Origin of the sequence: Ralstonia sp. A12, assembly GCF_000801955.1 — a bacterium.
GTDB lineage: Bacteria > Pseudomonadota > Gammaproteobacteria > Burkholderiales > Burkholderiaceae > Ralstonia.
This window is the reverse complement of the sequence record NZ_JSZO01000028.1, coordinates 1-115343: the sequence shown is the minus strand read 5'-3', so window position 1 is coordinate 115343 and position 115343 is coordinate 1. Positions and strand designations below refer to the sequence as shown.

At 64.3% G+C, this 115343-nt stretch carries 102 protein-coding genes and 1 tRNA gene (1 of these 103 running past the window's edge); 45 read left to right on the top strand and 58 right to left on the bottom strand.

Translation table 11 applies throughout. The features are described 5' to 3' along the window. Together PI87_RS22545 and PI87_RS22540 are read left to right on the top strand one after the other, a co-directional pair. Nucleotides 1-571, top strand: the 3' portion of a protein-coding gene (locus PI87_RS22545) for a phosphatidylglycerophosphatase A family protein (protein ID WP_039599953.1). It extends 8 nt beyond the left edge of the window; 571 of the gene's 579 nt are visible here — the last part of the coding sequence; its start codon lies beyond the left edge, outside the window; the stop codon is at nt 569-571. Nucleotides 572-604: 33 nt separating this feature from the next. Beyond that, nucleotides 605-1105, top strand: coding sequence for a CinA family protein (locus PI87_RS22540; protein WP_039599952.1), 501 nt, complete (start codon nt 605-607; stop codon nt 1103-1105). A 12-nt stretch (nt 1106-1117) separates the two neighbouring features. Here the strand turns inward: PI87_RS22540 and PI87_RS28765 are convergent, their stop codons facing one another. Both PI87_RS28765 and pyrF read right to left on the bottom strand, forming a co-directional pair. Then, nucleotides 1118-1330: a metal transporter gene (locus tag PI87_RS28765; RefSeq protein ID WP_084210065.1), complete on the bottom strand. Its 213-nt coding sequence runs from the start codon at nt 1328-1330 to the stop codon at nt 1118-1120. A 55-nt stretch (nt 1331-1385) separates the two neighbouring features. Next, on the bottom strand, nt 1386-2201 hold the full coding sequence (pyrF, locus tag PI87_RS22530; RefSeq protein ID WP_039599950.1) for an orotidine-5'-phosphate decarboxylase: 816 nt from the start codon (nt 2199-2201) through the stop codon (nt 1386-1388). A 212-nt stretch (nt 2202-2413) separates the two neighbouring features. On the opposite strand from pyrF, the gene corA reads away from it, so the two are divergent. Then, complete coding sequence (gene corA, locus PI87_RS22525) at nt 2414-3376, top strand: magnesium/cobalt transporter CorA (protein WP_039599949.1); 963 nt, start codon at nt 2414-2416, stop codon at nt 3374-3376. An 18-nt stretch (nt 3377-3394) separates the two neighbouring features. On the opposite strand, the gene mtgA is transcribed toward corA, so the two are convergent. The 7 genes from mtgA to mpl all read right to left on the bottom strand — a co-directional run bounded on the left by mtgA (nt 3395) and on the right by mpl (nt 10874). Next, nucleotides 3395-4099 (bottom strand): monofunctional biosynthetic peptidoglycan transglycosylase, encoded by a 705-nt coding sequence (mtgA, locus tag PI87_RS22520; RefSeq protein ID WP_039599948.1) that lies wholly within the window; start codon nt 4097-4099, stop codon nt 3395-3397. A gap of 21 nt (nt 4100-4120) precedes the next feature. Further along, nucleotides 4121-5038, bottom strand: coding sequence for a shikimate dehydrogenase (aroE, locus tag PI87_RS22515; RefSeq protein ID WP_039599947.1), 918 nt, complete (start codon nt 5036-5038; stop codon nt 4121-4123). Between the two features lie 11 nt (nt 5039-5049). Then, nucleotides 5050-5964, bottom strand: a complete 915-nt coding sequence (locus tag PI87_RS22510) for an energy transducer TonB family protein (protein WP_039599946.1) — start codon at nt 5962-5964, stop codon at nt 5050-5052. A 62-nt stretch (nt 5965-6026) separates the two neighbouring features. Next, nucleotides 6027-8129 (bottom strand): ribonuclease catalytic domain-containing protein, encoded by a 2103-nt coding sequence (locus PI87_RS22505; protein ID WP_039599945.1) that lies wholly within the window; start codon nt 8127-8129, stop codon nt 6027-6029. Between the two features lie 144 nt (nt 8130-8273). Then, nucleotides 8274-8852 carry a chorismate--pyruvate lyase family protein gene (locus tag PI87_RS22500; protein ID WP_039599944.1) on the bottom strand — a complete coding sequence of 193 codons (579 nt, stop codon included), beginning with the start codon at nt 8850-8852 and terminating at the stop codon, nt 8274-8276. Next, complete coding sequence (locus tag PI87_RS22495; RefSeq protein WP_039599943.1) at nt 8849-9481, bottom strand: YqiA/YcfP family alpha/beta fold hydrolase; 633 nt, start codon at nt 9479-9481, stop codon at nt 8849-8851. The genes PI87_RS22500 and PI87_RS22495 overlap by 4 nt, the downstream gene beginning before the upstream one ends. Nucleotides 9482-9488: 7 nt before the next feature. Beyond that, complete coding sequence (gene mpl, locus PI87_RS22490; protein ID WP_039599942.1) at nt 9489-10874, bottom strand: UDP-N-acetylmuramate:L-alanyl-gamma-D-glutamyl-meso-diaminopimelate ligase; 1386 nt, start codon at nt 10872-10874, stop codon at nt 9489-9491. 82 nt (nt 10875-10956) lie between these two features. Between mpl and PI87_RS22485 the strand changes: the two genes are divergently transcribed. From PI87_RS22485 to PI87_RS22440, 10 genes are all read left to right on the top strand, one after another. Continuing rightward, entirely contained in the window at nt 10957-11634 is a 678-nt protein-coding gene (locus PI87_RS22485; protein WP_039599941.1) for a hypothetical protein, read from the top strand. Nucleotides 11635-11698: 64 nt separating this feature from the next. Beyond that, complete coding sequence (locus PI87_RS22480) at nt 11699-12223, top strand: TlpA family protein disulfide reductase (protein WP_039599940.1); 525 nt, start codon at nt 11699-11701, stop codon at nt 12221-12223. 182 nt (nt 12224-12405) lie between these two features. Next, entirely contained in the window at nt 12406-12885 is a 480-nt protein-coding gene (gene aroQ / locus PI87_RS22475; protein ID WP_039599939.1) for a type II 3-dehydroquinate dehydratase, read from the top strand. A 146-nt stretch (nt 12886-13031) separates the two neighbouring features. Next, nucleotides 13032-13496: an acetyl-CoA carboxylase biotin carboxyl carrier protein gene (gene accB, locus PI87_RS22470; protein ID WP_039599938.1), complete on the top strand. Its 465-nt coding sequence runs from the start codon at nt 13032-13034 to the stop codon at nt 13494-13496. Between the two features lie 137 nt (nt 13497-13633). Beyond that, nucleotides 13634-15001: an acetyl-CoA carboxylase biotin carboxylase subunit gene (gene accC / locus PI87_RS22465; RefSeq protein ID WP_039599937.1), complete on the top strand. Its 1368-nt coding sequence runs from the start codon at nt 13634-13636 to the stop codon at nt 14999-15001. Continuing rightward, the gene (gene prmA / locus PI87_RS22460) at nt 14998-15894 is read left to right on the top strand and encodes a 50S ribosomal protein L11 methyltransferase (RefSeq protein ID WP_039599936.1); all 897 of its coding nucleotides are present in this window, start codon (nt 14998-15000) and stop codon (nt 15892-15894) included. Before accC ends, prmA begins: the two co-directional genes overlap by 4 nt. Before the next feature lie 96 nt (nt 15895-15990). After that, the gene (locus tag PI87_RS22455) at nt 15991-17469 is read left to right on the top strand and encodes a DUF3426 domain-containing protein (RefSeq protein ID WP_039599935.1); all 1479 of its coding nucleotides are present in this window, start codon (nt 15991-15993) and stop codon (nt 17467-17469) included. A gap of 53 nt (nt 17470-17522) precedes the next feature. Beyond that, nucleotides 17523-18023 (top strand): thiol peroxidase, encoded by a 501-nt coding sequence (gene tpx / locus PI87_RS22450; protein WP_039599934.1) that lies wholly within the window; start codon nt 17523-17525, stop codon nt 18021-18023. A 91-nt stretch (nt 18024-18114) separates the two neighbouring features. Further along, nucleotides 18115-19050 (top strand): carbohydrate kinase family protein, encoded by a 936-nt coding sequence (locus tag PI87_RS22445; RefSeq protein ID WP_039599933.1) that lies wholly within the window; start codon nt 18115-18117, stop codon nt 19048-19050. Nucleotides 19051-19059: 9 nt separating this feature from the next. Next, nucleotides 19060-19527, top strand: a complete 468-nt coding sequence (locus PI87_RS22440; RefSeq protein ID WP_031329719.1) for a membrane protein — start codon at nt 19060-19062, stop codon at nt 19525-19527. 252 nt (nt 19528-19779) lie between these two features. On the opposite strand, the gene PI87_RS22435 is transcribed toward PI87_RS22440, so the two are convergent. After that, complete coding sequence (locus PI87_RS22435; RefSeq protein ID WP_039599932.1) at nt 19780-20388, bottom strand: histone H1-like DNA-binding protein; 609 nt, start codon at nt 20386-20388, stop codon at nt 19780-19782. Between the two features lie 1066 nt (nt 20389-21454). Between PI87_RS22435 and PI87_RS22430 the strand changes: the two genes are divergently transcribed. From PI87_RS22430 to PI87_RS22400, 7 genes are all read left to right on the top strand, one after another. After that, nucleotides 21455-21700 carry a hypothetical protein gene (locus PI87_RS22430; protein WP_039599931.1) on the top strand — a complete coding sequence of 82 codons (246 nt, stop codon included), beginning with the start codon at nt 21455-21457 and terminating at the stop codon, nt 21698-21700. 459 nt (nt 21701-22159) lie between these two features. Next, nucleotides 22160-22981 carry a collagen-like triple helix repeat-containing protein gene (locus PI87_RS22425; protein WP_039599930.1) on the top strand — a complete coding sequence of 274 codons (822 nt, stop codon included), beginning with the start codon at nt 22160-22162 and terminating at the stop codon, nt 22979-22981. Between the two features lie 140 nt (nt 22982-23121). Then, on the top strand, nt 23122-24270 hold the full coding sequence (locus tag PI87_RS22420) for a collagen-like triple helix repeat-containing protein (protein WP_039599929.1): 1149 nt from the start codon (nt 23122-23124) through the stop codon (nt 24268-24270). Between the two features lie 64 nt (nt 24271-24334). Continuing rightward, complete coding sequence (locus PI87_RS22415; protein ID WP_039599928.1) at nt 24335-24790, top strand: DUF2147 domain-containing protein; 456 nt, start codon at nt 24335-24337, stop codon at nt 24788-24790. Nucleotides 24791-25010: 220 nt separating this feature from the next. Continuing rightward, nucleotides 25011-26558: a methyl-accepting chemotaxis protein gene (locus PI87_RS22410; protein ID WP_039599927.1), complete on the top strand. Its 1548-nt coding sequence runs from the start codon at nt 25011-25013 to the stop codon at nt 26556-26558. Nucleotides 26559-26693: 135 nt separating this feature from the next. Beyond that, nucleotides 26694-28049 (top strand): hypothetical protein, encoded by a 1356-nt coding sequence (locus tag PI87_RS22405; RefSeq protein WP_039599926.1) that lies wholly within the window; start codon nt 26694-26696, stop codon nt 28047-28049. Nucleotides 28050-28166: 117 nt separating this feature from the next. Then, nucleotides 28167-29066, top strand: a complete 900-nt coding sequence (locus PI87_RS22400) for an EamA family transporter (RefSeq protein ID WP_084210063.1) — start codon at nt 28167-28169, stop codon at nt 29064-29066. 1 nt (nt 29067) lies between these two features. Here PI87_RS22400 and PI87_RS22395 read toward each other — a convergent pair whose 3' ends face one another. The 3 genes from PI87_RS22395 to PI87_RS22385 all read right to left on the bottom strand — a co-directional run bounded on the left by PI87_RS22395 (nt 29068) and on the right by PI87_RS22385 (nt 34632). Continuing rightward, a complete protein-coding gene (locus PI87_RS22395; RefSeq protein ID WP_039599925.1) occupies nt 29068-30150 on the bottom strand; it encodes a M14 family metallopeptidase in 1083 nt (360 codons plus the stop codon). Nucleotides 30151-30302: 152 nt separating this feature from the next. Beyond that, nucleotides 30303-31508 (bottom strand): ribonucleotide-diphosphate reductase subunit beta, encoded by a 1206-nt coding sequence (locus tag PI87_RS22390; RefSeq protein WP_039599924.1) that lies wholly within the window; start codon nt 31506-31508, stop codon nt 30303-30305. A gap of 160 nt (nt 31509-31668) precedes the next feature. After that, complete coding sequence (locus PI87_RS22385) at nt 31669-34632, bottom strand: ribonucleoside-diphosphate reductase subunit alpha (protein ID WP_039599923.1); 2964 nt, start codon at nt 34630-34632, stop codon at nt 31669-31671. A 648-nt stretch (nt 34633-35280) separates the two neighbouring features. On the opposite strand from PI87_RS22385, the gene PI87_RS22380 reads away from it, so the two are divergent. From PI87_RS22380 to PI87_RS22370, 3 genes are read left to right on the top strand one after another with little or no spacing between them, the layout of a single operon-like run. Next, nucleotides 35281-37302, top strand: coding sequence for an alkaline phosphatase family protein (locus PI87_RS22380; protein WP_039599922.1), 2022 nt, complete (start codon nt 35281-35283; stop codon nt 37300-37302). Nucleotides 37303-37335: 33 nt separating this feature from the next. After that, on the top strand, nt 37336-37533 hold the full coding sequence (locus PI87_RS22375; protein WP_039599921.1) for a hypothetical protein: 198 nt from the start codon (nt 37336-37338) through the stop codon (nt 37531-37533). A gap of 39 nt (nt 37534-37572) precedes the next feature. Beyond that, nucleotides 37573-39720, top strand: coding sequence for a phosphocholine-specific phospholipase C (locus PI87_RS22370; RefSeq protein ID WP_039599920.1), 2148 nt, complete (start codon nt 37573-37575; stop codon nt 39718-39720). Between the two features lie 79 nt (nt 39721-39799). On the opposite strand, the gene ampD is transcribed toward PI87_RS22370, so the two are convergent. From ampD to PI87_RS22345, 5 genes are read right to left on the bottom strand one after another with little or no spacing between them, the layout of a single operon-like run. After that, entirely contained in the window at nt 39800-40402 is a 603-nt protein-coding gene (gene ampD, locus PI87_RS22365; protein ID WP_039599919.1) for a 1,6-anhydro-N-acetylmuramyl-L-alanine amidase AmpD, read from the bottom strand. Further along, nucleotides 40395-42032 (bottom strand): sigma-54-dependent transcriptional regulator, encoded by a 1638-nt coding sequence (locus PI87_RS22360; RefSeq protein WP_039599918.1) that lies wholly within the window; start codon nt 42030-42032, stop codon nt 40395-40397. The genes ampD and PI87_RS22360 overlap by 8 nt, the downstream gene beginning before the upstream one ends. A gap of 39 nt (nt 42033-42071) precedes the next feature. After that, nucleotides 42072-44174 carry an ATP-binding protein gene (locus tag PI87_RS22355; protein ID WP_157003207.1) on the bottom strand — a complete coding sequence of 701 codons (2103 nt, stop codon included), beginning with the start codon at nt 44172-44174 and terminating at the stop codon, nt 42072-42074. Continuing rightward, the gene (locus PI87_RS22350; RefSeq protein ID WP_039599917.1) at nt 44174-44437 is read right to left on the bottom strand and encodes a hypothetical protein; all 264 of its coding nucleotides are present in this window, start codon (nt 44435-44437) and stop codon (nt 44174-44176) included. The genes PI87_RS22355 and PI87_RS22350 overlap by 1 nt, the downstream gene beginning before the upstream one ends. A 48-nt stretch (nt 44438-44485) precedes the next feature. Continuing rightward, nucleotides 44486-45397: a cytochrome C assembly family protein gene (locus PI87_RS22345; RefSeq protein ID WP_039599916.1), complete on the bottom strand. Its 912-nt coding sequence runs from the start codon at nt 45395-45397 to the stop codon at nt 44486-44488. 162 nt (nt 45398-45559) lie between these two features. Between PI87_RS22345 and ffh the strand changes: the two genes are divergently transcribed. Together ffh and PI87_RS22335 are read left to right on the top strand one after the other, a co-directional pair. Next, on the top strand, nt 45560-46975 hold the full coding sequence (ffh, locus tag PI87_RS22340) for a signal recognition particle protein (protein ID WP_039599915.1): 1416 nt from the start codon (nt 45560-45562) through the stop codon (nt 46973-46975). Between the two features lie 71 nt (nt 46976-47046). Then, nucleotides 47047-47598 (top strand): hypoxanthine-guanine phosphoribosyltransferase, encoded by a 552-nt coding sequence (locus PI87_RS22335; RefSeq protein WP_021196074.1) that lies wholly within the window; start codon nt 47047-47049, stop codon nt 47596-47598. Between the two features lie 71 nt (nt 47599-47669). On the opposite strand, the gene PI87_RS22330 is transcribed toward PI87_RS22335, so the two are convergent. The 3 genes from PI87_RS22330 to PI87_RS22320 all read right to left on the bottom strand — a co-directional run bounded on the left by PI87_RS22330 (nt 47670) and on the right by PI87_RS22320 (nt 51106). Then, nucleotides 47670-48545 carry a 2OG-Fe(II) oxygenase gene (locus PI87_RS22330; RefSeq protein ID WP_039599914.1) on the bottom strand — a complete coding sequence of 292 codons (876 nt, stop codon included), beginning with the start codon at nt 48543-48545 and terminating at the stop codon, nt 47670-47672. Between the two features lie 70 nt (nt 48546-48615). After that, nucleotides 48616-49359: a lytic transglycosylase domain-containing protein gene (locus tag PI87_RS22325; RefSeq protein ID WP_039599913.1), complete on the bottom strand. Its 744-nt coding sequence runs from the start codon at nt 49357-49359 to the stop codon at nt 48616-48618. A gap of 22 nt (nt 49360-49381) precedes the next feature. Beyond that, a complete protein-coding gene (locus PI87_RS22320; protein WP_039599912.1) occupies nt 49382-51106 on the bottom strand; it encodes a proline--tRNA ligase in 1725 nt (574 codons plus the stop codon). Nucleotides 51107-51335: 229 nt separating this feature from the next. Here PI87_RS22320 and PI87_RS22315 point away from each other — a divergent pair, with 229 nt between their 5' ends. Both PI87_RS22315 and PI87_RS22310 read left to right on the top strand, forming a co-directional pair. Beyond that, nucleotides 51336-52046: an RNA pyrophosphohydrolase gene (locus PI87_RS22315; RefSeq protein WP_039599911.1), complete on the top strand. Its 711-nt coding sequence runs from the start codon at nt 51336-51338 to the stop codon at nt 52044-52046. Then, nucleotides 52043-52684 (top strand): CNP1-like family protein, encoded by a 642-nt coding sequence (locus PI87_RS22310; protein WP_039599910.1) that lies wholly within the window; start codon nt 52043-52045, stop codon nt 52682-52684. The genes PI87_RS22315 and PI87_RS22310 overlap by 4 nt, the downstream gene beginning before the upstream one ends. A gap of 92 nt (nt 52685-52776) precedes the next feature. Here the strand turns inward: PI87_RS22310 and proB are convergent, their stop codons facing one another. The 4 genes from proB to rplU all read right to left on the bottom strand — a co-directional run bounded on the left by proB (nt 52777) and on the right by rplU (nt 55847). Continuing rightward, entirely contained in the window at nt 52777-53901 is a 1125-nt protein-coding gene (gene proB / locus PI87_RS22305; RefSeq protein ID WP_198139607.1) for a glutamate 5-kinase, read from the bottom strand. A 39-nt stretch (nt 53902-53940) separates the two neighbouring features. Then, complete coding sequence (gene obgE, locus PI87_RS22300) at nt 53941-55041, bottom strand: GTPase ObgE (protein WP_039599909.1); 1101 nt, start codon at nt 55039-55041, stop codon at nt 53941-53943. Between the two features lie 196 nt (nt 55042-55237). After that, nucleotides 55238-55498 (bottom strand): 50S ribosomal protein L27, encoded by a 261-nt coding sequence (rpmA, locus tag PI87_RS22295; protein WP_004633021.1) that lies wholly within the window; start codon nt 55496-55498, stop codon nt 55238-55240. A gap of 37 nt (nt 55499-55535) precedes the next feature. Further along, nucleotides 55536-55847, bottom strand: a complete 312-nt coding sequence (rplU, locus tag PI87_RS28750) for a 50S ribosomal protein L21 (protein WP_004633023.1) — start codon at nt 55845-55847, stop codon at nt 55536-55538. Between the two features lie 349 nt (nt 55848-56196). On the opposite strand from rplU, the gene ispB reads away from it, so the two are divergent. The 9 genes from ispB (at nt 56197) to yacG (ending at nt 64597) form a co-directional block, all read left to right on the top strand. Next, complete coding sequence (gene ispB / locus PI87_RS22285) at nt 56197-57126, top strand: octaprenyl diphosphate synthase (RefSeq protein WP_052321703.1); 930 nt, start codon at nt 56197-56199, stop codon at nt 57124-57126. 27 nt (nt 57127-57153) lie between these two features. Beyond that, nucleotides 57154-57230, top strand: a tRNA-Pro gene (locus tag PI87_RS22280). Between the two features lie 163 nt (nt 57231-57393). Continuing rightward, complete coding sequence (locus PI87_RS22275) at nt 57394-58668, top strand: HlyC/CorC family transporter (protein ID WP_039599907.1); 1275 nt, start codon at nt 57394-57396, stop codon at nt 58666-58668. 272 nt (nt 58669-58940) lie between these two features. Next, a complete protein-coding gene (gene pilB / locus PI87_RS22270; protein ID WP_039599906.1) occupies nt 58941-60668 on the top strand; it encodes a type IV-A pilus assembly ATPase PilB in 1728 nt (575 codons plus the stop codon). A 44-nt stretch (nt 60669-60712) separates the two neighbouring features. Further along, a complete protein-coding gene (locus tag PI87_RS22265; protein WP_039599905.1) occupies nt 60713-61978 on the top strand; it encodes a type II secretion system F family protein in 1266 nt (421 codons plus the stop codon). Between the two features lie 4 nt (nt 61979-61982). Continuing rightward, the gene (locus PI87_RS22260) at nt 61983-62864 is read left to right on the top strand and encodes a prepilin peptidase (protein WP_039599904.1); all 882 of its coding nucleotides are present in this window, start codon (nt 61983-61985) and stop codon (nt 62862-62864) included. 12 nt (nt 62865-62876) lie between these two features. Continuing rightward, a complete protein-coding gene (coaE, locus tag PI87_RS22255) occupies nt 62877-63491 on the top strand; it encodes a dephospho-CoA kinase (RefSeq protein WP_039599903.1) in 615 nt (204 codons plus the stop codon). 127 nt (nt 63492-63618) lie between these two features. After that, nucleotides 63619-64377: a cell division protein ZapD gene (gene zapD, locus PI87_RS22250; protein ID WP_004633038.1), complete on the top strand. Its 759-nt coding sequence runs from the start codon at nt 63619-63621 to the stop codon at nt 64375-64377. A gap of 16 nt (nt 64378-64393) precedes the next feature. Continuing rightward, nucleotides 64394-64597 carry a DNA gyrase inhibitor YacG gene (yacG, locus tag PI87_RS22245; RefSeq protein ID WP_039599902.1) on the top strand — a complete coding sequence of 68 codons (204 nt, stop codon included), beginning with the start codon at nt 64394-64396 and terminating at the stop codon, nt 64595-64597. Here yacG and PI87_RS22240 read toward each other — a convergent pair. From PI87_RS22240 to PI87_RS22220, 5 genes are all read right to left on the bottom strand, one after another. Continuing rightward, complete coding sequence (locus tag PI87_RS22240) at nt 64590-65048, bottom strand: NUDIX domain-containing protein (protein WP_039599901.1); 459 nt, start codon at nt 65046-65048, stop codon at nt 64590-64592. The two genes, yacG and PI87_RS22240, sit on opposite strands and share 8 nt — an antisense overlap. Further along, nucleotides 65038-65922 carry an ATP-binding protein gene (locus PI87_RS22235; RefSeq protein ID WP_039599900.1) on the bottom strand — a complete coding sequence of 295 codons (885 nt, stop codon included), beginning with the start codon at nt 65920-65922 and terminating at the stop codon, nt 65038-65040. Before PI87_RS22235 ends, PI87_RS22240 begins: the two co-directional genes overlap by 11 nt. Nucleotides 65923-65938: 16 nt before the next feature. Continuing rightward, complete coding sequence (gene argJ / locus PI87_RS22230; protein WP_039599899.1) at nt 65939-67168, bottom strand: bifunctional glutamate N-acetyltransferase/amino-acid acetyltransferase ArgJ; 1230 nt, start codon at nt 67166-67168, stop codon at nt 65939-65941. A gap of 94 nt (nt 67169-67262) precedes the next feature. Further along, the gene (secA, locus tag PI87_RS22225) at nt 67263-70067 is read right to left on the bottom strand and encodes a preprotein translocase subunit SecA (RefSeq protein ID WP_039599898.1); all 2805 of its coding nucleotides are present in this window, start codon (nt 70065-70067) and stop codon (nt 67263-67265) included. 248 nt (nt 70068-70315) lie between these two features. Continuing rightward, nucleotides 70316-71281, bottom strand: coding sequence for a M23 family metallopeptidase (locus tag PI87_RS22220; protein ID WP_039599897.1), 966 nt, complete (start codon nt 71279-71281; stop codon nt 70316-70318). An 80-nt stretch (nt 71282-71361) separates the two neighbouring features. Here PI87_RS22220 and PI87_RS22215 point away from each other — a divergent pair, with 80 nt between their 5' ends. Then, entirely contained in the window at nt 71362-71883 is a 522-nt protein-coding gene (locus tag PI87_RS22215) for a DciA family protein (protein ID WP_039599896.1), read from the top strand. 49 nt (nt 71884-71932) lie between these two features. Here the strand turns inward: PI87_RS22215 and lpxC are convergent, their stop codons facing one another. From lpxC to coq7, 18 genes are all read right to left on the bottom strand, one after another. Next, complete coding sequence (gene lpxC / locus PI87_RS22210; protein WP_039599895.1) at nt 71933-72850, bottom strand: UDP-3-O-acyl-N-acetylglucosamine deacetylase; 918 nt, start codon at nt 72848-72850, stop codon at nt 71933-71935. A gap of 242 nt (nt 72851-73092) precedes the next feature. Continuing rightward, on the bottom strand, nt 73093-73593 hold the full coding sequence (locus PI87_RS22205) for a peroxiredoxin (protein WP_039600139.1): 501 nt from the start codon (nt 73591-73593) through the stop codon (nt 73093-73095). Nucleotides 73594-73941: 348 nt separating this feature from the next. Continuing rightward, complete coding sequence (gene ftsZ / locus PI87_RS22200; protein WP_039599894.1) at nt 73942-75144, bottom strand: cell division protein FtsZ; 1203 nt, start codon at nt 75142-75144, stop codon at nt 73942-73944. 152 nt (nt 75145-75296) lie between these two features. Beyond that, a complete protein-coding gene (ftsA, locus tag PI87_RS22195) occupies nt 75297-76529 on the bottom strand; it encodes a cell division protein FtsA (RefSeq protein ID WP_039599893.1) in 1233 nt (410 codons plus the stop codon). After that, nucleotides 76526-77413, bottom strand: a complete 888-nt coding sequence (locus PI87_RS22190; RefSeq protein ID WP_039599892.1) for a cell division protein FtsQ/DivIB — start codon at nt 77411-77413, stop codon at nt 76526-76528. Before PI87_RS22190 ends, ftsA begins: the two co-directional genes overlap by 4 nt. 23 nt (nt 77414-77436) lie before the next feature. After that, on the bottom strand, nt 77437-78432 hold the full coding sequence (locus PI87_RS22185) for a D-alanine--D-alanine ligase (protein WP_039599891.1): 996 nt from the start codon (nt 78430-78432) through the stop codon (nt 77437-77439). Further along, on the bottom strand, nt 78429-79880 hold the full coding sequence (gene murC / locus PI87_RS22180; RefSeq protein WP_039599890.1) for a UDP-N-acetylmuramate--L-alanine ligase: 1452 nt from the start codon (nt 79878-79880) through the stop codon (nt 78429-78431). The genes PI87_RS22185 and murC overlap by 4 nt, the downstream gene beginning before the upstream one ends. 12 nt (nt 79881-79892) lie before the next feature. After that, nucleotides 79893-80978: an undecaprenyldiphospho-muramoylpentapeptide beta-N-acetylglucosaminyltransferase gene (gene murG, locus PI87_RS22175; protein WP_039599889.1), complete on the bottom strand. Its 1086-nt coding sequence runs from the start codon at nt 80976-80978 to the stop codon at nt 79893-79895. Further along, nucleotides 80975-82216 (bottom strand): putative lipid II flippase FtsW, encoded by a 1242-nt coding sequence (gene ftsW / locus PI87_RS22170; protein WP_039599888.1) that lies wholly within the window; start codon nt 82214-82216, stop codon nt 80975-80977. Before ftsW ends, murG begins: the two co-directional genes overlap by 4 nt. Further along, entirely contained in the window at nt 82213-83712 is a 1500-nt protein-coding gene (gene murD / locus PI87_RS22165; RefSeq protein WP_198139612.1) for a UDP-N-acetylmuramoyl-L-alanine--D-glutamate ligase, read from the bottom strand. Before murD ends, ftsW begins: the two co-directional genes overlap by 4 nt. Before the next feature lie 134 nt (nt 83713-83846). Beyond that, a complete protein-coding gene (gene mraY, locus PI87_RS22160) occupies nt 83847-85016 on the bottom strand; it encodes a phospho-N-acetylmuramoyl-pentapeptide-transferase (protein WP_039599886.1) in 1170 nt (389 codons plus the stop codon). Nucleotides 85017-85031: 15 nt separating this feature from the next. Further along, nucleotides 85032-86471 carry a UDP-N-acetylmuramoyl-tripeptide--D-alanyl-D-alanine ligase gene (locus PI87_RS22155; RefSeq protein WP_039599885.1) on the bottom strand — a complete coding sequence of 480 codons (1440 nt, stop codon included), beginning with the start codon at nt 86469-86471 and terminating at the stop codon, nt 85032-85034. Beyond that, the gene (locus tag PI87_RS22150) at nt 86468-88021 is read right to left on the bottom strand and encodes a UDP-N-acetylmuramoyl-L-alanyl-D-glutamate--2,6-diaminopimelate ligase (RefSeq protein WP_039599884.1); all 1554 of its coding nucleotides are present in this window, start codon (nt 88019-88021) and stop codon (nt 86468-86470) included. Before PI87_RS22150 ends, PI87_RS22155 begins: the two co-directional genes overlap by 4 nt. After that, entirely contained in the window at nt 88018-89805 is a 1788-nt protein-coding gene (locus PI87_RS22145) for a peptidoglycan D,D-transpeptidase FtsI family protein (protein WP_039599883.1), read from the bottom strand. The genes PI87_RS22150 and PI87_RS22145 overlap by 4 nt, the downstream gene beginning before the upstream one ends. Next, a complete protein-coding gene (ftsL, locus tag PI87_RS22140; RefSeq protein WP_039599882.1) occupies nt 89802-90137 on the bottom strand; it encodes a cell division protein FtsL in 336 nt (111 codons plus the stop codon). Before ftsL ends, PI87_RS22145 begins: the two co-directional genes overlap by 4 nt. 19 nt (nt 90138-90156) lie before the next feature. After that, nucleotides 90157-91116, bottom strand: coding sequence for a 16S rRNA (cytosine(1402)-N(4))-methyltransferase RsmH (gene rsmH / locus PI87_RS22135; RefSeq protein ID WP_039599881.1), 960 nt, complete (start codon nt 91114-91116; stop codon nt 90157-90159). A gap of 9 nt (nt 91117-91125) precedes the next feature. Further along, nucleotides 91126-91554 carry a division/cell wall cluster transcriptional repressor MraZ gene (mraZ, locus tag PI87_RS22130; protein ID WP_039599880.1) on the bottom strand — a complete coding sequence of 143 codons (429 nt, stop codon included), beginning with the start codon at nt 91552-91554 and terminating at the stop codon, nt 91126-91128. A 361-nt stretch (nt 91555-91915) separates the two neighbouring features. Then, entirely contained in the window at nt 91916-92569 is a 654-nt protein-coding gene (gene coq7, locus PI87_RS22125) for a 2-polyprenyl-3-methyl-6-methoxy-1,4-benzoquinone monooxygenase (RefSeq protein WP_039599879.1), read from the bottom strand. 393 nt (nt 92570-92962) lie between these two features. On the opposite strand from coq7, the gene PI87_RS22120 reads away from it, so the two are divergent. Further along, nucleotides 92963-94123, top strand: coding sequence for a porin (locus PI87_RS22120; protein ID WP_039599878.1), 1161 nt, complete (start codon nt 92963-92965; stop codon nt 94121-94123). A 161-nt stretch (nt 94124-94284) separates the two neighbouring features. Beyond that, on the top strand, nt 94285-95601 hold the full coding sequence (locus PI87_RS22115; protein ID WP_039599877.1) for an MFS transporter: 1317 nt from the start codon (nt 94285-94287) through the stop codon (nt 95599-95601). A 93-nt stretch (nt 95602-95694) separates the two neighbouring features. Here the strand turns inward: PI87_RS22115 and arfB are convergent, their stop codons facing one another. Next, complete coding sequence (gene arfB / locus PI87_RS22110) at nt 95695-96129, bottom strand: alternative ribosome rescue aminoacyl-tRNA hydrolase ArfB (RefSeq protein ID WP_039600138.1); 435 nt, start codon at nt 96127-96129, stop codon at nt 95695-95697. 146 nt (nt 96130-96275) lie between these two features. Between arfB and trhA the strand changes: the two genes are divergently transcribed. From trhA to PI87_RS22090, 4 genes are all read left to right on the top strand, one after another. Further along, a complete protein-coding gene (gene trhA / locus PI87_RS22105) occupies nt 96276-96893 on the top strand; it encodes a PAQR family membrane homeostasis protein TrhA (RefSeq protein ID WP_039599876.1) in 618 nt (205 codons plus the stop codon). A gap of 303 nt (nt 96894-97196) precedes the next feature. Next, nucleotides 97197-97496 (top strand): hypothetical protein, encoded by a 300-nt coding sequence (locus PI87_RS22100; RefSeq protein ID WP_052321693.1) that lies wholly within the window; start codon nt 97197-97199, stop codon nt 97494-97496. 142 nt (nt 97497-97638) lie between these two features. Further along, nucleotides 97639-99990 carry an SH3 domain-containing protein gene (locus tag PI87_RS22095; protein ID WP_052321692.1) on the top strand — a complete coding sequence of 784 codons (2352 nt, stop codon included), beginning with the start codon at nt 97639-97641 and terminating at the stop codon, nt 99988-99990. After that, nucleotides 99962-100420 carry a lysozyme inhibitor LprI family protein gene (locus PI87_RS22090; protein WP_157003206.1) on the top strand — a complete coding sequence of 153 codons (459 nt, stop codon included), beginning with the start codon at nt 99962-99964 and terminating at the stop codon, nt 100418-100420. The genes PI87_RS22095 and PI87_RS22090 overlap by 29 nt, the downstream gene beginning before the upstream one ends. A gap of 141 nt (nt 100421-100561) precedes the next feature. On the opposite strand, the gene PI87_RS22085 is transcribed toward PI87_RS22090, so the two are convergent. The 3 genes from PI87_RS22085 to PI87_RS22075 form a co-directional block, all read right to left on the bottom strand. Then, nucleotides 100562-102271, bottom strand: a complete 1710-nt coding sequence (locus PI87_RS22085; RefSeq protein ID WP_039599875.1) for a long-chain fatty acid--CoA ligase — start codon at nt 102269-102271, stop codon at nt 100562-100564. Nucleotides 102272-102422: 151 nt separating this feature from the next. Further along, nucleotides 102423-103523 carry an aminopeptidase gene (locus tag PI87_RS22080; RefSeq protein ID WP_039599874.1) on the bottom strand — a complete coding sequence of 367 codons (1101 nt, stop codon included), beginning with the start codon at nt 103521-103523 and terminating at the stop codon, nt 102423-102425. A gap of 10 nt (nt 103524-103533) precedes the next feature. Beyond that, a complete protein-coding gene (locus PI87_RS22075; protein ID WP_039599873.1) occupies nt 103534-105642 on the bottom strand; it encodes a molybdopterin-containing oxidoreductase family protein in 2109 nt (702 codons plus the stop codon). Between the two features lie 249 nt (nt 105643-105891). Here PI87_RS22075 and PI87_RS22070 point away from each other — a divergent pair, with 249 nt between their 5' ends. After that, nucleotides 105892-107037, top strand: a complete 1146-nt coding sequence (locus tag PI87_RS22070; protein WP_039600134.1) for an ABC transporter substrate-binding protein — start codon at nt 105892-105894, stop codon at nt 107035-107037. Between the two features lie 68 nt (nt 107038-107105). Here the strand turns inward: PI87_RS22070 and argE are convergent, their stop codons facing one another. The 6 genes from argE to PI87_RS22040 are packed head-to-tail and all read right to left on the bottom strand — an operon-like array spanning nt 107106 to nt 113844. Continuing rightward, nucleotides 107106-108305, bottom strand: a complete 1200-nt coding sequence (argE, locus tag PI87_RS22065; protein WP_039599872.1) for an acetylornithine deacetylase — start codon at nt 108303-108305, stop codon at nt 107106-107108. A 4-nt stretch (nt 108306-108309) separates the two neighbouring features. After that, nucleotides 108310-109362: an ABC transporter ATP-binding protein gene (locus PI87_RS22060; protein ID WP_039599871.1), complete on the bottom strand. Its 1053-nt coding sequence runs from the start codon at nt 109360-109362 to the stop codon at nt 108310-108312. Further along, a complete protein-coding gene (locus PI87_RS22055; protein ID WP_039599870.1) occupies nt 109359-110387 on the bottom strand; it encodes an ABC transporter ATP-binding protein in 1029 nt (342 codons plus the stop codon). Before PI87_RS22055 ends, PI87_RS22060 begins: the two co-directional genes overlap by 4 nt. Further along, nucleotides 110384-111298, bottom strand: coding sequence for an ABC transporter permease (locus PI87_RS22050; RefSeq protein ID WP_039599869.1), 915 nt, complete (start codon nt 111296-111298; stop codon nt 110384-110386). Before PI87_RS22050 ends, PI87_RS22055 begins: the two co-directional genes overlap by 4 nt. A 1-nt stretch (nt 111299) precedes the next feature. Next, nucleotides 111300-112277: an ABC transporter permease gene (locus PI87_RS22045; RefSeq protein WP_039599868.1), complete on the bottom strand. Its 978-nt coding sequence runs from the start codon at nt 112275-112277 to the stop codon at nt 111300-111302. A 37-nt stretch (nt 112278-112314) separates the two neighbouring features. Continuing rightward, nucleotides 112315-113844 carry an ABC transporter substrate-binding protein gene (locus PI87_RS22040; protein ID WP_084210062.1) on the bottom strand — a complete coding sequence of 510 codons (1530 nt, stop codon included), beginning with the start codon at nt 113842-113844 and terminating at the stop codon, nt 112315-112317. Between the two features lie 410 nt (nt 113845-114254). On the opposite strand from PI87_RS22040, the gene PI87_RS22035 reads away from it, so the two are divergent. Next, nucleotides 114255-115343, top strand: a 1089-nt coding sequence (locus PI87_RS22035; RefSeq protein ID WP_039599867.1) for a M20 aminoacylase family protein, incomplete at its 3' end; no start/stop codon positions are given.

Here is a 115343-nt window from a genome sequence, read left to right as displayed (position 1 = left end):
TTCTGCACCCTTTCCGCCCTCCAACCCACCCGGCCAGCCTGAGACCGTGACACTCGAAGCCGGCCAGACCGCGCAGGTCCGCCGCCCGACCGCTCGCTTCATGCTCGGCCATCCGGCGCGCATCCTGGCGCTGGGCTTCGGCTCAGGCCTGTCGCCCATCCTGCCGGGCACGATGGGGACGCTGTATGCGTGGCTGATCTATGTTGCCCTGGCGCGCTGGATTTCCGGCCCAACGTGGCTGCTGATTGCGGCCGTGGGCTTCGTGATCGGCATCTGGGCATGCATGCGCACGGCGCGCGACCTGGGCGTGGCCGACCACGGCGCCATGGTGTGGGACGAGATGGTCGCCTTTTGGCTGGTGCTGGCGTTCGTGACGCCGACCACACTGGGCGGCCAGTTCGGGGCCTTCGTGCTGTTCCGCTTCTTCGATATGGTCAAGCCCGCGCCCATCCGCTACTACGACCGCACACTCAAAGGCTTCGGCGTGCGCGGCGGTTACGGCGTGATGGTCGATGACATTCTGGCCGCGTTCTACACGCTGCTCGTGTTTGCGCTGTGGCGCTCGTTCTGACGTTTGAAGTCTTGAAGCCCCGAAGGTATTGCAATGGCTGAATCCCGCGCCCTGGCCCAACTGGCCGAACTGGTCGGCGACACGCTGCACAAGCGCAGCCTGATGATGGCGACTGCCGAATCGTGCACGGGCGGGCTGGTGTCCGCCGCGATGACCGATGTATCGGGCTCGTCCGCATGGTTCGAGCGCGGCTTCGTCACGTATTCCAACGAGGCGAAATCGCAGATGCTGGGGGTACCGGCCGCGTTGATCCGCGAGCACGGTGCGGTGAGCGAGCCGGTGGCGCATGCGATGGCCGAAGGCGCGGTGCTCAACAGCCGCGCGCAGGTGGCCGTGGCGATTACCGGGGTGGCAGGCCCGACCGGCGGCACACCCGATAAGCCCGTCGGCATGGTGTGCTTCGGCTGGAGCAACCGGCTGCAAACGCGCGTGGAAACGCGCCACTTCAAGGGCGACCGCAAGCAGGTCCGCCTGCAGGCCGCCGAGCACGCGCTGCGTGGCCTGCTCGACTTTCTGGAATCGGCGGAGTCCTAGTCCCGAAAGCCCCTAGATCCGGGCCTCGCTCGGGTGATCCGGCCGGCGGCGCTCTTCGTGCTCATGCTCCGGCTGGTGCTCATGGTCATGTTCGCGAGGGCGACGATTGCGGTCGCCATCATGCTCATGCCCATCGTCACGTTCCTTCTCGAATCTGCGGTCCGGATCCTTGCCCTCTTCCTCGCGGCGCAGGCCGGTGACGGGGTACTGGGAATGCGTGGTCATGGTGTCCTCACCGAATCCGGGCAACCGGACCGCCACCGTGTCGTGACGCGAGGGGTCAGTTGCGGTACTGGTTGATCTGATCGCGCGTTGCCTCGGCAACCTTGCGGGCCGCATCGGCGAAATCGCTGTCGCTGCTGGCGTAGAGAATGGCACGCGACGAGTTGATCATCATGCCGGTGCCATCGGCAGTACGGCCGGCACGCACGGTGGCTTCAATGTCGCCGCCCTGGGCGCCAACGCCCGGAATCAGCAGCGGCATGTCGCCGACGATCTCGCGCACCTTGGCAATCTCTTGCGGGAAGGTCGCGCCCACCACCAGGCCCATCTGGCCGCTGGTGTTCCACACGTCACGCGCGCGCTCGGCCACGACCTGGTAGACGGGGCGGCCGCCGGTTTCCAGGAACTGCACATCGCTGCCGCCAGCGTTGGAAGTACGGCACAGCACGATCACGCCCTTGTCGGCGTGCGCGAGGTACGGCTGCATCGAGTCGAAACCCATGTACGGGCTGACGGTGATGGCATCCGCGTGATAGCGCTCGAACGCTTCCTTGGCGTAGTGCTCGGCGGTGGAGCCGATGTCACCGCGCTTGGCATCGAGGATGACCGGAACCCCCGGGTACGCCTCGTGGATGTAGTTGATGAGCTGCTCGAGCTGGTCTTCGGCGCGCTGCGAGGCGAAGTAGGCAATCTGTGGCTTGAATGCGCAGACCAAGTCAGCCGTGGCGTCGACGATGGCGCGGCAGAACGAGAAGATCGCCCCGCCCGTACCGGTGAGCGACGCCGGCAGGCGTGCGGGATCGGGATCGAGCCCGACACATAGCAGGGAGTTGTTGCGCTGCCAGGCGGCAGCCAGTTGTTCGGTGAATCGCATGATGTCGGGAATGTGAGGACGCGGCCGGACTGCCGCATGAGTTAGTCGCATTTTACCCGCCGGCCGATCCGATGGCCTGATCTTCCGGGCGTGGCATTGATCCGACGCGTGCGCGCCAAGCCACTGTTTGTGGCTGAACCTGCCGCCTCTTTACGCTACACTCGGCGCGATTTTTCGCCTCGCCCGCTTAATACCTGCTTCAAGGAACCTCCATGATCAACCTGTTCGTCGTGCAAAAAGGCCGTCTCGCGCAAGAACAGGTCGAAGAACGTAGCGAATTGCTGCAGCACAAGCCGATCTGGATCGACGTGATCGACCCGGACGACGAAGAGCTGGCCTGGATCAAGGAAGCCTATGGCGTGGTCCTGCCCGAACTGGAGCAATTGGGGGACCTGGAAGCCTCCGCCCGCTACTTTGAAGGCGAAGACGGCCATATCCACATCCGCACCGACTTCCTGCTCGACGAAGACGCCACCTCGCGCAACGTGCGCGTGGCTTTCGTGCTGACCAAGGATGTGCTGTTCTCCATTCACGACGAAGATCTCCCCGCTTTCCGCCTCGTGCGCATGCGCGCGCGGCTGCGCCCGGGCTCCGTGCGCAATGCGAAGGATGTGTTGATGGATTTGTACGCCACTGACGCCGAGTATTCGGCGGACTCCATCGAAGAAGTCTACGAACGCCTGGAAGACGCCAGCAAACGTGTGCTGGCCGATGAAGTGACCGATGCCGCCGCCGCCGATGTGCTGGAAATCATCGCCCGCGTGGAAGATCTGAATGGCCGCATCCGCCGCAACGTGATGGATACGCGCCGCGCGGTGTCATTCCTGCTGCGCAGCCAGTTGCTCTCGACCGATCAGCAGGACGAAGCGCGCCAGGTGTTGCGCGACATCGACTCGATCGAGAACCACACGGCGTTCCTGTCGGACAAGGTCAACTTCCTGATGGACGCCACGGTTGGCTTCATCAACATCAACCAGAACAAGATCATCAAGCTGTTCTCGGTGGTGTCGGTGGCGCTGATGCCGCCCACGCTGATCGCCTCGATCTACGGCATGAACTTCAAGGTGATGCCGGAGTTGGACTGGGCCGAGGGGTATCCGTATGCGATCGTGATGATGATCGTGTCGGCGGCGATTCCGCTGGTGTACTTCCGTCGCAAGGGCTGGCTCAAGTAAGCCAGCCGCCTCGCCGGATCAATCCGGCAGCGTGGCGGAGCCCATCCGGTTGGCGATGACGGTGGCCTTGCGCGTGAAGTTCACGTGCACGTTGGCACAGTAGCTCTTCTTATCGAAGCACTTGGGCGCGGGCAGCGCCGCTGCCAGGCGCGCCGCCTGCCCCACCGTCAATTGCGATGCCGGGCGCTTGAAGTAATGCTGTGCGGCCGCCTCTGCGCCGAACACACCCTCGCCCCACTCCACCGAGTTCAAGTAAATCTCCAGGATGCGCTCCTTGTCGAGCCAGAACTCGAGCATCCATGTGATGGCAAGCTCCTCGCCCTTGCGCAGGTAGTGACGCTCGCCCGAGAGGAACAGGTTCTTGGCCAACTGCTGCGTGATGGTCGAACCGCCTGCCACCACGTGGCCGCGCCGCTTGTTCTTCTCCCACGCGTCCAGCATGGCATCGACTTCCCAGCCGCTATGTGAAACGAAGTCAGCATCTTCGCTGGCGATGACCGCGCGTTTGAGGTTGCGCGAGATCTGGTCATAGTCGACCCAGCGGTGGTCGACCTTGCAGGTGAAGATGTTGACGCCGCACAGGCGCATGCGCTCGGCGCGCATGAAGGCGGTGGAGGACGGATTGAACGTCTGCCAGCTCGCAATGGCGGCAAAGAAGTACAGATTGAGCGCGACCACGCCTGCCACAAAGCAGCCGATTACGTAGCCGAGCCAGCGCATCATCGTAGGTGCCCTGACCGGTCTTTACTTGCGCGCACGGGCCGCCACGACGGCCTCGCCCTGCAGGGCTTCGCGCATGCCGAGCAACACGGGCGCGGTGTCCGGGCGCACGCCACGCCAGACGAAGAACGATTCCGCCGCCTGCTCGACCAGCATGCCCAGGCCATCCCAGGTGCGGGCGCCGTAGCGCTTGGCAAACTGCATGAACAGCGTCGGCTGCGCGGCGTACATCATGTCGTAGGCCAGCGCGTTCGGGCCGAACACGGTGCTCGGAATCGGCGGCACGCCTCCCTGCAGGCTGCTGGCCGTGGCGTTGATGATGACGTCGAACACATCGTCGACGGCGAGTTCGTCGTAGCCACCGCCCACCAGCTCCGCGTCGTGCAGCTTGGCCGAGATTTCAAAGCGATCGACCAGCATGTTGGCGCGATCGGCCGTGCGGTTGGCGATGAACACGCGTGCCGGCTTGTGCTCCAGCAGCGGCAGCAGCACGCCGCGCGCTGCACCGCCCGCGCCCAGCAGCAGCACGCGCTCGCCTTCGAGGTCGTTGCCGATGTTGTGCGTGATGTCGCGCATCAGGCCGACGCCGTCGGTGTTGTCGCCAAAAATCTCGTCGCCATCGAACTTGAGCGTGTTGACCGCACCGGCCGACTCGGCCCGCAGCGACAACGACGTGCACATCGAATACGCATCGAGCTTGAACGGCACCGTCACGTTGAGCCCTTTCCCGCCTTCGCGGACGAACGTGAACACGGTTTCCTCAAACGCGATCAACTCGGCATAGATGCGGTCGTAGCGGACGAGCTCGCCGGTCTGCTGCGCAAACGCGGCGTGAATGGTGGGCGACTTGCTGTGCGAAATCGGATTGCCGATCACGCCATAGCGATCTGTGGGCGGCGCACTCGCGGCAGCGAGGATGGCCTCTTGAAACGACGACGACATAAACGACAGCCTCAGCGGGTCTGCAGGTGAGTTTCCAGGCCCGCGCGGGTGAACTTGAAAGTGGCGACCACATCCTGGATGTCGACGCGCTTGCGCATCTCCGCCGGGAAGCCGCCAAACGGCGAGGACGACCGCACGATGGCCACAGCCTGGCGATCCAGCGCCGGGTTGCCCGAGCTCTTGGCGATCTCGATGCCTTCGATCTTGTAGCCGTCCTGGTTATAGCCGAGCAGGCCTTCGCGGTTGATGCTGATCACGAGGATCAGTTCACCATACAGCGGGCGGCCGTTCTGACTGGGGAAGTTGGCGGTGCCACGCACTTCGATCTTGCGGCGCACGGCATCGTAGTAGCGGGCGTAATCGACCTGGCGCGCGCTGGCAGCGGTCAGCACGTTGCGGCGCGGGCGTTTGGCGTAGTTCTCGAGATTGCGGTCGATCTCGGCCTGCAGGCGCGCGATTTCGTCCTGCGTGGTGCGGTCATCCGTGCCATTGGTGGGCGACGGCACGGGACGCTCGCCGGGCTTGACCTGGCGATCACTCACCATCGGTGCGCGGTCTTTTGACTGCGTCAGCAGACGGCGCTGCTCCTGCTCCAGGAATTCGACACGGCGTTGCGTGAGCTTGATGGCGTCGCCGGTCTGCTCGTTGGTGTCGGCAGGCAGCGGCGTGGTCGCACGCTGCTGGTCAAACTCACCACCGCCATTCAGGTTGACCTGCGCCACGGCCGTTGCCTTGGCCGGCGCGGTGGACGACTTGGCGTTGACCAGCACCACATCCAGCCCCGGATCGTCGCGCTTGATGTCGAACGCCTCGGGCGCCACCACGCGCACGAACAGCAGCAGGACGTGCACGGCAAGCGACACCACCAGTGCCTTGGTGAGCGTGCTGCTGCCGGACCAGTCCGGACGGTTTGCGAGGGCGGCCATGAGGGTCGATTCCTGGGTGCAGAGAAAGTGCGCGCGAAAAGAAAGTCAGACTGCGATTGTAGTTAGGCAGCAGCAGGCGTTCCACCGCTCTCGCTGCCCTGCGGCGGCGGCGCCACAGCGGCATCGCCCTCCGCCCGCGCCTCTTCCTCATCAGCGGCCGGTTGTGGTTCAGCCGGCGCATCCACCTCGGCCGCGGCTTCCGCTTCGGCCAATTCTTCTTCGATGGCCGCGGCTTCAGCCTCTGCGTCAGCAGCCGGGGCGAGGACTTCCACCACGCGGCACGACACTTCCAGGCTGATCTCGTCGGTGTCCAGAATATCGAGCACCACGTGCGTGCCACGTGCCGTTTGCGCCAGCTCCGGCACCTTGGTCACCAGCGGAATGTCGGCAAAACGCACCGCACCTTCCTTCAGCACCACGGCCTGCATGCGCGTGCGCTGCTCCTGCTTGAGCCAGCGCAGGCACCAGTAGCGCTCCATGGTCGACTGGTGGTCGGCATAGGCGGCGTAGGTGCCTTCAAAGTCCGCCACGGCGGCCAGCAGATCGGCATCTTTCGGCTTGAACGGCGCGATCAGCTTGGCCGTCACGCCATGCTGTGCCACCGCCGCGATCTGCCATTGGTTGACCAGATCGACATAGCGACGCAGCGGCGAAGTACTCCACGCGTACTGCGCCACGCCCAGGCCTTCGTGCGGCGCCGGATACGTCTGCATGCGCGTGCGGTGCATGCCCCACGCCTTCTGCGTGCGATAGATACCCGGCACACCGGCGTCGGCCAGCATGCGGCCCCAGGTGCTGTTGGCCAAGATCATCATCTCAGCGACGATCTTGTCCAGCGGCGAACCGCGCTTGCGCTGTTCAATGCGCACGCGCTCACCGCCGCCTTCAGCCTCGGAAATCGGGTCGATATAGAACGAGTAGTCACCCTTCTGCGCGCCCTCGGGCTTCAAGCCGCTGGCGATACGCGCCTGCTGGCGGCCGTCGTACAACGCGCAAGCGAACGGCCACAGCACGGCCAGCTCGGCCTTGAACGGGTAGTCACCTGAACCATCGGCCAGCGCTTCGGCAGTGATCACGTCGTCGAGCAGGTTGTGGCGCAGGTTGGCCGCCACGGTCACGGATTCGCAGCGCGTCTCGCTCGCGGTGACCGCCCACGTGGCGCGGTCAACCGTCGCGTACAGCGACAGCGCCGGGCACGCGCGTCCTTCCTGCAGCGTGTAGCGATCCACCACCGACTCCGGCAGCATCGTGATCTTGTCGCCCGGGAAGTACACGGTCGACAAGCGCTGACGTGCAACCGCATCCAGCGCATCGCCGCGCTGAATACCAAAGCCCGGCGCCGCAATGTGGATACCGATGCGCACCGTGGCATCGTCGATGAGGGTGACGGAGATGGCGTCGTCGATTTCCGTGGTGGTCACGTCGTCGATCGAGAAGGCGCGCACATCGGCAGCCGGCAATTCGAGGGCCGGCTCCGGCACGGTCACATCCGGGAAGCCGGTGCCCTTCGGGAAGCACTCCGACAGGAAGCGCGCCTCGTGCAGTGCACGCGCGTTGGCAATGCCGCCCACCGCCACCATCAGCCGCATCGGCGAGAGACCCAGCGCCGTGCACGCCGCGTCGAGCGCCTTGAATTCGAGGCTGTTCTTATCCGGCTTGAACAGCAGTTGCAGCGTCTTGCCGCGGAACGATTCGGGCAGGCGCATCGCCTTCAGTTCGGCCTCGTATTCGGCTTGCAGGGCGGCCTGCTGCTTCTTGCGCTCCACGGCGGCCAGCGCAGCCTTGAGCTGATCTTCGGGCGCGCGCTGATAGCGGCCACGGCCCTTGCGTCGGAAGTAGATGGGCGAGCCATGCAGCGCAATTGCCAGCGCGGCCTGCTGCGTAGCATCCGCGCCCGCGCCAAAGTACTCGCCCGCCAGGTCGGTAAAACCAAACTCATCCGCCGGCGCGCATTCCCAGAGGAAATCCAGATCGATGTCCGTCGACAGTGCGTGCGCGGCCTTCGTCAGTTCGCCCGCCGATGGCTGGGCAAACTGCAACAACACGTCGCGCGACTTGACCTTGGTGCGCTTGGCGCTCGGCAACTCGACCTGGTAGGCCTCGCCCTGTTGGGACAAAACGGTGCCTGCGCGGATCTCGCCGCCTTCTTCAAACAGCAACTGCATGGATATGTCTGGATTGCGGTGGGAACACCGCTTTGAATGAGGTGGATTGGCCGCGAACCCGGATGTCAGCAACCCGGTGCACGGTCACAAAAAGTTGGGGGCGATGATACCGCACTGAGACAGCGTCCGAACCGCCGAATACGCTTACCTTGGCGGCTTAAACCCCGCCAGTGCCGGCAAGAACACCTCCGTCACCAGCATCGCGCTCGCCCCACGGCGGAACACGGAGCGTCGCGCTGGCAGGCGCTCCGTACCAGTGATCGGTGCATCACCCAGCGCGCCATGTGCTCGGCGCACCAGCGGATGGTGCGCATCGAGCAGCGCGAATTCAAAATCGCCCCGTGCCACGCGCGGATCGGCAAACAGCGAATGCCCGAGCGGCTGCGTGCCCAGCGCCTTCAGGAAGGGCCAGTCCAGCGCCACGCTGCGCGGATGCACGACGGTGTGCGCGTAGACGACGGGGATGTCGTCGCAGATCAGCAAGACTTCTCGCGCCAACGTCTCAGCAGGGCCTGCCATGCCAAGGCAGCGCCACTCGTCGCGCAAAGGCATCGCCCGCGTCTGGCCAAGCAATTGGACCCGAAAGGTGGAGGATGCGGCTCGCAGACGCGCGGTGAGTGAGTTAGCGCCAACCGCCCAGAGCGCCCAATGGCGGTCGTACACCACGGCCGGCGGCAACGCGCTACGCCAGAGGCTGCGCGGGTACGACGGGGATTCGGTCATGCGAGCGCGTCGCCGTCGAACGGATGCGCAGCCAATAAGTCAGCAGGAACGCCGCAGAAGACGAGCACTTCGTCCATGTACTGCGCGAAATCGCTGATGCCGTGGTCGCTGCCATCAATCACGCGGGTGGTGGCGCCTGAGAAATGGGCGAGCATTTCGCGGTAGTCGAGCACCTCGTCGCCTGTCGACGCCAGGAGGTAATACCGCTCGGGCTGGGTGACGTTGGGCACAGCCAGCGCGCGCAACTCGTCCAGGTGATGCGGCTCGACACGGATGGTGCCGCCGCCGTGCCAGAGCGGCTGCTCGCCAACGTACTTGGCGAGATCGCGCTCCGGACGCGTGGCCGGATTTAGCATCGCGGCGCGCAAGCCGTGGCGCTCGGCCAGCCAGGTGGCGTAGTAGCCACCCAACGACGAGCCGATCAGCACGGGCTTTGCGCCATCGCGCGTACTCAAGTCAGCGATCAACGCCTCAACTTCGGCCATCGCCTCGCGCGGCGAGACAGGCAACGTCGGGCTGACATAGTGGTCCGCCAGCCCGACCGAAGCCATCCGCTTGCCCAGCAACTGCGCCTTGAACGAACGCGGCGACGAGCGGAATCCGTGCAGATAGACGATGGAAGCCGTCATATGCGGATCAGTTGGCCGCGCCGACGCGTTCAGCCAGGGCATCCAGCAACTTCTGGTGTACACCGCCAAAGCCACCGTTGCTCATCACCAGCACATGGTCGCCTGGGCGTGCGGCGGCGGTCACAGCCTCAACCAGGGCCGTCAGATCTGAGAACGCCGTGGCGCGATCGCCCAGCGGCGCCAGCGCGCCAGCCAAGTCCCAACCGATAGCGTCTTTGCCGCTGGCAGCGCCGTAAGCGAATACCTGGTCTGCGCCGGTCAGGCTATCCGGAAGCGCCTGCTTCATCACACCCAGCTTCATGGTGTTCGAGCGCGGCTCCAGCACCGCCAAGATGCGCGCATTGCCGACGCGGCGGCGCAAGCCATCGATGGTTGTGCGGATGGCAGTCGGGTGATGGGCGAAATCGTCGTAGACGGTCACACCGTCAACGGTGCCGCGCACTTCCATGCGGCGTTTCACATTTTCGAAACGGGCCAGGCTTTCAATGGCTTGAGCAGGCGGTACACCTACATGGCGCGCGGCGGCGATGGCGGCCAGCGCGTTCATGCGGTTGTGGTCGCCCTGCAGCGCCCAGTGCACCCGGCCCTGCGCCTGGTCGTTGAAGAGCACGTCGAAGCTGTCGTCGTCGCCCAGGTTGGCGATTTTCCAGCCGTCGCCATCTTCTGCACCGAAATGCTCGACTTCAGACCAGCATCCACGTGCAAGTACGCGTTTCATGCTGTCTTCGCGGCCGTTGACGAGCAAACGCCCTTGACCGGGCACGGTGCGTACGAGATGGTGGAATTGCGCTTCGATCGCTGCAAGATCAGGGAAGATGTCTGCGTGATCGAACTCCAGATTGTTCAGAATGGCTGTACGGGGGCGATAGTGAACAAACTTGCTGCGCTTGTCGAAAAAGGCCGTGTCGTACTCGTCGGCCTCGATGACGAAGAAGTCGGATTCCGTCAGCCGGGCCGACAATCCGAAGTTGCGTGGCACGCCGCCCACCAGGAAGCCCGGGTTGTAGCCAGCGTCCTGCAGAATCCATGCGAGCATCGAGGTGGTGGTCGTCTTGCCGTGCGTGCCGGCCACAGCGAGCACCCACTTCTGCCGCAGCACGTTGTCGCCCAACCATTGCGGGCCCGACACGTACGGCAGGTTGCGATCCAGGATGGCTTCCATCAACGGGTTGCCGCGCGAGATCACATTGCCAATCACGTACAGATCGGCGCCGATCGACAGTTGCTCGGGGTCGAACCCCTCGATCAACTCGATGCCCTGGGCTTCGAGCTGGGTGCTCATCGGCGGATAGACGTTGGCGTCGCAGCCGGTGACACGGTGACCGGCCTGGCGGGCGATCAGGGCGATGCCGCCCATGAAGGTGCCGCAGATTCCAAGGATGTGGATATGCATGGGAGCCATCTCAACTACGTTGCGCGGCATTGTACCGGGCATGTCCACGGGCAGACGCGCGCGCTTCAGTAAAATAGGAATCATGTCATCCAAACGCCCCATCCTCGACCCGACCCGCGTTCGGGAAGAAATTGCCGCCGTCGCCGCCCGCATGATTGCGGAGGATGGTGCTGATTACGCCACGGCCAAGCGCAAGGCCGCGCGCCAGGTGCTCGGCACGGAATCCCGCGCAGCGGGCGAATGGCTGCCCGACAACGAGCAGGTCGAAACCGAAGTCCGTGAATACCAAGCGCTGTTCCAGGCGGATTCCCAGCCACGCGTGCTGGCACTGATGCGTCGCATCGCCCTGGTGTTGATGGAAGGGCTGCAGGTGCACAACCCGTACCTAGCCGGCGCGGTCTTCAACGGCACCGCCAGCGAGCACTCCGACATCCACCTGCAAGTCTTCTGCGACAGCCCGAAAGACGTGGCGATCTTCCTGCTCAACGCAGGCGTGGACTTCGACACAACAGAGAGTGCTCACTTCGCCGGCCGCGACGAGGTGGAAACGCTCAGCTTCCTGTGGCGCGGTCAATGGCCGGCCAGCCGCGAGGCCCGCGAACTGGCCCAGGAGCTGCGCACCGAAACCGGTACGCCGGTCGGCGTGCATATCGCCCTGTATGACATGAATGATGTGCGCGGCGCCCGACGCCCCGACTCCAGCGGCAAAGCCGCGCGCGGAGATGCCGCAGCCGTGCGGGCCCTCCTCTCGAAGGGGTAGTCCGCCAAGAGGAGTACAATCCGGCACGCTTCGCCTCTGTCTATATAGAGAGACCGCCCGAACCATGTCTCGCCGTACCACCCTGATTGCCTTGTTGATTGCTGGCGCGATTGCCGCAGCCCTGGGCATCTACACCGGACACAGGACCACCGAACCCAAGGCGCCGGCCAACGATGTCGTCGCCACGTTCTATGGCAGCAAGCTGCCAGACGCCAATGGCACGCCGATCGATCTGTCGGCGTTCCGCGGCCAGCAGGTGGTGATCAATTTCTGGGCACCGTGGTGCGGGCCATGCGTGGAGGAGATGCCGGAGCTGTCCGCACTTGCTCAGGAGCAGAAGGCCCGCGCGAAGTTCGTCGGCATCGGTATCGATACGGCGGCGAATATCCAGACCTTCCTGAGTAAGGTACCCGTCACTTATCCAATTGCGGTGGCCGGTTTTGGTGGCACGGAGTTGGGCCGGCAGTTTGGCAACGAGATGGGCGGCCTGCCGTTTACTGTGATTCTTAACGCACAAGGCGAGATCACATTCCGGAAGATGGGCCGTGTGCATGCTGACGAACTGCGTCAGGCGCTGCAGCGCACGTGAATATGCAAAATCGTCATATGACGGTCATGTGCGCGCAAATACCCTTCTTTGTGCGTAAAGTTGGCAGCGCAGCTGGCAAGATCGGTGAAAACACCAGCTTCCCGAACTCTTTTCAGCAAAAACTAGACAAAGCATTCTAAGTTGCTGTAAATTGCGCCCAACTTCGCTCAACCAGTCAAATCGTGGCTGACAAACCGATCGCCAAAGCGCTTCGCAACGTGCTCGTACTGCACGGCCCGAACCTCAATCTATTGGGGACGCGCGAACCGGAAGTCTATGGCGCCACCACGCTGGCTGACATCAACGCTGCCCTGACTGAACGCGCTCAGGCACGCGGCGTCACGCTGGCGTGCTTCCAGTCGAACCACGAAGGCGCACTGGTTGACCGTATCCACGCCGCCAAGAGCGAAGGCGTCGAATTCATCATCATCAACCCGGCGGCCTATACGCACACCAGCGTGGCCCTGCGCGATGCGCTGGCCGGCGTGGTGATTCCGTACATTGAAGTCCACCTGTCCAACGTGCATCGCCGCGAGCCGTTCCGCCACCATTCGTATCTGGCGGACCAGGCGGTGGGCGTGATCTGTGGACTGGGCTGGCGCGGCTATCTCGCTGCGCTGGACTACTGCATTGACCAACGCAGCGATCAACACGGCGGCTGACCCCAGCCGCTTTCCTCCCTTCATCTCAATCACTTAACCAACGCAACGACGCCAGCGCCTGGAGCGCCATTGACCGATGCGCGGCCGAAGAGCCATTCGCGCGCGCATCCCATGCCCCAGACCGCCGACGCTGCAGGAGAACGCTCATGGATTTGCGCAAGCTGAAAACGCTGATCGACCTGGTGGCCGAATCGGGCATTTCGGAACTCGAAGTGACCGAAGGCGAAGGCAAGGTCCGCATCGTCAAGTCGGCGCCGCAAGTGGTGGCCCCGATGCAATACGCGCCGATGCCGATGCAGGCTGCGCCCGCCGTTGGCGTGCCCGCCGCCGCTCCGGCTGCGGTCAGCGCTGAAGCCGCTGCCCCGGCCCTGCCGGCCGGCCACATCGTGACCTCGCCGATGGTCGGTACGTTCTATCGCTCGCCGTCGCCGGGCGCCGCCGAGTTCGTCAAGGTTGGCGACACGGTCAAGGAAGGCCAGACCATCTGCATCATCGAAGCGATGAAGCTGCTGAACGAAATCGAAGCGGACAAGGCTGGCGTCATCAAGGAAATCCTGATCGACAACGGCCAGGCTGTGGAATACGGCCAACCGCTGTTCGTAATCGGCTGATCTTCCGGCATCTGCATCTCATCGTCGTGCGGTGGGCTTCAAGCCACCGCCTCCGAGCGCGAGCCGGCGCGCCGGGCCAGCCATGAAAGCTGCCCAGCCACAGCGCCCTCGCCTCCCCTTTTTGTAGCGAGAACACGATGTTCGACAAGATCCTGATCGCGAATCGCGGCGAGATCGCTCTTCGCATCCAGCGCGCCTGCCGCGAGCTCGGCATCAAGACCGTGGTGGTCTATTCCGAGGCGGACAAGGAAGCCAAATACGTCAAGCTGGCCGACGAAGCCGTGTGTATCGGCCCGGCACCGTCGCCGCTGTCGTACCTGAACATGCCGGCCATCATTTCGGCCGCCGAAGTGACCGACGCCCAGGCGATCCACCCCGGCTACGGCTTCCTGTCGGAAAACGCCGACTTTGCCGAGCGCGTGGAGCAATCCGGCTTCACCTTCATCGGCCCGACGCCCGAATCGATCCGCTTGATGGGCGACAAGGTGTCGGCCAAGCAGGCCATGATCAAGTCCGGCGTGCCGTGCGTGCCGGGCTCGGAAGGCGCCCTGTCGGATGACCCGAAGGAAATCCTGGCAACGGCCAAGAAGGTCGGCTATCCGGTGATCATCAAGGCCGCTGGCGGCGGCGGTGGCCGCGGCATGCGCGTGGTGCACACCGAGGCCGCGCTGATCAATGCCGTCAACATGACGCGCGAAGAAGCCGGCCGCGCCTTCGGCAACCCGGAAGTCTATATGGAGAAGTTCCTGGAGCATCCGCGCCATGTGGAGATCCAGGTCCTGGCCGACCAGCACCGCAACGCCATCTGGCTGGGCGAGCGCGATTGCTCGATGCAGCGCCGTCACCAGAAGGTGATCGAGGAAGCGCCGGCACCGCACATCCCGCGCCGCCTGATCGAGCGCATCGGTGACCGCTGCGCCGACGCCTGCAAGAAGATCGGCTACCGTGGCGCCGGAACGTTCGAGTTCCTGTACGAAAACGGCGAGTTCTACTTCATCGAGATGAACACGCGCGTGCAGGTCGAGCACCCGGTCACGGAAATGATCACCGGTGTCGACATCGTGCAGGAGCAGATCCGCGTGGCGGCTGGCGAGAAGCTGCGCTTCCGCCAGAAGGACATCACGCTCAAGGGCCACGCCATCGAGTGCCGCATCAACGCGGAAGATCCGTTCAAGTTCACGCCGTCGCCGGGCCGCATCACGTCGTGGCACGTGCCGGGTGGCCCGGGCGTGCGCGTGGATTCGCACGCCTACAACGGCTACTTCGTGCCGCCCAACTACGACTCGATGATCGGCAAGGTCATCACCTACGGCGCCACGCGCGAACAGGCCATCGCCCGCATGCGCATCGCCCTGTCGGAAATGGTGGTGGAAGGCATTTCGACCAACGTGCCGCTGCACCGTGACCTCATGCTCGACGCCAACTTCGTTGAAGGCGGCACCGACATCCACTACCTGGAGCACCGTCTGGCGCAACAGGAAGTGGCCAAGGGTGGCGGCAAGTGACGTACCGCGAATGCGTGCTTGAAGTGTCCCGTGACGACGCCGAGGCGTTGTCCGAGGCGCTGTTCGACCTGGGCGCCCTGTCGGTCTCGGTGGAAGACGCCGATGCCGACACGCCTGAAGAACAACCGCTCTTCGGCGAGCCCGGCCACGAGCCGACGCGCCTGGCGTGGAACCGCTCGCGCGTGGTCGCGCTGCTCGCCGACGATGCCGATCCGGCACTGCTGGTGGCGGCTGCGGCCAACGAGATCAAGTTGTCGCCCATCCCTGCGTACACCGTGCGCGAGGTCGAAGAGCAGGACTGGGTGCGCGTGACGCAATCGCAGTTCGAGCCCATCCACATCGGCGAGCACATCTGGGTCGTGCCCTCGTGGCACGACGCGCCGGAACCCGACGCGGTGGTGCTGGAGCTGGACCCCGGCCTCGCGTTCGGCACCGGCAGCCACCCGACCACGCGCCTGTGCATGGAATGGCTGGAGCAGCACGTGCAGCCGGAAGAGCGCACGCTCGACTACGGCTGCGGCTCGGGCATCCTGGCCATCGTCGCCAAGAAGCTCGGTGCCGGTGAAACCGTCGGCGTCGACATCGACCCGAACGCCGTGGAAGCCTCGCGCTACAACGCTGAGCGCAATCACGTCGAAGCCACCTTCGCCCTGCCCGACGATGCACCGGAAGGCACGTTCGATCTGGTTGTCGCCAACATTCTGTCGAACCCGCTCAAGCTGATGTCGGCCATGCTGTGCGCACGCGTGCGCCCGGGCGGCCGGCTGATCCTGTCGGGCGTGCTCGAGCGCCAGGCGGAAGAAGTGGCTGCCGCATACGCGTCGGCCATTCCGCTCACGGTGTGGCGTGCACGTGACGGCTGGGTCTGCCTGCACGGCGTAAAACCCGCGTAATTTCACGGCATTGCATGCCAGCGTCACCTGCAAAGGTCGACGCTGGCGCCACTGTCTGCAATACTCGCGCGGTCGGCTTTTTTCTCCTTGTTCTGCATGGCATCCGCGCCACGTCTCGCCGCCCGCTGTCCCAATTGCCAAACCGCATTCCGCGTCGTCGCCGATCAGCTTCGGCTACGGGGCGGACTCGTCCGTTGTGGGCGCTGCAATCACGTCTTCGACGGGCGCGCACATCTGATCGAACTGGGCACGACGCCCGCGCCGTTGGCAGCAACCCCGGCTGCCGAAGCACCACGCCAGGCTGATCCGCGTGCACCGGCCGCCGGCCTGACGCCTGCGGTCGAACCCGCCACCCCGCCAATCGAGGCACCTGCCGAAGCCTCCCCTGCAGCGCCCGCGGCGGAAGACGATCACGGCTTCGGCATGACGCTGATCTGGGAAGAGGACGTCGCCGAAGAAGGTGTCGCGGAAGTGCACCTGGGCGAAGTCGAAGGCGCAACGCCGATCCCTGACGCGCAGCCAACCGCTCCTGATACGCGCCCGCTGGCGGACGAAGCACCGCCACCAGCCGAGTCCCCCGCCGAACCTGCACCGGCAGCTGAACCTGTCGCCGACGCACCCGCCGCTGCGCCCACCGAGCCGGAACCGCCCGCACCACCGGTGGATCCGTTCCACGGCCTGCCGCCGATCCAGGAATTCGAGGACGACGAAGATGCGTTCGCGGCGGCACTGCCCAAGCAACCGTCGGCAGATTTGCCAGTCGAGCCGGTCGGTACACCCGTACCCACGCCTGCGGTAACGAAGCCGGAAGTGCCCGCACCAGTACTGGCACCCACCACAGAAAGGCAGGACAAGCACGACTCGGTCTGGATGCGTCATGAGACCGATCCGCATACGATGTTCGCGCCGGTGCCGCGCCGGAATCATCACCTACGTCGCGCACACGAGGAACACGACGGCCCGACGCCACAGCGCACGCTGACTGGCGCGCCGCGTCCGCGCAAGGCGCGTGGGCCGAACCACGGAGTCTCGGCGGCCACACTCGATTTCTTGCGCGCCGCACAGGCACGCGAGCAGGTGCGAAAGTCGACTGGGCGCCGTGCGATGGCGCGCATTGCGATCGGGTTTCTGGTCGTGTTGGCGGTGGCGCAGGTGCTCTTCCTCGGCCGCTCGGAAATCGCTCGCCGCGCACCGTCCACACGCCCGCTATGGGAAGCGCTGTGCCAACCCCTGCATTGCAAGATTGCCCCACCGCGCGACCTCGACGCGCTGCAGATCGAATCGTCGCAACTGCAGCGCCAGGAAGGTGATGCATCCGACCAATACGTGCTGACCGCCACGCTGCGCAACCGCGCCGGCAATCCGGTTGCCCTGCCGGCCATCGAACTGGTCACCACCGATCTGCAGGACCAACTGCTCTCGCGCCGTGCGCTGCAGCCCAGTGACTACCTGAACCCGACCGACAGTGCATACGGCACGTCAGGTCTGCCCGCCCGCGCCGAGCTGCCGATTCGGGTACGATTCCAGTCCCAGCGCCCGACGGCCAACTACCGGGTCCTGATTTTTTACCCCTGATTTTTCGCCTGATTCACCCCCAAACACGCATCAAAGAAGGAAGGAGTAACACCATGGCAAACGTGACCCTTGGCGGCAACCCGATCGAAGTCGGCGGCCAATTCCCGACCGCAGGCGCGAAGGCCCCTGCTTTCACGCTGGTTGGTGCAGACCTGAAAGACGTGTCGCTGGCTGACTTTGCCGGCAAGCGCAAGGTCCTGAACATCGTGCCGAGCCTGGACACCCCGGTGTGCGCCACCTCCACCCGCAAATTCAACGAAGCCGCTGCCAACCTGGCAGATACGGTGGTGCTCTCGATCTCCGCTGACCTGCCGTTCGCTGCCGGCCGCTTCTGCACGACCGAAGGCATCAAGAACGTCGTGCCGCTGTCGACCTTCCGCGACAAGGGCTTCAAGCAAGCCTACGGCGTCGACATCACGAGCGGCCCGCTGGCTGGTGTGACGGCCCGTGCTGTGGTCGTGCTCGACGCCAACGACAACGTCCTGTACTCGCAGCTGGTGCCCGAGATCAAGGAAGAGCCGAACTACGACGCTGCCCTGGCCGCACTGAAGTAAGCTCACAAGTATTACTGCGAGGCCGGCCTCCGGTCTCTCATTCATCACACGGCCGCCCACCGGGGCGGCCGCATTCATATCTGGAGTACACATGGCCAGCGTGATCTGCGGCTCGGTTGCCTACGACACCATCATGACGTTCGACGGACACTTCCGCGAACACATCCTGGCGGACAAGATCCACATTCTTAACGTCTCCTTTCTGGTGCCGACCATGCGCCGGGAGTTCGGCGGCTGTGCAGGCAACATCGCCTACTCGCTCAAGCTGCTGGGCGGCGAGCCTATCATCATGGGCACGGTCGGCCAGGACGCAGGGCCGTACCTGGACTACCTGAAGAAGCTCGGCATCTCGACTGCGCATGTTACGGAGATTCCGGACGCGTTCACGGCGCAGGCCATGATCACGACCGACCGAGACAACAATCAGATCACCGCATTCCACCCCGGCGCGATGAGCCAGTCGAGCGTCAATTCGGTCAAGGATGCGCTGCCGGCCAAGCTGGGCCTGGTGGGCCCTGACAGCCGCGACGGCATGCTGCATCACGCCACGCAATTTGCCGAAGCCGGCGTGCCGTTCATCTTCGACCTGGGCCAGGCGATGCCGCTGTTTGACGGCGCCGACCTGCGCCGCTTCGTTGAACTCGCCAGCTACGTGGTGGTCAATGACTACGAAGCGCAGGTCATGCTGTCACGCACGGGCTACAGTGCGACGGAACTTGCGCAACGCGTCGAGGCTTTCATCGTCACGCGCGGGGAAGAAGGGGCGGAGATTCACGCCGGCGGCAAGCAGTACACTATTCCGGTCGTGCCGGCCGAACGCGTGGTCGACCCGACCGGTTGCGGCGATGCCTTCCGCGGCGGCCTGCTCTACGGCATCGAGAACGGCATGGATTGGGAAACCACCGGCCGGCTCGCCAGCCTGATGGGCTCCCTCAAGATCGCCAGCCAAGGTCCGCAGAACTACGGCCTGCCCGTTGACGAGATTGCCCGGCGCTTCGAATCTGCTTTCGGGTACCGGTATCAATAAGGAATGAACATGAAACCCATCTATCGCATCGGCGCTGCGACCATGCTGGTTGCAGCCCTCGGCCTGCAAGGCTGCGCCATGGGCACGAACTCCAACAGCGCCTACACCTCAGGGCAAGCGCAGCGCGAGCAGACCGTGCGCTTCGGCACGGTGGATTCGGTCCGCAACGTCGTGATCGATCGCGAGCAGACCGGCGTGGGCACGATTGCCGGCGGCGCCATTGGCGGCATCGGCTCTGCGGCGGCCATTGGCCGTGGCAATGGTTCGGTGGCAGCAGGCGTGCTCGGTGCGATTCTGGGTGGCGTCGCGGGCAGCGCGATCGAAGGTCAGATGAACAAGCGCCCCGGCCTGGAAATCACCGTCAAGCTGGATAACGGTGAGTACCGCGCCATCACGCAAGACGCCGACGAGGCCTTCCGCCCGGGTGAGCGCGTACGCCTGCTGTCGTCCGGTGGCGTGACCCGCGTAACGCACTGATCGATTGGATTGGCCGGGCAGCCGGCCTGACACATCAGGGAAACCGCATCGGCATCGCGCCGGTGCGGTTTTTTTGTGCCTGCGAGACACGTGCGGGCCATCGCTCGGACAAGAAAAAGCCCGCCGGGGCGTGAGCCGATCGGCGGGCGGTGCAAGACACCAGGTCTTGCGGACCGGATACGCTGTATCCGATCAGGTGGGCACGACTTGCGTGCCGCTGTGGTCCCGGAGGATCACCGTCGTAAGAATGACTTACGGACGGTTGCCAGTCGGGAACGGCCATGCAGCAGCCGGGTTCAGCGCGGTCTTGGCAGCAGGTGCAGCCGGTGCAGCGGCCGGTGCAGCAGCGGGCTTGGCGACAGCCTTCTTCGCCGGAGCCTTCTTTGCAGCAGGCTTGGCAGCAGCCTTCTTCGCAGCCGGTGCCTTCTTGGCAGCCGGTGCCTTCTTGGCGACAGCCTTCTTCGCAGCAGGCTTGGCAGCAGCCTTCTTCGCAGCCGGTGCCTTCTTGGCAGCAACCTTCTTCACTGCAGCCTTCTTGGCGGCCGGTGCCTTCTTGGCAGCAACCTTCTTCACTGCGGCCTTCTTAGCGGCCGGTGCCTTCTTGGCAGCAACCTTCTTCACTGCGGCCTTCTTAGCGGCCGGTGCCTTCTTGGCAGCAACCTTCTTCACTGCGGCCTTCTTAGCAGCCGGTGCCTTCTTTGCTGCAACCTTCTTCACCGCGGCCTTCTTAGCAGCCGGAGCCTTCTTAGCGGCCGGAGCAGCCTTCTTAGCAGCGACCTTCTTAGCGGCCGGTGCCTTCTTCGCAGCGGCCTTCTTGGCCGGGGCCTTGGCGGCCGGTTTCTTCTTAGCAGCAGTTGCCATGGGAAACTCCTTCGAGATTGGGTATCGAACTATCGAGATTGAGCAACCCGACCGGTCCGATCCCACGATGCAACTGCATCGCCAGACCAACCGAGCGAGCGATTCATCGGCGCACCACCAAACGGCAGTCGCACGCTAATGAATTCGGTAGGAAGACCCGCAACCCGCGCGGTGGACGCACGCAGCAAGTTGCACACCTCGGCCGGGCACACGCTCGCAGCCGCAGTCGGCCGGACACACTGCATCCGACGCGTCTTCATCAATTGAGAGAACCGGGGCATCGTGGCCACACCGGTCGAAACCTGATCTTGCGCGAGTCGCTGTGTAGAGCGCAAAGCCGCTTGCAGCGTGACTTTGCGGACAGCGGAAATCTGGAGAGCGCGCGTTTTCTTTTGGGGGTAGTACGCCCATCCCGACGAGGGGATCGCAGAGACGGCACCGAGTTCGAACAGCCCTGTCGGCGTGGCGTGCATCAAAGTGGTTACGCTCCTCGACTACCTTTCACTTGCCGCTTGCTTGGAAGTTCATCGACGTTGATTGCGGGAACCTTCCTTGCATCGAAGTCAACGTCTTGTCAAGGCGAATCATAATTCGTTTGCGCGGTGATGTTAAGAGATTTATGCAAAAAGCGCGGCGAGTTTTGGTGAAGGATTGCGCCGCGTCTGTGCGTCGTCGCGATTTGGATCGCGCATGCATGCATGTCGACCTCTCGAATGCGCATTTTCTTGCGTCGTGACATCACGTCAACGCGTTGCTTCACGCAGACACTCGTCTCCCGCAAACTCAATGTTCATGCCGGTTTACAGCAACACACAATGTTGCGTACCTGTTGCTTGCGCATGCGTGATCGCACGATGCGTGAACTCTGCGATGTCGTATGTGTCGACGTGCGAGCAACGCGATGCATGTCGAAAAAAAACGATGCGCGGATGCGACAACGCGCGCGAATTTTTCGCGCGATCGCACGCAATCGACGCGTTGCACGCGTGCGCGTCGACGTGTTGCGTATGCCTGTCGATGTCGCTGATGCGTTTCGCATGCGCTCTGCACTCGCATGCAATGCGCGATGTGCGAGCTCGATGCAATCGCGATGCTCAACACGGCCAACGTCACGCGTGCACGTGCCGCAATTCGCATGCCGCGCATCGAAGGCGTGATCGTCGTGGTGGTGATGCACGTCGAGGTGGATCGCATCGGCGCATCCGCATCGAGGTCGACGCGAGATGACGCAACGACGTCGACGCACATGTCGATGAACGCTCGTGCGAACACATCAACGCGCACTGTGCACACACAGGCGCTATCACAGTGACGCGCACATGCGCCGGCGTACCGCCGATCGCGGGAAAACCCTGTTCAGCAGCGACTGAAAACTGCACGCAATCGCGTTTGAAACGAGGCGGTTTTGCGACGATAGAAGGATTGTTCTACGGCAATCCAGGGGCTGTTTTTGCTGCAGCGTTGATACTCCGATACCGGCTTCAGCTGGTGTTTTACGCGGATCGACCGAGCCGGAATGCTGCAACTGCATATCTGCGTGTCAGGTTGGCGCTGATTGTCATGCCATTCAGTTTCACTTCACGATCCGATCACCACGTCAGCACGGCATCGATCGCGCGGTGTGGCGCGGACCTGCGCGTGGTCCGTGAAGAGACAGGGAGACCGTTGCCAACCGCATGTTCCAGACACACGGTGCGCGACCTACCCGACGAAAGAAAGAGCGCAAGACAGAGGGGTCCAACAGAAGCGTTCTAAGCAGTGGAGGCACAAGATGCGCGATCCAGCGTTCTTGTTGAGTTCGAACCCACCGAAGCGTGGGGTTTTCCCGCAGACCCAGCGTGCGTTGCGCCCGATGCCCTGCGCTCTGGTAGCGGCATCGTTGACGTTGCTCGCCGGTTGCGCGAATTCGGGCAGCGGAGACATGGGAACGTCGCTCGGCGGCGGCAGTGATACGCAATCGAAGCCGGCGATCACGGCGTCGAGTTCGCCAACGTGGTCGAACAGCAACGGCAGCACCACGTCGGGCAGCACCGGCACCACGTCGACGGGCAGCACGCCCATCGCGACGCTGACCGGCCCGGTCGAACAGGTCACGACGACTACCGTGGCAGCCATCGTGCCGCTCACAACCACGCTGACTTCCGCTACGCAAACGCTGGGCGCAACGACGGGCCTGGGCACGCCGGTAGGCAGCGCGCTGACGACGTTGGGCAACGCACTCGGCAGCGAGGGCAAGACGATCGCCGCGGCTGGCAAGGGTGATGCGCTGGTGTCGACGCTGGGCAATACGGTGAGTGCGCTCGGCGCGATTACCGGGGGGCTGTCGGCGGTTGTCACGCCGACTGCGCCTTCCGCAGGCAGCAGTGCACCGGGCAGCGCACTCACCGGTGCACTACCTGGCGGACTCGGCGGCGCGCTGGCACCGGTGACGACCGCAGTCGGGTCGTTGACGGCGGCGATTCCGGGTGTCGGCAGTCTCGGCAGCGGTGCAACCACGAGTTCACCGGTGGGCGGACTGGGCAGCATCGGTTCGACGGTCGGCGGGTTGGTTGGCGGGCTGCTATCGGGCACGTCACCCGGCGCGCACCACTGATGACTTCCGCTCTTGAGAAAACTTTCTTTGCATTCGACGGCAAACGCAGGCGGATGCTAACCACTGGACGCCAGACGCGCGTTCTTCTGACACCCGGTGGTGATTACGCGGTACGGGCCGCGCTTACAAGGAGACTCACCATGAAGATTCAAACCCCGCTCCAGGCTTCTTTCGCTTCGTCCGCAGTGTCGTCCTCACGCACGCTGCTCGCAGCGGCCGCACTGGCCGTGCTCGCGCTGGCCGGTTGCGCCTCGGGCGGCAATCCGAATGGCGACACCTCCCAGACATCGACTGCCAACAACAGCCCGGGCGCGGTGCCGGTTGGCAACGTTGCCAGCAACGGCGGCAATGTCGTCGCACAGACCGGCAAGACAGTGAGTGATCTGGGGACGACGATCGGCACGGCATCGGTGCCCATCGTGGGTGGCACGGCTGCGCAGAAGGATCTGGGTGCAACGGTCACCTCCACCGGCAACGTCGTCCAGACGCTGGGCAACGGTGTCGCCAACGGGCTCGGCCGCATTGGTTCAACGCCCGACCCGGTCGGCACGACGGTGCAGAGCTCGGGCGACGTGGTGCGCGCGACAGGCGTCACGCTGGTCAACGCAGGGCAAACCGTGAGCGATCTGGGTGCCGCCGGCAGCCCGCTGGCGCCGCTGAATCCGATCACGGCGCCGGTGGGCAGCGGTGTGTCGGCACTCGGCCAGGTGGCGCAAGGTGCGGGCGGGCTGGTGACCATTGGCACGTCCAGCGGACCGGTACAGCAAGTCACGCAGCAACTCAGCAATGCGATCGTGCCGCTGTCATCGCAGGTTGCGGGAGCTGGGCAGCAAGTGGGGGCGGCGACCATGCTGGGCGCCCCGCTAGCCGGTGCGCTGAACACCGTGGGCGGTGCGCTGCAAAGCGGCGGTGCGCAAGTCGGCGCGGCCGGCGGCAACGCACTCACGCGGGACGTGGGTGGCCTCGTCGGCGCGGTCGGCAGCACGGTGGCCAGCGCCGGTGGCCTGGTCAACGGTGGCGGTGGTGGCTCGGCCAATCCGCTTGCACCCATTACGAGTGCACTGGGCGGCGGGCTGGGTGGCGGTAGCAACCCGCTGGCCCCGATTACAGGTGCCCTGGGTGGCGCAGCCGGCGGTAGCAACCCACTGGCGCCGGTCACCGGTGCACTGTCAGGCGGCAGCAACCCGCTCGCCCCAATTACGAATGCGCTGGGTGGCGTCACGAACGCCGCCGGCAGCTCCGGCAGCAATCCGCTGTCCCCCCTGACCGGCGCGCTGAGCGCCCATTGATCAAGACGACCCGTTCCACCGATCACCCTCACCGATTTTTCCAAGCTGATAAGGAGACACCACGATGCAACGTACCCCCCACTCTCTCGCACGTCTGACCGGCGCACTGGCACTCGCACTGGCTGCAGGCGCCGCCTTCGCGCAAACCAGCCCGGCCGGCACCTGGAAGACCATCGACGACAACACCGGCAAGCAGAAAGGCGAAGTCAAGATCGTCGACAACGGCGGCGAGTTCTCGGGCATGGTCAGCAAGATCCTTGTTCCCGGCGACGAGAACAAGACCTGCACCAAGTGCACGGACGACCGCAAAGATAAGCCCATCCAAGGCCTGACCATCCTCACGGGCCTGAAGGCGAACGGCAACAACAACTGGGACGGCGGCAAGATCCTCGACCCGGAAAACGGCAAGGTCTACAGCGCCAAGATGTCGCTGGATGAGACGGGCAACAAGCTCACGGTGCGCGGCTTCATCGGCATCAGCCTGATCGGCCGTTCGCAGACGTGGATTCGCGAGCAGTGACCCCCCGTCAATAAAGAAGCCTCCCAACGCGCGGCGGCGCCCCCTGGTGGGCGCCGTCTCTTCGGGCGCCGGTGCAAGCCGGCGCCTTCTTTTTTGCGCAAGCGCAACGTCGCTCCAGTCGCTGTCTCAATTAAGCCTTCATTAAAGAACTGCCCGCCATCCGTCGTTACTCCCGGAGGGAACGGCCCGCTAGGGGCACAACAAGTGGAGAAAACGCGACATGCGACAGTGGACACTCAAAGCAAAACTGCGCCTGGCGCTGGCCCTGATGTGGCTGGGCCTGATCGGCGTTGGCGTGTGGAGTGCCATGGAAACCCGCGCGACCATGCTCGATGAGCGCAAGGTCGGTCTGCAGAACTTGGTCGATGCTGCCGAGGGCATTGCCAAGCTGTATCACGCCAAAGCGCAATCCGGCGCCATGAGCGAAGACGAGGCCAAGAAGACCGCGCTGGCGACGCTCGCCTCGCTGCGCTACGGCACCACGGGCTACCTGTTCGTGGTCGATTCGCAGCTCATTCTGCAAATGCACCCGACGCTGGCCGACATGGTGGGCAAGAGCACCGCCGGCTTCAAGGACCCGACCGGCAAGCCCGTCTACCCAACCATCGTCGACGCGGCCAAGGACAAGGGCTTTGGCTTTGCCGAATACCAGGGCCGCCTGCCCGGCAGCGAAACCGCGCTGCCCAAGATTGGCTACGTGAAACGTTTCGCACCATGGGACTGGAACCTGTCGAGCGCGGTGTTCTTGCAGGAGGTCGACGCCGTCTACCGGCACTCGCTCATCGCCAACCTGATCGTCATCCTGTTGGTGGGTGGCGTGGTGTCGGCGGCGATGTCGCTCATCATTCGCAACGTACAGCGCGGGCTGGGCGGCGAGCCAAGCTATGCTGCCGAGGTGGCCCGCCGCATTGCCGCCGGCGATCTGGCTGTGCGCGTGCAAACCCACGCGGACGACCGCGACAGCATGCTGGTCGCCATGGCGCAGATGCAGCAGCAGCTGACCGGCACCATCGGCCATATCAAGACATCAGCAGATTCGATTGCCAGCGCCACCAAGCAGATCGCCGCCGGCAATGCGGATCTGTCACAGCGTACGGAAGAGCAGGCCAGCTCGCTGGAAGAAACAGCATCCAGCATGGAAGAGCTCACCAGCATCGTGAAGCAGAACGCCGATAACGCACGCCAGGCCCGCCAGCTTGCGGGCAGCGCATCGGACATCGCCACCAAGGGCGGCGAAGTGGTCGGCCGAGTGGTGGAAACCATGGCCGGCATCAACGACAGCAGCAAGAAGATTGCCGACATCATCGGCGTGATCGAGGGGATTGCGTTCCAGACCAACATCCTCGCGCTCAATGCCGCCGTGGAAGCCGCGCGTGCGGGCGAGCAAGGGCGTGGCTTTGCCGTCGTTGCCGGCGAGGTGCGTGGGCTGGCGCAACGCAGCGCGGCAGCCGCCAAGGAGATCAAGGAGCTGATCAGCGATTCGGTGGGCCGCGTTGAGAACGGCACCACGCTGGTGGCAGAAGCCGGCAGCGTGATCGATGAAGTGGTCGTGGCGGTGAAGCGCGTGACCGACATCATGGGCGAGATTTCAGCCGCGTCTGACGAGCAAAGCTCGGGCATCGAACAGGTCAACCAGGCCGTCAATCAGATGGACGAGGTGACGCAGCAGAACGCCGCGCTGGTCGAGCAGGCCGCCGCCGCCGCGCTGTCGCTGGAAGAGCAGGCGCAGGGGCTGCGCGACGCGGTGGCGTCGTTCCGTACCGCCTGATTTGACGCAGAAAACCGGGCCAAATACCGCCCCGAGCCCCAACGAGCGTAGGGGCGGCGGTCCGTTCTCCGGTATGTCGCATGGTGTTATGCTGCGCGGCAGAGGAATCAATACAAACAACACGTTGGAATAGCCATGCCCGAGCGCAACCGGCCGCCATTCAGGGGCCTTACTGGCGCGATTGCCGGGTCGACTACCAGCGCCCAGGACGTAACAGGAGACATCCCTGGAGACACGCCCGGCGGCGCCCGTGAGCCGATGTCTGGCGCCCGCCCCAACACCGTGCGCGATGTCGCCGCACAGGATCTGGCCAGCGATACCGCCCTGTGGCGACTTGCCCTGGCAGCAGAAAACGGCGGTCGTGGCCCACACCCCGACGCTGCACTACGCGACGATCTGTCCATTCTCCGCATCCTGCGTGGCGCCGATGGTCTGCGCTTGCTCCGGCAAGGACTGCGCAGCGCGTTTCCCGGCGCGGCCCTGCGCCTGACCACGTTCTGGCCCGAGGAACAACCGCACGCCTATCCGGCACGTGCCGAAGCGCGCCCTGCCGAGTTCGGCGACCTGCTCGTGCTGTTCCGCCTGCGCGGTGCCGTGCCCACGCTCGATTGCCGCGCGCTATTCCTCACCGCCCGCCGCATCGACCAGCCAGAAGATGCGCTGGACAAGCACCACACGCTGCCACAAATCAACCTGTACGAAGGCTGGCCCGACTTCAACGTCTACGCCCGCTCGCCGATCAAGTCGCGCAACGCCGCCTTCCTCGGCAAATTTGATCTCTCGGCCGAGCTGGAGCCACTGCGCCGCATCGGCCGCGACCAGCGCCAGTGGCGCTACCTGACACCATGCACCGGCCTGCAAGCCCATGCGCAATGGCCGGGCGCCCGGCCGCTCTCGCCGCTGCAATGGCGCTGGCCTTCGGGTCCGCAGGCGGGCGGAGCGCGTCCGACCACGGGCTCGTTTACCGGCCTGCTGCGCCAGCTTGCCCGCCCCGAAGGCGCGGGCGAGGATTGCTCTGCCGGCACCGAAGTGCCGACCTGGGGACGCCTGATCAACAGGCTGCTCGACCATAGCTGGGAAGTCGCCCCGAGCCACGCGCTCAAGAGCGGCAATATCTCCTCGCTGGCATTCTGGACGCGGCTGCGTGGCTTCCTGACAGCCGAATACCTGCTCGGCACGCATTCGCTGCAGAAGGGGTTCGGCGCATCGCTGCAATTCGAGATGGCCAACGGCCTGCAGGACATCGTCCGCGATGACTGGACGGCCACCACCGGCTTCGACCCCGAAGACCTGGATGTGCCCGGCGTACGCAGCACGCTGCAGCGGATTGCCGCGTCCAAGCTGGCAGTGTTCGGCATGAGCGCCGAAGACCCGGCCCCGCTGGCTGCCCCGCGCCCGCAGCGCGGCGTGACCCCACGCCCCGACGGCGAACGCGAAGGCCAGCGCGTGCTGCTGATCGACGTGATCCGCCCAAGCGCCGCTGCCCTGTAAGCCCGCCTAAGCCCAACAAGCGCGTTTCGAGAAAAACCCGCACCCGCGCCGCCGAGAACGCAACGTTTTCTCGGCGGCGTGCGGCTATGCTGTAGCGTTGCATCTGCCGCACCGCCCATGTCTTCCGCTTCGCCCGCCTCCCCCGCCTCCACCACATCGTCGTCTCCTTGGATGCCCATTCTTGCCCTGATGGGTTCGATGGCCTCCGTGTGCCTGGGCAACTCGTTTGCCAAAACGCTGTTCCCGGTGCTGGGGGCAGCAGGCACGGTCACGTATCGCGTCACCATCGGCGCGGCGATCCTGCTGGCGTTCTGGCGGCCATGGCGCTTGCACCTGACCCGCGCCGATGCCGGCCGCATCGCCCTGTACGGCGTCACGCTGGCGAGCATGAACCTGCTGTTCTATCTGTCGCTGCAACGGCTGCCGATCGGCATTGCAATCGCCATCGAGTTCACCGGGCCGCTGGTGCTGGCGGTGGTGCTGTCGCGCCGGGCGCTCGATTTCGTGTGGATTGGGCTGGCGGTGGTGGGCTTGCTGATGCTGTCGGTGGGCGACAAGACGGTCGGCCAGGTCGATCATCTGGGCGCGGCGTATGCGCTGGCAGCAGGTGTGTGCTGGGCACTCTATATCCTGACTGGCAAGAACCTCGGCGGCCTGCACGCGGGCCAGGCAACGTCGCTGGGGATGACGGTGGGGGCGTTGTTCGCGATTCCGTTTGGCGTGGCGCAGGCGGGGTCCGCGCTGCTGGCACCGTCGCTGATTCTGGCGGGGCTGGGCATCGGGCTGCTGTCTAGCGCGATTCCGTATTCGCTGGAAATGGTGGCGCTCAAGCACCTGCCCGGCAAGACGTTCTCTGTGCTGCTGAGCCTGGAGCCGGCCATCGGTGCATTGGCTGGAGCCATCGTTCTGCACGAGCAACTGACCGGACGGCAGTGGACGGCCATTCTGGCCATCATCGCCGCGTCCGCCGGGTGCGCGCTGACGGTGCGGGCGCCCAAGCCCGCGCACGGCGAGTAGCCTAGCCGGAAACCCGCGCCACGGCTTGCAGCACGGCCATGCGCGTCTGCGCGTAGACCATGCCCTTCCAGTCTGGCACATCGCAATAGAACGCATCGCGCAACGCCTGGCGGATACCGGCGGCCTGCGCAGCGCCCTGCCCTGGGTGCCGATGCAGCCAGTGGTCAGCCCGCAGCGCCTGCAGCACCGCCATCGGGGCGAGCGTGCCGAACTCCAGCGTGATGCAAGTCTTCTCGACACCGGGCAGCAGCTCGTATGCCACGCCCACCAGATCCCCCTTGACCACGGATGACACCGACCCCGGCGCAGCAATCGGCCGGACGTCCGCGCCCCACGTGCGGATGGCGCGTTCGAGTTCAGCGGGGTCGGGGCTGTTGAAGATCTTCTCGCCGTGACCGTAGTGGCCGAGCCCGGTATGCAGATCGATCCACATGAAACGGGAAACGGCTGCCGCGTGCCGGGACACCAGCCCGCGCATCTGCAGGGTGCTCCAGCATGGCGCGGTGCCACCGTAGAACATACCGTCCGGCACGCGGTATTGCCCGCTGGTTGCGGCGTCCTGCAGGGCCTTCTCGCCGCGCGTGACCATGTAGTGCTGTAGCGCAGCCTGATCCGCCTGGCTGGGCGGCCACGTTGCCGGTACCAGCAGCGAATCGACCTCGAGGTAGGCCAGATTGGCCGATGCCGCCTCAGCAAAGTCGACACTGTTGCGGTTGAGGTCGACGTTGTCTTCGTTCACGCGGCGCAGGTGGGCAAACCCATATGGGTTGACCGCGTGCACCAGCAGCAGCGCCAGCCTGGACACCGCCAGCCGCGCGAAGAGTTCGTCGTCGTGCAACAGGCCGATCTGGCAACCGGAGCCGCAGAACCCTTCCACACCGTGCACGCCGGAAGTGACAACCAGCAGCGTGTCGGCCTGTGCCGGCGAGAACAGCGCGGTATCGATGGAAAGCGGCTCCCCGGACGGCCCGAGTGCATCCGGGTGGAGATGCCGTTCGACGCCCATCCCACGTGCCTGGGCGGCCGCCAGGAACTTGCCGCGCGCTTCATCGTAGGTTTGGGAGAAGAAGGGTTCGACGGTCATGGCAGCTCCACACACGGTTGGATACCGCAGCGTGCCACGTCAGTCACACCCGGCACAATCGCGCCGGCATGAATTTCGGGCCCCAAATGCAAACAGGCGACGCTGTTGCGCCGCCTGTTTGCATGTCTACCGATGAGCGCTGAACGCTCAGATCATTCCCAAGACAACGCACCACCGGTCTGATACTCGATCACACGCGTCTCGAAGAAGTTGCGTTCCTTCTTCAGGTCGATCATTTCGCTCATCCACGGGAACGGGTTTTCCTCGTTCGGGAACAGCGCGTCGAGACCGATCTGCTGGCAGCGGCGGTTGCAGATGAAGCGCAGGTAGCCCTTGAACATCGGTGCGTTCAGGCCCAGCACGCCGCGCGGCATGGTGTCTTCTGCATAGCGGTATTCCAGATCGACGGCCTTCTTAAACAGCTCCGTGATCTCGGCCTTGAATTCGGCCGTCCACAGGTGCGGGTTCTCCAGCTTGATCTGGTTGATCAGGTCGATACCGAAATTGCAGTGCAGCGACTCGTCGCGCAGGATGTACTGGTACTGCTCGGCGGCACCGGTCATCTTGTTCTGACGGCCCATCGCCAGGATCTGCGTGAAGCCGACGTAGAAGAACAGGCCTTCCATGATGCAGGCGAAGACGATGAGCGACTTCAGCAGCTTCTGGTCGTTCTCCGGCGTGCCGGTCTTGAACGACGGATCGGTCAGCGTGTCGATGAACGGGATCAGGAACTCATCCTTGTCGCGGATCGACTGCACTTCGTGGTACGCGTTGAAGATCTCAGCCTCGTTCAGGCCCAGCGATTCCACAATGTACTGATAGGCGTGCGTGTGGATCGCCTCTTCAAACGCCTGGCGCAGCAGGTATTGGCGGCATTCCGGCGCGGTGATCTGGCGGTACGTGCCCAGCACGATGTTGTTGGCGGCCAGCGAGTCGGCCGTCACGAAAAAGCCCAGGTTGCGCTTGATGATGCGGCGCTCGTCTTCGGTCAGGCCGTTCGGGTCTTTCCACGTCGCGATATCGCGCGACATGTTGATTTCTTGCGGCATCCAGTGGTTCGCGCAGCCGGCGAGATACTTTTCCCACGCCCACTTGTACTTGAACGGAACCAGTTGGTTGACGTCGGTCGCACCGTTGATGACGCGCTTGTCGGCGGCGTTCACGCGGCGGTTGCTCTGTGCGGCGGCGGCGTTCGGGTTGTTGCCCAGGATGCCCGTGCCGATGGCGGTGGCCGATGGCGGCAGCACGCCACCCTGGTCAGCGGTGGCCGTTTGCAGTTGCGGCTGCGGTTGATACGCGGGCTGCGGCGCAGCTTGCGGTTGTGCGGCAGGTTTGACGTCGTCGTCCCAGCTCAGCATGGAGTTTCTCCGAATGATTTCAATTGGACCGGCCGGTGGCGCGCATGTTTCGACACGTGTCGCATGCGCATGCCACCGGCGTGGTCGCCGATGTCAGTGAATGGGCCGCATCGCTGATGCCATGCGGCCCCTGGGGCGCTTATTCAGCCCGCTCAGTGCCTTATTGGCAGGCTTCGCATTCCTCGAAACCGGGGTCGCCGGGGCGCATCGTGCACACGGCGCCTTCGGCTTCCGGCATGGCCTGGGCGGTGGCAGCAGCGGCATCCAGCGCGCTGGCCGGAGCGGCCGGTGCTGCACCTGCCGCCGACACACCACCCACATCGCTACCCGACGACACCGCATTCAGCGTGCCGCGCGACACGGTCGACTTCTCGACGTGCGTGGCGCCGATCGTGCGCAGGTAGTACGTGGTCTTCAGGCCGCGCAGCCATGCCAGCTTGTAGGTGTCGTCCAGCTTCTTGCCCGACGCGCCAGCCATGTAGATGTTCAGCGATTGTGCCTGGTCGATCCACTTCTGACGACGCGAAGCCGCTTCCACCAGCCACGTCGGTTCCACTTCGAAAGCCGTTGCGTACAGGTCGCGCAGGTCTTGCGGGATGCGGTCGATGCGGGCCAGCGAGCCGTCGAAGTACTTCAGGTCGGCGACCATCACTTCGTCCCACAGGCCGCGTGCCTTCAGGTCGCGCACCAGGTAATCGTTGACCACCGTGAACTCGCCCGACAGGTTCGACTTGACGTACAGGTTCTGGTACGTCGGCTCGATACAGGCCGACACGCCGATGATGTTGGAGATCGTGGCCGTCGGGGCGATCGCCACGCAGTTCGAGTTGCGCATGCCGTACTGCTTGATGCGGCCGCGCAGGCTGTCCCAGTCCATCGTGGACGACATGTCGGTTTCCAGGTAGCCGCCGCGCTCTTCGGCCAGCAGCTTGAGCGAGTCTTGCGGCAGGATGCCACGGTCCCACAGCGAGCCCTTGTAGCTGCTATAACGGCCGCGCTCTTCAGCCAGCTCGGTCGAAGCGTAATAGGCGTAGTAGCAGACCGCTTCCATCGAGGTGTCGGCAAACTGCACCGCGCCTTCGCTGGCGTACGGAATGCGCAGCACGTGCAGCGCGTCCTGGAAGCCCATGATGCCCATGCCGACCGGACGGTGGCGCAGGTTCGAATCACGTGCCTTCTTGACAGCGTAGTAGTTGATGTCGATCACGTTGTCGAGCATGCGCATGGCAGTGCGCACGGTCTTCTTCAGCTTCTCGTGATCCAGCACCACGCTGCCGTCAGCCTGCTTGACCAGGTGAGCCACCAGGTTCACCGAACCCAGGTTGCACACAGCGATTTCGCTGTCGTTGGTGTTCAGCGTGATTTCCGTGCACAGGTTGGAGCTGTGCACCACGCCCACGTGCTGCTGCGGGCTGCGGATGTTGCACGGGTCCTTGAACGTGATCCACGGGTGGCCGGTTTCGAACAGCATGCCCAGCATCTTGCGCCACAGTTGCAGCGCCGGCATCTTCTTGAAGAGCTTGATCTCGCCACGCGCGACCTTGTCTTCGTAGCCCAGGTAGGCTTGCTCGAATGCCTTGCCGACCTTGTCGTGCAGGTCCGGGCAGGTGGACGGCGAGAACAGCGTCCACTCACCGCCTTCCATCACGCGCTTCATGAACAGGTCCGGAATCCAGTTGGCCGTGTTCATGTCGTGCGTGCGGCGGCGGTCGTCGCCGGTGTTCTTGCGCAGCTCCAGGAATTCTTCGATATCCAGATGCCACGTTTCCAGGTACGCGCACACCGCGCCCTTGCGCTTGCCGCCCTGGTTCACGGCCACCGCCGTGTCGTTGACCACCTTCAGGAACGGCACCACACCTTGGCTCTTGCCGTTCGTGCCCTTGATGTGCGAGCCGAGTGCGCGCACGTTGGTCCAGTCGTTGCCCAGACCGCCGGCAAACTTCGACAGCAGCGCGTTTTCCTTCAGCGCTTCGTAGATGCCGTCCAGGTCATCCGACACGGTGGTCAGGTAGCACGACGACAGTTGCGAGCGGCGCGTGCCCGAGTTGAACAGCGTCGGCGTGGACGACATGAAGTCGAACGACGACAGCAGTTGGTAGAACTCGATGGCGCGGGCTTCGCGGTCGATTTCGTTCAGCGACAAGCCCATCGCCACGCGCATGAAGAATGCCTGCGGCATCTCGATGCGGGTTTCGTTGATGTGCAGGAAGTAGCGGTCGTACAGCGTCTGCAGGCCGAGGTAGTTGAACTGGAAGTCGCGCGAGGCGTCCATCGCCGCGCCCAGGCGGGCCAGGTCGAACTGGGCCAGCTTCTCGTCCAGCAGCTCGGCGTTGATGCCGCGCTTGATGAATTGCGGGAAGTAGTCGACATAGCGCGCACCCATTTCGGCTTGCGTGACTTCTTCACCGAGGATTTCGCGGCGGATCGTGTGCATCAGGATGCGCGCGGTGACTTGGCTGTAGGCCGGGTCCTTTTCGATCAGGGTACGCGAGGCCAGGATGGCCGAGTCGTACACCTGCGTCATCGGCACGCCTTCATACAGGTTCTTGACCGTTTCCTTGAGGATCGGCTCCGGGTCCACCGCTTCGCCCAGGCCTTCGCAGGCCGAGACGATCACGTTGCGCAGGGCAGCCATGTCCAGCGGGCGGGTGATGCCGCCGTCGGTCACGTTCAGGCCGATGAAGGCCGGTTGCTGCTGCGTTTCGCCAGCTTGCGCGCGCTCCTGGGCGCGACGCTCGCGATACAGCACGTAGGCGCGGGCCACATCGTGCTCGCCCGAGCGCATCAGGGCCAGTTCAACCTGATCCTGCACGTCTTCAATGTGGAACGTGCCGCCGTTCGGGCGGCTGCGCAGCAGGGCGCGCACCACGTTCTGCGTCTGTTGGTCGACCAGCTCGCGCACACGCGCGGAAGCAGCGCCCTGCCCGCCATTCACGGCGAGGAAGGCCTTGGTCATGGCCACAGCGATCTTGGAAGGCTCGAAGCTGACCACGGCGCCGTTGCGGCGGATGATCTTGTAGTCAGCGTAGCCGGCGCTGGCGGCCACGGCCGTGCCACCAGCGCTTTGCGCAAATTGAGAAGGATTGGCGGTGCCGGAGTGAATTTCGGATTGGGCCGTTTGCATAAGGACTCCTGTTGAACCGTTCGATTAGCGGCTCGCCCCGGGTAGTGAACCCTTGGCAAACCCTTGCGCCGCGCAGAGAAAAAGAGACGGAAAAGGCCCTTGCCCTTCCTCAGCCCCCAAGCGCCGGCAAGACCACACCGTACGCCCGCCCCCGCGCGGGTGCCGAAATAAGAATCCCGGAAATTCAGCACTACATCTAGTGTGTCACCCCGGGATTGGCGCTAAGTATAGTGGGCCAATCGAATTTGCCTAGTCTTGACAGATGGGGTTTCGGGGGCTTTTTTGCAATCGGAATGCGGTGCCGCAAGCCCGCTATCTCAGTCTGCACAACGGGTCGTCGGGGCTCGCGTGCGGCGTCGCAATGGACACATTCCAAGAATAATTCTTTCTATCGACTGCGCAAGTTCGATAGACGTCACCTCATCTGCGGTAGGGGTATGTGTGGTGTGCACTGCACTGGTGCGCAGATGCCCCATCGTCGGCTCCCGACGGTTCCTGGTGCGCTCAAGAAATCCGAATAGCGGCATCAGCATTCTTGCCGCGCCTGTCACCTGAGCGACAGGCCCCGTCCCTACTCTTCGGTCGCATTGCGGGGGAGCGCAATCACTGCGGCCAGCGTGCCGCGCACACAGACCGAGGAAAACCAACATGGCATCGAACCAACCTGCCCGCCGCCTGCTCACAGCCGCGCTAGGCGCAACCGTGGCAGCCACGCTGACGGCCTGCGGCGGCGGCAGCGACAGTGCACCCGTCGCCAACCCGGGCGGCACGACCGTGCCATCCACCAGCGCCAGCAAGAAGGTGCTGGTGGTGGGCGTGGACGGCGCCACCTACGCGCAGGTGCAGAGCGCGCTACTGCAGCGCAGCCTGCCGAACCTGGGCGCGCTGTCCGTGATGCCCGCTTCGACCGGCGGCACGCTGGGCACGACCACCGCGCAACCGCCGCTGGATACGCCGAGCTGGGCCACCGTGCTGTCGGGCGCCTGGCAGAACCGCCACGGCGTGACCGACGACACCGTCACCACCCTGGCCGCCCCGAGCGTCTTCAGCTACGCACGCAGCGCCGCCAAGGCCGCCGGTACCACGCAGCGCTTGGGCGCGGCCGTCAGCTCGGCCGTGCTGCCCACCCTGCTCAAGGCCGATCAACAGGCCGGCAACCTCGACACGCTGGTCGACTGCGCCCAGGTCGACGCCTGCGTCACGCAGAACAGCGTGAAGCTGGTGCAATCCGGCTACGACGTTGTCTTCGCGCAGTACACCGCGCCAGCCGCCGCGGCGCTGGCTTCGGGCCTGCAAAGCGATGCGTACGCCACCGCGCTGAGCAGCGTCGACCAGGCGCTCGGCATGCTGCAAGCGGCCATCGCCCAACGCCGCGCCGCCAACCCGAATGAAGACTGGCTCGTGGTCGTCACAACCAGCCACGGGCTGGATACCACCGGCGCCACTACCTCGGCACCCACGCTGGAAAACCGCACCGCCTTCATCGCGCTCAACAAAACGGTCAACCCGGTCTTGGGCAAGAACGGCACGGCTGCCCCCACGACCGAAGCTGCCCTGGCCGCCCTGCCGAGCGAAGCCGACATCGTGCCGACCGTGCTGGCGCAACTGAACGCCACCGTGCCGTCGACTGCACACAAGCTCGACGGTGCCGCGCTCACGGCCAGCACGGTGGGGGTGCGCAACCTCCAGAGCACAGTGGGCGCGTACAGCGCGTCGCTGGTGCTGAACTGGCAGAACCCGACCGCCGCCAGCGGCCCGATTTCCGTACTGCGCGACGGCAAGCCGGTCGCCACGCTGCCCGCCACGGCCACGCAGTACACCGACAGCAACATCGCCACGACCAACGGCCTGTACAGCATCAACTACACGCTGGTGCGCAACAACGTGCCGGTGTCGATGCTGGCGCAGATCAACTACGTGGCGCCGATACCGCTGGCCACCACGCTGACCAACAGCCTGGCGACGTACTACAGCTTCGACCCGCTGCCGCCGACGGATCGCAAGAACAGTTCGACGCTGGGCCCATGGGTGGCGGGCACTGACGGCGGCTCGGCCGTGACCGATCCGTTTGGCGGCAAGGCACTGGCGGTCGATTCGCGCATCGACGCGTACAAGCTTACGCAGACCGGCGCCGACATCGCCCAGAGCCCGCAATTCACCATCGGCTTCTGGTTCAAGTCGGACTGCACGCAGGGCAACGGCACGGGCGAGCCGATCCTCTCCAACAAGAACTACTACTCCGGCGCCAACGCGGGCATCGCCATCGCCCTGTGGGGTGGATGCGAGGTGCGCTTCAACCTGGGCAGCGGCGGCAAGCGCGATGACATCCAGGGCATGAAGTTCAGCGCCAACCAGTGGGCGTACCTGGCCCTGTCGGTGGACACGCAGGCCAAGCTGTTCAGCGCCTACATCCTCGATCCGGTGCTCGGCGTACAGAAGACGGAAGACCGCGCCATCGCCAACACCGACGTCACCAAGCTCAACGGCCTGGCCACCAAGGTCTGGGGCGTGAACGACGACGCCACGCACAACTACGTGCCCAACAACCCGGGCGCACTCAAGGGCGTGATGGCCTTCGACGACCTGGCCATGTGGACGCGCCGCCTGACGCTGGATGAACTCAAGTCGATCAACGGCTCGCACCAGCCGCTGTCGTCGCTCAATCCCTGATCCCCTCCCCCTCCACCCCGAACGAGACCGCTCATGAAGCCTTTCATCAACCATCTCGCGCGGCCGCACTGGCTGGCCGCCATGCTGCTGTGCGCCGCCACCTTGTCGCTGTCGGCCTGCGGCAGCGATTCGAACGACGGCACGCCGGGCACCGGCAGCCCCGGCACCGCCCAGCCGGACCAGCCCGGCCAACCGCCGGCCAACAAGCCGAACCTGCACTGCGCTCCGTAAGCCGCGCTGCCTCTCCATCGACTTGCGTTTGAGACCGACATGACTTCCAACACCAACAACGGCAGCCGCCGCAACTTCCTCAAGATGGCCAGCACGGGCGCGATTTCCGCCGCCGCGCTGGCCGCCTTCCCGCCGTCGATCCGCCGTGCGCTGGCGATTCCCGCCAACAACGCCACCGGCACGATGCGCGACATCGAGCACGTGGTGATCCTGATGCAGGAGAACCGCTCGTTCGACAACTACTTCGGCACGCTGCAGGGCGTGCGCGGCTTTGGTGATCGCTTCCCGATCCCGCTGGCCGGCGGCCTGAACGTCTGGCAGCAGACCTACACCAGCGGCGGCACGTCACGCACGGTGTTGCCGTATTACCTCGACAGCAGCGCCGGCAACGCGCAGCGCGTCTCGGGCACGCCGCACAGCTACCCCGACGCACAACAGGCGTGGGACCTCGGCCGCATGAGCAAGTGGCCGACCTACAAGCAGACGCAGTCGATGGGCTATTACAAGCAGACCGAGCTGGACTTCCAGTTTGCGCTGGCCAATGCCTTCACGCTGTGCGATGCGTACCACTGCGGCTTCCACGGCGGCACCAACACCAACCGCCTGTTCCACTGGACTGGCACGAACGACCCGACGGGTGCAAACGGCGGCCCGGTCATCGACAACAGCGGCGACCACCTCGACGCCGGCGTCACCTACAACTGGATGACCTACCCCGAGCGCCTGCAGACCGCCGGCGTATCGTGGAAGGTCTACCAGAACATGCCGGACAACTTCACCGACAACCCGCTCGCCGGCTTCAAGACCTACCGCGACGCCAACGCTGCACGCGGCAACCTGAAAGACGGCAGCCCGTTCCCGCCGTACACGCCCGCAGACGAAACCATCAGCCCGCTGATCAAGGGTGTGGGCAACACCATGCCCGACGGCGGTTTCCTGCAAGCACTGAAGGACGACATCGCCGCCGGCCAGTTGCCGCAGGTGTCGTGGATCGTCGCGCCGGCCACGTACTCCGAGCACCCCGGACCGTCGAGCCCCGTGCAGGGCGCGTGGTACACGCAGGAAGTGCTCAACGCGCTCACCGCCAACCCGGCCGTGTGGAGCAAGACCGTGCTGTTCATCAACTTTGATGAGAACGACGGCTTCTTCGACCACGTGCCGCCGCCCGCCGCCCCGGCCTATGACGGCGGCGTGCTGGCCGGCAAGTCGACGGTGAGCACCGCCGGCGAATACCACACCGACAAGAACCCGTACGGCCCCGGCCCGCGCGTGCCGATGTACATCGTCTCGCCGTGGAGCCGCGGCGGTTGGGTCAACTCGCAAGCGTTCGACCACACCTCGGTGCTGCGCTTCCTGGAACTGCGCTTCAACGTCAAGGAGACGAACATCAGCGCGTACCGCCGCGCCGTGCTGGGCGACCTGACCAGCGCCTTCAACTTCGTCAACCCGAACAACGAAACGCTGCCCACGCTGCCCAGCCGTGACAAGACCACGGCTGACAACATCCGTGCTGCGCAGCAGGCCAAGGCCCAGGTGCCGCTGCCCACGGTGGCCGCGCAGCAACTGCCCGTTCAGGCCACCGGCACACGCCCCTCGCGCGCCCTGCCATACGAGCTGCACGTCAGCGCCCGTGAAGACGCCACCAACCGTGCATTGCGCCTGATCTTCAGCAACACCGGCACGGCCGCCGCCGTCTTCCACGTGTACGACCGTCTGCACCTGGATCGCGTGCCGCGCCGCTACGCGGTTGAGCCCGGCAAGATGCTCGACGACGCGTGGGACGTATACACCGCTGACAAGGGCAAGTACGACCTGTGGGTGCTCGGCCCCAACGGCTTCCACCGCGCGTTCTCGGGCGACGTGAGCGCCGTGTCGGCCGCGGGCTCCAGCGCACCGGAAATCCGCGTGTGCTACGACCTGGCCAACGCCGAGGTCTACGTGACGATGATGAACACCGGCACCACCGGCTGCACCTTCACCGTCAAGCCGAACGCGTACCGCAATGACGGCCCGTGGACGTTCGACATCCCGGCAGGCAAGCAGCTCGACCAGCACTGGCCAATCGCGCGTCAGGGCAACTGGTACGACTTCACGGTAACGGTGCCGCAAGGCGGCTTCACGCGACGCTTTGCCGGCCGCATGGAAACCGGCAAGGACGGCGTGTCCGACCCGGCCATGGGTACCTAAGGCTGTGAACTAGAAAAAAGAAGCAGAGAGGAGAACGCGGGCGGCCTTCGCAAGGGGGTCGCCCGTTTCTATTGCAACGTCAGAGCGCGTGCTGATACGGAAACAGCGCCGCGTTGAAGCCGCCGAGCGCACGCAGATGCGCCCAGTCAAAGCACGGCCCCGGATCCGTCTTGCGGCCCGGCGCAATGTCCGAATGCCCGGCAATCGCCGCAATCGGATACGCCGCGCAAATCGCCCGCACCAGCGATGCCGTGGTGGCGTACTGCTCGGGCGTAAAGGGCAGGTTATCCGTGCCCTCGATCTCGATGCCGACCGAGAAATCGTTGCAGCGCGTGCGGCCGAAAAAGTCCGATGCACCGGCATGCCACGCGCGCACGCCGCACGGCGCGAACTGCACGCACTCGCCAGTGCGGCGGATGAAGAAATGCGCCGACACACGTACGCCGCGCAACTGGTCGAAGTACGGGTGCGCGTCGCAGTCGAGCGTGTTGGTGAAGAAATTGAGCACGTTGTCCGTGCCGAAATCGGTATCGGACTGCGCAGGCGGCAGGCTGATGTTGTGCAGCACGATCAGGTCGATCGGCATGCCTTCCGGCCGCTCGTCGACGTTGGGCGACGGGTGACGGCGCGCGCCGCTCACCCAGCCGTCGGCGTCGACATGCAGGCCTTGCGGTTCAGACATCACCGTTCAGGCCGTTGCCGGCCGTTTCACCCAGACCGCTGGCAGTTTCAATGTCACGCGGGTCACGGATGCCGAGTTGCTGCATGCGATAGCGCAACTGGCGGAACGACAGGCCGAGCAGCTTGGCAGCCGCCGTACGATTGAAGCCCGTCTGGTCCAGCGCCGCCAGGATCACGCTGCGCTCGACCGACTCCAGATACGCCGGCAGATCAATAGGCAGTGCCACATTCGGCAGCGTCGGTTCCGTCGTTGCGGAGGACGGCGCGGGCTCCGCCGGTTGCACCACCGGTTGCGGCATGCCCATCGGACTCGGCACGGGCGCCGGCATATAGACCGCGTCGGGCCAGCCCGTCACGGGCGAGGGCGCCATCGTGTGGCCACTCCCCTGCAGACCTTGCGCGGCGGCCTGCGCCTCGCGCGTGCGATGGAACAGCGGCGAGCGCTCGATCTCGGCACCCAGCGCGCCCAGGTCATCCACGTCGATCGACTCGCCTTCGGCAAACGCGTACGCACGCTCGAGCAGGTTCTCCAGCTCGCGCACGTTGCCCGGGAACGGATACGCGCACAACTGCTGCAGCGCCGGGCGCGTCAGGCGCTTGGGGCGCGGATCGCCGTAACGATTGGCGAGCTGCTCCAGCAGCACGCCGGCCAGCACGGGCACGTCTTCGCCGCGCTCGCGCAGCGTGGGCATACGCAGTTCCAGCACGTTCAGGCGGTAGAACAAGTCTTCGCGGAAGCGACCGGCGGCAACCAGGCGCGCCAGGTTCTGGTGGCTCGCGCACACCACGCGCACGTCGACCGGGTCTTCGCGGCTCTCGCCGATCTTGCGTACGCGGCGCTCCTGCAGTGCGCGCAGCAATTTCACCTGCATGGTCAGCGGCAGGTCGGCCACCTCATCCAGCATGAGCGTGCCGCCGTTGGCTGCCTGGAAGAAGCCCTGGCGATCGCTGTCAGCACCGGTGAAGGCGCCCTTCACGTAGCCGAAGAACTCGGCTTCCATCAGGTTCTCGGGAATCGCGCCGCAGTTGACGGCCACGAACGGTCGCGACGCGCGTGCCGACAGCGCATGAACGGCGCGCGCCGCACGTTCCTTGCCGCTGCCCGACTCCCCGCTGATGACCACCGGTGCCATGCTGCGCGCCAGCCGCATCAGCGAGCGGCGCACTTCCTGCATGGCGGCGGAGTGGCCTGGCAGCAGGTCGTTGGTGCGCTCGGCTAGGTCGGAACTACCCGGGTCGGGATCGCGCTGCTGGCGACCCAGCGCATTGAGCACGAGGCTGCGCAGTTGATCGAGCGAGAGCGGCTTAGCGATGTAGTCGAACGCACCGGCCTTGAGTGCCTCGACGGCGTTCTCGGCACTGCCATACGCGGTGATGACGGCTACCGGCGTGCGGTCCGCCGTGGCCGAGAGCTGGCGCACGAGTTCGATGCCCAGGCCATCGCCCAGGCGCATGTCGGTCAGCACCAACGCAAAGCGCTGGCGGGACAAGGCCTCGCGTGCTTCGGCCAGCCCACCGGCGAGCACCACGTCATGCCCCATGCGGCGCAGGGAAATCTCCAACAGCTCGCGCAGGTCGGCTTCGTCATCGACGACGAGAATGGGTTCGCGAACGATGGCGACTTTGGACATGGATCAGCGGACAATCGGCAGAAATTCGCAGCCGGCGGTTTATTCCGCAACGGCCAAGGCAGGTTGGTCAAACATCAGGGTGATCACGAAGGCGCGGCGCGGCAATGTGTCGCGCGCCTCCATGGTCAACGCTCCGGTGCGATCGAGCAAGGATTCCAGCGCGATGGCGCCGTATCGGATTTGCGCATCGTTGGCGCTGCACAACTCGCGCGCCATGTAGAGGCCAAGGCCAGTGCCTTGTGCGTCATTCGTGAAGAACGGCTCAAACAGGCTGCGCTGCTGCTCGGTGGGCACCTCGGGGCCGTCATTCCAGATCACGAGTTCAGCGTGCGTCTCATCCAGTGCATAGGCAGCCAACAGGATCGAGCCCGGCACGCGGCGGCAATAGCGCAGCGCGTTGTCGAGCATGTTGCCAACCACCTGCTGCAACTGCGCCGGGTCGAACAGCACGGGCTTGTCCAGGTCGACTGCCACGCGCACGAGGTTGGGGTTGATCTCGGCACCCACGCCTGATGCACCTGCGGCACCCGCACGGCGCAGCGCTTCGGCACGCCAGCGCTCCACCACTTCGGGCAGCACCTGCGCGAGCTGCACACGCACACGCTCACCGCGCGGCCGGCGCGAGAGCATCAGCACATCGGCGACCACCTGATCGAGCCTGCGCACGTTGTCGCGGATGATGCGCAGCAGGCGCGTTTCGACACCGGAGCCTTCGGGCCGCGTGTGGCCACTCCCCTCCATGCCCTCGCCCGGGTCGTCCAACAACTCGGCCGCCTGGCTGATCGCGGCCAGCGGGTTGCGGATCTGGTGCGCGACGCTCGCCACCAGCCGCCCCATCGAGGCGAGCTTTTCCTGTTGCGCCTGCTCGGCCACGCGCTCCCAGCTTTCCACGTGGACGAGCACGGTGTCGTGCAGCTCGTGACGCAGGAAAGCCTCGTCGTCAGCCGACCAGCCCTGTGTGCCCGCTTCGGCCGACAGGTTGCGCAGGCGCAGCATCTCGCCGCCCTCGCCCGGCAGGCCCAGGCCGATCGAGCTGACCAGGCTGTCCATATAGACGCTGCGCAGGTTGGCCAAGCTTGGCAGGATGAAGCGCAGGCGCAGGCGGGCATGCAATGTTCTGCGGCCGCCCGAGGCAACGGGCATCAGGTCGAGAATGCGCGGCGCATCGTCATCGCCCGTGGCGTCGCCCGCGGCTGGGTGACGGCTCTTGCGACGCAGCCATTGACGCAGCGTTTCGAGCAGCGGACGCAGGTGCGGCACGTCCTTCAGGTCGAACAGCATCGCGCCGCTGTTCACGAAGGCGTTCTGCGACACGCCCAGCAGCATGGCAGCGGCTGGGTTGGCGGCCACCACGCGACCATCGGCGCGCACCAGCATCACGCCGTCCTGCATGTCGTAGACCATCAGGCGGTTGACCAACTGCTGCAGGCGCAGCTCGCGCTCGCGCGCCATGGTCAAACGCTCCTGCGCGATCTGCCGGTGCGACAGCCCATACATCATCGACGCGGCCATCATGTAGATGAGGCCATACAGCCCAGCCGAGGCCAGCCCCGGCTCGATCAGCCCATCGCCGATCATGTGCAGGAACGGGTCGGCCAAGACCACCATCGACGCCACCGCCGCCGTGAACAGCGCGAACAGCAGGCTGGTGAGCGCACCGGCCGCCAGCACCGGCATCAGGAACACCATCGCCACGCTGGCCGACAATCGCGACAGCGTGGCATACGCCAGCCCCAGGAACAGCAGGTCCAGCACCACGTCCAGCCGCACGCGGAACTGGAAGCGCGAGCGCCACCATCCGGCCGCAGCCAGCGTCAGCAGGGCGAGCGCGAGGTATGGCAGCGTAAGGCTGAGCAGCGCATCGCTGTTGGGTAGTGCGGCAGCCTCGGCATGCTCGCGCGGCACCATGACGAACAGCAGCAGCACCAGCGCCACAGCCGCACGGCTGAAGGCGAAATAGCGCAGCAGGCGCCACTGGAATTCAGGGGGATCGGGTTCCAGCCAGACCGAGCGCAACGCACGCCAGGCATTCAGGCGTGAGAGCAGCGTGCGGAAGCCGGACCGTGCGGCGCCGTTGGGGGCTTCGCCCGGCGTGACGGGCTTGGACTGCAGGTCAGTCTGCGAGCGGGACACCTCGGGCATCACGCGCCGTCCCGGTCGGCGTGTTCCGGGCAGCGGTAGCGGCCGCCGGGCAGCGCAACCATGCTGGTGCGCGGGGCATGCACGCCACACACAGCGCATTGCTCGATCGGCTGGGAAGCCGCGCGTTCAGACGCGCGCTTCGTGCTTCCCGGCGACGGCCCCTGCCCGGGCGAACGCGATGAACGCGACGGGCGCTCCCCCAGGCGGCTCAGCCACCACAAGCCGGCGAGCAGCATCAGGATCAGCAGGACAGGACGGGCCATGGACGAGAAAACGACAACGAAAGAGAAGCTGGAGGCGCCAAGAACGCGCTACACGCGGTGCAGGATGACTTCGAGCACAAAGCGGCTGCCCACATAGGCCAGAAGCAGGATCGAGAACGCCGCCATCACCCAGCGCAACGCCACGCGCCCGCGCCAGCCGCGGAAACGGCGCCCCACCAGGATGCCGCCAAACATCAGCCACGACAGCACTGCGAACACATTCTTGTGATCGAACTGGAAGGCACGATGGAACAACTGCTCGGAGAAAAGCGCGCCCGAAGCAATGGTCAACGTAAGCAGCACAAAGCCCGCACCGATCAGGCGGAACAGCAACTTTTCAAGCGTCAGCAGCGGCGGCAGCAGATCCAGCCAGCGGCTGAACCAGCTTGCCTCGGCGGGGCGGTTGATGGTGTGCAGGCGGCGCTCGGCGGCCAGCATCAGGATCGCGTGGAACGCCGCCAGCGTGAACAGCCCATAGGCCACGTTAGCGATGGCGAAGTGCAGCTTGAACAGCGGGCTGGCCGCATAGCCGAGGATCTGCGTACCGGGAAAGGCCAGCGGCAGCAGACTGCCAACCAGCGCCACCGGCATCACTAGCAAACCCAGACCGGCCAGCGAGAAGAACAGGCTTTCGATCCAGAAGATGCCCACACCCAGCCACAGCATGGCCGACAGCGCGTAGGCAAAGCCGAACACCATCGAACTGGCGGGGAAGATGGTCTCGTGCAGCAGGAAGCCGTGCGCGGTCAGGGCCGCCAGCAGGGCCCAGCGCCACCAGACTGGAACGGCATCGGCGGCGGCCGGCGGCGGTGGCACGAGTACCGTGGCGGCCGGCGATTGCCCGCCAGCCGCAATGGCGCCGGCAGCGGCCCGGGCTCCAAGCCCGCCGCGTCGCGCCCACGCCACCGAAGCGAGGGCACCATAGAGAAGCGCCGTCAGCGCATACAGTACAATTGCCATTTGCACAGTTTACCGCAGCGCACCCCGGTTTTGGCTGGGGCCCGCCCCCGCCGAAAGCCTCGCCGGGTGACCAAGCGGAACGCACATTCCCAGCCGGTGCAAGCCAAGCGCGCGCCGGTCTCATCTTCACCCTGTCCCCAATTCCGGATCCCTGTCACTGTCATGCTGGATAACCTGACCCAACGGCTCGCGCGCGTGGTCAAGACCATGCGCGGCGAAGCGCGCCTGACCGAAGCCAACACCGCTGAGATGCTGCGCGAAGTCCGCCTGGCACTGCTCGAGGCCGACGTGGCGCTGCCGGTCGTGCGCGAATTCATTGCCCGCGTCAAGGAAAAGGCACTCGGCGAGGAAGTCATTACCAGCCTGTCGCCGGGCCAAGCGCTGGTCGGCATCGTGCAGCGCGAGCTGACAGCCATCATCGGCGGTCAGGAAGCGCTGGAAGGCGCCGGCACCACCATCATGGGTGGGCGCGCAGCCGAGCTGAACCTCAACGTCACGCCGCCCGCGATCATCCTGATGGCCGGTCTGCAGGGTGCGGGTAAGACCACCACGGTCGGCAAGCTGGCCAAGTGGCTCAAAGAGAACAAGAAGAAGAAAGTGCTGACGGTGTCGTGCGACGTGTATCGCCCCGCCGCCATCGCGCAGTTGAAGACCGTATCCGAACAGGTCGGCGCCGACTTCTTCCCCTCGCAGCCCGACCAGAAGCCGGTGGACATTGCCGCCGCCGCGCTGGACTGGGCCAAGAAGCACTATCACGACGTGCTGATCGTCGATACGGCCGGCCGCCTCGGCATTGACGAGGCGATGATGCAAGAGATCGCCGCGCTGCATGCCACGCTCAAGCCGGCGGAAACGCTGTTCGTGGTCGACGCGATGCTCGGCCAGGATGCGGTCAACACCGCCAAGGCCTTCAACGACACCCTGCCGCTGACCGGCGTCGTGCTGACCAAGCTCGACGGTGATGCGCGCGGCGGCGCGGCGCTGTCGGTGCGTCACATCACGGGCAAGCCGATCAAGTTCGTTGGCGTGGCCGAAAAGCTCGACGGGCTGGAGCCGTTCTACCCCGACCGCATGGCCCAGCGCATTCTGGGCATGGGCGACATCCTTGCGCTGGTGGAAGAAGCCCAGCGCGGTGTCGACATGGAAGAGGCGCAGAAGCTTGCCGCCAAGATCAAGAAGACCGGCGGCTTTGACCTCGAAGACTTCAAGGCCCAGATCGGCCAGATGAAGAAGATGGGCGGACTGGGCAGCCTGATGGACAAGCTGCCCGCGCAGTTTGCGCAGCAGGCCCAGGGCGCCAACATGGACCAGGCGGAAAAGCAGGTCCGCCGCATGGAAGGCATCATCAACAGCATGACCGCCGCCGAGCGCGCCAAACCCGAACTCATCAAGGCCAGCCGCAAGCGCCGCATTGCTGCAGGCGCGGGTGTGCAGGTGCAGGAAGTCAACCGCCTGCTCAACCAATTCGAGCAGATGCAAACCATGATGAAGAAGCTCAAGGGCGGCGGCATGATGAAGATGATGCGCGCCATGGGCGGCATGAAAGGTGGCATGAAGGGCTTGTTGGGCGGCCGCTGAGCCGACTAACCTTTCCCTTGAACACCTCGCCCCGATTGATTGACACCGAACCGTTTCACCCAACTGACACGATGCTGAGCGCAGAACAGGCCCGCGAACTCTGGGCCAACTCCGAAGAAATCGTCAGCGAAGACGCCGTACGCGGCTCGCTGGATCGCATGGCCACCGAAATCACCGAGAAGATCGGCGACACCTTCCCGATGGTGTTGTCTGTGATGGGCGGCGCTGCCGTCTTCACCGGCATGCTGTTGCCCAAGCTGGCGTTCCCGCTGGAGTTCGACTACATCCACCTGTCGCGCTACAACAACCAGACCGTCGGCAGCAAAGAGATGCAGTGGCGCGTGGCGCCGCGCGAGTCGGTCAAGGGCCGCACGGTGCTGGTGCTCGACGACATCCTCGACGAAGGCGAAACGATGGCCGCCATCCGCTCGCGCATCATCGACATGGGCGCCTCCGAGTTCTACTCTGCAGTGCTGTGCGAGAAGACGCTCGCCAAGGACAAGCCGCTGTACCCGGATTTCTGCGGCTTCAACGTGCCCGACCGCTACGTGTTCGGCTGCGGCATGGATGCCAAGGGCTACTGGCGCAACCTGCCGACCATCCGCGCGCTGAAGAACACCTGACGCGGTGCAGGGACCAACAAAAAGGGCGACTCGACGGTCGCCCTTTTTCGTTCCGGGGGAATTCGCACCACTCACGCGCCGCGACGATACGGCCGCTCGCGCAGCCACTTGGTGGCGATCCACTTCTCACCGCGCTCGACCGGCAGGCCGGCGTGCAGCGTGTCTTCATCCAGCGTACCGTCGGGCCGCTTGTAGACGAAGAAGACCGCGTTACCTTTGACCGGCGCCACCTCCAGGCCAAGCTTCGGGAAGCCCGTCGCCCCGCCCGCCTGCACGCTGTTCAGGTAGATGACAAGCGTTGCCACGCGCTGGCCGCCCACCTCAAGCTGACGCGCCTCGCCGCTGCGGCTCGGGTTGAAGAAATCGAAATGCGGCTGGTATTCGCCGCCGGGGTGGTAGTGCAGCACCTGGAAGCCCTCGCCGTGCTCGACCGGCACGCCGGTGGCCTGGGCGATACGCGCCTCGATCTTGGCGATCAACGGATGCTCGCCCACCTGGAACATCGCGCCTTCGCTGGTGCGCGCGGCGATCAGGTTTTCCTCACCCGTTTCCGGATTCACTACGGGCGAGCGCTTCAGGCGGTTGTAGCCCAGTGCGATGAGCTGGTCGCATTCCTCATCCGACAGAAAGTGCTGGAACAGCACGATGCGCGGCGTCTCAAGCGCAAACAGGATGGGGATGTCGCCGTCGGCAGTGCGCACGGCGTTGCTGTTCTCGACGGCCTCCGTAGCCGGCTGTGCTGCAGACGCCGGCACGGGTGCCACGACGGGCGCCGGCGCGCGTTGGCCAAGCGCCTCGTCCACCACGCGGCGCGCGAACGCGCGGTCGTAGCCGGACTGCACCATCGAGGTGACCAGCGAATCCGCCTCGAAGCCTTCTGCCACATGGCGCTGCAGCCAGTCGTGCAGCGCGTCAGACATGGTTGCGTACGGTTGGGTGGTGGACATGCGGAGTGACGTGGATGCGGCGAACGAAAAAGATGGCCTTATTGTAGGCCGGCCACCGTGTAACGGCCGGTCAGGACCCGCCAGCAATCCGCAGCGGCGAGAACGGATTGCGCCCCGGCACATCCGGCAGCGCCTTGGCACGCGGCGGCGGCGCCTCGGCCGGCACCGGTGCCGATACAGTCAGTGCGCTCGACTCCTGATACTGCCAGCGCTTCCACGCCGCCAGCACCGCATTCGGATACTGCGGCTGGCCCCGGCTGCCGTTGTAGCGACCCAGCGCCAGATAAAGATTGCCGCCTTCGATGTCGAGATAATGGCGCAGGATCGTGCAGCCGTAGCGCAGGTTGCTCTGCAGGTGGAAGAGCTTGCGCGTGTCCTTGTCGCCAATGCTGCGCGTCCAGAACGGCATCACCTGCATCAGGCCCATCGCGCCCGCGCTGCTCATGGCGTACTTGCGGAAGCCGCTTTCCACCTGGATCAGCCCCAGCACCAGCGCCGGGTCCAACCCCGCGCGCTTGGCCTCGTAGTACGCCGTTTCGATCAACTCAACGCGGACCGACGCCTGCGGAATCTTGCCCGACATGCGCACCGACATCTCCGCCAGCCAGCGCAGGTAGCCGAGCTGCTCGTCGTTGTTGGCGAACACCGGACGCAGCGGGCGGCTGTCGGCCACGGCGGCAGACAGCGCGCTGCGCACGGAGTCCGCCAGGTATTCCTCTTTCTGGGCACCCGCCCACGCCGCCTGCGTGCCCGCGAGCAACGTCCCTGCGCACAGCGCAGTGGCGATCAGGCGGGCGGAGAACAAGCGGCGCATGCGGGTCAGTCCTGTGATTGCATTACTGCGCGAGACGCGCTTTCAGCGTGGCCAACACATCGGCCGGTGCCACGGCAGTGGCGGCTTCGTCGCGACGGCCCTGGAACTCCAGCTTGCCTTCCTTCAGCCCGCGGTCACCCACTACCACGCGGAACGGCACGCCGATCAGTTCCCAGTCGGCGAACATCGCGCCCGGGCGCTCGCCGCGGTCGTCCAGCATCACGTCGATGCCGGCGGCCACCAACTCGGCGTGCAGGCGATCGGCTTCTTCGCGCACAGCGTCGGAGCGGTCGTAACCCACCGGGCAGATCACCACCTGGAACGGTGCAATCGATGCCGGCCAGATGATCCCGCGCGCATCGTAGTTCTGCTCGATGGCCGCACCCAGAATGCGGGTGATGCCGATGCCATAGCAGCCCATCACCATCGGCTGGGTCTTGCCGTTTTCGTCGAGGAACGTGGCGCTCATCGCTTCAGAGTAGCGCGTGCCCAGCATAAAGACGTGGCCGACTTCGATGCCGCGGCAGATCGCCAGCGTGCCCTTGCCGTCCGGCGAGGCGTCGCCTTCCACCACGTTGCGCAGATCGTAGACCTCGGGCTCGGGCAGATCGCGGCCCCAGTTGGCGCCGGTGTAGTGGTAGTCCTCTTCATTGGCACCGACGACGAAGTCGCTCATGGCAGCCGCCGTGCGGTCGGCCACCACCTTGACCGGCTGCTTCGTGCCGATCGGGCCGAGGTAGCCCGGACGCGTGCCGAACGCGCGCAGGATTTCGCCTTCGGTGGCAAAGCGGAAATCGGCTAGGCCCGGCACCTTCGATGCCTTGACCTCGTTGAGTTCGTGATCGCCGCGCAACAGCAGCAGCCAGATCTGGGGCTCACCGCCCTCGACTTCCGTTGCCAACACGATGGACTTGATCGTGCGCTGCAGCGGAATGCCCAGTTGCTCGGCCACAGCCTCGCACTTGGCGCGGCCCGGCGTGTGCGTCTTGGTGAGCGCCTCGGCAGCCGCACCGCGCGGCGCGGCCGGTGCCAGGGCTTCAGCGGCCTCGATATTGGCGGCGTAGTCCGAATTCGGGCTGTAGACGATGGCGTCTTCGCCCGTGTCGGCGATCACGTGGAACTCATGCGAGCCCGACCCACCAATGGCGCCGTTGTCGGCCGCCACCGCGCGGAACTGCAGGCCGAAGCGCTGGAAGATACGCGTGTAGGCGTCGTACATCTTCTGGTACGAGACCTTCAGGCCTTCGGCGTCACGGTCGAAGGAGTACGCATCCTTCATGGTGAATTCGCGGCCGCGCATGATGCCGAAGCGCGGACGGCGCTCATCGCGGAACTTGGTCTGGATCTGGTAGAAGTTGACCGGCAGCTGCTTGTACGAGCGGATCTCGGTGCGGGCGATGTCGGTCACCACTTCTTCCGAGGTCGGCTGCATGACAAAGTCGCGCTCGTGGCGATCCTTGAAGCGCAGCAGCTCGTCGCCCATCTTGTCCCAGCGGCCGGTCTCCTGCCACAGCTCACCCGGCTGCACCACTGGCATCAGCACTTCCACCGCACCGGCGGCGTTCATTTCTTCGCGCACGATCTGCTCGACCTTACGGATGACGCGCAGACCCACGGGCATATACGTATAGAGACCCGCGCCGAGCTTCTTGATCATGCCGGCACGCATCATCAACTTGTGCGACACGATCTCCGCGTCGGCGGGCGCTTCCTTGAGCGTGGAAATGAAGAACTGGGACGCTTTCATGCGACTGACAATAAGAGATGGCGCGGCCATGCAAAGCCGCGAGAACAAGGGCAAAAGCCACCGGAATCAAGGGATAAAGCGAGGCGCCAGGCGCACATTCGCGCAGACGGCACCCCTCCCCCAGGAGGCGCGAGTGAGCGGCAACATTGCGGCATCCGGCCATCAGGACACAGAAGGACGATGCACCGCTCTATAATCGGCGTAATTCTAAAGTATTCGAGGTGCAGTCATGCTCGATCGTGAAGGCTTCCGCCCGAACGTCGGCATCATCCTCATCAACGCAAGAAACGAGGTGTTCTGGGGCAAGCGCATTGGCGAGCACTCCTGGCAGTTTCCACAAGGCGGCATCAAGTACGGCGAAACGCCCGAACAAGCGATGTTCCGCGAACTGCACGAAGAAGTCGGCCTGTTGCCAGAACACGTCCGGATCGTCGGTCGCACGCGCGACTGGCTGCGGTATGAGGTGCCGGACAAGTTCATCCGCCGCGAGATTCGCGGCCATTACCGGGGCCAGAAACAGATCTGGTTCCTGCTGCGCATGGTCGGTCGCGACTGTGACATCCAACTGCGCGCCACCGAGCATCCGGAATTCGATGCATGGCGGTGGAGCCAGTACTGGGTGCCGCTCGAAGCCGTGATCGAGTTCAAGCGCGAGGTGTATCAGCTGGCGCTGTCGGAGCTTTCCCGCTTCGTGCAGCGGCAGAATCGCGCGCCGCTGTCTCCGTATGGACGCGGCGGGCAGCACCGCGACCACCGGGCAGACAATCGCGGCGGCAACGAAAGCCACGACAACCGCCCAGGCGGCCAGAACGCGCGCGGCCCACGCCCTCAAACGGTGATGACCGTCACCACCACGACGGTCATCGTCGAGACGGTGACGACGTCGCAGCCGGCCTCATCCTCCAACCCTGACGACACTCCGTCCAAGGACAACTCGTGAATGTGAAGACGACGACACGCGGGGCGCGCCGCGCTCTCGTGCCGTTCGCGCTGGCGACTGCGCTGGCGCTGACGGCATGCGGCCACGCCCCCACCGGCAACATCGAAGACAAGCTGTTGATGGACCCGTTCAACGACAAGCCCTTCAAGGAAGACGCCGTCACCTTCCCCGCCCCGCCGGTCGATCGTGATGCGGTGCCGTTCGATTTGGGTGGCCGCAATGAATCGCCGCTGCGCTTTGCCATCGATCCGAAGTCGGTGTCGATCGGCACGGACAACGTAGTGCGCTACACCGTGCTGATCACCAGCACGACGGGCGCGCGCAACGTCAACTACGAGGGCATGCGCTGCGACACCGCCGAACGCCGCATCTACGCGACGCTGCGCAACGACACCAACCAGTGGATCGGCAACCGCGCCGTCGACATGAACGAAACCGCGAATGCGGAATCCTCAAGCATGAACGCGTACAAGCCTGCCACGGATTGGCAGCGTATCGGCAACGGCGGCCCGACGGACTATGGCTCCGCGCTGATGCGCTCGTACTTCTGCGATGTGCGGTCGGTGGCCGGGGATGGAAAGCCCGCGACGCTGGTACGCCGGCTGAAGGATTCGGGAAGAGGATTTACCGGGCCGTAAGAAATAACGGCTTGATCAGAGGGGATGACCGCTCGGTTCATCCCCTTATTTTTTGCTGTTGCTCATTGAGCCCTGGGGGCTCATACCAACAGTCAGAGCAGCACCAGGTTGTCGCGGTGTACCAGCTCGGCAGCGCTGACGTAGCCCAGCACCGCCTCAATCTCTGAAGACGCCTTGCGCGCAATCAGCCGAGCCTCGGCTGACGAGTAGTTCGTCAGCCCGCGTGCCACCTCGCGCCCAGCCGCATCTACGCAGGAGATCACCTCCCCGCGCGCGAACTCGCCCTGCACTTCGGTCACGCCAATCGGCAGCAACGACTTGCCGCCCGCGGTGAGCTTTTCCACCGCACCGGCGTCGAGCACGACACGACCGCGCAGTTGCAGATGGTCGATCATCCACTGCTTGCGGGCAGCCATGCGCCCGGTCTGCGCGCGCAGTTGCGTGCCGATGGCTTCACCGTTGGCCAGCCGCGCCAGCACGTCGGCCTCACGCCCCGAAGCGATGATGGTGTGCGCCCCCGATTTGGCCGCACGCTTGGCCGCGAGGATCTTGGTCAGCATGCCGCCCTTGCCAATGCTGGAACCCGCACCGCCAGCCATCTGCTCCAGGTCGGGCGTGCCGGCCTGCGCCTCGTCGACGAAGCGCGCGTCCGGGTCCTTGCGCGGGTCAGCCGTGTACAGGCCGCGCTGGTCGGTCAGGATGATCAGCGCGTCGCCTTCGATCAGGTTGGTGACAAGCGCGCCCAGCGTGTCGTTATCGCCAAACTTGATCTCATCGGTCACGACGGTGTCGTTCTCGTTGATGATCGGCACCACACCCAGGCTCAACAACGTGAGCAACGTCGAACGCGCATTGAGATAACGCTCGCGATCCGCCAAGTCGCCGTGCGTGAGCAGCACCTGCGCCGTGCGGATGCCGTGCCTCGCGAATTCGGACTCATATACCTGCGCCAGACCCATCTGCCCGACGGCGGCAGCGGCCTGCAGCTCGTGGATTTCCTTTGGGCGCTTGGTCCAGCCCAACCGCTGCATGCCCTCGGCGATGGCGCCGGAGCTCACCAGCACGACCTCCTTGCCGGCCGCACGTAGCGCCGCGATCTGCGCGGCCCAGCGGGCGATGGCGGCCTGATCCAGACCACGACCATCGTTGGTAACCAGGCTGGAACCAACCTTGACGACAAGGCGGCGCGCATCGGCAATCAGCGAACGCAAGGCCATGGTGGGCGAGTCTCCGAAGGATGTTGTTGGTGTTGTGGTTTATGCGTTGGCGCTGCCGTCGTGGTCGACGTTATGCAGCGTCGGGTCCAAGCGCTGATCAGGCGCGGCCGCCGCGGCTTCCTCTTCGGCACGCAGCTCGTCGAGGTACTCCTGAATCGCGTGGACCAGTGCCTGCGTACCGTCGTGCGTGAGCGCAGAAATACGGTGCACCGGGCCCTTCCACTTGAAGCGCTTCACGAAGTCGCGCGCGCGCGTTTCGCGCTCGTCCTCAGGCACCATGTCGAGCTTGTTGAGCACCAGCCAGCGCGGCTTGTCGTACAGCTCGGCGTCGTACTTCTTCAGCTCACCGACGATCGCCTTGGCTTCGGCCACGGGGTCGACGCTCTCGTCGAACGGGGCGAGGTCCACCACGTGCAGCAGCACGCGCGTACGTTGCAGGTGACGCAGGAACTGGTGACCCAGGCCCGCACCTTCAGCCGCACCCTCGATCAGCCCAGGAATGTCCGCCACCACGAACGACTTCGACGGGCCCGTGCGCACCACGCCCAGGTTCGGGTGCAGCGTCGTGAACGGGTAGTCGGCAATCTTCGGACGCGCGTTGGAAATGGCGGTGATCAGCGTCGACTTGCCTGCATTGGGCATACCGAGCAGGCCCACATCGGCCAGCACCTTCAGTTCGAGGCGCAGGTTGCGGCGCTCGCCGGCCTTGCCGTCGGTCTTCTGGCGCGGCGCGCGGTTGGTACTCGACTTGAAGTGGATGTTGCCCCAGCCGCCCTCGCCGCCCTGTGCCAGGCACAGGCGCTGGCCGTCGAGCGTCAGATCGGCGATCAGCTCTTCCGTGTCGGCGTCGTAGATGGCAGTGCCGACCGGCATGCGCAGGGTGATGTCTTCACCGGCGGCGCCATAGCAATCCGCGCCGCGGCCGTTTTCGCCATTGCGCGCGAGGTGCTTCTTGGCGAAGCGGTAGTCGATCAGGGTGTTGATGTTGCGGTCAGCAACCGCCCACACGCTGCCACCGCGCCCGCCGTCGCCGCCGTCCGGGCCGCCGAACGGGACGAATTTCTCGCGGCGCATCGAAGCGCTACCGTTGCCGCCGTCACCAGCGATCACTTCAATCCGGGCTTCGTCGATGAACTTCATGGAGGTCTCCGCCCGTGCGGCGTACGCACGGCAGGTAAAAAAGAATCGGCGCCACAAGCGCCATCGCTAACAGAACGCGCCTGGAAGAACACGCCAGGGACCAACGTAGCGCCTAGGATCAGGCGTCGCGTTTTGTTAGCGGCCAGAAACGAAAAAGCCCCGCACGGGTGCGGGGCCTTTGCACTACAAGGCTGAATCAGGCCGCCGGAACAACGTCGACGAACTGCTTCTTGCCTTCGCCGCGGTTGGCGAACTTCACGTGGCCATCGACCAGCGCGAAGAGGGTGTGGTCCTTGCCCATGCCCACGTTCACGCCAGCGTGCGTGCGGGTGCCGCGTTGGCGAACGATGATGCCGCCAGCGTTGATGGCTTGGCCACCGTACACCTTAACGCCCAGGCGCTTCGACTCGGAATCGCGGCCGTTCCGTGTGGAACCGCCGCCTTTTTTCTGTGCCATGACTGAACTCCTATCCGGTTACGTAGACGATGCAGCCTTAGGCCACGATCGAGTCGATACGCAACTCGGTGTAATTTTGACGATGCCCTTGGCGCTTTTGGTAGTGCTTACGACGGCGCATCTTGAAGATGTGCACTTTGTCGTGACGACCGTGGGAGATGACGGTGGCTTTGACGGCAGCACCGCTCACCAGAGGCGCACCAACTTTGAGTTGATCGCCAGCGCCCACTGCGAGCACCTGGTCAAGCGTGATTTCTGCGCCAACGTCCGCCGGTATCTGTTCTACTTTAAGTTTTTCGCCAGCAGCAACCTTGTATTGCTTACCGCCGGTTTTTACGACCGCGTACATTGTCGGACCTCGATAAAAGAACGTTAATTCTTGAACTAAACGTGACTCTTGTGCCACCCACCACCTGCCTGCGCAGACAGCGGACACAGAGAACTCGCAACTATACAAGAAAAACCCAAACAAATCAAAGGCTAATCGTGCGCTGGGTGTGCTGTATCCGCACAACGGCCTGCCGCGCCATTCGCCAGCCACCGCAGGGGCGGGCGAACCGCGCGCTTGCTCTATAATCTGGCGGTTTTTGCGCCGCATCGATCGTGCGCAAGCAAACTATCCGTCACACCGCCTTCCGCCGGAAATCGCCTTGACCCAGACCTCCGCCTCCGTCCTGCTCGCCCCTGTCGCTGAAGACATGCGCGCCGTCGATGCCGTGATCCGCCGCCGCCTCGGCTCGGAGGTGGTGCTGATCAACCAGATCGGCGAATACATCATCAGCGCCGGCGGCAAACGCCTGCGCCCAGTGATCCTGTTGCTGGTGGCCAATGCGCTAGGCTACAAGGGTGAGCATCACCACGAACTGGCTGCCGTGGTTGAGTTCATCCACACCGCCACGCTGCTGCACGACGACGTGGTCGACGAATCCGACCTGCGCCGCGGCCGCAAGACCGCCAACGCCGTGTTCGGCAACGCCGCTAGCGTGCTGGTGGGCGACTTCCTGTATTCGCGCGCCTTCCAGATGATGGTGCAAGCCAACAGCATGCGCATCATGCAGATCCTGGCCGACGCCACCAACATCATCTCCGAGGGCGAGGTTCTGCAACTGTTGAACATGCACGACCCCGACGTGACGGAAGAGCGTTACCTGCAGGTGATCCGCTACAAGACCGCCAAGCTGTTTGAAGCCGCTGCGCAGATCGGCGCGGTGCTCTCAGGCGCGGATGCCGCCACCGAAGAAGCCGCTGCTGAGTACGGCCGCCGCATCGGCACCGCCTTCCAGATCGTGGACGACCTGCTCGACTACACCGCCACCGCTGACCAGATGGGCAAAAATGCGGGCGACGACCTGCGCGAAGGCAAGCCGACGCTGCCGCTTATCTATCTGCTGCGTAACGGCACGGAAGAACAACGCACGCTGGTGCGCCAGGCAATCGAGCAAGGCGGCACGGAACATTTCGACGCCATCTTCGCGGCCATCCAGGCTTCCGGCGCACTGGAATACACGCGTCAGGCCGCCGAGCGCGAGGCCGCTGCAGCCGAGAGTGCAGCAAATGCATTACCCCCTTCCCTTTTCCGTCAGACGCTGATAGACTTGTGTGCTTTCTCGCTGCAACGTCAGTCCTGACCAGCACGAGAGATTGCGAAGAAGCATCGGGGTGTAGCTTAGCCTGGTAGAGCGCTACGTTCGGGACGTAGAGGCCGGAGGTTCGAATCCTCTCACCCCGACCAGAAATTCCCTTGTCGATCAAGGACATCAAGCCCAGCGATTGCTGGGCTTTTTTGTTTCTGAAGCGCGTCTGTAACAACGGCATGCGCGCAGCCGCCCCGCCCGCATTGGCGCGACAAACCCCTCTGCTATAGTGGCCGCTTTGCCGCTCCCCCTTCTCCCGCCTTGGACTCTTGGCCACTCTGGGCACAAATCGGCGCCGTCGTGCTGCTGTTGTGCTGCTCCGCCTTCTTCTCGATTTCCGAAACCGCGATGATGGCGCTCAACCGCCATCGCCTGCGCCATCTTGCCAAGTCCAACATCTCGGGCGCGCGCAATACGCAGCAATTGCTCGGCCAGACCGACAAGCTGCTCTCGTTCATCCTGATCGGCAACAGCCTGATCAATACCGCCGTGCCGGTGCTGATCACCACCCTTGCCATCCACTACTTCGGCAATAGCGGGACGACGCTGTCAATCGCCACGGCGGCGGTCGCCTTCCTCATCATCATCTTCTGCGAGATCGCACCCAAGATCGTCGGGGCGACGTACCCGGAGCGCATTGCGTTTCCGGCAAGCTTTGTCATTGCGCCGCTGCTGAAGATCACGATGCCGCTGGTGGCTGTGGTCAACGCGTTTGCCATGGGCGTGCTGCGCCTGGTGCGCATCAACACGAAAGCTGCGCCGGAGCAGCGCATGTCCACCGAGGAGTTACGCACGCTGGTGCTGGAGTCTGGCAACTTCATCCCGCACAAGCACCGCAGCATCCTGCTCAACCTGTTCGACCTCGACGCCATCACCGTGGACGATGTGATGACACCGCGCGCGCGGGTGGAGTCACTCGATCTGTCGCGCCCGATCGACGAGGTGATTCAGCAGCTCGAGACCTGCTATCACAACAAGCTGCCCGTGTTTGAGCAGGACAGCGACCAGGTAATCGGCATTCTGCATGTACGCAAGGTGCTGTCGCTGCTGGGCGACACCGAGCTCACACATGACGATTTCCGTGCACTCCTGGTGCAACCGTACTTCGTGCCGAGCGGCACGCCGGTGTTCCGCCAGCTACAGTATTTTCAGGAGAACCGCCGCCGCATCGGCCTGATCGTCAACGAATACGGCGACATGCTGGGGCTGGTGACGCTGGAAGACATCATCGAAGAGATGATCGGTGAATTCACCACCACGCTGCCGAATGCCGGCAAGCTGGCCTGGGACGCCGAGGGCGCCTATCTTGCGGATGCAGGCATGTCGCTGCGCGATTTGAACCGGCGCCTGGGCCTGACCTTGCCGACCGATGGCCCGAAGACGCTCAACGGGCTGGTACTGGAAGTGCTGGAGGAGATTCCCGAGGCGACGGTCAGCGTAAAGATTGCCGGGTGCGTGATGGATATCGTGCAGATGGACAGCCAGTCGATCCGTACCGTGCGACTGCACCGGCCAGCCGCCCCTAAGCGTAGCTGAGGCCACTCTCTAGACAGAAACCCGGCCGAAAACTTCAGCCCGAGCGGTTTTCTGCCGATGTGGCACAAATGCAAGCTGCACGCTGGAGGCTGTTGCCGATGTGCGCTTTACAAATCCAGAGGCGGTCGGCAAACTGCCCCGGTTCCGGGCACCACCCCCCACGAATGGGTGGGGTACCGGCTGCAAACATAGAACAACTCGCCTTGGGGGGCGGGCACACACTCAAGGCAGTGGGGCCGAGTGTGTGCTGAAATGGTCAGCCAGACGGACTCATGACACTCGGACTCGCTCTAGCACAGAGCCGGCGGATCGCGCCGACGCTACTCACCCAGTTGGAACAGAGCGCGCGCGAAAAGCGCACGCAGCTGATCGACGAGCTGGTGGGCAGCGGGATCATGAGTGCGCACGATCTGGCCGTGTTCGTGGCCGGCAAGTACCAGATGCCGCTGCTGGACCTGGCCCAGTACAAGCTCGACACCGTGCCAGCCGTACTGACGGCCAATAAGCACTTCGCGCAACTGCGGCTGCTGCCGCTGGGCCGCCGCGACAACCGCCTGATCCTGGCCACGTCCGACCCGAGCGACCCGAAGCCGATCGAAGAGCTGCGTCAGAAGATGAACGTGGCGATCGAAACGGTGATCGTCGAGCACGACAAGCTGGTGCGCCAGTTGAGCCTGGCCAACGAGGCGCCGGCCGAGATCAAGTCGCTCTTCCCCATGCAAGAAGCGACGCAGATCGAGTACGACGCAGGCGCCGCTGCGGCAACGCGACGCACCAACACAGACGGCATCGACGATGCTCCCGTGGTGCGCTTCCTGCAGAAGCTCTTCACCGAAGCCCTGCTGCGCGGCGCATCGGACTTGCACTTCGAGCCGTTTGAAACGTTTTACCGCGTGCGTTTCCGCATCGACGGCATCCTGGCGCAGGTTGCACAGCCGCCGCTGGATATCCGCGACAAGATCGCCACCCGCATCAAGGTGCTCTCGCGCCTGGACATCTCGGAAAAACGCGTGCCGCAAGACGGCCGCATGAAGCTGCTCATCACCGTCCCGAAAGACAAGAAGGACAAGGACAACAAAGAGACGATCGAGCGCGCCATCGACTTCCGGGTGTCGACGCTGCCGACGCTGTTCGGCGAGAAGATCGTGATCCGGATTTTGGAGTCGTCCACCGAGCGACTCGACATCGACCAGCTCGGCTACGAGCCCGAGCAGAAGCAGCTGCTGCTCGACGTGATCAAGCGTCCCTACGGGATGGTGCTGGTGACGGGCCCGACCGGCTCGGGCAAGACGGTGTCGCTGTACACCTTCCTGAACAAGCTGAACCAGGGCGACATCAACATTTCCACCGCCGAAGACCCGGCGGAAATCCAGTTGCCCGGTATCAACCAGGTCAACGTGAACGACAAGGCAGGGCTGACCTTTGCGGCGGCACTCAAGTCGTTCCTGCGTCAGGACCCGGACATCATCATGGTGGGCGAAATCCGGGATCTGGAAACGGCGGACATCTCGATCAAGGCCGCGCAGACCGGTCACTTGGTGTTCTCCACGCTGCACACCAACGACGCGCCGACCACGCTGACCCGTCTGATGAACATGGGTGTGGCACCGTTCAACATCGCGTCGTCGGTGCTGATGATCACGGCGCAACGTCTGGCGCGCCGGCTGTGTAAGGAATGCAAGAAACCCGGTCCGCTGCCCAAGGAAACGCTGCTCGACGCCGGCTTCACGGAAGCCGATCTCGACGGTTCTTGGCAGCCGTATCACCCGGTCGGCTGCGAAACCTGCAACGGCAGCGGCTACAAGGGCCGCGCCGGTATCTACCAGGTCATGCCGATTACCGAGGCAATCCAGGAAATCATCCTCACGCACGGCACCGCGCTGCAGATTGCCGAACAGGCACGCAAGGACGGCGTCCTGTCACTGCGCGAATCGGGCCTGCGGAAAGTGAAACAGGGGCTGACTTCCCTAGAGGAAGTGCTGGCCACGACGAACCAATAACCTTCTCGATCAATCGTTCCCATACCGGGGGGTAGGAACCAACCATGGCCACACGAGCACCTGCCGCAAACCGCGCGGCCGCCGCGCCGGCACGTAAGTCCGCCACTACGAAGGCACCCACGCAGTACATCTTTGAGTGGGAAGGTAAGGACCGCAAAGGCAAGATCTTCAAGGGTGAGATGCGCGCAGAGAGCATCACCGAGGTGAATGCGGTCCTGCGCAAGCAGGGCCTGTCGATCACAAAGTCCAAGCGCCGCCGCGCTGCCCGGGGCAAGAAGATCACGCCGAAAGACATTGCGTACTTCACGCGCCAGCTCTCGACCATGCTGAAGGCCGGCGTGCCGCTGCTGCAGTCGGTCGACATCATCGCGCGCGGTCACGCCAATCCGAACTTCACACAGTTGTTGACGGAAATCCGCGTCGACATCGAGTCGGGTAGCAGCATGGCAGCCGCCTTCCGCCGCCACCCGAAGTATTTCGACACGCTGTACTGCAACCTGATCGACGCGGGTGAACAGGGCGGTATTCTCGACGCCCTGCTCGAGCGCCTGTCGCTGTACATGGAAAAGTCGCTCGCACTGAAGGCGCAGATCAAGTCGGCCATGATCTACCCGATTTCGGTGCTGACCGTGGCGTTTGCCGTAACGGTGGTGCTGATGATCTTTGTGGTGCCCTCGTTCAAGGGCGTGTTCTCCAGTTTCGGCGCCGATCTGCCGGCGCCGACACTGTTCGTTATCGCGATCTCCGACTTTTTCGTTAAGTGGTGGATTCCAATCGTGCTGGGCCCGGTCATCGGCATTGCAGCATTCACACGGGCATTCAAGAGATCTGAGAACGTCCAGCGCTCCACGCACCGCTTCATCCTGAGGATCCCCATCTTCGGCAATATCATCCGTAAGGCAACCATCGCCCGCTGGACACGTACGCTGGCCACGATGTTTGCAGCCGGCACGCCACTGGTGGAATCGATGGAATCGGTGGCAGGTGCAGCCGGCAACTGGGTGTATCACGACGCGACGCTGGAGGTTCAGCAAGCGGTGCGCATCGGTACCAGCCTCACCAACGCCATGCAGGCCACGCACGTATTCGACAACATGGTCCTGCAGATGACGCAGATCGGCGAGGAATCCGGTGCGCTGGACAACATGCTGTTGAAGGTGGCCGAGTTCTACGAGCGCGAGGTCGACGATGCCGTCGCCAATATTTCCACCTTGATCGAGCCGGTCATCATTGTCTTCCTGGGTGTGATGATTGGCGGGTTGGTGGTGGCAATGTATCTGCCTATCTTCAAGCTCGGCACGGTGGTCTGAAGCAATGCCTGATGTATTCGTCATCCCCACGCTGGCCCAACTGCCGGCGTGGTTCGTGATTGGGACGGGCGGGCTGGTTGGCCTGCTCGTCGGCAGCTTCCTCAACGTCGTGATCCACCGGCTGCCTCGCATGATCGAGCGCGAGGAAGCCAACTACATCGCCGAGCTGCGCGAAGAACCGCTTCCCCATCCCGACGCCTACAACCTGGTCGTTCCGCGCTCGGCATGCCCGTCGTGCGGCCACCAGATCAAAGCCGTTGAAAACATCCCCGTGTTGAGCTGGCTGGCACTGCGTGGGCGCTGCAGCGCCTGCAAGACGCCGATCTCTTGGCGCTATCCCGCGGTCGAGTTGGTGACAGGCCTGCTCACCGGGGCTTGCTTCTGGCACTTCGGTCCGACCTGGGTGGCGGTGGCCTCGGCTGTATTGCTGTGGTTCCTGGTCGCCGGCACGATGATCGACGCCGACACCCAACTGCTGCCCGACGCCATCACCCAGCCGCTGCTGTGGCTCGGCCTGGGCGTGAACCTGTTCGGCATGTTCGCGCACCTGCACGACGCGGTGATCGGCGCGATGGCCGGCTACCTTTTCCTATGGTCGATCTACTGGGCCTACAAACTGCTGCGTGATCGCGAAGGCATGGGCTACGGCGACTTCAAGCTGATGGCCGCACTCGGCGCGTGGTTCGGCTGGCAGGCACTGCCGCTGCTGGTGCTGCTGTCTTCGGTGGTGGGGCTGGTGTTCGGGCTGTTCCGCATGGCGCGAGGCATCAGCAGCGAAACCCCCTTCTCGTTCGGACCGTTCATTGCCGGTGCCGGCGTGATCGCACTGTTGGCTGGCCCGCAGCTGGTCATGCTGACGGGGCTTGGGCCTCTACTCGCACCGTAAAGGCACCATCGCATGCGCGTGATCGGCCTGACCGGCGGCATTGGCAGCGGCAAGAGCTACGTGGCGGATCGCCTGGCCGAGCGTGGCGCCGCCATCGTCGACACGGACGCCATCGCACACGAGATCAGCGCACCAGGCGGCGCCGCCATCCCCAAGCTCGTTGAAGCCTTCGGCCCCGGCATCCTGCGTGCCGACGGCGCCATGGACCGTGACGCCATGCGCGCACTCGCGTTTTCCGACGCCACCGCCAAGGCGCGGCTGGAGCAGATCACACATCCGCTGATCCGTGAGATCGCCTTGTCGCGCGGGGCAGCGGCGCAGACGTCCGGTGCGCATCCGTACCTCGTCTACGTCGTCCCGCTGCTGGTGGAATCGCTGGCCGGGCATCAAAGCTGGCGCGCGCTGGTCGACCGCATTCTGGTGGTCGACTGCCCGGTCGAAACCCAGATCGCCCGTGTGATCGCCCGTAATGGCTTGCCGCGATCGCAAGTGGAAGCCATCATCGCCCGCCAGGCGTCGCGCGATGCCCGCCTGGCTGCCGCCGACGACGTGATCGACAACAGCGGAACGCTGGCCGACCTCCTCCCGCAGATCGACCGACTGGACCAAGCCTGGCGGACGAGTTGAAACCATCTGAAAGGCGGCCAAATGAACGTGAGGCCCCTTTGCATTGTGATGAACGAGGGTCTCGCATAGAATGCGGGCAGATCGAAGCCAAACGGGCTTCGTGCCAGCCAAATCGGGCACCCAAGTTTTGATCCTGTACGAATATCCCTTCAACGAACGCATTCGAACGCTGCTGCGGCTCGAAGATCTGTTCGAGCGGCTGGATTTCTTTCTCGTGCAGGAACACCCGCTGCAGCACCATGTGGCGCTGACCACGCTGTTCGAGGTGGTCGACGTGGCCGGCCGCGCCGACCTCAAATCCGACCTGCTGAAGGAACTCGATCGCCAGCGCCAAACGCTCACCGCGCTGCGCGCCAATCCGCAGATCGACCAGGACGCGCTCGACGCCGTCATCAGCGAGCTGGAAACGGCCTCGGGCAACCTCACCGCCACACACGGCAAGGCCGGACAACTCATCGCCGACAACGAGTGGCTGACGAGCATCCGCAGCCGCGCCATCATCCCGGGCGGTACGTGTGAATTTGATCTGCCGGCGTATTTTGCATGGCAGCATCATCCCGCCGAGCGCCGTCGCGCCGACATCATCAAATGGGCTCAGCCCCTGGTGCCGCTGCGCGATGCCACGATGATCGTGCTGCGCCTGCTGCGTGAGTCTGGTCAGAGTGGCAAGGTGATTGCTAACGCGGGCAGCTATCAGCAGATGCTGTCGGGTCGCGTGTACCAGCTCATGCAGGTGCGCCTGGATGAGTCGGCGCTGGGGTTCATTCCCGAGATCAGCGCCAACAAGTACATGCTCTGGGTGCGCTTCACCCAGCAGGATGGTGACCTGCGCCCCAAGCCGGTGGACGCGGATATCCCGTTCCAGCTCAAGCTCTGCAATTTCTGAGCCCCGGACCTGTTCAATGACTGCCAAGACTGTCAAATGCCCGACTTGCGGCAAGCCGGTACCTTGGGTGCCGGAGAGCCGCTACCGCCCGTTCTGCTCTGAACGCTGCAAGCAAATCGACCTAGGCGCCTGGGCCGCCGAGCAGTACACGATCCCTGTGGTAGAAGAGGACGACCTGCCCGACGCACCGGGCGGTGATACGAGCGGCAAGCTCAACTAGCCGTCCGAGTTTCCCTTTCCTCGCGCATCCATTCGAAAACGGGCAACGTCGCCGGTAGCACCGGATCGACGCTGATAGGCAGCGTCTGCCAGGCGAAATCCTGACCTTCCAGCGCACACAACGCACCGTCCCACGCCGTCACCTTGCAGAAGTGCAGGCGCACGTACGCGTGCGGGTAGTCGTGCTCAATGGTGTGCCACGGTACGCAGGTGCGCAGCGTGACATCCAGCTCCTCCTTCAGCTCGCGTGTGAGCGCAGCCTCCACGGATTCGCCCGCTTCCAGCTTGCCGCCGGGGAATTCCCAGTAGCCTGCATACGGCTTGCCTTCGGGACGCTGCGCCAGCAGGAACTGGCCATCCGGCTGCACGAGCACGCCAACGGCTACCTCAGTGATCTTGCGGCCGTCCGGCGTATGCGTCGGCGGCACCTGCGTCAGGGTGTCAGTCGACATGCTGCCGCCCGTGCTTGCCGCCCCAGTCGCGCGCGAACTGCCATGCCACGCGGCCCGAACGCGAGCCGCGCTCGAGCGCCCACACCAGCGCGTCACCACGCGCGGCGGCGATGTCCTCATCGCTGCAGCCGAAGTGTTTGAGCCAGTGGCCGACGATGGTCAGGTACTCATCCTGCTTAGGCGGATAGAACGACAGCCACAGCCCGAAACGCTCCGACAGCGAGATCTTCTCTTCCACCACCTCGCCCGGATGGATCTCGCCATCCGACGTGTGCTGGTAGGTCTCGTTGTCCTTCATGTACTCGGGCAACAGGTGGCGCCGGTTGGACGTGGCGTAAATCAGCACGTTGTCCGACTGCGCCGCCACCGAGCCATCCAGCGCAGACTTCAGCGCCTTGTAGCCCGACTCGCCCTCTTCGAACGAGAGGTCATCGCAGAAGATCGCGAAGCGCTCGGGGCGCGCGGAGAGCCGCTCAACGATATCGCCCAAGTCAGCCAGATCATCCTTGTCGACTTCGACCAGGCGCAGACCATCCTTCACGAATTCGTTCAGGCAGGCCTTGATGAGCGACGACTTGCCGGTGCCGCGCGCGCCCGTGAGCAGCACGTTGTTGGCGGGCAGCTTGCGCACGAACTGGCGCGTGTTGGCAACGATGGCGCCTTTCTGGCGCTCGATGTTGTGCAGATCGCTCAGGTGGATCGGCGGCAGCTGGCGGATCGGTGCCAGATAGCCAATGTTGCCGAACAGGCTCTGGCGCTTGCGCCAGCGGAAGGCGACCGCCTCGTTCCAGTCGGCTTCGGTCAGCTCAGGCGGCAGCCATTGCTCGAGCCGCCCCAGGAAGCGGTCAAGCCGTGCGGAAAGATCGGATGACATGGCAGCGAGCCCCGGATTACGAGCGGTAGTCCGCGTTGATCGACACGTAGTCGTGCGAGAAGTCGCACGTCCACACGGTGGCGGTGGCGTCGCCGCGACCGAGCGCGATGCGCACGGTGATCTCGGCCTGCTTCATCACGCGTTGGCCGTCTTCCTCGCGGTACTCCGGGTTGCGGCCACCGTCACGGGCAACCCATACGTCGTCGAGCCACAGGTTGACGCCGTCCACGTCGAGGTCCGTCACGCCGGCATAGCCGACGGCCGCCAGGATACGGCCCAGGTTGGGGTCCGATGCGAAGAACGCGGTCTTGACCAGCGGCGAATGCGCGACCGCGTAGGCGATCAGGCGGCACTCATCGACGTTGCGGCCACCCTCAACGCGAATGGCCATGAACTTGGTCGCACCTTCGCCGTCGCGCACGATCTTCTGCGCGAGGTCTTGTGCAAGGCCGGTCAGTGCGTCGCGCAGCGCGGCATAGTCGGGGTGCGACTCGGAATCGATGCGCGGCGTGCCGGCGCGGCCCGTGGCGATGATGACGAACGAATCATTGGTCGACGTATCGCCGTCCACGGTGACGCTGTTGAACGAATGATCAGCCGCATAGCGCACGAGGCCTTGCAGCACGACTTCGTCCACGTTGGCGTCGGTGGCAATGAAGCCAAGCATGGTCGCCATGTTCGGGCGGATCATGCCCGCGCCCTTGCTGATGCCCGACATGCGTACGGTCTTGCCCGACAGCGTGCACGTGGCCGACGCAGCCTTGGGCACGGTGTCGGTGGTCATGATGGCTTCAGCGGCGGCCAGCCAGTTGTCCGGCTTGGCATTGGCCTGGGCAGCCGGCAATCCGGCGATGATGCGGTCAACCGGCAGCGGCTCCAGAATCACGCCCGTCGAGAACGGCAGCACCTGCTCCGCCGACACACCCAGCAGCTTGGCAACCGCATCGCAGGTCTGGCGCGCATGCGCGAGGCCCGGTGCGCCCGTACCCGCATTCGCATTGCCCGTGTTCACCACAATGGCGCGTGCGCCCTGACCACTCGCCAGATGCTCGCGGCAAACCTGCACCGGTGCGGCGCAGAAACGGTTCTGCGTGAATACGCCGGCCACGCTCGCGCCCTCAGCAATGCGTACCAGCAGCACGTCCTTGCGATTGGCCTTGCGGACACCAGCCTCGGCCCAGCCAAGGTCTACGCCGTCGATCGGCAACAGGGAGTCAGCGGCGGGCGCGACGAGATTCACAGCCATGGAGCACACCTTTCAAATGAGGATGCCCGCATTGCGGGCATCGTGAATCAACAGAAAACGAAACGCGCCGCACAGGCGGCGCGTGTGAGCAGCGTCAGGCCAGCTTGCCGTGGCACTGCTTGTACTTCTTGCCCGAACCGCACGGGCACGGATCGTTGCGGCCAACCTTGGGCACTTCGCCCGCCAGCGCTGCCGCAGCAGCAGAAGCGGCCGAGCGGTGCGCCGACATGCCCGGCTCGGCGCCGTGAATCTCGGCATCGCCCGCGGCCACTTCGGCCAGTTCGCTGAACTCGTCGTGCTTGTACTGCAGGTTGCTCAACGCGGACAGGTCTTCTTCGATCTGCTCCGAAGCCTGCTCCAGTTGCTCCTGCGACTGGATGCGGACCGTGAAGACAATCCGCGTGACTTCGTTGCGGATGGTGTCGAGCAGACGACCAAACAGTTCGAACGACTCGCGCTTGTATTCCTGCTTCGGATCCTTCTGTGCATAGCCGCGCAGGTGGATGCCCTGGCGCAGCATGTCCAGCGCAGCCAGATGTTCGCGCCAGTGCGTGTCGAGGCTCTGCAGCATCACCGAACGCTCGAAACCGGCGAAGGACTCGCGGCCGACCTGCGCCACCTTGCCTTCATACACAGCTTCGGCGGCGTCCATCACCATCTTCAGCAGCTCTTCGTCTTCGATGGACTGCGCGTCTTCCAGCGTCTTCACCAGCGGCTGATCGACACCCCAGTCCTCACGCAGCGCCTTTTCCAGACCGGCGACATCCCACTGCTCTTCCATGGTCTCGGCCGGCACGTAGGTGCGGAACAGCTCGGTGAACACGGATTCGCGCAGGTTCTTGACGACATCGCCAATATCACCCGCTTCTAGGATCTCGTTACGCAGCTTGTAGATTTCGCGGCGCTGGTCGTTGGCAACGTCGTCGTACTGCAGCAGTTGCTTGCGGATATCGAAGTTGCGGCCTTCCACCTTGCGCTGGGCCGATTCGATCGAGCGCGTGACGATGCCGGCTTCGATCGGCTCGCCTTCGGGCATCTTCAGGCGGTCCATGATGGCGCGCACGCGGTCGCCCGCGAAAATGCGCAGCAGCTGGTCATCCAGCGACAGGTAGAAGCGCGACGAACCCGGGTCACCCTGACGGCCGGCACGGCCGCGGAGCTGATTGTCGATCCGGCGCGACTCATGGCGCTCGGTGCCGACGATGTGCAGACCGCCGGCGGCCTTCACCTGCTCGTGCAGCGATTGCCACTCGTCCTGCAGCGTCTTCACACGTGCAGCCTTTTCTGCGTCGGAGAGTGCCTCGTCGGCCATCACGAAGCCAGCTTGCTTCTCCACATTGCCGCCCAGCACGATGTCGGTACCGCGACCGGCCATGTTGGTCGCAATGGTGATCGCCTTGGGCCGACCCGCTTCCGCGATGATGGCGGCCTCGCGCTCGTGCTGCTTCGCGTTGAGCACCTGGTGCGGCAGCTTGACCTGGTTCAGCAGGTTTGACAGCAGCTCGGAGTTTTCAATGGACGTGGTGCCCACCAACACCGGCTGGCCGCGCTCGTAGCAATCTTGAATATCGCGGATGACGGCGTCGTAGCGCTCCTTCCCGGTCTTGTAGATCTGGTCCTGCAAGTCCTTGCGCTGCGGCGTGCGGTTGGTCGGGATCACCACGGTTTCCAGACCGTAGATCTCCTGGAATTCGTACGCTTCCGTATCCGCCGTGCCGGTCATGCCCGCCAGCTTGGTGTACATGCGGAAGTAGTTCTGGAACGTGATGGTCGCCAGCGTCTGGTTTTCCTGCTGGATCTGCACGCCTTCCTTGGCTTCCACGGCCTGGTGCAGGCCGTCGGACCAACGGCGGCCCGTCATCAGGCGGCCGGTGAATTCATCCACGATCACCACTTCACCGTTCTGCACCACGTAGTGCTGATCGCGGAAGAACAGGCTGTGCGCGCGCAGGGCGGCGTACAGATGGTGCATCAGCGTGATGTTCTGCGGCGCGTAGAGCGATTCGCCCTCGCCGATCAGGCCGGCCTGCAGCAGGATCTGCTCGGCTTTCTCATGACCCGATTCGGTCAGGTAGACCTGGTGCGATTTCTCATCGACGTAGTAGTCGCCCGGCTTTTCGACGCCCGTGCCATCGGCTTTTTCTTCGCCGATCTGGCGCGTGAGCTGCGCCGGGATGCCGTTCATGCGGCGGTACAGATCGGTGTGGTCTTCGGCCTGGCCAGAGATGATCAGCGGCGTACGCGCCTCGTCGATCAGGATCGAGTCCACCTCGTCGACGATGGCGTAGTTCAGCGGACGCTGCACGCGCTGGCCGGCGTCGTACACCATGTTGTCGCGCAGGTAATCGAAGCCGAACTCGTTGTTGGTACCGTAGGTGATGTCCGACGCGTAGGCGGCCTGCTTCTGGTCGTGATCCATGGTGGTCAGGTTGACCCCCACCGACAGGCCCAGCCAGTTGTAGAGCTGGCCCATCCACTCCGCATCACGCTGCGCCAGATAGTCGTTGACGGTGATGACGTGCACGCCCTGGCCAGAGACGGCGTTCAGGTACACCGCCAGCGTAGCGGTCAGTGTCTTGCCTTCACCCGTGCGCATTTCAGCGATCTTGCCGTCATGCAGGACCATGCCGCCGATCATCTGCACGTCGAAGTGGCGCATCTTCATCACGCGCTTGCTGGCCTCGCGGCACACGGCAAACGCTTCGGGCAGCAGCGCGTCCAGCGTCTCGCCCTTGGCGAAGCGCTGGCGGAACTCCTCGGTCTTGGCCTGCAGCTCGGTATCGGAGAGCGCCTCGAACTTCGGCTCGAGCGCGTTGATCTGCACCACCTTGCGGCGGTACTGTTTGATCAGCCGCTCATTGCGGCTGCCGAAAATCTTCTTGAGAAGGCCCGTGATCATCGATGGCTAGGGCCGACAAGCCACCCGGAGAGCGCCTCGCGGAAGACCGCGAAACACAGGCGGCGCAACGGCCCGAATAGGGTTGGCGCAAAGGCGGGAGTTTAGCATGCGCAAAACCCCCGTTTGATGGCAGCAGACTGGCCGGATGTGGCAGGAACGCCGCACTTTGGCACAGTATCGAAACCGGCCGGGCAACCGCACATTCACGCTGATTTGGGGACGGGCGCCCCGATTGCAACCCGGCGCAGTCAGTGACCGGCGGTCGCCATGCTCTTGCCGATGTCGGCAGCCGCAACCTGCGGGCCCCGCACCTTGGTGGCAGCCATCTTGGGCTGGCCGGCGTTTTCCAGGAAGGCCACGGGATTCTGCGGCACATCGTTGACGTGCACCTCGAAGTGCAGGTGCGACCCGGTGGCACGGCCAGTGCGGCCCACCAGCGCGATGCGTTCCCCCGCCTTGACGATGTCACCGATCTTCACGAACACCTTGGACGCGTGGGCATACCGCGTCTTCAGGCCGTTGCCGTGGTCAATGTCGACCATGTTGCCGTAGTCGCTGCGGAATTCGCTGGCCACCACCACACCGCCGGCCGCCGCCACGATGGGCGTGCCCACCGGCGCGACAAAGTCCACGCCGTCATGCTGCGTGCGCCGACCGGTGAACGGATCGATACGTGTGCCGAAGCCAGACGAGTCGTAGCCGACGGCCACCGGGCGCACGGTCGGCATCATCTTGGCGTGGATCTGGCGGTCCATCAGGGTGCTCTCGAGCACGCTGAGGTAATCGTTGCGCTGGTCAGCGGAGCGCGTCAGGCGATCGAGTTCGGACTGGATTTCCGGCATCGACATCGCGCGGGAGAACGCGCCCTCCGGCCCACCACGTCCCGGCTGAGCCTTGAAGTCGAACTCGCGCGGCGGCACGCCGGCCAAGCCCGATACGCGGGCGCCCAGCGCATCCAGGCGCACCATCTGCGCCTGCATTTCGCCGATGCGTGCGGCCATCAGGTTGAGGTTTTCGCGGGTGACGCTGGAATCGGCACCCGAGGTACCGGACAGGGTGGCGCCGGGCACCAGGCCCTGCTTGACCGCCAGCCACATCGCCCCGCCCGACAGTGCCGCGACGGCCAGCAACGCTGCGCCAATGGCCGCGAAGACATTGCGTCGCGACAGGTGCGTCGCGCCTGCCTTGCGCGGATGAATCAGGATGATCTGCATCGCTCGCCCATGGCCCCAAGAAGGGACAAAAAAGCCGCCCAACGGCACGAAAGCGCGATGAAGCGCCCTACAATGCCGGCATGCGAATCTTTGTTCATCCCGCTCTCAAGACGCCCATAGCAAAACCGGTCCAGGACTGGCTCTCGGGTGCCGGCTCGGTCGGCCCGCTGATGCAGGCAGCCAAGCAGTTGGCGTCGTTGGAAGCGGAGGTGTTGTCGCTGTTGCCGCCCGGTTTGGGCAGCGGCGTGGCCATCGGCGGCATCAGGAACGACTCGCGCGACAGCCGGGAAGCGACTTTGGTGTTGCTCGCCGCACATAGTGCGGCTGCGGCGCGCGTACGGCAGGTGGTACCCACCTTGCTAGAGCGTCTGCAGCGCCGGGGATCGCAGATTACCGCAATTCGTGTACGGGTACAACCGCAGGGCGGAAACGACAGCTTGTGGCCACAAGAGACCCAAAAGCCGCTCAAACGCGCCAAGATGACAGCAGTTGGACTCAACAGCCTGGCGACGCTGGCCAACGAACTGCCCGATTCGCCGCTACGCCAAGCCTTGGCAGAAATGATTGCACGGCACGTTCCACCCGCTATCACACCCAAATGAAAAGCGCCCCGCAGGGCGCTTTTTTCATGCTTGCAACCGCTGCAACCGATCAGGAAAACGCCGGTTGCAACTGCGGCAGGAAGGCGCGCGGCGCTTCTTCCAGCTTGTCGAACGTGACAATCTCGTAAGCCGTTTCATCCGCCAGTAGCGCGCGCAGCAGCGCGTTGTTCAGGCCATGGCCCGACTTGTGCGCCGTGTAGGCGGCGATCAGCGGATGCCCCACCACGTACAGATCGCCGATCGCGTCGAGGATCTTGTGGCGGACGAACTCATCACCGTAGCGCAGCTCGTCGTTGTTCAGCATGCGGTGCTCATCCAGCACGATGGCATTGTCGAGACTGCCGCCGCGCGCGAGACCCACTTCGCGCAGCATCTCGAACTCATGCGCAAAACCGAAGGTGCGTGCACGGGCGATTTCGCGCGTATAGCTGGTATCGGCAAAGTCGATCTCGAATGTCCGCCCCGTCTTGTCGATGGCCGGATGGCGGAACTCGATCGTGAACGCCAGCTTGAAGCCGAAGTACGGGTCCAGACGGGCAAGCTTGTCGCCCTCGCGGATTTCCACCGGCTTGGTCACGCGGATAAAGCGCTTGGCCGCGCCCTGCTCTTCGATACCTGCCGACTGCAGCAGGAACACGAACGAGGCCGCGCTGCCGTCCATGATGGGAATCTCTTCCTCGTCGACGTCGATATACAGGTTGTCGATGCCCAGGCCGGCACACGCCGACATCAGGTGCTCGACGGTCGACACACGGGCGCCGTCCTTCTGCAGCACAGAAGCCAGGCGGGTGTCGCCGATGGCGCTGGCGCTCGCGGGAATCTCAACAGCCGGGTCGAGGTCGACACGCGTGAACACGATGCCGGTGCCTGCGGCCGCCGGGCGCAACGTCAACGTCACCTTACGGCCCGAGTGCAACCCGATGCCGACGGTCTTGACGACGGACTTGATGGTGCGTTGTTTCAACATGGCCGCCCTCAACTCACGAATATTCTGCGATTGTTTTTATCTATGCAGTCTGCATAGGTGATAACCCTAAGCATACCATTTTCACACCCCTGCCTTCAAAACGACTTTTGTATCGGGATGTTAGGGGTCTCCGCATTCCACTCAACCTTGGCGCGTGCGAATGACTCGCAGGTGCATCGTTCGTCTTGTGGCGACGTACGTGGCGGGCGGGACTCCGCCATTCGGAGGGTTTTGGCGTGGCGTCAGAGTATCGCCAAGATCGATTCCGCGTCGCTGACGGCGAACTGCCCTGGGGCCTCCACCTGTAGCGCTGTTACCACACCGTTTTTTACGACCATCGCGTAGCGCTGCGAACGCACGCCCATACCGCGCTTGGTGAGATCCTGGTCCAGGCCGAGCTTGCGCGTGAATTCCGCGCTGCCGTCGGCCAGCATGCGGACCTTGCCATCGGACCCCTGCGTGCGCGCCCATGCGCCCATCACAAAGGCATCGTTGACCGACACACACCAGATTTCGTCGATGCCCTTGGCACGCAGCGCATCGTAGTTCGCCACATAGCCGGGAACGTGGCGCGCCGAGCAGGTCGGCGTGAAAGCGCCTGGCAGGCCAAAGATGACGATCGTCTTGTCTTCTGCCAGGAGCGAGACCGAGAAGGCGTTGGGTCCGAGCGCGCAGCCGTCCTTTTCCACTTCAAAGAACTCGTACAGCGTTGCGTCGGGAAGTGGTTGACCAGGCTGGATCATGATGGTGATGAATCGTTGCGCACTGATACCGCGATCATAGAACGAGACCGCCCGCGTGAGGGAATCACGCGGGCGGTCTTGGGAGACAACCACATCAGAACCATCGCGCCACGCGCGGCACGACGAACGGGCACACCCGCCGGGCGGGATGAACCCTTCCGGGGAGGCGGCCAGAGGCCAGCCCGCCCGGCGGCAACGACTGTGTCCTATTCGTCTCGTACTGTCGTGCGCTGTCGACTGTTCAGCGGCAGGTCATCACACAACGGCGGTCACGGGAGGGGAGCCGTGAGCCGCACGCGGCGTGGGGTGCCGTCGGCAGCCGGACGTGCGCGGGCGAGATGTCCCGAATCAGTCAGCCTGCTTGCGCAGGAAAGCCGGAATGTCGTACGTGTCGACGCCCTTTTCCTGCAGTGCTGCCACGTGAGCCGATGCCGACTCACGCGAGCTGCGCCACACGGCCGGGGTGTCGAAGTTGCTGTAGTCCGGCGCGGCTGCCACCGAGTGACCCATGGCGCCACCGCCAAAGGCCACCGGCTGATTGTCGGTACCGGTCTTGAGCAGCGTCATCGTCTGCTGCTGTTGTTGCTTGTTTCGTGCAGCGCGGCCCAGGCCGGTCGCCACCACGGTCACGCGCAGTGCGTCGCCCATGGCGTCGTCGTAGACCGTACCGAAAATGACGGTGGCATCTTCCGCGGCATAGCTGCGGATGGTGTTCATCACTTCCTTGGTCTCGGACAGCTTGAGCGAGCGGCTGGCCGTGATGTTGACCAGCACGCCACGCGCGCCCGACAGGTCCACACCTTCCAGCAGCGGGCTTGCCACGGCTTGCTCGGCAGCCAGGCGTGCACGGTCGACGCCGGACACGGTGGCCGTACCCATCATCGCCTTGCCCTGCTCGCCCATCACGGTCTTCACGTCTTCAAAGTCGACGTTCACCAGACCGTCGACGTTGATGATTTCCGCAATGCCGGCCACAGCGTTGTGCAGCACGTCGTCGGCGCACTGGAAGCACTTGTCCATCTCGGCGTCGTCGCCCATGACTTCGAAGAGCTTTTCGTTGAGCACGACGATCAGCGAGTCGACGTTGCCTTCCAGGTCATTGGCGCCATGCTCGCCCACCTTCGAACGGCGTGCGCCTTCGAACTCGAACGGCTTGGAGACCACGCCCACGGTCAGGATGCCCATTTCCTTGGCAACCTGCGCGACCACCGGAGCAGCGCCCGTGCCCGTGCCACCGCCCATGCCGGCGGTGATGAAAACCATGTGCGCACCGCGCAGTGCGTCAGCGATCTGCTCACGCGCTTCTTCGGCGCAGTGCTTGCCGACTTCCGGCTTGGCACCGGCGCCCAGGCCCGTGCTGCCCAGTTGCAGCACGCGCGAAGCGGTCGAACGCTTGAGCGCCTGTGCATCGGTGTTCATGCAGATGAATTCCACGCCTTGCACGCCGCGGTTGATCATGTGCTGCACGGCGTTACCGCCTGCACCACCGACGCCGACCACCTTGATGATGGTGCCGTCCTGCATTTCCGTTTCAATCATGTCGAAGTCCATCGTTGCCTCCAGAAGTGATCAGTCCCAGACGATGCAGCCTCCCCGCCGCAACCCCTGGTTCCTGAACAAAAAACATCAAAACAAGAAACTCAACTTGCTCCCGTTTGTGGACACATCGGGGAGCACATCGCCAACACCCAGCGCACACGCGCTTAGAAGTTGCCGATGAACCATTCCTTCATGCGCGTCCAGATCTGCTTGGCCGACCCGGACTGCACAACCACCTTGCGCCCGCGCATACGTTGCACGCGGCCTTCCTGCAGCAGGCCCATGACCGTGGCGTAACGCGGGCTCTTCACCACCTCGTGCAGGTTGCCGCGGTACTCGGGCACGCCCACGCGCACGGGCTTGAGGAACATGTCCTCACCCAGCTCGACCATGCCCGGCATCATCGCGGTGCCACCGGTGAGGACCACGCCGCTGGAGAGCAGTTCCTCGTAACCGGATTCGCGCACCACCTGGTGCACCAGCGAGAACAGTTCTTCCACACGCGGTTCGATCACGGCGGCCAGCGCCTGGCGCGACAGCGTGCGCGTGCCGCGATCGCCCACGCCCGGCACGTCGATCATCTCGTCCGGATCGGCCAGCACCTGCTTGGCGATGCCGTATTGGATCTTGATGTCTTCAGCATCCGGCGTCGGCGTACGCAGGGCCATGGCGACGTCGTTGGTGATCTGGTCGCCGGCGATGGGGATCACGGCCGTGTGGCGGATCGCGCCTTCGCTGAAGATGGCGATGTCGGTCGTGCCGCTGCCGATGTCGACCAGCACCACGCCGAGTTCCTTTTCGTCCTCGGTCAGTACCGCCAGGCTTGAGGCCAGCGGCTGCAGGATCAGGTCGTGCACTTCGAGCCCGCAGCGGCGCACACACTTGACGATGTTCTGCGCGGCGCTCACCGCGCCCGTCACGATGTGCACCTTCACCTCAAGCCGGATGCCGCTCATGCCGATCGGCTCGCGCACGTCTTCCTGGCCGTCGATGATGAATTCCTGCGTGAGGATGTGCAGGATCTGCTGATCGGTCGGAATGTTGACGGCCTTGGCAGTCTCGATCACGCGGGCCACATCGGTGGAGGTGACTTCCTTGTCCTTGATCGCCACCATGCCGCTCGAATTGAAGCTGCGGATATGGCTGCCGGCGATGCCCGTGAAGACCTCGCCGATCTTGCAGTCGGCCATCAGCTCCGCTTCTTCGAGCGCTTTCTGGATCGACTGGACGGTCGCCTCGATGTTGACGACCACGCCCTTCTTCAGCCCCTTCGATTCGGTCTGGCCCATGCCGATGACCTCGTAGGCGCCATCAGGGCGAAGCTCGGCCACCACCGCCACCACCTTGGAGGTGCCGATGTCCAGCCCGACCAGAAGATCCTTGTATTCCTTGCTCATCGCGTTTTCTCTGTGCTTCGCGTTGCTTTGTTGTTGGCCGCTGTATTGGCCCCCGCCTTTACAGCTTTGCTGGTGCCGGGCAACTTGCCCCCCTTGGCCAGCACCGCAGCCTGCGCATCCGTCAGGAAGCGCACACCCGCCGCCCGAACCGCGAACCCGTTGGGGTAACGCAGATCGGCGTATTCAATCTGACCGCCCCAGCGCTGCGTCACCTGCGGCCACGCACGCACAAAGCGGCGGGCACGCGCGGCCAGCGCGGTGCGATCGTCATCGTTCAACTCGCGGCCAAACTCGACGACCGTGCCGTTGGACAACCGCGCACGCCAGGCGTAGCGGTCGGTGAGCGTGACGCTCACGGGTTCGGTGTTCATCGGCTTGAACCACTCGGTCATGGTTTCCAGCTTGTCGACCACTTCCTGCTCCGTGCCCTCGGGGCCGGCCAGGGCCACCAGGTCGGCGTCGTCTTCCGCCTCGGCCAGGTTGGCAACGAAGACCTCGCCGTACGTGTTGACCAGCTTGCCGGAGTCATTGCCGCCCCACGTGCCCAGCGCCTCGTGCTCCTGCACTTCCACCAGCAGCCCGTTGGGCCACACGCGGCGCACGCTGGCGTGGCGCACCCAGGGCACCGATTCGAAAGCCTGCCGCGCCTCGTCCAAGTTCAGCGTGAAGAAGTTGCCGCGCAGCTTGACCAACGCGTTGGCGCGAAGGCTCGGTACGTTGACGTGGCGCATCTCGCTCCCCGCCATCGGCATCACGCGTACCTGCTGTAACTGGAACATCGGACGCTGCATCAGCCAGACCGCCCCGACGCCCAAGCCGCCAAGCGCGAGCAGCGCATACAGCGCGCTCGCAATGGCGTTGAGGAGACGGGTGTTGTGCCACATAACGTTGTGCTTCCGTGTTTCGCTTACTCAGGTTTCCAATCGGTGCTCGCGTGCAGCTCCAGCGACGCGCTCGCCGCCAGTTGCAACACGAAATCTTCATAGCTGATGCCCGCAGCGCGCGCGCCCATCGGCACCAGCGAATGGCCGGTCATGCCCGGCGACGTGTTCATCTCCAGCAGGAACGGTGCGTTGTCGGACTGGCGCAGCATGATGTCGGCACGGCCCCAGCCGCGGCAGCCCAGCCCGCGATAGGCCTGCACCACCAGCGCCTGCACACGCGCAGCGACATCGGCGGGAATCGGTGCCGGGCACTCGTAACGTGTGTCGTCGGTGAAGTACTTGTTCTGGTAGTCGTAGTTGGCCTGCGGCGCGACGATGCGGATCAGCGGCAGCGCGGTTGCGCTCCCACCTTCACCGATCACGGGGCAGGTCAACTCGTCGCCGTCGATGAACTGCTCGGCCATCACGTCGCGGTCCAGGCGCGCGGCCTTCTCATAGGCAGCGGGCAACTCGGCGGCGCTCGTCACCTTGGTCAGACCGATCGACGAGCCTTCACGCGCCGGCTTGACGATCAGCGGCAGGCCCAGGCGGTCGGCTACGGCCTGCCAGTCGGTGTCGGCCTTGAGCATGACGAAATCGGGCGTCGGCAGACCGTGGGTCTGCCATTGGCGCTTAGTGGCTTCCTTGTCCATCGCCAGCGCAGACGCGAGTACGCCGCTGCCGGTGTACGGAATGCCGAACTGCTCGAGCAAACCCTGGATCGTGCCGTCTTCACCAAAGCGGCCGTGCAGCGAGATCACCACGCGGTCAAAGCCCTGCGTGGCAAGCTCTGCCACCGGCTGCAGGCCCGGGTCGAACGGATGCGCATCGACGCCGCGCGAACGCAGCGCGGCCAGCACGCCATTACCCGACAGCAGCGAGATTTCGCGCTCGGCCGAGCGGCCGCCCAGCAGCACGCCAACTTTGCCGAGGGACTTCGGATCAATCGTCGGATGCGGAACAAACGGACCGGTCGTCATGCTGCGGCGCCCCCGTTGAGATCCACAACATTTGCCGGGTGCACTTCAGCCTGCTGCGCAACCACCTGACCGGGCACGTGCCCAATCGACCCTGCACCCATGGTGATGACCACGTCGTTGTCCTGCGCCGCATCCAGGATGGCTTGCGGCATGTCTTCAATCTGTTCCACGAACACCGGCTCGATCTTGTTGGCGACGCGCAGCGCGCGGGTGAGCGCACGTCCGTCCGCCGCCACGATGGGCGGCTCGCCGGCGGAATACACCTCGGCCAGCAGCAGTGCGTCGACCGTGCCGAGCACCTTCACGAAATCTTCGAAACAGTCACGCGTGCGCGTGAAGCGGTGCGGCTGGAAGGCCAACACGAGGCGGCGATCCGGGAATGCTCCGCGCGCAGCCGCCAGCGTGGCAGCCATCTCGACCGGGTGGTGGCCGTAGTCATCGATGAGCGTGAAGCGGCCCTTGCCATCGGCGGTCGGCACTTCGCCGTAGCGCTGGAAGCGTCGGCCGACACCGTTGAACTCGGCCAGCGCCTTGACGATGGCTTCGTCCGGCACTTCCAGTTCGGTGGCGATGGCAATGGCGGCCAGCGCGTTCTGCACGTTGTGCAGGCCCGGCAGGTTGAGCGTGATCGACAGCGGCGGCTCGGCGTGGCCGTTGAGCTGGCGGATCACCGTGAACTCCATGCGGCCATCCACGGCGCGCGCGTTGACGGCACGGATCTGCGCATCCTCGGCAAAGCCGTAGCGCACCACTGGCTTGGAAATGAACGGCAGGATCTCGCGCACGTTCGGATCATCCACGCACAGCACGGCGATGCCGTAGAACGGCAAGCGCTGCGTGAACTCAATGAACGCCTGCTTCAGGCGCGCGAAGTCGTGCCCGTAGGTCTCCATGTGATCGGCATCGATATTGGTGATGACCTCGATCACGGGGAACAGGTTGAGGAACGATGCGTCGGATTCGTCCGCCTCGGCGACGATGAAATCGCCCGTGCCCAGCCGCGCGTTGGCGCCAGCAGAGTTCAGGCGACCGCCGATCACGAAGGTCGGGTCCAGGCCGCCCTCGGCCAGCACGGAGGCGACCAGGCTGGTGGTCGTCGTCTTGCCGTGCGTGCCGGCAATCGCAATGCCCTGCTTCAGGCGCATCAACTCAGCCAGCATGACCGCACGCGGCACGATGGGGATGCGCTTGGCGCGCGCGGCCAGCACTTCCGGGTTGTCACCGCGCACGGCGGTGGACACCACCACGGCGTTCGCGCCGATCACATGCTCCGGCGCATGGCCCTGCATGACCGTGGCGCCCAGCGAAGCCAAGCGCTGCGTTGCCGCGCTTTGGCCCAAGTCCGAGCCCGTCACGCGGTAGCCCAGGTTCAGCAGCACCTCGGCGATGCCGCTCATGCCGGCGCCACCGATGCCTACGAAATGGATGTTCTTGACAATGTGCTTCATCAGTCGATTCCTCTATGCCCGTGCCACCGCTACACACACGTCGGCGACACGCTCGGCCGCTTCCGGCCTTGCCTGCTCGCGTGCTTTAGCCGCCATATCGGCCAATTGCGCACGCGTCAGGGACGCGAGTGTATCTGCCAGCGAGGCCGGACCCAGCTCCGGCTGAGGCACCAACAGCGCCGCGCCGCGTTCGGACAGGAAGCGCGCGTTGGTGGTCTGGTGGTCGTCCACCGCATGCGGGAACGGCACGAACAGCGCTGCGACACCTGCCGCAGCCACTTCAGAAACAGTCATAGCGCCAGCACGGCAGATCACGAGATCGGCATGCGCGTACGCAGCGGCCATGTCATCGATGAAGGGCACGGCCTGTGCGTGCGTGTCATCGAGTCCGGCGGCGGCATAGTTGGCGCGCAGCGTGTCGATCTGCTTGGCGCCGGCCTGGTGGACGACGATCGGGCGCGTGTCGGCGGGCAACAGCGCCAGCGCCTTGGGCACCACGTCATTGAGTGCTGCTGCGCCCAGGCTGCCGCCCACCACCAGCACGCGCAGCGGGCCAGTGCGCTCGGCGTAGCGCACTGGCGGCGACGCCAGCGTTGCCAGGTCCGCGCGGATCGGGTTGCCGACCCATTCGGCGCCGGCCAGCGCATTCGGGAAGGCGCACAGCACGCGATCGGCCACGCGCGCGAGCACGCGGTTGGCGAGACCGGCGATCGAATTCTGTTCGTGCAGCACCAGCGGGCGCCCCAGCAGCACGCTCATCATGCCGCCCGGGAAAGTGATATAGCCGCCCATGCCCAGCACCACATTCGGACGCACGCGGCGCACGACACCCAGGCTTTGCCAGAACGCGCGCAGCAGATTGAGCGGCAGCAGAAACTTGGTGAGCAGACCCTTGCCACGCACGCCACCAAACTGCACGGACTCGATCGGGAAGCCGTGCTTGGGCACGAGCTGGCCTTCCATGCCGCTCGCGTTGCCGAGCCACACCACCTTCCAGCCGCGCGCAGCCAGCAGCTTGGCCACCGACAGCGCAGGGAAGATGTGGCCGCCCGTACCGCCAGCCATGACGAGAAGGGTGCGCGGCGCACTTGCCGTCATACCTTCCCTCCACGCATGAGCACGCGGTTCTCATAGTCGATACGCAGCAGCAGCGCGATCGCCACGCAGTTCATCAAAATGCCCGAGCCGCCGTAGCTGACCATCGGCAGCGTCAGGCCCTTGGTGGGCAGCAGCCCCAGGTTCACACCCATGTTGATGAAGGCCTGCCAGCCGATCCAGATCCCCAAGCCCTTGGCGACCAGGCCTGCGAACGTGCGGTCGAGCTGCAGCGCAGTACGGCCGATCTCGAACGCGCGACGCACCATCCAGTAGAACAGCAGGATCACGATCAGCACGCCGATAAAACCAAGCTCCTCACCGATGACGGCGAGGATGAAGTCGGTGTGCGCTTCGGGCAGGTAGTGCAGCTTTTCGATGCTGCCGCCCAGGCCGACGCCGGTCCATTCACCACGGCCGAAGGCGATGAGCGAGTGTGTGAGCTGGTACGCCTTGCCCTGCGCGTATTCCTCTTGCCACGGGTTCAGGTACGCGAAGATCCGCTCACGCCGCCACGGCGACGCCACGATCAGCAGCGAGAACGTCGACACTGCCGTCAGCACCAGCCCGCCGAACAGCTTGCCGTTCACGCCACCCAGGAACAGGATGCCCATGGCCACGGCCGCGATCACCAAGAACGCGCCCATGTCCGGCTCCAACAGCAGCAGCGAACCGACGAATGCGACGGCCACGCCCATCGGCAGGAAGCCCTTGCGCACGCTCTGCATCCAGTCCTGCTTGCGCACGGTGTAGTTGGCGGCATACAGCACCACCGCCAGCTTCATCAGCTCCGACGGCTGGAAGTTCATGACGCCCAACGGCAGCCAACGGCGCGCGCCGTTCACGCCCTTGCCCACGTGCGGGATCAGCACGACGATCAGCATCACCAGTGCGATGATGAACAGCTTGGGTGCGTACTTGTCCCAGAACTTGACCGGGATCTGGAACGCCACGACAGCGCCCACCACGCCGATCACCAGCGAGAAGATGTGGCGAATCAGGAAGTGCCCGTTGCTGTAGTTGGCGTACTTGGGCGAATCCGGCAGCGCGATCGATGCCGAGTACACCATCACCAGGCCGAGGCCGAGCAGCACGATTGCCACCCACATCAGCGGCTGGTCGTACTCCATCATCTTGGAGCGCGTGGGCTTGACGCCCGAGACGGCGTCACGCAAGCCATCCCACGCGTTGCCGATGGTCGCGCCGATGAAGCCGCTGCGCTTGATCTGGGTGTCGCTCATAGGAGGACTCCTCGGTCGGCGGCCAACGCGGCCACGGCCTCGTGGAACACCTGCGCGCGGTGTTCGTAATTGCGGAACATGTCGAAGCTCGCGCATGCCGGCGACAGCAACACGGCATCGCCCGCCTGGGCACGCGCGGCGGCTTCCTGCACGGCAGCTTCCAGCGTCGGCGCATCGACCAGCGTCACACCGGTACCCGCCAGCGCCTCACGAATCAGCGGCGCATCACGCCCGATCAGCACCACGGCACGCGCGTATTGCGCCACCGGGGCAGCCAGCGGCGAGAAGTCTTGGCCCTTACCGTCTCCGCCCGCGATCAACACCACGTGCTTGGACAGACCCGACAGCGCGGCCACCGTCGCACCAACATTGGTGCCCTTGCTGTCGTCAAAGAATTCGAGATCGTCAAATGCCGCGATCAGCTCGACGCGGTGCGGCTCGCCGGCGTAGTCGCGCAGACCGTGCAGCAAAGCGCTCACCGGCAGGCCAATCGCGCGACACAGCGCCAGCGCGGCCATCGCGTTGGTGGCGTTGTGCAGGCCGCGGATGCGCAGCGCATCGGCGGGCATCAGGCGCTTGAGGCGCACGGGCACCGGTGCGGCGGGCGTGGTGTCGCCCTTCTTGCGACGCGCGGGCTTGGGCAGATCATCTTCATCGGCTTCGGCCAGCACGATCCACGGCATGCCGCCTTCACGGAGCAGGCCGAGTGCATCAGGCGTGCCCGGCTCGTCGATGCCGAAGGTGATATCGCCACCCTTCTTGCTGGCGAATGCCATCACGCCGGCGTCCTGGCGGTTCAGCACGCGTACGGTGTTGGCGCCGAAGATGCGGCCCTTGGCGGCGGCATAGGCTTGCATCGTGCCATGCCAGTCGAGGTGATCCTGCGTGATGTTCAGGATGGTGGCGGCGTCGGCGTCCAGCGTGTGCGTGGTTTCGAGCTGGAAGCTGGAGAGTTCCAGCACCCACACGTCCGGCAGCGTGCCGGCGTCGACACACTCGGTGAGCTTATCCAGCGCCGACGGGCTGATGTTGCCCGCCACGCCGACGGTCTTGCCGGCGCGCTCAACCAGTGCACCCGTGAGTGCCGTGGTGGTCGTCTTGCCGTTGGTGCCGGTGATGGCCAGCACGCGCGGCGTGTAACCCTGCGCGGCCTTGAGACCGGCCAGTGCACGCGCAAACAGTTCGATTTCGCCCCACACCGGCACGGCGCGCTCGTTGGCGGCGGCCAGCAGCGCGGCGATGTTGGCATCCAGCGGCGACAGGCCGGGGCTGATCGCCACCAGCGTTGCGCCGTCGAGCAATGACACGGCAAACGGACCGCTCACAAATTCAGCGTCCGGCACGTGCGCACGCAGCGTCGGCAGGTTAGCCGGCGCCTCGCGCGTATCGGCCACGCGCACGCGTGCGCCATGACGGGCACACCAGCGCGCCATCGCCAGGCCGGACTCGCCCAGGCCGAGCACCAGCACGAACGGCGCATCGAACTCACCGAACATGCGTGGCTCCTGCGCGGTCTCGACGGCAGGCATCGGCTCAGTCGAGTCGAGCGTGGCGACGACGGCATCCACTGCCGCTTCCGGCTGCGTCGGCATCATGTCGTCGGGTGCGATGGGCTCGGTCATGTCCGTTCTCACCGCAGCTTCAGGGTCGACAGGCCGATCAGCACCAGCATCATGGTGATGACCCAGAAGCGCACGACCACCTGCGTCTCTTTCCAGCCGCTCAGCTCGAAATGGTGATGCAGCGGCGCCATGCGGAACAGCCTCCGGCCCTCGCCATAACGCTTCTTGGTGAACTTGAACCACGTCACCTGCAGCATCACCGAGAGAGTCTCGACCACGAAGATGCCGCCCATGATGAACAGCACGATCTCCTGGCGCACGATCACAGCGATGGTGCCGAGCGCGCCGCCCAGCGCCAGCGCGCCGACGTCACCCATGAACACCTGCGCCGGATGCGCGTTGAACCACAGGAAAGCGAGCCCCGCCCCGGCCATCGCCGAGCAGAAGATCAACAGCTCGCCCGCGCCCGGAATGTGCGGGAACAGCAGGTACTTGCTGTAGACGGCACTGCCCATCACGTAGGCGAAAATGCCCAGCGCGCTGCCCACCAGCACCACCGGCATGATGACGAGGCCATCGAGACCGTCGGTCAAGTTCACCGCATTGCTGGAGCCGACGATCACAAGGTACGTCAGGATGATGAAGCCGAACACGCCCAGCGGATAGCTGACTTCCTTGAAGAACGGCACGATCAGGTGCGACTTGGCCGGCAGGTTCAGCGACAGGCCGCTGCGCACCCAGTCCAGGAAGAGCTCAAGCACGCGCATGTTGCTGGTCTCGGAGACCGAGAACGCCAGATACGCTGCGGCAAACAGGCCGATCACGGTCTGCCAGAAGAACTTCTCGCGCGAGGACATGCCCTTCGGGTCGCGATGCACGACCTTGCGGTAGTCATCCACCCAGCCGATGGCGCCATAGCCGAGCGTGACCAGCAGCACGATCCAGATGAAGCGGTTGCCCCAGTCGGCCCACAGCAGCGTGGACACGGCAATGCCGATCAGCACCAGCACACCGCCCATGGTGGGCGTGCCGGCCTTGACCAGATGTGTCTGCGGGCCATAGCTGCGCACCGCCTGACCGACCTTCATCTCCGTCAGACGACGAATCACGAACGGCCCGAACCCGAGGCCGATCACCAGCGCCGTGAGGGATGCCATCACGGCCCGGAACGTCAGATAGTTGAAGACGCGCAGGAAGCCGTAGTCGTTCTGCAGCCATTGCGCCAATGCCAATAACATGGGTTCTTGCTTCCCTTAATGCTTCTGTTGCGTGGAAGAGCCGGCCTGCGATGCTGCAGCCGGGTCTTTCAAGACCAGCGCTTCGACAATGCGTTCCATCCGCATGAAGCGCGAGCCCTTCACCAATACCGTCGCGCCCGGCGCAATGCCCGGCACGCCTTGCTCAATCAGTTCTTCGGCGGTTGCGAAATGCCGCGCACCCGTACCGAAGGCATCCACCGTGTGACGCGCGAGTTCGCCGGTTGCCAGCACCGCGTCGATGCCATGCTCACGTGCATACGCGCCGATCTCTTCGTGGAATGCCGGGCCTTGCGAGCCAACCTCACCCATGTCGCCCAGCACCAGCCAGCGCGGCGCGGGCAGCGTGACGAGCGCATCGATGGCGGCGCGCATCGAATCCGGATTCGCGTTGTAGGTGTCGTCGATGACGACGCCACCATGTGCGCCCGGCTTGCGCTGCAACCGGCCCTTGACCGGCGCGAAATTGCCCAGCGCCTGTGCGATCACGTCCGGTGCCACGCCCGCAGCCAGTGCACATGCCGTAGCGGCCAGCGCATTACGCGCGTTGTGCACGCCAAGCAGCGGCAGCGTGAAGGCAAAGTGTTGGCCCGGCGCTTGCACGTCGATGTGCTGACCATCAGCGGCATCCGTCACCACACCGGTCACCGTGCCCGCCTCGATACCGAAATCGAGCACGCGGCGCGATCCCGCTGCGGCTTGCCACACGGGTGCGTACTCGCCACCGTTGGCCGCGTCGCGTGGGAACACCGCCACGCCATCAGCCGGCAACGCGGCCAACACGGCGGCATGCTCTTCCGCCACCGCTTCCACGCTGACCATGAATTCCTGGTGCTCACGCTGCGCGTTGTTGATCATCGCCACGGTCGGCTGGGCGATGGCGGCAAGCACCGCCGTCTCACCCGGATGGTTCATGCCGAGCTCGAGCACCGCCAGCTTGTGCTGCTTATTCAGGCGGAACAGCGTGAGCGGCAGGCCGATGTCGTTATTGAAGTTGCCGGCGGTCGCCAGGCGGGCGTCCTCGCCCACGGCTTGCGCGAAGATCGCGGAGATCATCTCCTTGACCGTCGTCTTGCCATTGCTGCCCGTGACGGCCACCACCGGAATCGGGAACTGGCGGCGCCAGCCGGCGGCCAGTTGCCCCAGCGCGATGCGCGTGTCGGCCACCGCCAGCACGGCGACGTTGCTCACGTCGAGCGTGCCCGGCAGCGCACGCGACACCAGCACAGCAGCGGCACCACGAGCGATCACATCCGCCAGGAAATCGTGTGCGTCGAAACGCTCGCCGATCAGCGCGACGAACAAGTCGCCGGGCTCGACCGCGCGGCTGTCGGTCGTCACGCGGCAGATGGCGGCGTCCGGGCCAACGAGGTGCGCACCGGCCATCCAGGCGGCAGCATCAGTGGCTTGCATCATCACGGTGTGGGCGGCGCTCATGCGTTCACCCCACGGGCTGCGAGCGCCAGGCGCACGTGTTCCTGATCGGAGAACGGGCGCTTGCGGCCCGCAATCTCCTGCGTCGATTCATGTCCCTTGCCAGCCACGACGATCACGTCATGCGCGTCGGCGTGGCGCACCGCGTGCAGGATGGCGGCAGCGCGGTCTTCGATCTGCGCGGCAGCATGCGGATCATCCATACCGTCGGCAATCTCGTCGAGGATGTGTTGCGGATCTTCGCTGCGCGGGTTGTCGGAGGTCAGCACCACGTGCTGCGCCAGCCGCTCGGCGATGCCACCCATCTGCGGGCGCTTGCCGGGGTCGCGATCGCCGCCGCAGCCGAATACGGCCCACAGCTTGCCGCCGCGCGCCTCAGTAATCGGCGCGAGCGCGCGCAGTGTCTGCTCCAGTGCGTCGGGCGTATGGGCGTAGTCGATCACTACCAGCGGGCCATCTTCGCCGCCGAAGCGCTCCATGCGGCCGCTCACCGGCTGCAGTTTTTCCAGGCGGCCAATGGCGTCCTGCCACGGCACACCTGCCGCCAGCAGCGCGCCCAGCACGCCCAGCAGATTGGATACGTTGAACAGGCCGACAGTCGGCGCATGCACCGTCGCGCGGCCGAACGAGCCATCGACGTCAAAGGTGGTACCGGTGCGATGCGCGCGCACGTTGGTGGCGCGCAGCCATTGCTTGGCGCCGTGCTGTGCGGCAGCGTCGCCGTCGATACCGTATTCGAGAGTCTCAATGCCAGCGCGTGCGCTCTGCAGCAAGCGCATGCCGGCCGCGTCGTCTCGATTGATGACGGCGGCGCGCAGGCCCGGCCAATTGAACAGGCGTGCCTTGGCAAGTTCGTACTCGGCCATGGTGCCGTGGTAGTCGAGGTGATCCTGCGTGAGGTTGGTGAACACTGCGACGTCGAAGCGTGTGCCGTCCACGCGGCCCTGCTCCAGGCCGTGCGACGAGACCTCCATGGCAATGGCACGGGCGCCTGCGCGGTGCAAATCGGCCAGGCTGTGTTGTAGCTGGATGGCGTCCGGCGTGGTGAAGCCGGTGGCCACCAGCGCATCGACAAACCCGGTGCCAAGCGTACCCACCACTGCGCAGCGCTCGCCCTGTTTGGTGAGCGCCTGCGCAATCCACTGCGAGCAGGATGTCTTGCCGTTGGTGCCCGTCACGCCGATCACGCGCAGCGCATCCGGCCCCGGCACGCTGTACCACTGCGCGGCCAGCGGCCCGGCCAGTTCGGCCAAACCGTCCACCGCCAGAACACCCACCGGCGCATCGGCTGGCACCACGTAACCATGCGCTTCGGCCAGCACCGCAGAGACGCCGGCCTCAATCGCCTGTGGAATATGCGGACGCCCATCGCCGCGCTGGCGCACGTTGCCCAGCACATAGGCAACGAACACATCGCCCGTCTTGAGCTTGCGCGTGTCGCTGGTGATGTCGGCACCAGCCGGCACCTGCGCGCGCAGCCAGTCCAGCACCGGCGCCAGACGCACGGCGACGGACGGGCGATCGGAATTCATGGTGGTGGATCGGGCCGTCATTGCAGGCCTCCCACGGGTTCTTCCGGCACGTCCGCGGTCATCACGAGCTGGCGCACGGGCGAATCCGGCGGCACGTTCAAGGCTCGCAGGGTGCCGCCCACAATCTGCGAGAACACCGGGCCGGCCGCCCCACCGCCGTAGCGGTTGCCCACTGTGGGCTCGTCCACGCTCACCGCCACGATGATGCGCGGGTTCGACATCGGTGCCAGGCCAATAAACGAGGCGCGATACTTGGAGCGGTCGTAGCCGCGCCCGGTATGCTTCCACGCCGTACCGGTCTTGCCGCCCACGCGGTAGCCCATCACCTGGGCCTGGGGTGCGGTGCCGCCGGGCGCTGTCACCGTCTCCAGCATCTGACGAATCTGTCGTGCCACCTCCGGCGAGATCACGCGCTCGCCCTGCGGCGGCTGGCCATTGGTGCGGTACATCGTGACCGGGATCAGCTCGCCATCGTGCGCGAAGATCGTGTAGGCATGCGCAATTTGGAACAACGACACCGACAGGCCGTAACCGTACGACATGGTCGCCTGCTCGATGCGGCGCCATTTGTTGGCCGGCCGCAGCCGCCCAGCCACCGCCCCCGGGAAGCCAATCTTCGGCGCCTGACCCAGGCCGACGCTGGTGAACATGTCCCACATTTCCTGCGGCTTGAGCGTCATCGCGATCTTGGTCGTGCCGATGTTGCTCGAGTGCTGGATGACCTGCGCGACCGTCAGCGTGCCGTAGTTGCTGGTATCGGAAATGGTGGCGCCTTCGAAGCTGAACTTGCCGTTGGTCTGCACCAGCGTGGTGGGCGTCACACGCTTGAGCTGCAGCGCCAGGCTGATGGTGATCGGCTTCATCATCGAGCCGGGCTCGAAGGTGTCGGTCAACACGCGGTTGCGCAACTGTTCGCCCGACAGGCGGCTGCGATCGTTCGGGTTGTAGGTCGGATAATTCGCCAGCGCCAGCACCTCACCGGTCTGGGCATCCAGCACGATGGCACTGGCGGCCTTGGCGTGGGTGCGCTCAATGGCGGCCTTCAATTCGTTGAAGGTCAGGTACTGGATCTTGGCGTCGATCGACAGCGTCTGGTCATGACCATCACGCGGCGCCTTGAGCACGCCCACGTCTTCCACCACGCGGCCCAGCCGATCCTTAATCACCTGACGTTGGCCGGCGGCGCCTGCGAGGTCGGACTCGTGGGCCAACTCCATGCCCTCCTGGCCCTTGTCCTCGACGTTGGTAAAACCGACGATGTGCGCCATCGCCTCCCCTTCCGGGTAGAAGCGCTTGTACTCGCGCGTCTGATAGACACCGTCGATCTTCAGCGCGGCAATCTGGTCGGCAACCTCGGGCAACACCTGGCGCTTCAGATAGACGAAGCCTTTGTCTTCGCCCAGCTTGGTGGCCAACTCCTTGTTGTTCATGCCGAGCAGCTTGGCGAGCTTCTGCATGTCGGCGCCAGGCACGTCGTTGGGCACGTCTTCCGGCACGGCCCAGATGGCCTTCACCGGCAGGCTGGTGGCCAGCACCAGACCGTTACGATCGAGAATCTTGCCGCGCGTGGCCGGCAGCTCCAGCGTGCGTTGGAAGCGCTTCTTGCCTTCGGCCTCATAGAAGCGATTGCCCGGGCCCTGAATCCATAGCGCGCGGCCGATCAGCGCCAGAAACGCCGCGAACATCAGGAACACGACCAGCTTCGAGCGCCACATCGGCAGGCGCAGACCCAGCACCGGGCTGGCGGAGAACTGGCCCAGGCGCGCGCGCGCCGTGGTGCCGTTGGTCTTACGTGCGCCGCTCATGGCTGTACTCCTGAAGCCGTGGGCGCGCTGGCCGTGGCGGAGGCATTGGCCCCGGCCGCCGGCACATCGGCAAACCCCTGCAGATACTGCGTACGACCCGCCTGCGCGGGCGACATCTTCAATTTCGTCTGCGCGATATCGGCAATGCGCGCGCTCTTGCCCAGCGCGCTCTGCTCATATTGCAGACGCGACCAGTCGGTGTTGAATTGCTTTTCTTCCGCCTGCGCGCGATCGAGCGCAACAAACAGTTGCCGCGCCTGATGCTGTGCGTTGACCAGCGACAGTGCACACAGCACCAGCGCAGTCAGCAGGAACATGTTCAGGCGGTTCATGGCAGGCGTCTCCGTGGGCTCAGCAGCGCTCGGCCACGCGCATGATGGCCGAGCGAGCGCGCGGATTGGCCGACACCTCGGCTTCCGACGGCTTCACACGGCCCAGCAGGCGCAATTGCGGCGCCGGCAGCTCATGCGCACGCAGCGGCATCCGACGCATTTCCGGCGCGGCGGATTGCTCCGGGCGCGCCAGGGCCTGCATGAAGCGCTTGACGATGCGGTCTTCCAGCGAATGGAAGCTGATCACGACGAGACGTCCCCCCTGTTCCAGGCGATCAAAGGCGGCCTTCAGACCGGTTTCGAGGTCCGCAAGCTCTTGATTGACGTGAATCCGTAAAGCTTGAAAGGTGCGGGTCGCAGGGTCTTGACCCTTCTCGCGTGTTTTGACGGCTTGCGCCACGAGCGCGGCAAGCTCGGATGTGCGATCGAGAGGACCTCGATCCCCGGATTGGCCCCGGCGAGCAACAATCGCCTTTGCAATCTGTACAGCAAACCGTTCTTCCCCATAGTCCCGTATCACCCTCGCAATGTCGCGCTCATCAGCCTCGGCCAGCCATTGGGCTGCGGTGATGCCGCGCGTGGTGTCCATCCGCATGTCGAGCGGGCCATCCATCCGGAACGAGAAACCGCGTGCGCCTTCGTCGATCTGCGGCGAGCTGATGCCCAGATCGAGCAGCACGCCGGCCACCCGTTCAACGCCGCGCGCATCCAGGCACGGAGCCATCTGCGCGAAGCTGTCATGCTCAATAGCGAAGCGGGCATCCTCTACGGTGCCCGCTTCGGTGATTGCTGCCGGGTCCTTGTCGAAGGCGACGAGTCTGCCGCCGGGCCCCAGCCGTTCCAGGATGAGCCGGCTGTGCCCACCTCTCCCGAAGGTTCCATCGATATAGATGCCGTCGTCGCGCCAGATGAGCGCGTCGACCGCTTCGTCTAAGAGCACCGTTTGATGGCGCAGTCCCGTACTGGCTTGGGTTGTCATCGTGCGTCATCAAAAGGAGAAATTCTTGAGGGCGTCGGGCATGCCTTGCGCCATGGCGGCTTGCTCCTTCGCGGTGTACGTGGCGGCGTCCCAGACTTCGAAGTGGCTGCCCATGCCAAGCAGCATCACGTCGCGTTCCAGGCCTGCAGCCATGCGCAGTTCAGGGGTGATGAGGACGCGGCCGGCGGTATCGAGTTCCACGTCGGCGGCACTGCCCAGGAATATCCGCTTCCACCAGTGGGCTTCCATCGGCAACGCGGCAATGCGCTCGCGAAAGCGTTCCCACTCGGGGCGCGGAAACAGCATGAGGCAACCGTCCGGGTGCTTGGTTACAGTCACCCGGCCCTCGGCCTGCAGCTGAAGCGCTTCGCGGTGCCGCGACGGAATGGACATCCGCCCTTTGGCATCCAGCGTCAGCGCCGACGCACCCTGGAACACGTTGGATTCTCTCTCCGTACGGCGGTGGTACCGCCGTCAACTGGCCCGCAAAACGGCCTCTTCAAACCACAAAACTACACTTTCTGACACTGTTTCCCACTTTAGAGGAACCACTTTAGGCGGTCAAGGCTTGTCAGGGGCTGCGAGAGGGAAAATTTGCAATCAGAACAATGACTTAGCGAGCCCCGCTGGAGCACCCATGTCACTTTTCCCAATCAAATGAAGGAGATAGCGTGATTTATGTAGAAACCACGTGAGAGAACAGCGCGCGACAAAGCCCGCAGCGGCAGGCAAAAGGCCGCGGCAGCACAAGTCGGGCGAACGGTGGAGAGTGGGTTGCCGCCCGGTGGCGGTATGCGGCTCAGATCCGGTACGCGGCGGTGGTCATGACGCGCGAAGCGGCACGCATGAACTGGCGGATGGGTTCGGGCAGGTCGATGCCGCCGGCTTGGCGGGCATTGTCGCCGTGGCGGATTTCGTCGTCACGCATCTGGGCGACGATGGCGCGCGAGCGGGTGTCCTGTTCGGGCAGCTTGTCGAGGTGGCCGTCGAGGTGGTGCTCGACCTGGCGCTCGGTTTCGGCGACGAAGCCGAGGCTGATCTTGTCGCCCAGACGGCCGGCCAGGGCACCGATGGCGAAGGCGCCCGCATACCACAGCGGGTTGAGCAGACTCGGGCGGTCATTCAGCTCCTGCAGGCGCTGCGCACACCAGGCGAGGTGGTCTTCCTCTTCGCGCGCGGCCTCATCGAGCTGGGCCCGGATGGCCGGGTCACGCGCAAACAGCGCCTGCCCCTGGTACAGCGCCTGGGCGCACACCTCGCCCACGTGGTTGACGCGCATCAGGCCTGCGGCGTGACGACGCTCGGCCTCGGAAAGCTTGGCCGCGTCATCGGCGCCAGCGGCGGACGCATCGGATGCGATGACGGCATCGGCAGGGTTCGGTCGGCTGGCACGGGTGATGCCGGCCACGGCGCGCAGGGCGCGGTCGAATTCGGGAAGGAAATTGTCGAGCATGCAGGTCGATCCTGAGATCAGGCGCCGCCGCCAATCGCGTGCGGCGCATGCGCCATTGTACGACCCCGGCCCGGCGCCACCTTGCGTCGGATCAGACTCGGGATCACCAAACACAACTGTACGGGATAACCCTGTTGGCACCGGGATCGCATCTAAAACTGTGATGAATCGCAACTGCACATCGCATTTCTATTTCCGAATTCGAAACAGCTTGTTGCCCAGATCAGACAGCAAACGCGCGTTTGCGAACATTCGTTCGCAAATTTCGACCGAGCGTTGAAACGCATTGCTACATTAATCAGCGACTTCACTTGAAAGTCGTGGGGCGGGAAGACGGGAACGGAGGGTCTGCCTGCCACCAAGTTCAATAAATAAAGATCTGGAGACCGACCGATGAAGAAATCGCTGCTGGCATTGGCAGTGCTGGGCACGTTTGCGGGTGTTGCGCAGGCTCAGTCGAGTGTGACGCTGTACGGCGTGGTCGACGCGAACGTCGAATACGTCAACCACGAGCAGAACGTAACGGCGGCAGGCGTCGCCATTCCGGGTAGCAGCGGTTCGCGCCTTGCGATGCAGGCAGGCGGCCTGTCTTCCAACCGTTGGGGCTTGCGCGGTATCGAAGACATCGGTGGCGGGCTCAAGAGCCTGTTCGTGCTGGAGTCGGGCTTCGGCATGGATACCGGCACGCTGCAGCAAGGCGGTCGCCTGTTCGGCCGGCAAGCGTTCGTCGGTCTGCAAGGCAATTGGGGCAAGGTCACGCTGGGTCGCCAGTACACGACGATCTTCGACATGATGGCCAACTTCTCGCCGAGCGGTTACGCCACGCAGTGGGAGCCGGTGGTCGGCCTGCTGGGCGCGAACTTCCGCGAAGACAACGTGATCAAGTACACCGGCGCGTTCGGTCCGCTGACGGTCGAGGGCCACTGGTCCTTCGGCGAGCGCGCGGGCAGCAACACGGCCAACTCGGCCTACGGCGTGGGCGCGAACTACTTTGCCGGCCCGTTCGGCGTGGGCGTGGCGTATGACGAAGTGAAGGTGCCGTCGGTGCAGGAACTCGCCGGTGGCCCGGGCAACGACTACGGCCGCGACAAGCGCGCTGCCGTGGCCGCCAGCTACACGACCGGTCCGATCAAGGTGATGGGCGGTTACCGCTACGGCAACACGCAGGCGCCGAGCACCGGCACGCCGGCTCTGATTCCGCACCGCGACGATCTCTACTGGCTGGGCGTGAACTACCAAGCCACCCCGGCGCTGGGCCTGACGCTGTCGTACTACTACGACAAGATCAAGGAAGCGACCATCGGCGGTGTCACGATCAACCCGCGCAACCCGCAGCAGTGGAACTTCATCGCCGATTACAACTTCTCGAAGCGCACCGACGTGTACCTGACCGCAGCGTATTCGCGCAACGGCTCGCTGAACTGGGATTCGATCGGCTATACGTCGACGGGGATGTCCGTCGGTTACCTGCCGGCCGCATCGCAGACGTACTTCATCACGCCGGACGCCAACAGCCAGCTGGGCGTGGCGATCGGTATGCGCCACAAGTTCTGACGCGCACCGCTGTTGTTGCCCGCCGCCCCTCTCCTTGGCGGGCGCAGGAAGGCACCTTCGGGTGCCTTTTTGCTTGGCCGCGCGCTATGCTCTTGCGATCGCCCGGCGCATAACCGGCGACCCATATAACGACAACAACGCGATTTCCACGGGAGACCTGCATGTCCTCTTCGACGCCCTCCACCTTGGCGGCACCCGCCGCCGACGCGGCCACGGAAACGAGTCGCTCACGCATCGTCTTTGCGAGCTTCATCGGCACGGCCATCGAGTTCTACGATTTCTACGTCTACGCCACCGCCGCGGCACTGGTGATCGGGCCGGTGTTCTTCCCGCACGGCTCGGCCACGGCACAGGCGCTGTCGGCCTTCGTCACGTTCGGCATCGCCTTCATTGCGCGGCCGATCGGCTCGTTCCTGTTCGGCCACTTTGGCGATCGGATCGGTCGTAAATCCACGCTGGTCGCCTCGCTGCTGGTGATGGGCATCTCAACCACGCTGATCGGGCTGGTGCCGGGGTACGACAGCATCGGCACCCTCGCGCCGATCCTGCTGTGCGTGCTGCGCTTTGGCCAGGGTATCGGCCTGGGCGGTGAATGGGGCGGCGCGGCGCTGTTGGCCACCGAGAACGCACCCGCAGGCAAGCGTGCATGGTTCGGCATGTTCCCGCAGCTTGGGCCGTCGGTGGGCTTCCTGGCCTCGAACGGGTTGTTCTTCGGATTGGCGATCGCGCTGTCGGACGAGCAGTTCCGCAGTTGGGGCTGGCGCGTGCCGTTCCTGGTGAGCGCAGTGCTGGTGGCGCTGGGCTTGTACGTGCGCCTGAAGATTGCCGAGACGCCCGCATTCCAGGCCGCTATCGACCGACAAGAGCGCGTGAAGGTGCCGGTCGCCGAACTGCTGGCGCACCACTGGTGGCCGACGCTGCTGGGCGCGCTGGCCATGGTGGTCTGCTACACGTTGTTTTACATCTCGACGGTGTTTTCGCTGTCGTATGGCGTGAGCACGCTGCACTTCTCGCGCCCCGAGTTTCTGGGGCTGCTGTGCCTGGCGGTGGTGTTCATGGGGCTGGCGACGCCGCTGTCGGCCCTGGCGTCGGACCGCTTCGGGCGCAAGCCGGTGCTGATCGTCGGCATCATCGCGGCCATCCTGTCGGGCTTCACGATGGCGCCGCTGCTGGGGAGCGGATCGACCCCGCTGGTGGCGCTATTCCTCATCATCGAGCTGTTCCTGATGGGCGTGACCTTCGCGCCGATGGGAGCGCTGCTGCCGGAGCTGTTCCCGACCCACGTGCGCTACACGGGTGCAGGCGTGTCGTACAACCTGGGCGGCATTCTCGGTGCGTCGATTGCGCCGTACATTGCGCAGGTGCTGGCTAGCCAAGGCGGTCTGAGCTGGGTGGGCATGTACGTATCCGTGGCCGCAGCCGTCAGCCTGATTGGCGTGCTGTGCATGCGCGAGACGCGTGATGCGACGTTGATGTAGGACCACGCACACTGGAACGCATCAACCGGGTCCGCGCACCACTCCAAAGCGGATGGGAACGCGTCGCACACGAGTATTCGTCTTGTGGCGCGCTTAATCCCAGGAGTTGGGGCCGGAGCGCCCACGCTTGACGTCGCTACGGGCTCGCTTGCCATCCAGACGGCGGATCTTGGAAGCGCGGGTGGGCTTGGTGGCAATGCGCGACTTGGGCACGGACAACCCGGCCGCGATGAACGCGGCCAAACGTTCGCGGGCATCCTGGCGGTTGCGGTCTTGGGTACGAAATCGCTGCGCATCAATCACGAACACACCCTCGTCGGTCAAACGGCGGTCGCGCTTTGCCAACAGGCGGGCCCGCAAAGCATCAGGCAACGAGGGCGATCGGGCGATGTCAAAACGCAGCTCCACCGCCGTAGATACCTTGTTAATGTTCTGCCCACCTGCTCCACTCGCGCGCACAAAGCGCTCGACCAACTCCGTATCCGGGATGGACAGATGGGGCGTGATCTTGAGGTCTGTGCTGGGCATTGAGAAATTGTAGGTGAGCGCGTCGTTGTGGGCTGGGTTGGCCGTGACATCAAGGGGCGCGAATCGGAACAAGCTAGCGCGTGCAAGAATATGGCCTTTGCATTCGCCCGAATGCGCGCCAACCGAGCTTTCCCGGAGATCCACGCATGTATCACGGAGAACGTTTCAATGGCTTCAGCCACCTGGCCGGGGCCATCCTTGCCGCTGCCGGCATGGCGGTGCTGGTGACATCGTCAGCGCTGCACCACGATGCCTGGAAGGTGGTCAGCTCCGTGGTCTATGGCACCACGCTGGTCCTGCTCTACACGATCTCGACGCTGTATCACAGCCTGCGTGGTCCGGCCAAGGGCATTTTCCAGCGGCTGGACTATTGCGCCATCTACCTGCTGATCGCCGGCAGCTATACGCCGTTTGCGCTGGTGACGCTGCGCGGCCCCTGGGGCTGGACGCTGTTCGGGATCAACTGGGCGCTGGCGGCCATCGGCATCGCCCAGGAACTCTGGATCGGCCGCCGCACGCGCCTGTTCTCGCTGCTGATCTACGTGGTGATGGGGTGGCTGGTGCTGATTGCCATGGGACCGCTGGCAGCTGCATTGCCCGCGCCCGGCCTGTGGTGGCTGGTGGCAGGCGGTGCGCTCTATACCGTGGGCGTCGGCTTCTTTCTCTTTGATGAGCGCGTACGGCACTTCCACGGCATCTGGCACCTCTTCGTGCTGGCAGGCAGTGTGTGCCAGTTCATCAGCATCCTGCTGTACGTCGGTTGATCGTTGCCATGCTACGGTGATGTGAGCGGCGGGAAAATCAGAATGCGAGTGTCGACTCCGCTCGTATAATTTGCGTGCTGCCGCCTTTGCGGCAGTCGGGTTTAGCAGCCCATTCACTACGGCCAGACACCGCCATCGCGCGGTATTTTCATGTCTGGTGCTCGCGCACGCCTGTACCTTGGCGGGCCGGGCAGGGAGGCCGCAAGGCCTGCCGGTTCCGTAGTACCGGTCTGCTAACCCTGCCGTCAGGCCCGCCACCCTCGTTTAGCAGCGAATGGCGGGCTTCCACACTACGGAGGCTTCATGTCGACTGCATTGAGCGGGCACCGCCCCGCGTCTTACCCTTCCCCACCCAAACTGTACGAGGCCGGTGCCCTGGCCTTGCGACGATTTCTTCAGCAAACGCAGCAATCGGTCTATCGGAACCGCGAGTTCCATCCGGCCCTGCTTCGCGAGCATGTCGACCACAACGTCGGCTTGCTACCGCTGGACTATCGCGCGGGGTTCATGGACGCGCTCGGCGCATATGTGCTGCTGACCTTGGAGGGATGCCAGCTTGATCCGAAGGATTGGGATGTGCTGGCGATGGTGAAGCGGCGATAACGATAAGAACATCCTGACACTTTCCCCGACGGCGGGCGGGGAAGGTCAGCTGACGCACGCCACAACATTCAGAATCGCCCGATATCAATTGGGCGTGTTCTCTCGCAGGCTGTTTGGCTCATTGCGTCTGCGAGACGAACAAATGCCACCGCCGCCCAGCCCTCCAGTCAGTCCCGCCCCCAAGCCCACCAACTTCGCCTTTCCCTTTCGCAGCGCCGACAAGAAGCTCATCGTCGATGAGCACGTCTTGCATGGCTGGCTTGCGGATGAGACTACCGGCAACTTCGCGTTCACGCAGTCCGGCATGTGGCACGGCGGCATTCATGTGAGTGCGGATGGCGCGGGCAAGCATCTAGACTTGGCGCATGGCGTGCGCTGCATTGCGGATGGGCACGTCATCGCTTACTGGATCCACCGCGACTACCTGACCAGCGAGATCGCTGCTGCGGAGGGCGAGACCGCCCAGACGGTGCACTACAGCGCTGCCTTCACGCTGGTGCGACACACACTCGAATATCCCGCTGATAACCGGTTGACGTTCTTCAGCCTGTACATGCACTTGCGAAGCCTGGAGGACTATCGAAAGCAAGGTGTGTCCGTTCCGGCTTATTGGCCCAAGGCGCATGAGGTGAGCCAGTACGCCAACAATCGACCCCTGCCAGACCCACATCAAGGTGCGGCTCCGCCTGAGCAGGTCGGGCAAAACATCCGTTCTCAGCCCAACCTTGCCGGCACGGTGCTCGGCATCCTGCAGCGCGGGGCACGTGTGCGGATCGGCGCGCGCAGCCCAAATGGCAAGTGGGGCCGGATCGAGACGATCGAATCCGGTACGGTCTTGCCACCCAAGGTGGCCACCTTGCCCGGACCCGGTGCGGAAACGGGTTGGGTGTATCTAGCCAAGGAGCAAGGTCATTGGCCGTTGACTGAAGTGATTTCGGAAGACCTGTGCGATCAGATCGTCACGCCAGCACCGATCCCCATCAAGGCGGGGGACCTGGTCGGGCATTTAGGCGAATACTGGCAACCGGAGAATCCGACCCAGCCTCATCAGCAGGTGCACATTGAGGTCTTCTGCGATGGCACTTTGCCTGCGTTCCTGGCGAGGAGTCGTGAGGCGGCTTTGAACATCACAGACTTCGGCAAGCTGCCGCTGCTGCGCATCGACCGGGGCGTCAAGCTGTATGGCGATCCGTCCATTCATGGGGAAGGAAAAGACGCGCCCCAGACGGCGGTGGTGCAGATCTATAGCCAAGCTGCGCTGGATGCGTTTCCGGAAGATCACAAGCGCCCAGCCGACAATCTCAACTGGGGTGGCCAGGGCGAGCCTTGGTGGAAGATCACCAGCGCCAATAGCCGGTACGACGACATCACGGGCTGGGTACGCAACCGCCAGACGCCTGCTGGCCGGGTCACCCGGGAGTCGCAGCATGCGTGGCCGGACTTTGATGTGTTCGAGACTGATTCCGGTGACGGTCTTCCCACCCTCTTCGACAGCACCGAAGCTTGGCTCGATCATGCGCTACGCGCGGATAAGCCGGACATCCATCACGCGTGCAAGCTCAACCCGCTCACGTGCGAGCTGTATCGCGGGCTCTCGCCCGTGCGCAATGAGTCCAATGCGGCCAACGATCTGCGCGCCCATGGCGAGAATCGGTGGACACGCTTTCGTGCTTCACGCCTGATCCCGAAGCACCGCAGCGAGTGGGCCAACCAGGCGCAGTACGAGGACTTCTTTGAGACGGTGCTCAAACGCATCGATCGGGAGCCGTACCACGATGCCGAACTCGCACGGATCAAGCGGATGACGTGGTGGGATGCGGTTGCCAACAACGTGAGTCAGCCGTTTCCGGCCAGCCCTGACGTGTTTCATATTCATCCGCTGGCGCTGGTGGGGAGTTTCTTGCTCCCTCGTAGACCTATATCGGATCTGATTCAGAAAATTGGAGACATCATCTCCAGCGGCGAGGGAAATTACGAGTCATATAACAGCGGCACAAAAAACGTTCCCAACGGTGCAGTCGGCCACTCTTTCATGAGCCCGCCGCCGGGCACTGTAACCAATAAGACCATCAATCAGATTATCGCAACCGATTCCTTGTCGGGCACGAACCCTAACAGATTCTTTGCAACAGGAAAGTATCAAACCATTATCAACACGTTGAGATCAGCAAAAGAATCGATGGGATTAACAGGAGACGAAAAATATGATGCCGCCATGCAAGAAAGAGTTTTTCGAGACTATCTGCTAGACAAAGCAGGAGGTGGCATTTTATCCAAGTTCGTAAAGAAGGGAGAGGGAACGATCAACGATGCCCAGTATGCCGCCTCCAAGGAGTGGGCATCGATCGCCGTCCCCGCTGGAATGCCCATCAAGAACGGGCAGGTATCGAACGGAACCTTGTCATACTACAGCTCATCTGCAAATAGCGCATTCATGGGCCCGACAAATAAATTAAGAGAAATTCTTGAACTTATATCATCTGGAAGTATTTAGCCCCAGACTCCAACCTCACCAAGCTAATCACATGAGAAAAAGATATCTTGGCGCAATTCTTACTGCACTTGTCACCAACACATACGCTGATAACCGCACCTTCTCAAAGAATTTTCAGGACTGCACGAAACTAGCCATCACTATCGATTCGCAATCACGCTGCGTGACAGATGAGGTTGGCAAACAAAAGCAGCGCTTGAACAGCGCCTACAATCAACTAACGGGAAAATTATCAAAAGAACAGCTAGACCATCTGGAAAAGGTTCAGCGCAGTTGGCTAATATGGAGAGATAACAACTACAACTTCCTTTCGGAGAAAGTTCCAGGAGAGTTTTCCACAACCAGGGTTACCAGCCTGAACTTCTTGCTGAATGCAATTTATGACCGAGCCGAGGAGTTGGAGATGATTTCCGATGAAATCGGGAAGTGAGTTAACAAGGAAGCTTCCAATGGCCGCGCCGGTCAGTAATTTCGCGTTCAAGGCATAGCGTGTCTCAGCCTCTAGTCTCCGGCACAACACCATCAAAAAAGCCGCGATTCCTCGCGGCTTTTTCTTTGCAGTTACGCAGACTCAGGCACGCTTCTTCATCGCCTCGTCGCGCAGTTCGCGGCGCAGGATCTTGCCGACGTTGGTCTTCGGCAGCTCGTTGCGGAACTCGATAAACTTCGGGCGCTTGTAGCCGGTGAGCTGGTCCTTGCAGAACTCCTGCAGCTTCGCTTCCGTGAGCGTCGGGTCACGGCGCACCACGAACAGCTTGACCACCTCGCCCGAGTGCACGTCGGGCACGCCCACGGCCGCCACTTCCAGCACGCCCGGGCACATTGCCACCACGCCCTCGATCTCGTTCGGGTACACGTTGAAGCCCGACACCAGGATCATGTCCTTCTTGCGATCGACGATCTTGGTGTAGCCGCGTTCGTCCATCACGCCCACGTCGCCGGTCTTGAAGAAGCCATCGGCGTACATGACCTTCGCGGTCTCGTCGGGGCGCTTCCAGTAGCCGGCCATGACCTGCGGGCCACGGATGCAGATTTCGCCCGCCTGACCGATCGGCAAATCGCGGCCTTCGTCGTCGCGGATGGCGATTTCAGTGCCTGGAATCGGCAGGCCGACGGTGCCCGAGAAGGTATCGGTATTGGTCGGGTTGCAGATGGCCGACGGCGAGGTTTCCGACAGGCCATAGCCTTCGATGATCGGGCAGCCCGTCACTTCCAACCACTTCTTGGCCACGGCTTCCTGCACCGCCATGCCGCCGCCATTGGCCACGCGCAGGTTGGAGCAGTCGACGTCCTTGAACTCAGGGTTGTTCAGCAGCGCGTTGTACAGCGTGTTCACGGCCGGGAACATGTGGAAGCGGTACTGCTTGAGCACCTTGATGAAGCCCGGAATGTCGCGCGGGTTCGGAATCAGCACCGCCAGCCCGCCCTTGCGCATCGACAGCAGGCAGCACACCGTCAGCGCGAAGATGTGATACAGCGGCAGCGCGGTGATGGTGACAATCTCTTCATCGGCAGCCAGCATACGGCCGTCGCGGCCGGGCTTGGTAAGCGCCGGGTTCATCCACGCTTCCGACTGCAGCACGTTGGCGACGATGTTCCGGTGCAGCAGCGTCGCACCCTTCGACACGCCGGTGGTGCCGCCTGTGTATTGCAGGAAAGCCACGTCGTCCGGACCGACAGAGGTTGGCTTGAGCGTCAGCTTGGCGCCCTCTTCCAGCGCGGTATTGAAGCGGATGCAGTTGGGCAGCTCCCACGCCGGCACCATCTTCTTGACGCTGCGCACGACGAAGTTGACCAGCATGCCCTTGAGGCCGCCAAGCATGTCGCCCATGCTGGCCACCACGATGTGCTTGACCGGCGTATTAGGCAGCACCTGCTGCAGCGTCGTCGCGAAGTTCTCGAGAACGATGATGGCTTCGGCGCCACTGTCCTTGAGCTGGTGTTCCAGTTCGCGCGGGGTGTAGAGCGGGTTGACGTTGACGACCACGTAGCCAGCGCGCAGCACAGCGGCCAGCGCCACCGGGTACTGCAACACGTTGGGCATCATCAGCGCGACGCGGGCGCCGGGCGCCAGACCACGCGATTGCAGCCAGGCCGCCAGTTGACGCGACAGCGTATCGATCTCGCCGTAGGTCAGGACCTTGCCCATGCACTCGAAAGCGCGGCGATTGCGGTTCTTCTGAAACGAATCTTCAAGCAGATGGGCCAGCGACCGATACTGCGACGCATCGATGTCGGCGGGCACCCCGGCGGGGTACTGCTTCAGCCACGGTTTATCCATGGGCGTGTCTCCTGGCGATTGTCGATTTTTTTCGAATGGTCGTTCGTTTTTTTCCGCATCGTACGCGGATGTTTGTGTCAAAACAATAACTTAGACGGTTCCCTCAGACGATCAGACATGCTTGAAACTGGCGCAAAAATCATCGCTGGCATCACTTTTGCGTGGCCGCACCATCCGCGCCGAGCAGCGCTGGCGGAGCCAATGCTCGCAGCGCGGCTTCACGCTTTGGCTTGGGCTCTCCCGCCATGGTTTTGACATCGGCGTAGAAGCGCACCCAGTCCCCACCGTCACGGTGATACAACGCCGTGAACGCCGGCACCCACTCCAGGTAACTCGCCACCGCGCCCAGATGCGCATTCGACAGCGGCTGCGCAAACCAACGGTCGTAGCCGGTATAACCGCCCCAGCTTGCTTTGAGCTTGGCGTAGTCCGCCTGCAGGCTCGCAAAGATGGCACGTTTGCCGGCGCGCTTTTCATCGTCCGACACAGGGCTGGCGTACAGCGTCTCAAGCCGGTTGCGATAGTCCAGCAACAGGGCGCGGAATTGTACGCGGCGGGCGTCGTATGTGGCGTATTCCTTGCGGATTTCCGGGGTGGCGGCGTCGGCCAGCCAGCGTTCGACGCCAATCGTCTCGACCGTAGTGGCGAAGGATTCGTTGAAGGCCGTGTCGCCCTTGGCGTAGACCACCTGGTGCGCCAGCTCATGAAAGATCAGGCGCGCCAGTTCGCCCTCGGGCAGGCCGACGAAGGTGTTGAGCAGCGGGTCGTCGAAATAACCCAGTGTGGAATACGCAGGAATCCCGGCCACGTCGACGTCCAGCCCTTGGGCGCGCAGGGTGTCGGCGTAGGCCTCGGCGGCGTTGCGGTCGTAGTAGCCGCGGTAGGTCACGCAGCCGACAACGAGGAAGCACCACTCCTTGAGCTTGACAGACAACTCGGGCGCGGCGAATACGTTCCACACCGCAAAGGGGCGCTTGAGATTGGCGTAGACGCGGTAGCTGCCGTTGTCGGGCAGGCCCAGCTCGCGCGAGGCGTAGATGCGGATGCTGCGGGCATCCTCCAGGCGCGTGGCGAGCTTGTCGTTGTGCGCGTCGCGCGCGCCGGCGATGGCGTCATCGAGCGACTGCCGCTGCGCCATCAGCGACAGGTGCCCGGTGACCGACTGGTAGTAGTAGCCAACGGTGTCACAGCCGGCCAGCAACGCTGACGCCGCCAGCGACACCACGAGGCACAGCGCACGCATCGCCCGCATCGACGCCTCGTCAGGCCGCTTTCGCTGCCGGCGCGACCTCCACCAGGCAGTCGTAAAACGTCGGCGCGCGGCCCATGTCGGTCAGGCGCTGGCTGGTCAGCTCATTGGCGTTGGTGCCGTCGGGCGCGAGCTTCTTCCACCAGATCGACAGGCCAACCACCACGCCGCGGCGGGCGCGATCGGTCACGCGGGCGCGCGCCTGCATGGTGCCGCGGTCATTGAAGATGCGGACCAGTTCGCCGTCTGCCACGCCGCGCGCCTGGGCATCGTCGGGGTGGATGTCGAGGTGCGGCTCGCCCTCGGTGCTGCGCAGGCTGTCGACGTTGACGAAGGTCGAGTTGAGGAAGTTGCGCGCCGGCGGCGAGATCATCGACAGCGGATAGCGCTTGGCCAGCTCCGGCGTGCTCGCGGCCGACTCGTGCGGCGCCACGTAGCCGGGCAGCGGGTCCAGGCCATCCTTCGCCATCAGCTCGGAATAGAACTCGCAGCGGCCCGACGGCGTGCGATAGCCGCCGTGGGCAAGCGGTGCGGCCGGGTGCGCCAGCTTCTGCCAGCCCTCGCGCTTGAGCGTGGCCCAGTCGATATGCGCGGCAGCGGGGTCGTCGCGACGAATGGCCTGGCCGGCGATGTCGTCATCGGAATCGGCAAAGCACGCCTCGGTAAAGCCCATGCGCTGCGCAAGACGGCGGAAGATCTCGGTGTTCGGCAACGACTGTCCCATCGGTGCGATGGCGGCGTTGTTGGCCAACACGTAGGTGTGGCCGTAGGCCTTGTGCACATCCACGTGTTCGAGCTGGGTGGTGGCGGGCAGCAGGATGTCGGCGTAATCCGCGGTGTCGGTCTGGAAGTGTTCGAGCACCACGGTGAAGAGGTCTTCACGCGCGAAACCGGCAGCCACCTTGCGCGAGTCCGGCGCCACCGCCACCGGGTTGCTGTTGTAGACGACGACAGCTTCAACCTTCGGGCCAAATGCAGCATCGCCCGTGTGCAACAGCGCATCGCCGATGGTGCTCATGTTGATGGTGCGCGGCACGGCAGGCCCGCCGTTGGGTCCACGGGGCAGCAAGTCCGGGCGCTGCAGCTTGGCGTTATCGATCGGGAAGAAGCCCGACGTCGACAGTTGCAGCCCGCCCGCCGCATCGCGCCAGGCCCCCACCAGCGATGGCAGGCACGCCGCCGCACGCACGCCCTGCCCGCCACCGTGGGCGCGCTGCATGCCGTAGTTCAAGCGGATGGCTGCGGGCTGCTTGTCGCGCACGACGGTCGTGCCGTACAGCGTGGCGAGCCACTCGATATCAGCCGCGTCGATACCACACAGCGTGGCCGCATATTCCGGCGTGTATTGCTGCGCACGCTCGCGCAGTGCATCAAAGCCCAGCGTGTGATTGGCGATGTAGTCGTGGTCGAGCAAATCATCGCGGATCAGCACGTGGATCATCGCCAGCGCCAGCGCCGCATCCGTACCCGGGCGCACGGCCAGATGGCGATGGCACTTCTCCGCCGTCAGCGAACGATAAGGATCAATCGCGACGAGCGTCGCACCACGCCGCTTGGCTTCCTGCGCACGCGTCCAGAAGTGCAGGTTCGAGGCGATGGGATTGGCGCCCCAGATCAGGATCAGCTTGGCGTCCTGCACGTGCTCGATGTCCATGCCGAGACTCGCGCCGTACGTATAGCGCAGCGCCGTCGCACCGGCCGATGCGCAGATCGTGCGATCGAGCAGCGATGCCCCCAGCTTGTGGAAGAAGCGCGCCGCCATGCTCTCGCCCTGCACCAGGCCCATCGTGCCGGCGTAGCTGTACGGCAGGATCGCCTGCGGATTGCGCACCGCAATCTCACCGAGGCGTGTGGCAATGGTGTCGATCGCTTCGTCCCAGGTGATGGGTTCGAACTTGCCCTCGCCCTTGGCGCCCACGCGCTTCATCGGCGTGAGCAGGCGGTTCGGGTGGTAGGTGCGTTCCGCGTAGCGGTTGACCTTGGTGCAGAGCACGCCCTGCGTGGTCGGGTGATCCGGGTCGCCCTGCACGCGAATGGCGCGGCCGTCTTCTACGGTGACGAGCAAAGCGCAGGTGTCGGGGCAATCGTGCGGGCAGGCGGCACGGATGACTTGGGTGGACATCGGAGGGCTCCGCGAGGGACTGGAGTGATGCGCGCCGGGTGCGCATGTGCAGGACAGCGCGCTTGGTTGTTGCATGCATGCGTCTGACGCGCGTGCAGCCGGTTTCAGCCTTTTTGTGCCGATTGTATTCGATTATGATGGCGCGCCGCCGGCCTTGCAGAAGGCCGCGCGGGCTGTTCCGGCGCGCGGGGGCGCGCCATCACCTGTCTTTCTCTGGGGGGAGAAACCATGGCAATTTCGTTGACGGGCATGCTGGCTCGTTTGTCCGCTTGCACGCTCGTACTGAGCGGCCTGAGCCTGGCCACCGCCGCCCACGCCGAAGTCGGCGTGACCAACGACACCATCCTGGTCGGCCAATCCGCACCGATGAGCGGCCCGGCCGCACAGCTCGGCCAGCAGATGAACCTGGGCGCCAAGCTGTACTTCAACGCGGTCAACGCAGCGGGTGGCGTCAACGGCCGCAAGATCGAACTCAAGGTGCTCGACGATTTCTACGAGCCCGATGCCGCCGCGCGCAATACCAAAACGCTAATCGACAACACCAAGGTCTTCGCGCTGTTCGGCTACGTCGGTACGCCGACCAGTCTGGCCGCACTCAAGCTGGCCACGCCCGCTGGTGTGCCGTTCTTCGCGCCCTACTCCGGTGCGATGGCGCTGCGTGAACCGTTCGCGCGCAACGTCTTCCACGTGCGCGCCAGCTACAACGACGAAACCGCCTCCATCGTGCAGCAGATCCGCACGACCGGCCTCAAGCGGATCGCCGTGGTCTACAACGACGACGCTTACGGCAAGTCCGGCTTGGACGGCGTGCAGCGCGCGCTGGGCACCTCTGCGGGCCAGGGCGTGACGCTCGTGTCGCAAGCCACCGTGGCCCGCAACACGGCCGACGTGAAAGGCGCCGTCAGCACCGTGCTCGCGCAGAAGCCGGAAGCGATCGTCGTCATCAGCGCGTACCAGACGGTGGCGGCACTGGTGAAGGGCGCGCAGGCACAAGGCTATGCAGGCCAGTTCTACAACGTGTCGTTTGTCGGCACCAGGGCGCTGGCCGATACGCTGGGCAAGGCCGGCGGCGGCGTGATCATCTCGCAGGTGATGCCGTATCCGAAGACGGCTTCATCGCCGCTGGTGCGCGAGTACCAGAAGCTGCTCAAGGCGGATGGCATCTCCGACTTTGACTACGGCAGCATGGAAGGCTACGTGGCCGCCCGCGCGTTTGTGGAAGGCCTCAAGCGCGCTGGTCGCGACCTCACGCGCGAGAAGCTGATCACTGCACTGGAATCGATGGGCAACTACGACCTGGGCGGCTTCAACGTCAACTTCTCGCCGTCCAGCCATGTCGGCTCGAAATTCGTCGAGATGACGATCATCAATTCGAGCGGTCAGGTGATCCGCTGAGCGGACATCGTCATCGCCAATAAAGAACCGGGCCACGTGCCCGGTTTTTTGTTGCCCGTGCCCGCCCCTTAGGCCGGCTGCAGCTGCCGCTGCGCAAGCCGCCGCATGAAGGCCTCGCACTGGGCGATCTGCGTGAGTTCGATGTACTCGTTGGGCTTGTGCGCCTGCTCGATATTGCCGGGGCCGCACACCACCGTCGGAATGCCTGCGCGCGAGAACAGGCCCGCTTCGGTGCCGTAGTCGACCTTGCCGGGCACGGCGCCGCGGCTGTCTGCCAGCGCTTGCGCGAGCGCCACGAGTTCGTGCGACGGGGCGATCGACAAGCCCGGCGTGTTGGCCTTGATGGCAAAGCTGATGTCAGCGTCGCCGGAAATCTTGCGCATCTGCGGCAGCAGCGTGTCGTGCGCGTAGCGTTCGACTTCGCCGAACAGCCAATCCGGATCGGTGCCTGGCAGGTAGCGGAAGTCGAAGGTGAATTCGCAATCGCGCGGCACCACGTTGGTGGCAATGCCGCCCTTGATGGTGCCGGTATTGAGCGTGGTGTGCGGCACGACGAAGGCCGGGTCGCGCGCTTCTTCCGCCGCCATGCGCGCGGCCAGCGTGCGAATGTGGGCAATCAACAGCGCCGCGAACTCGATGGCATTCACGCCCTGCGGGGTGAGCGCGGAATGCGCCTCCTTGCCGCGCACGCAGCAGCGGTATTCACGCTTGCCCTTGTGCGCAATGATGGCGCGCATCGACGTGGGCTCGCCGACGATGCAACCGGCGGGTTGGATGCCATTGGCCTCCAGATCGCGCAGCAGACCGCGCACGCCCACGCAGCCGATCTCCTCATCGTACGAGAGGGAGAGATGGAAGCCGGCGTCGCCCTCCGCCGCCATGAAGTCCGGCACGTGCGCGAGCGCGACGGCGATGAAGCTCTTCATGTCGGCGGTACCACGCCCATAGAGGCGGCCATCGCGAAGGTGTGCGTCGAACGGGTTGGACTCCCATGGCTGGCCATCCACGGGCACCACGTCGGTGTGGCCAGACAGCACCAGCCCCGGCTTGCGCCCTGGCGACAGGGTCGCGAACAAGTTGGCCTTGCCGCCAGTGGCGTCGTACGTCAGGCGGCAATCGGCACCCTGGGCGCGCAGGCGGTCGCGCACCCATTCGATCAGGCCGAGGTTGGAGTTGCGGCTGACGGTGTCGAACGCCACCAGCGTGCGGATCAGTTCCAGGACATCGTCGGAGGGTTGCAGCGCAGCGGAAGTGGCGTCGGCAGGCATGGTGCTAGGGCTGATCGTTCAGGTGGCAGGCTGAAAACCGCAGCGGGGCAATCTCCTTGAGCACCGGCTGTTCGGTTTTGCAGCGCGGCATGGCATGCGGGCAGCGCGGGTGGAAATGGCAGCCGGTAGGCGGATGCAGCGGCGAGGGAATCTCGCCCGAGATCGCTACGTAGGTCTTTTTGCGAACCTCCAGTTTAGGCGCTTCGGCCAGCAACGCTTGCGTGTAGGGGTGGTTGGGCGACGCGAAGATCGCTTCGGTGGGCGCAGACTCCACCACCCGCCCCAGGTACATGATGACCACACGGTCGCTCACGTGCTTGACCACACCCAGGTCATGGCTGATGAACAGGTACGTGAGGTTCAGTTGCTCGCGCAGGCGGATGAACAGGTTCAGCACCTGCGCCTGGATCGACACATCCAGCGCCGCCACCGATTCATCGCAGACGAGGAATTCCGGCTTGACCGCCAGCGCCCGCGCAATCCCGATGCGCGCCCGCTGCCCTCCCGAGAACTGGTGTGGAAAGCGCCGCATCAGGCTCGGGTCCAGGCCGACGCGTGTGAGCATCTCGGCCACATAGTCGCGCTGCGCTGCCGCATCGACCATGCCGTGCACGACCGGTGCCTCGCCCACGATGTCCTGCACGCGCATGCGCGGGTTGAGCGATGCGTACGGGTCTTGAAAAATCATCTGGATGGCGAGTTGCTTCTCGCGGCGGCGCTCGGCCGGCAGGCGATCAAGATCGACGCCCTTCCATAGGCGCGTGCCGGCGGTTGGCTTGTGCAGACCCACCGCCAGTCGGCCGAGCGTGGATTTGCCGCAGCCCGATTCGCCGACAAGGCCAACGACCTCGCCCGCAGCGATGTCCAGATCGACGCGATCGACCGCATGCACGACCTCTTCCGTCACGCCCGCGCCGAACCAGTTGGCGATGCGCGAGGAAATATCCAGCCCCTTCACGAAGCGCTTGGACATGCCCTGCAACGACAGGATCGACACCGCACTGGGCGTTGCCTCGGTGACTGCAGCGGCATCGCGTTCGGGATGCATCGCATTCATGCTGCAGTCTCCTCGGGGCCGGGGGTGGGTAAATCGGTGACAGGATGGAAACAACGTAGCGCGCGGCCGTCGTCGAGCCGCTCAAGTATCGGCGTCTGCCGGCAGATTTCACTGGCGAACGCGCAGCGCTCGCGGAAGGCGCAGCCGCTGGGCAACGCCAGCAGCGATGGCGTCATGCCCGGAATCTGCCGCAGCGGCGCACCACGTGGGTTGCGCGATGGCGCCGAGGCGATCAGCCCAAACGTATACGGATGACGCGGCGACTCCAGCACCTGCTGCACACTGCCTTGCTCGACGATGCGGCCGGCGTACATCACGCACACGCTGTCTGCTAAGCCGGCCACTACCGACAGATCGTGCGTGATCCAGATCAGCGCGGTCCCGCTCTCGCGGCACAACGCCTGCACCTCGGCCAGGATCTGGCCCTGGATGGTCACGTCCAGCGCCGTGGTGGGTTCATCGGCGATGATGAGATCCGGCTTGTTGAGCAGCGCAATGGCAATCGCCACCCGCTGCCGCATGCCGCCCGAGAACTGGTGCGGGTACGCCGTCAGCCGCTCGTCCGGTGAGGGGATGCCGACCCTCGCCAGCGCCGTGCGCGCCATGTCGCGTGCCTGGACTTTGCTCACGCGCTGATGCGCCAACACCGCCTCGATCATCTGCGTGTCGATCCGCAGGACCGGGTTGAGCGTCATCATCGGATCCTGAAAGATCATGGCGATGCGGTTGCCGCGCATGTCACGCATCTGCCCGTTGGACAGCTTGCGCAGGTCATGCGTGACGCCATCGCGGCCGGTCAGCTCGATGCGTCCACCGACCACGCTGCCCGGCGGATCGATCAGGCCCATGATGGAGTAGCCCGTCATCGACTTGCCCGAGCCGGATTCGCCGACCAGGCCCATGATCTCGCCGCGGCCGACGGTAAAGGACACGTCGTCTACCGCCCGCGCAATGCCACCGCGCGTGGTGAACTGTGTCTGCAGGCCCTCGACGACAAGCGTCGGTTTGTTGTTGGCGATCGTCATAGCGTCTGCAGGCGCGGGTTGAGCACGTCGCGAAGCTGGTCGGACACCAGGTTCATCGACACGATGGTCACGAGCAGCGCCAGCCCCGGGAAGAAACTGATCCAGTACTTGCCCGACAGCATGTATTGGAAACCGTTGGCGATCAGCAGGCCCAGCGACGGTTCGGTAATCGGTACACCCAAGCCCAGGAACGACAGGGTCGCCTCCAGCGTAATCGCCGAGGCCACCTGCAGCGCAGCAATCACGATGAGCGGCGGCAAGCAGTTCGGCAGCAGATGGCGGAACATGATGCGCGACGCCGGCAGGCCCAGCACCTGCGCAGCCTCGATGTACTCACGTCTGCGTTCAACCAGTGCTGCGCTGCGCGTGGTGCGCGCGTAGTACGCCCACTGCACTGCCACCAGTGCGATCACGATATTGGTGATGCCGGGCTTGAGCAGTGCGAGCAGGATCAGCGCCAGCAGGATCGGCGGAAACGAGAGCTGCAGATCAGCAATGCGCATGATGAGCGACTCGATGCGCCCGCCCGCAAAGCCGGCAATCAGCCCGAGCGTCGTGCCCAGCACCAGCGCGAACACCGTGCTCACCACGCCCACCCCCACACTGATGCGCAAACCATAGAGGATGGCAGAGAGGATGTCGCGGCCCTGGTCATCCGAGCCGAGCAGGAATGTCATGCCATCGCCGGACTTCTCACCGGGTGCGAGGCGCGAATCGAGCACGTCCAGCTTGGCAAGGTCATACGGGTTCTGCGGCGCGATCCACGGCGCAAAAATCGCCAGCAGGATGATGATGGCCAGCACGATCACGCCGACGAGCGCGATGCGGCTGGCGCAGAACTGGCGCACGAAGCGGCGCAGCGGCGTTTCTTCAGCGGCCGGTTTGGCGGCGGGAGTAGCGGAAGTCGTCATGTCAGCCCCGGCTCTCAGACAAGCGCACGCGCGGGTCGAGCACACCATAGACGAGATCGACCACGAGGTTGATGAGGATGAACAGCGTCACGATCACCAGCAGGTAGGCGACGATCACGGGCCGGTCAAGCAACTGGATCGAATCGATGATGAGCTTGCCCATGCCCGGCCATGCGTAGATCGACTCCGTCACGATCGAGAACGCGATGACCGAGCCGAACTGCAGCCCCACCACCGTCACGATCGGGATCAGGATGTTCTTGAGCACGTGCACGCCAACGATGCGCGTGTTCGACAGGCCCTTCGCACGCGCGAACTTCACGTAGTCTTGCAGCATAGCCTCCTGCGTGCCGGCGCGCGTGAGGCGAATCACCATCGCAATGTTCAGTAGCGATAGCGTCACGCCCGGCAAGATCAGATGCCGGATGCCGTCGAGCGTGAGGAAACTCAGTGGTACGCCCAGCAGCAGACGCGTCTCACCGCGCCCGTTGGAAGGCAGCCAGCCCAGTTGCACGGCAAACACCATGATGAGCATCAGCCCGACCCAGAACGTCGGCAGCGAGAAGCCCAGGATCGAGATCGTCATGATGGTGCGGTTGGCCACGCCGTTCGGGCGCAGCCCTGCCCACAGGCCGAGCGGAATCCCCAGCACGATCGACAGCAGGATGGCAAAGACGGCCAACTCAAGCGTCGCTGGCATGCGCTCGAAGATCAGCTTGAGCGCGGGCGTGCCGTGCGCGAACGACACACCCAGGTTGCCTTGCAGTGCGCCTTTCAGGAAGTACAGGTATTGCTCCCACAGTGGCTTGTCGAGCCCCAGCGCGGCAATCGTGCGCGCAATGTCCTGCTGGTCGGCCTGCGGGTTGATGAGGATGTCGACCGGGTTGCCAATGGCATATACGCCCAGGAACACCAGAATCGACATCACCAACAACACCGCCACGGATTCCAGCAACCGTCGGATCAGGAAGACCAGCATCTGAGGCTCGCTTCTGTGGAGGAAGGGTTACTACGACTTATTGTGGCTTGAAGCCGTGCGCGTAAGTGCGCTCATCCGTGCGCGGCACGTACGTGATGCCCTTGCGCGCCGCCCACGTCGTCACCTGGAAATGGACCGGGATAATCCCGCCGTCGTCCACCACGATCGCCGTCGCCTCCTGCAGCAACTTGGAGCGCTCCGTATCGTCCATCGTGTACAGCGCCTTTGTCAGTACGGCATCCATCTTCGGGTTGCAGTATTGGCCCCAGTTGACCGTGCCGAAGCCCGTCTTGGCATCCTCGCACGCCACCAGCGCGCGCAGCGGCGAGCTGACTTCGCCCGTCTGCGCGCCCCATCCCACCAGGCCAAACGAGTACTCATGCCGGATGCTCTTGGCTGCGAACGTCGCCATCGGCATGCCTTCCACACGCGTCACGATGCCGATGCGCGTGAGGTTCTGCGCGATGGTCTGCGCGATCTTCTCGTCGTTCACGTAGCGGTTGTTGGGCGTCTGCAGCGTGATACCGAAGCCGTCGGGATAGCCTGCTTCGGCCAGCAGCTTCTTCGCACCGTCCGGGTCGTACTTGAGCGTCTTCAGGTTCGGGTTGTGGCCGAAGAGCTGCGGGGGCACGAGGTTGTTGGTCGGCTCGGACAACCCTTCCATGATGCGGTCCTTGATGCCCTGGCGGTTGATCGCCATGCTCATCGCCCGCCGTACACGCGGGTCCTTCAACGGATTCTTGTCGAGCGGCTTGCCGTCTTTGCCTGTCACGTACGGCGTTTGATCGCGCTTGTCGTCCGTATACAGATAGATGACACGATGCGAGATCTTCGAGAAGAAGTTCAGCGAGGCGTCACCACGCACGCGTGCAAGGTCCGGTGTCGGCACGTTCTCGATGGCCTGCACATCGCCCGACAGCAGTGCTGCAATGCGCGTCGCACCGTTCGGAATGAAGCGCAGCGTCACATGCTCCCACGCAGGCTTCGGGCCCCAGTACTGATCGTTGCGTACCAGCTCGACCCGGTCATCGCGCGCGTAGCTCACGAACTTGAACGGCCCCGTGCCGACCATGCCCTTGCCCTGCGCGAAGTCATCGCTCGACAGCCCCTGCGTCGCCTTCTTCTGCACGATGAACACCGAGGTCAGATCCGACAGCATCAGCGGATACGGCTGCGACGTCGTCAGTTGGATCGTGTATTTGTCGATGATCTTCTTGTTGATGATCGCCTTGGTGTACGTATCGAACTTGCCTGGGCTGTTGAGGATCGTCGCCGGGCGATCGAGCGACCAGGCCACGTCTTCGGCGGTCAACTCGCTACCATCGTGAAACTTCACGCCGGGGCGCAACTTGAATTCCCAGGTCAGGTTGTTGACCATCTTCCACGACGCGGCCAGGCCAGGAATGATGTGGCTGTCGGCATCCATCTTCACCAGGCACTCGAACATGTGCTCCGACACGTTGATGTTCGAGAACAGGTTGTAGAAGTGCGGGTCCATCGACGTCGGCGGCGAGCTCATGCCGATCTTCAGATCAGCGGCCAACGCCTGCGGGCTGGCGCCCGCCATCACGCATCCTGCCACGCCGCATGCAGCCACATATAACGCAGCGGCCACGCGCCGCAAGGTCCGAATCATGGTCACGGCTCTTCTCCCCAAGAAGGAATCGATGGATCGATTTCGCTGACGGCGCGGCGCGCCTCTGAAGAACGCTCGCGCCGACTATAGCGACGCGCACATGCGCTCGGCAATGTGCGCTGCCACAAACTGGTGCATACCCGTACGACGCGCCTCGAGAAACCGCTGAAAATGGGGTGCAACCGCGCGGGTGCGGGTGAAAAGCAGGAAGCATTCCATGTAAAGAACGCATACGAGGCTCGCGAGCATGCGGCTCACGCGGGGTCACGCCGGGCCGAAGATGGCCCTTCGGCGTATCATCGAACGTGATTGCGAACTTTCAGCCAGAACACGAGCATCCCATGAAGCTGATTCCAGAGATCCAAGCCGCGCAGCCCGAAATTCAGGCGCTGCGACGCGATATCCATGCGCACCCCGAACTCTGCTTCGAAGAGCAGCGCACCTCCGACCTGGTCGCCGCCAAACTGACCGAATGGGGCATCGAAGTCCATCGTGGCCTGGGCAAGACCGGGCAGGTGGGCGTCATCCGCAACGGCGAAGGCAAGCGAATCGGCCTGCGCGCCGACATGGACGCCCTGCCGCTAGCCGAGGTCAACCAGTTCGAGCATCGCTCCAAGCACGAAGGCAAGATGCACGCGTGCGGCCACGACGGCCATACGGCAATGCTGCTCGGTGCGGCGCACTATCTGGCCAAGCACCGCAATTTCAGCGGCACGGTGCATCTGATCTTCCAACCCGCCGAAGAAGGCGGTGGTGGCGCACGCGAGATGATCAAGGATGGCCTGTTCGAGCGCTTTCCTTGCGATGCCGTGTTTGGCTTGCATAACTGGCCAGGCGTGCCGGTCGGGGCGTTCGGCACGCGCGTCGGTGCGTTGATGGCGTCGAGCAACGAGTTCCGCATCACGATCAAGGGCAAGGGCGCGCACGCCGCACTGCCGCACAACGGCAACGACCCGGTGTTTGTCGGTGCGCAGGTCGTCTCCGCATTGCAGGGCATCATCACCCGTAACAAGCGCCCGATCGACACGGCGGTCCTGTCCGTCACCCAGTTTCATGCCGGCGACGCCACCAACATCATCCCGAATGAAGCGTGGATCGGCGGCACCGTGCGCACGTTCTCAACGGAAGTCCTGGATTTGATCGAGCGCCGCATGGAGGAGGTTTCCAGGGGCATCGCCTCGGCTTACGACTGCACCGTCGATTTCGCTTTCCATCGTAACTATCCGCCGACGGTCAACAGCGAATCAGAAACGCAGTTCGCGGCACAAGTCATGCGTGAGTTGGTCGGCGCCGACAACGTAGACGCCAACATCGACCCGACGATGGGCGCCGAGGATTTCTCCTTCATGCTGATCGAGAAGCCTGGCTGCTTCGCCTTCATCGGCAACGGTGACGGAGACCACCGCGAACAAGGCCACGGTCTAGGCCCG

Bases quoted from the DNA above. Each gene is read 5' to 3' on its own strand.
- PI87_RS22540 (WP_039599952.1), top strand. From the start codon at position 605: ATGGCTGAATCCCGCGCCCTGGCCCAACTGGCCGAACTGGTCGGCGAC.
- PI87_RS28765 (WP_084210065.1), bottom strand. From the start codon at position 1,330: ATGACCACGCATTCCCAGTACCCCGTCACCGGCCTGCGCCGCGAGGAA.
- pyrF (WP_039599950.1), bottom strand. From the start codon at position 2,201: ATGCGATTCACCGAACAACTGGCTGCCGCCTGGCAGCGCAACAACTCC.
- corA (WP_039599949.1), top strand. From the start codon at position 2,414: ATGATCAACCTGTTCGTCGTGCAAAAAGGCCGTCTCGCGCAAGAACAG.
- mtgA (WP_039599948.1), bottom strand. From the start codon at position 4,099: ATGATGCGCTGGCTCGGCTACGTAATCGGCTGCTTTGTGGCAGGCGTG.
- aroE (WP_039599947.1), bottom strand. From the start codon at position 5,038: ATGTCGTCGTCGTTTCAAGAGGCCATCCTCGCTGCCGCGAGTGCGCCG.
- PI87_RS22510 (WP_039599946.1), bottom strand. From the start codon at position 5,964: ATGGCCGCCCTCGCAAACCGTCCGGACTGGTCCGGCAGCAGCACGCTC.
- PI87_RS22505 (WP_039599945.1), bottom strand. From the start codon at position 8,129: ATGCAGTTGCTGTTTGAAGAAGGCGGCGAGATCCGCGCAGGCACCGTT.
- PI87_RS22500 (WP_039599944.1), bottom strand. From the start codon at position 8,852: ATGACCGAATCCCCGTCGTACCCGCGCAGCCTCTGGCGTAGCGCGTTG.
- PI87_RS22495 (WP_039599943.1), bottom strand. From the start codon at position 9,481: ATGACGGCTTCCATCGTCTATCTGCACGGATTCCGCTCGTCGCCGCGT.
- mpl (WP_039599942.1), bottom strand. From the start codon at position 10,874: ATGCATATCCACATCCTTGGAATCTGCGGCACCTTCATGGGCGGCATC.
- PI87_RS22485 (WP_039599941.1), top strand. From the start codon at position 10,957: ATGTCATCCAAACGCCCCATCCTCGACCCGACCCGCGTTCGGGAAGAA.
- PI87_RS22480 (WP_039599940.1), top strand. From the start codon at position 11,699: ATGTCTCGCCGTACCACCCTGATTGCCTTGTTGATTGCTGGCGCGATT.
- accB (WP_039599938.1), top strand. From the start codon at position 13,032: ATGGATTTGCGCAAGCTGAAAACGCTGATCGACCTGGTGGCCGAATCG.
- accC (WP_039599937.1), top strand. From the start codon at position 13,634: ATGTTCGACAAGATCCTGATCGCGAATCGCGGCGAGATCGCTCTTCGC.
- PI87_RS22455 (WP_039599935.1), top strand. From the start codon at position 15,991: ATGGCATCCGCGCCACGTCTCGCCGCCCGCTGTCCCAATTGCCAAACC.
- tpx (WP_039599934.1), top strand. From the start codon at position 17,523: ATGGCAAACGTGACCCTTGGCGGCAACCCGATCGAAGTCGGCGGCCAA.
- PI87_RS22445 (WP_039599933.1), top strand. From the start codon at position 18,115: ATGGCCAGCGTGATCTGCGGCTCGGTTGCCTACGACACCATCATGACG.
- PI87_RS22440 (WP_031329719.1), top strand. From the start codon at position 19,060: ATGAAACCCATCTATCGCATCGGCGCTGCGACCATGCTGGTTGCAGCC.
- PI87_RS22435 (WP_039599932.1), bottom strand. From the start codon at position 20,388: ATGGCAACTGCTGCTAAGAAGAAACCGGCCGCCAAGGCCCCGGCCAAG.
- PI87_RS22430 (WP_039599931.1), top strand. From the start codon at position 21,455: ATGTGCGAGCTCGATGCAATCGCGATGCTCAACACGGCCAACGTCACG.
- PI87_RS22425 (WP_039599930.1), top strand. From the start codon at position 22,160: ATGCGCGATCCAGCGTTCTTGTTGAGTTCGAACCCACCGAAGCGTGGG.
- PI87_RS22420 (WP_039599929.1), top strand. From the start codon at position 23,122: ATGAAGATTCAAACCCCGCTCCAGGCTTCTTTCGCTTCGTCCGCAGTG.
- PI87_RS22415 (WP_039599928.1), top strand. From the start codon at position 24,335: ATGCAACGTACCCCCCACTCTCTCGCACGTCTGACCGGCGCACTGGCA.
- PI87_RS22410 (WP_039599927.1), top strand. From the start codon at position 25,011: ATGCGACAGTGGACACTCAAAGCAAAACTGCGCCTGGCGCTGGCCCTG.
- PI87_RS22405 (WP_039599926.1), top strand. From the start codon at position 26,694: ATGCCCGAGCGCAACCGGCCGCCATTCAGGGGCCTTACTGGCGCGATT.
- PI87_RS22400 (WP_084210063.1), top strand. From the start codon at position 28,167: ATGTCTTCCGCTTCGCCCGCCTCCCCCGCCTCCACCACATCGTCGTCT.
- PI87_RS22395 (WP_039599925.1), bottom strand. From the start codon at position 30,150: ATGACCGTCGAACCCTTCTTCTCCCAAACCTACGATGAAGCGCGCGGC.
- PI87_RS22390 (WP_039599924.1), bottom strand. From the start codon at position 31,508: ATGCTGAGCTGGGACGACGACGTCAAACCTGCCGCACAACCGCAAGCT.
- PI87_RS22385 (WP_039599923.1), bottom strand. From the start codon at position 34,632: ATGCAAACGGCCCAATCCGAAATTCACTCCGGCACCGCCAATCCTTCT.
- PI87_RS22380 (WP_039599922.1), top strand. From the start codon at position 35,281: ATGGCATCGAACCAACCTGCCCGCCGCCTGCTCACAGCCGCGCTAGGC.
- PI87_RS22375 (WP_039599921.1), top strand. From the start codon at position 37,336: ATGAAGCCTTTCATCAACCATCTCGCGCGGCCGCACTGGCTGGCCGCC.
- PI87_RS22370 (WP_039599920.1), top strand. From the start codon at position 37,573: ATGACTTCCAACACCAACAACGGCAGCCGCCGCAACTTCCTCAAGATG.
- ampD (WP_039599919.1), bottom strand. From the start codon at position 40,402: ATGTCTGAACCGCAAGGCCTGCATGTCGACGCCGACGGCTGGGTGAGC.
- PI87_RS22360 (WP_039599918.1), bottom strand. From the start codon at position 42,032: ATGTCCAAAGTCGCCATCGTTCGCGAACCCATTCTCGTCGTCGATGAC.
- PI87_RS22355 (WP_157003207.1), bottom strand. From the start codon at position 44,174: ATGCCCGAGGTGTCCCGCTCGCAGACTGACCTGCAGTCCAAGCCCGTC.
- PI87_RS22350 (WP_039599917.1), bottom strand. From the start codon at position 44,437: ATGGCCCGTCCTGTCCTGCTGATCCTGATGCTGCTCGCCGGCTTGTGG.
- PI87_RS22345 (WP_039599916.1), bottom strand. From the start codon at position 45,397: ATGGCAATTGTACTGTATGCGCTGACGGCGCTTCTCTATGGTGCCCTC.
- ffh (WP_039599915.1), top strand. From the start codon at position 45,560: ATGCTGGATAACCTGACCCAACGGCTCGCGCGCGTGGTCAAGACCATG.
- PI87_RS22335 (WP_021196074.1), top strand. From the start codon at position 47,047: ATGCTGAGCGCAGAACAGGCCCGCGAACTCTGGGCCAACTCCGAAGAA.
- PI87_RS22330 (WP_039599914.1), bottom strand. From the start codon at position 48,545: ATGTCCACCACCCAACCGTACGCAACCATGTCTGACGCGCTGCACGAC.
- PI87_RS22325 (WP_039599913.1), bottom strand. From the start codon at position 49,359: ATGCGCCGCTTGTTCTCCGCCCGCCTGATCGCCACTGCGCTGTGCGCA.
- PI87_RS22320 (WP_039599912.1), bottom strand. From the start codon at position 51,106: ATGAAAGCGTCCCAGTTCTTCATTTCCACGCTCAAGGAAGCGCCCGCC.
- PI87_RS22315 (WP_039599911.1), top strand. From the start codon at position 51,336: ATGCTCGATCGTGAAGGCTTCCGCCCGAACGTCGGCATCATCCTCATC.
- proB (WP_198139607.1), bottom strand. From the start codon at position 53,901: ATGGCCTTGCGTTCGCTGATTGCCGATGCGCGCCGCCTTGTCGTCAAG.
- obgE (WP_039599909.1), bottom strand. From the start codon at position 55,041: ATGAAGTTCATCGACGAAGCCCGGATTGAAGTGATCGCTGGTGACGGC.
- rpmA (WP_004633021.1), bottom strand. From the start codon at position 55,498: ATGGCACAGAAAAAAGGCGGCGGTTCCACACGGAACGGCCGCGATTCC.
- rplU (WP_004633023.1), bottom strand. From the start codon at position 55,847: ATGTACGCGGTCGTAAAAACCGGCGGTAAGCAATACAAGGTTGCTGCT.
- ispB (WP_052321703.1), top strand. From the start codon at position 56,197: ATGCGCGCCGTCGATGCCGTGATCCGCCGCCGCCTCGGCTCGGAGGTG.
- pilB (WP_039599906.1), top strand. From the start codon at position 58,941: ATGACACTCGGACTCGCTCTAGCACAGAGCCGGCGGATCGCGCCGACG.
- PI87_RS22265 (WP_039599905.1), top strand. From the start codon at position 60,713: ATGGCCACACGAGCACCTGCCGCAAACCGCGCGGCCGCCGCGCCGGCA.
- PI87_RS22260 (WP_039599904.1), top strand. From the start codon at position 61,983: ATGCCTGATGTATTCGTCATCCCCACGCTGGCCCAACTGCCGGCGTGG.
- coaE (WP_039599903.1), top strand. From the start codon at position 62,877: ATGCGCGTGATCGGCCTGACCGGCGGCATTGGCAGCGGCAAGAGCTAC.
- yacG (WP_039599902.1), top strand. From the start codon at position 64,394: ATGACTGCCAAGACTGTCAAATGCCCGACTTGCGGCAAGCCGGTACCT.
- PI87_RS22240 (WP_039599901.1), bottom strand. From the start codon at position 65,048: ATGTCGACTGACACCCTGACGCAGGTGCCGCCGACGCATACGCCGGAC.
- PI87_RS22235 (WP_039599900.1), bottom strand. From the start codon at position 65,922: ATGTCATCCGATCTTTCCGCACGGCTTGACCGCTTCCTGGGGCGGCTC.
- argJ (WP_039599899.1), bottom strand. From the start codon at position 67,168: ATGGCTGTGAATCTCGTCGCGCCCGCCGCTGACTCCCTGTTGCCGATC.
- secA (WP_039599898.1), bottom strand. From the start codon at position 70,067: ATGATCACGGGCCTTCTCAAGAAGATTTTCGGCAGCCGCAATGAGCGG.
- PI87_RS22220 (WP_039599897.1), bottom strand. From the start codon at position 71,281: ATGCAGATCATCCTGATTCATCCGCGCAAGGCAGGCGCGACGCACCTG.
- PI87_RS22215 (WP_039599896.1), top strand. From the start codon at position 71,362: ATGCGAATCTTTGTTCATCCCGCTCTCAAGACGCCCATAGCAAAACCG.
- lpxC (WP_039599895.1), bottom strand. From the start codon at position 72,850: ATGTTGAAACAACGCACCATCAAGTCCGTCGTCAAGACCGTCGGCATC.
- PI87_RS22205 (WP_039600139.1), bottom strand. From the start codon at position 73,593: ATGATCCAGCCTGGTCAACCACTTCCCGACGCAACGCTGTACGAGTTC.
- ftsZ (WP_039599894.1), bottom strand. From the start codon at position 75,144: ATGGACTTCGACATGATTGAAACGGAAATGCAGGACGGCACCATCATC.
- ftsA (WP_039599893.1), bottom strand. From the start codon at position 76,529: ATGAGCAAGGAATACAAGGATCTTCTGGTCGGGCTGGACATCGGCACC.
- PI87_RS22190 (WP_039599892.1), bottom strand. From the start codon at position 77,413: ATGTGGCACAACACCCGTCTCCTCAACGCCATTGCGAGCGCGCTGTAT.
- PI87_RS22185 (WP_039599891.1), bottom strand. From the start codon at position 78,432: ATGACGACCGGTCCGTTTGTTCCGCATCCGACGATTGATCCGAAGTCC.
- murC (WP_039599890.1), bottom strand. From the start codon at position 79,880: ATGAAGCACATTGTCAAGAACATCCATTTCGTAGGCATCGGTGGCGCC.
- murG (WP_039599889.1), bottom strand. From the start codon at position 80,978: ATGACGGCAAGTGCGCCGCGCACCCTTCTCGTCATGGCTGGCGGTACG.
- ftsW (WP_039599888.1), bottom strand. From the start codon at position 82,216: ATGAGCGACACCCAGATCAAGCGCAGCGGCTTCATCGGCGCGACCATC.
- murD (WP_198139612.1), bottom strand. From the start codon at position 83,712: ATGTTCGGTGAGTTCGATGCGCCGTTCGTGCTGGTGCTCGGCCTGGGC.
- mraY (WP_039599886.1), bottom strand. From the start codon at position 85,016: ATGTTATTGGCATTGGCGCAATGGCTGCAGAACGACTACGGCTTCCTG.
- PI87_RS22155 (WP_039599885.1), bottom strand. From the start codon at position 86,471: ATGAGCGCCGCCCACACCGTGATGATGCAAGCCACTGATGCTGCCGCC.
- PI87_RS22150 (WP_039599884.1), bottom strand. From the start codon at position 88,021: ATGACGGCCCGATCCACCACCATGAATTCCGATCGCCCGTCCGTCGCC.
- PI87_RS22145 (WP_039599883.1), bottom strand. From the start codon at position 89,805: ATGAGCGGCGCACGTAAGACCAACGGCACCACGGCGCGCGCGCGCCTG.
- ftsL (WP_039599882.1), bottom strand. From the start codon at position 90,137: ATGAACCGCCTGAACATGTTCCTGCTGACTGCGCTGGTGCTGTGTGCA.
- rsmH (WP_039599881.1), bottom strand. From the start codon at position 91,116: ATGACAACCCAAGCCAGTACGGGACTGCGCCATCAAACGGTGCTCTTA.
- coq7 (WP_039599879.1), bottom strand. From the start codon at position 92,569: ATGCTCGACAATTTCCTTCCCGAATTCGACCGCGCCCTGCGCGCCGTG.
- PI87_RS22120 (WP_039599878.1), top strand. From the start codon at position 92,963: ATGAAGAAATCGCTGCTGGCATTGGCAGTGCTGGGCACGTTTGCGGGT.
- PI87_RS22115 (WP_039599877.1), top strand. From the start codon at position 94,285: ATGTCCTCTTCGACGCCCTCCACCTTGGCGGCACCCGCCGCCGACGCG.
- arfB (WP_039600138.1), bottom strand. From the start codon at position 96,129: ATGCCCAGCACAGACCTCAAGATCACGCCCCATCTGTCCATCCCGGAT.
- trhA (WP_039599876.1), top strand. From the start codon at position 96,276: ATGTATCACGGAGAACGTTTCAATGGCTTCAGCCACCTGGCCGGGGCC.
- PI87_RS22100 (WP_052321693.1), top strand. From the start codon at position 97,197: ATGTCGACTGCATTGAGCGGGCACCGCCCCGCGTCTTACCCTTCCCCA.
- PI87_RS22095 (WP_052321692.1), top strand. From the start codon at position 97,639: ATGCCACCGCCGCCCAGCCCTCCAGTCAGTCCCGCCCCCAAGCCCACC.
- PI87_RS22085 (WP_039599875.1), bottom strand. From the start codon at position 102,271: ATGGATAAACCGTGGCTGAAGCAGTACCCCGCCGGGGTGCCCGCCGAC.
- PI87_RS22080 (WP_039599874.1), bottom strand. From the start codon at position 103,523: ATGCGGGCGATGCGTGCGCTGTGCCTCGTGGTGTCGCTGGCGGCGTCA.
- PI87_RS22075 (WP_039599873.1), bottom strand. From the start codon at position 105,642: ATGTCCACCCAAGTCATCCGTGCCGCCTGCCCGCACGATTGCCCCGAC.
- PI87_RS22070 (WP_039600134.1), top strand. From the start codon at position 105,892: ATGCTGGCTCGTTTGTCCGCTTGCACGCTCGTACTGAGCGGCCTGAGC.
- argE (WP_039599872.1), bottom strand. From the start codon at position 108,305: ATGCCTGCCGACGCCACTTCCGCTGCGCTGCAACCCTCCGACGATGTC.
- PI87_RS22060 (WP_039599871.1), bottom strand. From the start codon at position 109,362: ATGAATGCGATGCATCCCGAACGCGATGCCGCTGCAGTCACCGAGGCA.
- PI87_RS22055 (WP_039599870.1), bottom strand. From the start codon at position 110,387: ATGACGATCGCCAACAACAAACCGACGCTTGTCGTCGAGGGCCTGCAG.
- PI87_RS22050 (WP_039599869.1), bottom strand. From the start codon at position 111,298: ATGACGACTTCCGCTACTCCCGCCGCCAAACCGGCCGCTGAAGAAACG.
- PI87_RS22045 (WP_039599868.1), bottom strand. From the start codon at position 112,277: ATGCTGGTCTTCCTGATCCGACGGTTGCTGGAATCCGTGGCGGTGTTG.
- PI87_RS22040 (WP_084210062.1), bottom strand. From the start codon at position 113,844: ATGGCGGGCGCCAGCCCGCAGGCGTTGGCCGCTGATCTGAAGATCGGC.